Raw genomic sequence first — 115,343 nt, forward strand, 5'->3', positions numbered from 1 at the left:
CAGCTCGAGGAACGCTTATCGAGCCCTTGGCTGTGGTTATCTATGCCCTGGAATGCCTCCGTTTCGAGACCCCCGATGCCCTCCTCATCCTTGGCGATGGCCTGATAGGCAATTTGGCGGCGGTCGTCGCGCCTCAAATACTTGGAGAACAGATTTCTCTTGGTATGGTGCATAGGTCTGAACTGGGAGTTAGATGGACACGGGCCTTTGAGCCGCGTGTTGTCAACGGCCGCACTGTCGCGGATCTTGAATCTGCCTTAGACGGCCGTATTTCTATGCTGTCTGCTACGCATCGAGCCGGAACGGCGCCAGGCTTGACTGAAGTAGCGCAAACTTTCGGCGCGCGCCTTACTGCCGTGCATCTCGTGGGAGGACTTTCCCCTCATACTGTAAGTCCAGAGTTTCCTGGTGTTGATCTGTATGGTGTCCGCGTCGCAAATACAGGTGGCTTATGGCCTCCGTGCCGTGTGACTTTTAGCGATTCTGAGCGATCGATGGTCGTTACTGGAAATCGTGGTGTTTCGAATACCAGGCTAGAAGCCGCATCGAAATTACTTGAGGAGCCGGATTTTGGGGGTAAGGTGGACTGTCTTATCACCCATGACCTCCCTTTCGAGAAGGGTGTTGAAACTCTTAATGTAATGCTATCGACGGGAACCAGGGTGGTGAATGGTGAGCTAGTAGTTCGCTTGGTGCTCGATATGCTCTGAATTTTGCGAGGGATTCCATGGGGGCCATTTATGGCTACCTACAGTCGGGGCCTGGCAAAAATTGCACTGTTCCCGAGGCTCCCATGAATAAGCTTCATTGGGGGTTATCTATGAGGAGCTTTCGATTCAGTAAATGCCCTTGTCGGCGCGGGTTTTCCTGTGGCTGTAAATAAACTTTATTAGTCACGACTTGCAGTACTTTGGTGACGATCAGTAGGGTAACGGCAATGCCGAGAGTGCAGATTGCCTCAGTGGATACGAGCATGAACCCAGTGTTCTCGTAGGAGCTGCCTGCTGACGCGCGGATCCGGGGGTTGCTGAATACTACAGCCAGCAAGAGGAACGTGGCTATGGCGCGGAGTATCCCCAGGGACCCATTGACGATTCCCAAGGTAGCTGCCGCGGTTGCTTTGCTAGGGCGTCCGTTTGGAGTGGGGGTGTAGTAGGGAGAGCCGGGAGGCATTCCCTGGAAAGGCGGCTGCCCATAGAGCTGACCCGGCTGAGTCTGTAGCTGATAGGTCAGAGAATCGAGGGGGATTTCATGGTGCCGGTCGTATACTGCCGTTTTTCTCGTCGTGAGGACGTCGAGGAGCACGAGGCTCAGGACCAGGATGATAATCAGGATGGTGACGCTGGTTTTTGCTCGGTCATTGCTTGATATGTGTCTGCATACTGCGAGAGCTTTTCCATTATTTAGGCCACCCCGTCGGGTTATCGTTTGAGAAGGCGCGGATGCTACGTCCGCCTTTCCCGTATCGAGGCAGCGGACCTGAATCAGGACGGCGGGGCGGACGGTCCTCTCGGGGTCAGGTCGGGGGTACCCCTGCTTGACAGTGTCTGGTGTTTGGGGTTGGGTGTTCCCCATGGATAGTGAAGGTGGGAAGAAACCTCGTTCCAGGCGCTGGCTGCGGCGGCTTGGTATGGCGGCCGTGGTGCTGGGTGGGGTGAAGGTTGCGGATGTGGTGCTCACGGCGCGGGAGCGGGCGGATCATCCGGCTCCGGGGCAGTTGGTGGATGTCGACGGCCACAAGATGCACGTCCACACCACTGGTCAGGGTGACACAAGTATTGTTCTGCTTCCAGGTCTTGCCGTCCCGGCTCCGGATTTGGATTTTGAGCTTTTGGTGAGGGAGCTGTCGGGGTGGGCGACGGTGACGGTGGTGGAGCCCTTCGGCTACGGGTGGAGTGACGTGACCGATTCTTCTATGCTTCCTCGGGATATTGCGCGGGATGTTCATACCGCGTTGCATGCCGCTGGGGTGAAAGGCCCCTATGTGCTGATGGGGCATTCCATTAGTGGATTGACCTCCCAGGCCTTTGCTGATCAGTATCCCGACGAGGTCGCCGGCTATGTCGGTTTGGACCCGACTATTCCCCATGCGAAATTTTTCGACAGCCAGGCGGGTCCCGCGTTTCCCCGGTTTTATTTATGGGTTTTCAGGCCTATGGTGCAGGCTGGGTGGATGCGTATTATTACGGCTTTCAGTGGTGCTGATCCCTCGTTTATGTTCGGGGCCAGCTCTGCGGATGGTTATAGCAAAGAGAATCTTGAACAGCAGCGGATGCTGACCAACTGGATGATGCTGAGCGCGAATGTCGACCGGCAGGCGACCGTTCTTGGTGAAGCTATCGCGCAGACCCGGGATCTCCGGTTTGATGAGAAGCTGCCGGTGTTGGTCTACACCGCTGCGCAGACACGCGATGCCGCATATACGGATGCGGAGATTGCGGAGTATGTGGGCAGTGGTCCTTGTCGGCGGTCGGTGATCGTCGATGCCAGCCACTTCGTCCATCACACCGAGTACAAACGCATTAGCGAAGGCACCCGCGCCCTCATGACCGAATGCCACCGATAACCGGCGTGCTGGCCGCTTCCGTCTTTGACTGGGGCTTGACGGGTTTGCCCGCCAGGCCCGGCGCCGCGAGGGGACGTGAGGTGAAGGGGATTGAGGGGCTGGCCCTGGTTGGTTCAGGGGTTGACCCTGATGACGCCGCGCGACCTGTGGGATTGACTGTTCACCATGGAAGTTGAAGGTGAAAAGAAACCTCGTCGTAGGCGCTGGCTGCGGCGGCTTGGGGTCGTGGTGTTGGTGCTGGTGGTACTGCTGGCCGGTATCAAGGTCACCGACATGGCGATGACCGCGTACGAACGCGCGAGCCATCCGGCTCCGGGGCAGTTGGTGGATGTCGACGGCCACAAGATGCACGTCCACACGGTGGGGGGGGGTGATACGAGTATTGTTCTGCTTCCGGGTCTTGGTGTCCCGGCTCCGGATTTGGATTTTGAGCCCTTGGTGAAGGAGCTCTCGAAGTGGGCGACGGTGACGGTGGTGGAGCCCTTCGGCTACGGCTGGAGCGATGTCACGGACTCTCCCATGTTGCCATCGGATATCGCGCGGGATGTTCACACCGCGTTGCATGCCGCAGGGGTGAAAGGCCCCTATGTTCTGATGGGGCACTCCATCAGCGGATTGAACTCTCAGGCCTTTGCTGATCAGTATCCCGACGAGGTCGCGGGTTATGTCGGCCTAGATCCCTCCCTCTCTAATGCGAAGTTCTTCGAGAATCGCACAGAATCTGGTTCTCCCTGGTATTTAAATTTGGCAGTTCAGGCTGGATGGACACGGATTTTCCAGGCCTTCCGGGGTACGGATCCCTCTCTGATTGGAGGCAGCAGCGCCGACGGCTACAGCAAGGAGAACCTCGAACTACAGCGAATGGTCATCAACTGGAGTGCCCTGAGTGCGAATATCAGGCGGCAGATGGCTGTCGATGCGGAGGCTTTCGCGCAGACCCGGAATCTTCGGTTCGATGAGAAGCTGCCGGTGTTGGTCTACACCTCTGCGCAGACACGCGATGCCGCATATACGGATGCGGAGATTGCGGAGTATGTGGGCAGTGGTTCTTGTCGGCGGTCGGTGATCGTCGATGCTAGTCACTTCGTCCATCACACTGAGTACAAGCGTATTAGCGAGGGCACCCGGGCCCTCATGGCCGAGTGCCGCCGCTAGCCTGGGCTGCGGTGCCCCGGTCTTGGTGAGGGCCTGGTGGGTTCGCCCGCCAGGCCCTCGTGGTCGTGGCAGACTTGCCACCATGGGTTCCACCGCCGGCTTTGCCACCTACATCGTCGAACAACTCCGGGACGTCAGGGAGGTCTCGACGCGCCGCATGTTCGGGGAGTTCGCCCTCTACGTCGGCGTGAAGGTGGTGGGTTTCATCTGCGACGACCAGCTCTTCCTCAAACCCACCCCCGAGGGTCTGGCGGTGCTGGCGGACAACGACCTGGACCCCGAATACGCACCCGCCTACCCGGGATCGAAGGACTACCTGCTGATCGACATCGACAGCTCCGAGATTCTCTGTGACCTGGTCCGGGCCACCGCTGACGCCCTTCCCGTCCCGCCCCCGAAGAAGCCCCGGAAACGGCGACGTGCGAAGGACGACGCTGAAAAATAAGTGGGATATGCCTTCTCGGGTCCGGGGAAAGACCGTCATCTGAAACGGGGATCTGGAAGTTACGCATGTTAAAATCCGGCCATGGCATTCGTGGAGGCTATCGTCGTCCTGGCTCTCTTGTATTTCATTGGGAGAAGTGTTTATGGCAAACGGACGAATAGAAAATTCAGTCTGCTTTCCGTCTTGGTGAACTTTTTCATCATCATGGTCACGAACGCCGTGATCATGCTCCTCGTGCTGGCTGTGCTGGCGCTGTTGATTGGCGGTGTCGGCCTGATGTTTGGGGATAGCGACGAGTTCTTCTTCGTCGGGGTGAACGAGAGGGTCGCCACCGGTCAGCTTCTGCTGCTCACCCTGATTGTTATCCTAGCGACGGCGATACTGCAATTCCACCTTCGCAAGAGGCTGCCGCCGAAGGTTCAGACGCTGCTTCATATGAGCGATGAGGACTACGTCATATGTGAATACTATATCCAGTGGGTGACGTTTTATCTGGTGGTGTATCAGATCGTATTCAACGGCTTCTCATCCGTTCTCAAGGCTTTATTGGAAAATCAGTCGATCGAGCACTATTTCTCCGTGATCCTCTCCCCGTCGAACATCAACCTCGTGATGCAGCCGGTCCTGATCGCCTCTTGGGTTGCCGTGGTAATGGAGAAGATCCACCATGCGCGAACGAAGACCGTAGAAGATGGCGACGACCCTGCTTCAGGCGTAGCGCCCGCGTGACTGCGGTCAGCTGACGCCCAGCATGGCCTTGAGGTCGTCGGTCAGTCCTTCGACCACGACCTCACCGTCGAGACGACGGAACTGTTCCGGCGTGACGGCGACGCGCTGCAGGTCGACGACTCGCCTGCCCAGGACCTCGGTGTGGAGGCCATTCAGCTCGTAGCCCGCGCTGCGGGAGACACCCAGCGACGCCTCATTGCCCACCACCGCTTCCGACTCAGCGCTGCGCGCCCCCAGATGGTCGAACGCGAAGTGCAGCATCAGCTTGCGCATCCATACGCCCCAGCCCTTGCCCTGATGCTCAAGAGCCAGCCACGACCCCGAGTGCACCACACGGCGTTTCGCGAAGTCCTCCGCCAGGACGTCCTGGCAGCCGACCAGCACTCCGCCGACATACACTCCGAAGGCCAGGGTCCAGTCCTCCGGCCGGAAGCTCGCGCGCCAGCCCCAGTGCGCCTGGACGGCGTTGCGGCGCCGCTCCGGCAGCGGCGACTCGTACCAGGGAAAGACCCAGTCAGCGTCCTCGTCGGCGAAGACCGGGCCGCTCAGCAGGTCCAGGTACTCGGGCAAGTCGGCGTCACGGAACACGCGCAACGTCATGTTGCCGTGACTGATCCGCAGCCCGAACGGCGGGTAGGCATCGACCAGCGGGTCGAGCGGGTCGGGTGCGGTCATGGGTCCTCCATATCTCCGGATCTCCGGGGTCAGTTTGCTGGCCCTATATCTCATTCGCTGGGCTTATTCACGTTTGCCTGTGCTGTGAGGCCAGCAAACGTGAATAAGGCCAGCAAACCGGCGGCAAGGCCAGCGGAAAAGATTAAGGCCAGCGAAAAGCAGAGCAGAAAAGTAGGGAAAAGCAGAAAAGAGAAAGCAGGAAAAAGGCAGGACGGCGGGGTCACAGCCGTAGGGCACGTGGCGTCCTACGACTTCACCACGAACATGAACTCCCGGCCGTCGGTCAGGCGTGGCAGCTGCTCTGCCAGCAGTCTGACCATCCGGGGCCGCATCGCGGTGGTGTTGCCGCCGATGTGGGGGCTGATGAAGGCGTTGTCAGCCTGCCACAGGGGGTAGTCGTCGGGCAGCGGTTCCGGGTCGAAGACATCGGAGGCCATTCGCAGCCGGCCGGCGACCACCTCCGCGGTGATGGCGTCGGTGTCGACGACGGGTCCGCGGGCCATGTTCACCAGCAGTGCGTCGTCGGGCATCAGCGCCAGCTCTTCGGTGCCGATCAGGCCGCGGGTGGCATCGGTCAGCGGCACGATCAGCACGACGATGTCGGCGTGCGGCAGCAGCTGTGACAGCTCGTCGATGCCGTGGATGTGGCCGTGCTCGTCGTCGCGGGCGGTGGTCGCGACCCGCGTGATCTCGACCTCGAACGGCGCCAGGCGTGCCCGGATCGCCTCGCCGATGGCACCCGTCCCGACGATCAGCACCCGCGAATCCGCCAGCGCCCGGGTGGACGCCGACTGCCAGCGGCGCTCCCGGGCCCAGCGCGGCAGCTCACGCTGCGCCGCCAGCATCAGCCCGACCGCCAGCTCCGCGGTGGACGCTTCATGGACGCCGCGCGCGTTGGCCAGGGCGACGCCGTCGGGGACGATGTGCAGTAGATTGTCGTAGCCGGCCGATTGCGCCTGCACCAGCCGCAGCCTCGGCAGGCCGGCCAGCGACCGCCAGGCCGGGGCGGGCCTGAAGTACGGGACGACGGTGGCGGCCACGTCATCGGCTTCGCCGCCGAGGACATCGCGGACGGGGGAGTTCCAGTCCCAGATGCGCAGCTCGACACCGAGCTTGTCCGCGGGGGTGTGGGCGGTGAGAGCCTCAAGGAGCTGCTGGTCCGGCAGGGTCACAATCATGTCCCGAGTCTAATCAGCGCGGCATTGCCTGAAGGTGATCCGCCAAGAAGTTAACCCGGTGGCAGGTGGATGGGTAACGCCGATGCGCTGCCCGTGCTCTCAGCATCGCCAGAACGTCTCTTATTTACTTCATCACCGCTCATGCTGGTGGAGCCTCTAAGCTCCTTTCCATGAGGTCGATCCATCCGCAGGAAGTGCAGGGGGACCCCTCAGCTGTGCGCTGGGTGGTCCACACGGGAACCGATGACGTGGTTGGCGAGATCGCGACCGCGCCAGGTCCCTTCGGGCAGCTGCTGCGCGACGGCGTGATCTCCCTGGCCCTGCTGGAGGTCGAGGGCATCTGGACCTGGCTGAGACCAGGACGTGACTGGGACGACTGGGGTCACAGGGTGCGCGATGCCATCGCGGGATCGCTGGACCACAGCGGCTGGGAAATCAACGGCGACTCCGCCGACCTGCTGCGCCTGGTCGCCAGCGACGTCGTGGACAACGACCTGGCCAGCGTCATCGAGACGGCCAGCACCACCGTCCAGGTGGTGGAGAACGACGCCACCTGGCTGCTGCTCGACCTCGGCCAGCTTGAGGAACGCGACCCCACCGCCGCCGCGGAGCTCCAGCAGCACATCGAGCTGCTGGTCCGGCTGCGGTACCCACCCCTTGCCAGGACGTCGCGAGTGGGCGGTCCTGCGATCAGCCAAGGTCCGGCGGGCAGCCAGATCATGATGAACAACACACCACGCCGGGCGCTCTGGACCGGAGAGTGAGCACCCCCGGGCCGGGTGGCGACTCGTCCGGTCCGGTGATTTTCCTAGTCAACGGAAGTTAGGTTTTGCGACACTAACCCTCGTAAATCTTGCAAGGCAAGGCGTTGCTAAGTTCGCGACCATGAGGAACGAGACACCTTATACCGCAAGGACACTCGCTGACCTGAAGGTTGGTGCGACTGCGCGCATCACCGGTTTCGACGGTGACGACGTGATCAGTCGTCGGCTCTTCGACCTCGGTTTCGCCCCGGGACTGAGCTGCACGCTGGAGAGACGCGCGCCACTGCGCGACCCGCTTATGTTCAGCGTCGGCGGAACTGAAATCGTGCTCCGCCATTCTGAGGCTTCGAGAGTGCTGGTGCAGTCATGACCTGCCACGACGAGCACTCCGCCCCCGTCGCCACCGGACTGCGCCGCTTCGTGCTGGTCGGCAGCCCCAACTGCGGCAAGACCACCCTGTTCAACGCCCTGACCGGGCTGCGCGCCAAGACCGGCAACTATCCCGGCGTCACCGTCTCCCGCTACGAAGGGGTCCACAAACACGGCGATGCCGAGGTGATCATCGAGGACCTGCCCGGCACCTACTCCCTCGACCCGATCAGCCCAGACGAAGAGGTGGTGACCGAGGTCCTCGACGCGGGCGAGTCGGTGCACTCGCCGATCTCCGGGCACATCGTGCTGATGGACGCCACGCAGCTGCGCCGCGGGCTCGGGATGCTCGCCCAGGTGCTGCAGCGCGAACGCCCGACCCTCGCGGTCCTGACCTTCACCGACGAGCTGGCCCGGCGCGGTGGCTCTGTCGACGTCGATGCCCTCTCCCGGGCGGCCGGGGTGCGCGTGCTCCCCGTTGTCGCAGGTGACAGGCGTGGCGTCGACGCTCTGTCCGAGGCCTTCACCGAGGTCGGCTCGTGGCCCGCGCCCATCGTCCCGCCGCCGACCGGCCACGAGGAGGTCGCGTCCTGGGCTGAGTCCGTGCTGGAGAGCGCCAACTACCGCGCCCCGGGTGCCGACGAGCGCACCCGCCGCCTCGACCGGGTGCTGCTGCATCCGGTGTGGGGGACGTTGATCTTCTTCGCGACGATGTACGTGTTCTTCCAGATCATCTTCACCATCGCCGCCCCCATCAACGACGCCTTCGAGGGCTTCTTCGTCTGGCTCGGTGGGTTGGCGAAGGATCAGATCCCGATCGACTGGCTGGCCTCCCTCGTCGGCGACGGCATCTTCGCCGGCGTCGGCGCGGTGGTGGCGTTCCTGCCGCAGATCACGCTGCTGTTCCTGATGATCGCGCTGCTGGAGGGCAGCGGCTACCTGTCCCGGGCCGCCTTCCTGATGGACCGCGTCATGGGCATGGCCGGGCTGGAGGGACGCGCCTTCGTCGCCCTGCTGAGCTCGGTGGCCTGCGCCATCCCCGGCATCATGGCCACCCGCACCCTGCCGTCGGCCAAGGACCGCATTGCCACCATGATGGGGGCGCCGCTGATGACCTGCTCCGCGCGCCTGCCCGTCTACACCCTGCTGATCGGGATTATGGTGCCTGGAGACCTGTTCTGGGGACCGTTCCAGGCGCAGGGCACCATCATGTTCGGGCTCTACCTGCTCGGCGCGGTCTCCGCGATGGTCGCGGCGTGGGTGTTCAAGCGCATCGTCGGACGCGGCACCACGCAGCTGCCGTTCTACATGGAGATGCCGTCCTACCGGCTACCCAGCTTCCGCACCGTCGTCATCGCTGTGTGGGACTCCTGCAAGGCGTTCCTGAAGAAGGTGTCGGGGATCATCATGGTGGTCACGATCGTGCTGTGGGCGCTGCTGAACTTCCCCACCCCCAGCGAGGACGCCATGACCGCCGCCGGGGTGGACGTCGGCGACGACGCGGCTGTGACCGCCTACACCCTCGACAACTCCTACGCCGCCGGGATCGGCCGGGCCGTCGCCCCCGTCTTCGACCCACTCGGCTTCGACTGGCACATCAACATCGGCGTGATCAGCTCCCTCGCGGCCCGCGAGACGGTGGTTTCGACGCTGGGCCAGGTCGCCGCGGCCGAGGACCCGGAGGATCCCGGGGACTCGCTGGCGCAGATGACACACTCCGACGGCCCGCACGCCGGTGAGCTGGTGTTCACGCCGAGCACGATCGCGGCGCTGCTGGTGTTTTTCGTCTATGCGCTGCAGTGTGCCTCCACCCTGGGCGTGATGAAACGCGAGACGGGCACGTGGCGTTGGTCGGCCATCGCGTTCGTCTACATGGGGACGCTCGCCTGGGTGTTCGCGTTCGCGGCGAAACTCATCGTGGGGGCGTTCACATGACCAGGCCGCTTCCGATCCATCCCGAGGCCGTCCCCGGCGACCCGCAGGCGGTGCGGTGGGTGGTGCCCACCGGTTCCGTCCCCGTCGGGGAGGTGCGTGGCGCGCCCGGTAGTTTCGGGTCGATGCTGGAATACGGGGTGATCTCCCGTGCCCTGGTGGAGGCCGATGGCGTCTGGACCTGGATCCCGTCCGACCAGGTCTGGAGCCGGGTCGGGTCCAAGGTCCGTGACGCCCTCGTCGCATCCCTCGGGGACGAGGGCTGGGACGTCGAGACCGGATCCGCCGACCTGCTGAGGTACATCTCCCGTGACGTGGTGGAGCATCAGCTGGCCGCGTACATCGCCAGCCACGGTGGGCAGATCCAGGTGGCCGACAATGACGCCGAGACGGTGGAGGTCGACTTCGGCGGGGCCTGCGAGGACTGCCCCGCCGCCGGCCAGACCCTCCACCACCGCATCGAGACCGCCATCCGCGCTCGCTATCCACGTTTGCGGACCGTCAAACGGGTGGGGGACGACGACAGGAAGAACGGGAAGAAGAGCGGCCTCACCTGGCTCAACTTCCCAGGCCGCAAGCCAAGGTCCTGACCGCCGCGCCGCCTACGCGCTGGATCTCGCGCTGACGTCGTCCTTCAGCAAGCCGGGGTCCTGACCACCGCGCTGCTGCCCGGCATGCACTCGCTCGGCGCGTCGTGGCGCTTCCCACATCACCGATCGCGTGTGGTCCGTTGCTGACGGCGTGGTAGCCGGTTTTGCTGGCCTTAACCCCGGATCGCTGGCCTTGTTCACGTTTGCCTGTGCTGTGACGCCAGCAAACAGCAACAAGGCCAGCAAAACCGCGGTAAGGCCAGCGAACGGAAGGACGGGCTGGCGGCTGCCTGGTCTTGATCGAGGAGGTGCTCGCTGGCACCGTTAAACCATGAGCACACAGGTCAACGTCTCCGAGGCCAGGGCACAGCTCCCTGACCTCCTCGCCCGGGCTGGGAATGGCGAGGAGATCATCATCGCTGAGGCCGGACGACCCGTTGCCCGGATTGTTGCCGTCTGTGAACCCGCGAAAAGGGTTTTTCCAAGCTATGCCGAATATGACATCCCCGACGATATTCTCCTCAGGACCATGCCCAAGGAGGAATTCGCGCTCTAGGAGTCATAACAGTGGCGGATCTGCTATGAATCTAAAGGCTCTTAAGGAAGAAGCCGTTCGAAGAGTCCTTCCTGCTTGGCCCTGTGGTGGGCGACCTCCTATCTATCTGAGTTTCCTGTAAACCCAGGGACCTGGAAGTCGAAGGTGTCCAGACGGATCAGAGTGGAGTCCAGGAACTGGTCCTGTTCCTCGACGGCCTCTATCAGGCGGTGTCCCAGTCCCCGGCAATGATGCTCCTTCTCGTCCACGAACAGGGTCGAGACGTAAGGGATCCGGTGGCTGCGGAGTTGCACGTCCCCGGCTATGAGCCTGTCTCCCATCCTTGATTCCCAGGCGCACTCTGCCGTCGACCTCAGCAGGGCACTGAGCGTTGTCATAGGCCTTCAGCCGGGACGTGATCTCTTCAGTTTCGGTGCTTCGGAGAATCTGGCCAGTGTCATCGTCTCATCCAGGGTTGGGAGGCCTATGACGATGTCGTAGGCACAAGTCAAGGCGGCATGGGATCGCGTAGGCAACATGGCTCCGCCAGTCCCGCCCCATATAGGTGATCTTCTGCTGACAAGGGATTTTACTCGACAGACCTCCGGTATTTAGCCTAGGTCGAAGAGCGCACCTCAGAATCTCCAGGATGATGGAGCCAGATCGTGCCATAGTACAAAAGTCACAACTATGATTGACTTTGGTGGACAAGGTCGATCATAGTGTAGCTATAACGAATCAAAGCGGGGTAGATTCGGCCTCGGAGACAAGCCGAGCGCGCGTGAATCCATATGGGGATCGGCACTGAGAGTCTCGCTCTATAGGGAAGGAGAAGACTATGAAGTCATCTATTGTCGCTGAGTCCTGCCGCCCTTTGGCAGCTCAGCTGAAGACTCGATTCGACGCTGCTCTTGTTCGTTACGACGGATGGTTCCTGGTAGTTGTGGCCGTCGTTTTGGCCCTCGCCGCTACCTTCCTAGCCGGTATGGCTGCTTGGTGCGTAATCTATGGCAATGGCAGTTTCACTGGCAACTGGTATTGGAAGAATGGCTGGGAGGTAGGCCTGGAATGCAAACGCTGACATAGCAGTCAGAAACTGTGGAGGATCACTGAAGAGTGATCCTCCACCTAAACCCGAAAGGGATACCATGGTCTCCAATACGGTATTAGATATCAAAAACGTCTCCTATGCCTATGATGCAGGAGTTGAGGTTTTGCACGACATCAGCTTCTCCGTCTCGCGTGGAGAAATTGTTGGTCTGCTGGGGCCAAATGGTTCTGGAAAATCAACGCTAATAAAACTAATATTCAACCTCCTTCGATTAAAAACCGGGAGCATTAGTGTGAATGGTAGATCGCATAAATCAAAAGCGGGGAGGGCCCAAGGGCAATATCTGACCAGCAATGATCACATGCCAGAATTCCTACGCGCTTCAGAGTATCTTCAGCTAACTGCGAGCCTCTATGGTTCATCAGTGGATCTAAAAATGGCAGAGGATGCATTTAAGGCTTATGGAATATCCGGTAGGGTACGCCATCTTATGGAAGATTATTCTCATGGTATGAGGAAAAAGGTACAGCTGATATCTGCATTTCTCATGCGGAGGTCGCTGACCGTGATCGATGAGACGCTGAATGGGATCGATTTAGAAGCTCTTCATTTAGTCGAAAAGGAATTGCTTAGAATGCGTGGAGAAGGACTCGGCATCTTGTTGTGCTCTCATGATTTCCCCATGCTGGAGAGAATCTCTGACCGAGTAGTTTTTCTAGATTACGGTCATGTAATTACTGATGTCTCTGTCGAGAGCCTATCGCAGAATCAGTCTAGTATTTCTGATCTAGTCCTGTCACACCTCGATAGCCGGAGCTAATGGTGATGTTTAATCTTCGTCGTGTAGGCATTCTAACATGGGTGCTTATACAATACTTCATTCGGCGTATCTTGCATACTGGACCACTGAGGAAGCCTGGTGTCCGAATAATCTTGATGCTAGCTCTGATCAGTTTTATCGTAGGAGCTGCTGCCATTGCTATGCAATTCATGCTTCCAATTGGGTCTGACTTGCAGATCTGGCAGTATATATATGATATCTCTTCTGTTTCTGTCACTATAACTGTGATCTCGATATTTCTTGGAATGAGGCTGTTGATTGATGGATCGCGGGATTTGTTTCAGTTCACCTACCAGCTTCCAGTGAGCCATAAGGAACGCCGGACAGCGATATTTTGCTTCGAGGCTGCTTGTGTTATCGCAGTTACGCTTGTGCTTCTCGCTGCAATGAGTACGGCTACCCTATTTATTCTTGGCGTTTCAGGATTGGCTCTTGCGATGACACCTATAATTACCGCGATACTCGTCTATTTTACGTGTGCAATAGTCTATAATCTAGGCGATATCCTATTAGGGTGGCTGGGGTTCAAAAGAACGCGCTCGATGCTTCTCCTGCTTACATTATTCACGATTATTCTTTGGATAAATTCACAGACTATGTCATTTATCATCGGTATATCTCCTCCGGGCGATGATCGATCTTTTATAGGGTTCAATTTGATAGCTTGGATCCTTAATAGTTGTGGTGTATTTTGTTTTGTCGTCTCATCTGTAGTGCTAATTGCAATTTTTGGATTCCTCGCGTTACTGACTGCGCCGAATTCTCATCCTGTGATTCAGCGTTTTGTGAATACGCCGCAGCCAAAAAGTATACGAGGGCCATGGAAGGTTCATCTGGCATATGCTATGCGTAACCAACAGCTATGGCTTGCTATCTCGCTAATGATCGCTGTATTTTATTATCTTGGCTTTTCTCGTGATATCCACCCACTATGGTCATGTTTAGTTCTTTGTTTTCCTGCCATGTATCAGTATGGCAATACTCGCTGCTTACGGGTGCTGCATCCTGAGGGCGGAGCTGCACGAATCTGGTTTTTGATGATATCGGCGCAATTCCTTACAGTTGGTGGAATCTTTGCGTTAGGGTCTATAGTTCTGATGGCCTGGCAGCCAGTACTTATCATGACAAGTTTTGAGCCGCTGACCGGATTATTAAGTGCTGTCACTTGCTCGGTACTGATAGGAACAGCCTTTCCTTCAGAGAAGGATAACCCTATCAGCACGCTTTTTGGATGTCTGGTTCTTGGGATCTGCCTTGCCTTCCTCGGGGTCACCGCCGGTTTATTAAGATTTCCAGTGGACACAGAAATTCTGCTTGCTGCGATAGCTGTCTTAGCGGCCATCCTCACTGTTTGGTTCATCGATACTAATGAGAAGAGGGAAAGACATGAAGTATCTGAAACTACTATTGGGTAGCCTATTTTCTGCGGTGTTATTGACCATGCTCAGTGCAACTGGTTCATTACTGTGGGTCATGGCATCCAACCGTGAAATCGGGACTCGGGTGGAAGGGTTCTTTGGAGCCGTTTATTTTCAAACTATTCCGGTAGATGGAAACACATTTACAATGAATGTCGGGATTGCGTCAGCTTGGCCGCTTCTGATTGCGGTTTTGGTGCTTACGGCATTTCTTTTCCTGTTCCTGTTGATTTTATCTTTCCTTAAATCATACCGCGCCTCTTTGTTCGATGACAAATGAACTTATATAGAAAAATCATCGCAGCTGTTGCAAAGGCTGGTTCCCCTTTGCTGGTTTGTTCAGGACTATTCTGGATTGGTGCTGTGGTTGGTCAGCTGGTTTATGGAGCCAGCTGGCTGTTTACCCTTGCCTGGCGCATATCCTTGGTATTAGTTGGGTGCTTTTGGGGTTCCTTTCTCTTGCATGAACTGGCGCATGCTTTGGTGATCTGTCATATTCCCGCTGTTAAAGGTGTAGTGGTAGAACAGAATATGCTAAGGGTCTCGTTGAGACCTGAAGGAGCACTAGCATTGAGAGAAGCTGTCATCATAAGTATTTCAGGACCGGGCATACCAGTGCTTATCGGGTTGTTGCTAATTATTTTTAAGGTTCCGATTATATTATGCGGGATATTTATTAGTCACTTGATATTTCTTTTGCCTTGTTTTGGTGATGGGAAAGCATTAGTCATGGCTTGTCGTCAGAGCTATAGATTTTGCAGAGAATGTAGAGATTCTAACGATAAATAGAGGTTTATTCATGGGTGGATGACAGCACAGCAAAATACCTTATCAAGGCCAGGAAGATTATTCAGCAATGCCGCTAAGCCCCTGGCGAACCACGGTTGACAAGGGAAATGTCGTGGCGGGAATAATGGCTCATCGCAAACGAGGGTGTAGGTGGTTCCTGAAGCCGCCGGTCTCAAGCAGCGACCGGGCGATGTAGTTCGTCAGGTTCCGGAACCCCAAGGCCGATCCGCGGAGGTGCTCGAGGCGGCCGTTGATTGCCTCCGTGGGGCCGTTGCTGGTGCCGGGGCGGTCGAAGAACGCGAGGATGTCGGCGGCGCGCTGCTTCAGGGTGCGGCCGAGGCGGCGCAGCTCGACGAGCAGGGTCGGGACACTAGTGGTCAGCGAGTCGATGACGGACTGCATGAGGAACTTTCCGAGTTTGCGGTCGGGTTCCCGGTAGGCGGTGACCATCCGCTGGTAGATGCCCCAGGTCGCCTCGACCTCGACATGCTGCTCGTCGGCGAACAGTGCTTTCAGTCGTGTCTGCTGCTTCTCGGTGAGCAGGCCGGCGCCGGTGTGGAGGGTGCGGCGGGCCTTGTATAGCGGATCGTCCTTCCGGCCCCGCCGCCCGAATACGTCGCGCTGGATCCGGCGACGGCACTGGTCCAGCGCGTCGCCGGCAAGACGGACGACGTGGAATGGATCTATCACCGTCACCGCGTCGGGCAGCTCCTCGCTGGCGGCGGTCTTGAACCCGGTGAACCCGTCCATCGCGACGACCTCGACCCCGTCCCGCCAACCTTGGACTCGGGCGGCGAGCCAGGTCTTGAATACGCTCTTGGAGCGCCCCTCGACCATGTCCAGCAGCCGCGAGGGGCCCGTCTTCTCACGCACCGGGGTGAGGTCGATGATGACGGTGACGTACTTGTCCCCGGACCTCGTGTGGCGCCAGACGTGCTCGTCGACGCCGAGCACCCGAACCCCGTCGAACCGGCCGGGGTCATCGATGAGCACGCGGCGTCCCTCGGCGAGGACCGCATCATTGGCCGTGTGCCAGGACACCCCCAGCCCTGCGGCGACCCGGGACACAGTGAGGTGGTCGATCACGATCCCTTCCAGCGCCCACCGCATCCCGCGACGAGACAGCTTCGCCCGCTCCGCCGCCGCAGCGGTGAGGTCCTCGCGCCAGGAGCGCCCGCACCCAGAGCACTTGTATCGGCGGACGCGGACCAGCAGCATGGTCGGGCGGTGCCCGAACGGCTCATGCGCGAGCTGTCGCGTGTCCGTCCCGCGGGAGAGCGCCCTGCTGCCGCAGCCCCGGCACCACGGATCTGGTTCAGCGACCCGACACTCGATCACCGCCCGATCCGGGGCCAGCCGCTGGCCGACGGCCACGAGGCCGAGCTCGTCGAGGCGGCAGAACACAGTCAGGTCAGGGGTCACGAAGGTAGCGTGGAGCACGTCGAGGTCTTCCAACAGATGGTCAGTGTGAGAACTTCCATCATCGGAAGGCCTCGACCCTCATCCCAGCACCGACGCGCTCAGCCAGCTACCCGCTCATCTGCGAAGAGCCGGAATAATTCCTGAATAATCCTCCAGGGAAACATTTAGATTTTGTTAAATGCGAGCTATGACAGTGGTGTTTTTGAACGGAAACCCCTCGCGATTGACCCTTTCGTCTACTGTTGCAGATTTGAGGGATCATGTAACCCCCATTTGTGTGCTTGTGCGGCAAGTGAGGTCCGGTTAGTGAGGCCGAAACGCTTTAGTAGCTTACTTACATAGTTTTTGACTGTGTTGGTTGATAGGCATATAGTTGTGGCAATCTCATAATTGCTTAATCCTCGGCTAACTAAAATTATTAATTCCCGTTCGGTGTCCGATAGTTCTGGCAAGGGAGATCGATGGGAGCTCCACTGCTTTAATACCAGGGTGGCCAGTTTCGGCGAAATTAGTGCATCGTTATTGTGGGTGCTTCTAATCCCATGTGAGATGAGGCTTAAGCTGTCTGATTTCAAAAGAAAACCGGCTGCTCCTGCAGTTATGGTTTCGTCCATAAGTTGAAGGTCTCCTATGGAAGAGAGTGCTAAAACTCTGCTTATTACTGGAGGGCGGGTTAGCATTTTCGTTAATTCGATACCATTTATTTTTGGTGATTGCATATCTATCACTACGACGTCGGGATGCAGCTTGCGAACTAAGGGGAGCGCCTTCTTGGCCTCTGACGTGATTCCGACTAGATTGATGTCTGGGATCTGTGAGAGATGCCCCTTAATTGCATGCTGGGCGTATGAGTCTGCCTCAATGAGGACAGTGCTTATGGATGAGCCCTCCGAGTTCTTCAGTTTCATTGGGGTAGTCTATGCTACTTTGGCCTGCTAGTCTCCCATTTTGGGAATAAGCATCATAGTTGAAGGCGGTGTCAAGTGGTGGAAGCAACGAGTAGTTTCTGGAAGGCTTCTCGTGGGGTGAGGTAGCCGAGGGTGGCTCGGGGGCGTTCGTTCAGTTCTTCGGCGATGGCTGTGAGATAGGGCTGGTGTTGGGGGATGGGAGTGCCTTTGGGTAGGTAGTCACGGATGAGTCGGTTGGTGTTCTCATTGCTGCCGCGTTCCCAGGGAGAGTGGGGATGGGCGAAGTACACCGGCATCTGGGTGGCCATGGTGAACGCGGCGTGCCGGGCCATCTCAGAGCCCTGATCCCAGGTCAGGGTGCCCTTCATCAATTCGGGCAGCCCAGTGATGTGGTCGATCAGGGCGTCACACACCCCGTCTGCGTTCTTGCCCTTCGGCAGGGCGAGGATCGTGACGAACCGGGTGGTTCGTTCGACGAGGGTGATCGCGGCTGTTCTGCCGTAGGCGCCGATGATCAAGTCTCCTTCCCAATGACCGGGAACCTTCCGTCCTGTAACCTCCTGAGGCCGCTGATCGATACTGACCATTCCCACAATCGGGGATTTCCGCTCACCCAAACGACGCCGGGACTGACGGCTAGTGCGTTTCGACCCGAGCATGACACCGTGCTCCCGCAGCGTCTTCTTCGGCATCGCATAAATCCAGGTGTAGATCGCTTCATGAGACACGCTCGCTCCTTGGGCCGTGGGGGAACCCTGACACGGTTCAAGCCTGTCACCCCCAGCCTCAGCACGTAATCTTCCCGCGATCTGACGTGGTGTACGAGACCTCCGAAGATCAGCAATCACCCGCTGCTTCAACACCAGATCAGCATCAATCTTGCGGAGCTTGGGCCGGGCACGCCGCCGCTGCGCAGCTACATCAGCAGCCACACACTTGTACCCCGTCTCACCCTGATTCCGGGCCACTTCCCGCGAAACCACCGACACATCCCTACCAATCCGCCGAGCAATCTCACGTAACCCACACCCCTCCGCCAAACCCCTCGCGATCCCAGCCCGATCCGTCACCGTCAACAACCGCCGCACCAACAACCCCTCCTTAACAAGCACTGTTGCTACGACCCTATGACACCACCGAATGGCTAGTCTGCGAGATGCTTCGAGAATCATCTCTGGGCGGCGCGTCGTGGCGCTTCCCACATCACCGATCGCGTGTGGTCCGTTGCTGACGGCGTGGTAGCCGGTTTTGCTGGCCTTAACCCCGGATCGCTGGCCTTGTTCACGTTTGCCTGTGCTGTGACGCCAGCAAACAGCAACAAGGCCAGCAAAACCGCCGTCTTCGGGATGGTCCAGGCGGATCAGTGGGTTTTCAGCCATTCGGCCAGGGTCGGGCCCGCGACTGGGACGGTGTCGTCGGGGACGAGTGCGCCCTGCCTGAAAGCTTTTCCGTAGCCCGTCGGGATTGCCAGCGGGATGGGAATGATTCCCGGGTGGGGGATTTGCTTGGTTAGCTCCCATAGCGTCATCACCTCCGGCCCGGCGACCTCGCGCAGCTGGCTCGGCTCACCTGCGGCGGTGTCGGCGATGACCGCGGCGACGGCGTCGAGCGCGATGGGCTGCGTCCGCATTGACGGCACGATCGCGAACGGCCCGAACTTCATCCTCTGCAGCGTCTGCCCGGCGAAATCGAACCATTGCGTCGACCGCACGATGGTGAGCCGCTCGCTCTCAGCACGGGCGACACGCTCTTGGGCGACCTTGCCGGCGAAGTATCCGTAGCCCTGCACCTGAGGGAGGTCGCAGTTCACGATCGACAACAGGATGTGATGGGCGCCAAGCGCGTTGGAGGCGGCGGCGAGTCTGCTGGTCGCGAGGGTGAAGAAATCGGTGGCCACCCGCTGGCTCGTGGTGAAATGCGCGGCTGCGTCGATGATCACCTCGGCGTCCGGGAATGCTGTGCGGGCGTCGTCGTGGAGCACGTCGAACCCTGTGGAGCGCGAGAACAGGCCCGCCTCCAGGCCTCGCGCCTGGCATGCGCGCTGGATCGCCTGCCCTGAGATGCCTCCGCCCACGATCGCTATCTTCGTCATATCGTTCACCTTTCAACTCGTTCTCTACTATCGTAGAGGCGGTAGTGTGCGGGGACAAGAACAGATGCGGAGGGGATCAATGGGCCGGCGAGAACAGATCGCGGATGCGGGCATCAGGCTCATCGCCTCCGGCGGCGCGCACAGACTGACGCACCGGCTTGTCGACAAGAGTGCGGGACTGCCGCAGGGGTCGACGTCCTACTACGCCCGGACGCGGCGAGACCTCATCGCGCTCATCGTGCAGCGACTCTCCGATGGCTCCCAAGGCGATATCGAGGACCTGACGATTCCCGCCTCACTCGATGAGGAGCAGGCCACCGCGCTGATCGCGTCCCTGACCCAGCGCATGCAGGAACGCGACGCGGCGCAGGTCGCGCGGTTCGCCCTCATGTTCGAGGTCAGGGACGACGATGAGCTGCGGACAGCGCTGAGCTCTGGCGCGCCCGTCCGCGCAAACCTTCAAGACATCGCCTTTCAGATCCTGACCGCTCTCGGCGCGCCCGACGCCACAGGGCGAGCCCCGGAACTGGTTGCGCTGGTCGACGCGCTCCTCATGTACCAGGCCGTCGACGCAGCGCCCCTGGATATCGCGCACATCGTCCACGCCTACCTCGGAGGACTCAAGCGCTGAGGTCATGAGGCCACCCGGAGGGCGCTGGGAGGCTGCACATAGAATTCCCCAGGGGGCGATCGCTAAGACAGGAGTAGCCCGTGCGCAACGTATTCGCAAGTCTTCTTTTCCTGGGAGCCCTCCTAATGGGGCTCGTCGGGTCTGTTCTGCACTGGGGCGACTACGTGGCGCGCTCCCCCGAGCCGACGGTGCGGCTGGCGCAGAGCATCATGCACGACGAAGCCGTCATCAACGCCATCTCCGATCAGCTGCAGAGCGCCGTCGACAAGCAGCTCCCGGAGGTCGCGAAGCAGATCCCCGGGCTGCGGGACCGCCTGCCGGAGCTGGTCAAACGCGGTGTCGACGCGGCCACGAGCGACGACCAGGCCCAGGCCACCTGGCAGAGCGTGCTCGACGAGACCCGTCGCACCCTGGTCACGGACCTGACCCAGTACAACTCCAGGCAGACCAGCACTGTGCCGTCGGTGTGGGTCAAACTCGACCCGCTGGTGGACCTGGTCTGGAAGAACGTCAAGGAGTCCGCCGACCCGGCGACGCAGGCGCTGCTGGCTAACGTCCAGGTGCCGCAGAACGTCCGGGTCAAGGCCACTGACCTGACCCATAGCCAGGCCGACTCGATCGGACAGGCGCTGAACCTGGTCAGCTACTGGGGGATCGCCTACCTCGTCGCGGCCGTGCTGCTGGTGGCCGGGATGCTGGTGGGCACCAAGAGGGCCCGGTGGGTGATGCTGATCGTGTTCCCCGCTCTCGGGACGGCCGGGGTGTCCGCGCTCCAGCACACGACGATGATCACGTTCAACGATCCAAGTAGCCAGCTGGCCACCACCCTCGGCAACCGCGTCGCGACCCAGCTCAGCGGGTCACTGGCGACGTGGCTGGATGGCTTCAAGTACCTGTGCGTGGCCCTGCAAGTGGTCGGCATCGTCGGCACCGTCATCGCCGTGAACGTTTATCGCAGACGCCGCATGAACAACTACAGCTACCAGGCCCAGTAGACCGGATGGTGGCGCGTGGGAGCTCCTGGGTATGGGCTCTGGAGCCGGCTGGGGCCGGGCTGCTGGGAGATGCGCCGTGCCGGTCTGCTGGCTGGCATCTCTGAATCGTTGCGGCTAGACGCGCTGGGAATCGTAACCGCGGTGGAGGCGTCCAGTCGCAGCATCGAACGGTGTTCAGCGTCGATTGTGTCGGTCTCCACTTTCGATTTATTTCGCGGTGAAGACCCGGCCTGCCAGAGCACCACCCCAGGCCAGGGCCACCCACACCGTCTAGATGGTCAGTCGGGCTCAGTGAAATTAGGAGTTGACAAGGTGCGATGATGAGTCTCTTGGTGGTGAGGAGATGCCAAGAGGCGTGACCATGAACTTTTCGCCAGTCCCGTCGTGTATCGACTGGCCAGCTGACGGTGAGGTCCATCCGAAGCGATATGTGATCGGACCTCTCCGAGTGCGAAACTCAAGTCATCAGAACCACTTCGAACTAAGGAGTTCCTATCGTGCGTCACTTCGCTCTTGCACTCGTCATCACCACCGCTCCCCTCACTGCTCCCACCGCCCCGACTGTGCCTGCCGAAGTTTCCCAGCAGACCAGTGTCACCTCCACTGCTCCCTCCTTCATCGCCATGTGTGATGGGCTGCCGGCCTGGCTGCGAAACATGTTGTGCAAGGACTGAGCCTCAGCATATGAGTTATAGTAGTTTTCAAACACAACTTTTTGCGGTTCGCTGAGGCACCGTAATCTGAGGAAATTACACACTCCAATTCCTCAAGTCCTCAAGAGCTATGTCAGCTTCACTGCGACACCTCTTCGGCGAGATTCCAAGGTCGGTAACCCGCCGAATTTATCCGCTCGAACACGTCTAGATGGTTGAGTCTATGGGTGGTGTTTCGGCGCGGTGTGGTAGTGGAGGCTGGGGAGGGTATCCAGAGTCGGTGTTGCTAACACCAATGCCGATCCTATGGAAGGTCTCGTTGTGGTCACCGGTCTGGATACCCTCGCTACAGCACTCTACGTTTCTTGCGATGACCTGATGAAATCCCATCCCGAACGTGTCCCTGTGAAATGCCCGGCATTTCATGAATAGTGGCGAATAAGTCTCATGATATAGCTTCCTTAAAACAAAACCTGCCGTCCTGAATACGCCAAACCCCCACAGTACTCCAGTCCACGAAACGCCGGGCACTCCATGTAGAGCGTGAGTCGATGTCGTGTGAAGTCGATTCCCCGTCCGTGAGTGACCTGATGAATGCGGGCTATAATTTCAAGAATTATTTCTGCCGGGAGGTCTGTAGTAGACTGATAGCGCATCGGCTGCTTTCGTCGAGTTCTTTTGGATTATGGCATTTTAATTCTCGCATGAAGCAGTTGGTGCCTACAACCATTTTATAAGGAATAATCCAAAATAAACCCGTGAATAATGAAGCTTATTCGCAGCTGCGGGCAACCAGGCACTGACGAGGGGTTTTACCGCCCCTCAGGTATCCATGAATAAACCTCAATGCCCTCAGCTAGTGTAATCATAAAACGAATTCACTCGGCGCTAGGCTACCGCATCACCAATCATGTTTACCGGGAATGGAATCAAGTCCAGACGGCAGCTTAAAAATTCAGTTTTCAACAGTGCTCGCAAAGCATACAGCACTCCAAAATTCCTTCGCTGGGGTCTGCTCCCGCATTGCAGCTAGAATCCTGACTCTGACTACCGCGATCTGGCACAGCGGCCACACCAAGGCCGCCATCCATTGAGCACTGACCACCTCCACGATCACCAACCCCTTGGACTCAACAATCATCTAGTATCGGGCCATGGCGAGGACAGGCGAATCAAGACCCATGCATCAACGTGGGCGTACTAGAGGGGTGGACGTTGGCAACGAACTGCTTCGCTGGGTGCGCTTAGTCGTTGCGGCGCTCACGATCACGGACCTGACTTACTTTTTGACCTCTCGGGTCCTGACTCATGGCGAACCCGGGCCAGTACGGACGGCGCAGAACCTCGTCGGTTACGCAGCGATCTTCCTGTCTTTGGCCCGACCCCGGCTGGGAGCATGGCTCGGGCTTGTCGTGTCGGCGACGTGTCTGTGGGATGGACCCTCGGGCACTGTTTATCCCTTGGCCTTCGTCGGCATCAGCATGCTATGGTCCTCCGCTCCAAAAAAGCAGCTCTTGGTGCCGACGCTTGGCTACGCGCTAGTTTTCCTTGGCGTCTTCTTTTCTCCTGCCGTTACTATGGCTGCCGCCTTGCTGATGGCATCCGCGATTCTGGTGGGTCTCCTCGTCGGCTACGGCACTCGATTGATGCTTCGTCGGCTGCGCAGCGGCGAGCGGCGCCTCAGCCAACTCCGACATCAACAGCGCACACAGGAACTGGCTGAGCACCAGCTTGTCATGAGCCACGTCCAGGGTGAGATCCAGGAGATACTCGAGAACGAGTGGCGGCGCGCGGAAGCCAGCAGCCGGGTGCCCGATGAGCACGAGCTTTTCCTGGCCATCGATAGGGCTGAGTCTGCTTCACGCTACGCACTCGGGCAGCTTCGCAGCCTCGTGGGCAGTCTTCGGAGCAACCGGTCATCCGACGAGTGGTTCGTGGTTGAATCAATCCGTGAGTGCGCCGAGGATGCTGAGGACGAGCTGATCTCTCACGGTTATGACGCGCGGCTCGACACTACCGGGGATTTCGAGGGCATCGACTTAGGCATCTGCACAGCGGTATGTCGAAGTCTCCACTGGGGCGTCAACGATCTCCTCCAACACGCCGTACCCGGGGCGAATATCCGGTTGAGACTTGAACGATCCCGCACTGCTCTCCGTATCGTTATCAGTGAGCAGCGGCCCGGGGCCGGGTCGTGGTCGTCGGTCGAGGCGGCGCCCATTCCCGAGATGCTCGTCAACCACCTGGCCCCGGTCAGGGGGACCGTGACGTATACATCCTCCCGACGCTGGCACCTGGACATCACGATTCCTTTTACAGAGGAGCATCCCGCAGGCACCGCCTTCGGTAATGGTATCCAGTGGCAACGCATCATCAAGCGCATCGGTGTGGCTACTGCGGCCCTCGGCCTGATCGCGTCAGTCTTGTTGATGGTCTTGACCCGCGATCCCGGTTTCTCTCCTGAGACGCTGGCGAGTGCTACGGCATGTCTCGCCATGCTCCTCTCCTTGCTCAACTTGTCGTGGGCAACAGCGATCGGTATCTCATCTGCGCTTGTGTCACTGCTGTCGCGCTCTCCGTGGCTGACTGACCTCCTGATGGTGGGCGCCTGGGCAGCCGCCACCATTATCCGTGGCTATCGTTCCATCGCCTTGGCGGTTTCGCTGCTCGCTTCGGGTTACGTCGCCATTCGCCTCGTGACGTATTCCACATACCTGGCGCTGTTCACGGGGGCGTTGCTGTTCAGCACCTTGTTGGCGATCGACGTCTTCGCCCGACGCGCTAACCAGACCGCTGCGGCGGCGGAGAGCATTGAAAACGAGATCGAGGCCCTCAGGCAGAAGGTGCGTCAGGAACTTGCCGGGGAACTTCATGATGTGGTCGCGCTCCAACTCTCGAGGATCGTGCTCACGGCGGAGGCCGTGCGTACACAGAAGGAGCCTTCACCCCAGGAAGCATTGGTCGCGATGGCTGATGCGCTGCGCACCACGAAGATGGAGCTTGAACTCATGGCCACGATTCTCGCCAACCCGGGGCCCCACGAGGTGAATCATCCCGAGACCGTTGCCCTGGCGGCCAAGTCACTCGTCAACACGCTCAAGAGCCACCGGCACCAGCCGGTCATCACCGTAGATCCGAATCTGGACAAGATCAATTCGAACTCTCAGCACCTCATCGTGCGCATCCTTCGGGAATGCGCGACGAACATCCTGCGCTACGCTCCCGAGGCGAGTGAATGTCACTTCCGCGTGGCCAACGAACCTCAGGGAGTGACAATCGAGGTTCGTAGCCTGTTATCTAAGGAAGAAGCGAGACCCCGGATCACGTCGATCTCAAGTGGTTTTGGGATCGTTGGCCTCGGGGAACGGGTGCGGGCTATGGGAGGCAACTTCAAAGCCGGACCCGTTGGGGAGGAATGGGTTGTGCGTGCGCACCTCACCCCAGGTGATCCCGTCACCGTCACGCAGCCATGAGTTTGCCCATGTGGGCGAACAGCACCGGGGGATCGGGCATTTTGTATCCCGGCTCGAGTGTTGACCAATGCTCGTGAACTGATAATACGAGGCGCTCAGATTCACCGAGAGGGCCGGTCGGTGACATAGGCAGTGCCGCGTGGAGGTGCTTGACCGTCTCAGCGGCGTTCAGACCATTGTCATGAGCCCGGTGAACTTCCTTGTCAAACCAGGTCAGGAACTCCTGAGTCTCGTCGATTAGCTCGATGCCGCCCGGCAGCCCGTGGCCCGGCACGATCACGGCGGGTTTGAGGTTTCGTAGTGTGTCTAGGGCGGTGAGCCATGTACTCACCGATCCGGACAGGCCGGGCGTGTGCCCCGCAAGAACGGTGTCGCCGACGAAGAGGATCTTGTCGGCCGGCAGCCATATGGCGAGCATCCCCGGGGATTGGGCGTTGCCGAGGGGGATGAGGTGCACGTCACGTTCCAGCCGCGCGTACTGTTCGGGTGCCTCCACGAACCTGGTCGGGGGAGCGAGCCGGATGTCTTTGAATGAGAACGGGCCCGTGAGAGCCTTCGCGACTCGGCGCATGCTCCGCGGGAGGATGGCCTGGAGCTTCGACACTTTGTGAAGCCCATCGGGGGAGGAGGTCTGCAGGTCGTCCCAGGCTTCGCGTGTCGAAATGACCTCCACGTCACCGCCTGCGATGAGCTGGTTGCCCCAGCAATGATCCGAGGCGCCTGAGGTGTTGACGAGGCCGACTACAGGGGCATTTGCCACGTAGGGGGCGAGGCACTCGATCATCACCTGCGTGGTGTGCAGGTCGTTGAGAGTGTCGACTAGGAGGGTGGATCGCCCGTCTGAGATCATGCCCGCGTTGCCGTATCCCCAGGTGCCAGGTGGCTGCAAATAGGCGTGGACGCCGGGGGCAAGCTCTTCAAGGTATGAGGGCTTCGAATGGATTGGTGTTGGGTCAGGCCGCATGCTTTTCTCCTTCATTGGGGACGTTTCGGAAGGCCGGATCATCGCTTCTGCTAGTGGGTGGAATAGCTGATCCGCTCATTTTTCTTGACAGGACCGACTGCAGACACAACGCGAGGGTCCGTGCCTCCACAGTCAGGTATCGCGGATGGACGAGCAAGCGTTGAATCGTGCGGAGGGACACCCAGACCTTCCCTTGGGGGGCCGGCATATCCACAACGTCGACGAGTTCTCGGACGACGTAGCGGGACAGGGCATCTAGGAACCGTCCTCCCTCCTCGGACTGAACCTGATCGTGCAAGATCTTGGTTTGTCCCAAGGGGAAGCCGTGTGACTGATCGCGCTCGGTGGGGCCAAGCTCGACGATGTCGGTAAGCCCTGGTTCTTCCGTGAGTGACAGCAGGCACTCCACGTCGTCGGCGGTACGCCGGAAGATCAGGTCGAATTGTCTCTCGTCGCAGGGACGTAGGAGCGGCTGGGACCATTCGAGGACCTCCCGCCCGGCTGCGTGGATTCCCCGGCCAACGATCTCGAACGGGCCGGTGGGATTTGTCGACCGTAGCTTCTCGCCGTCATCGTGCCAATTCCATACCTCATTGAGGCTGATCCGATGTACCACCATGGAGGTCGTGGTGCGGGCGGTGTTCAGCGCGGTGAGTGTGGTTTGAAGTCGGCTGAGCGACGCCTCCGAACCTGGTGGGCTCACCGATGTGAGCTGGCTTGTCAGGCATCCCAGGACCGACCGGGAATCCATGTTGACAACGTCCTTGGCCTCTAGAAAATGAAAGAGCTGTCCCAAGGTCATCCAGCAGAAATCCGCTCGGGCGTCTACGCGCTCACCCGTCCACACGACGATGTTGCGGTTGCGCTTTTGGTAGAACCACCATCCCTGTTCTGATTGCAGGGTGTCGACGAGAACGCGATCGGCGGCGGGGGATCTGAATTCCTCGAAGTAAGGGACTGTGCTGCCCCCGTGAACCCGGGAGAAGTTGCTCTTCGTTGCCTGGATGGTCGGGGCGAGTTGGATGCCGCTGGGGTTGCCGGGCTCGATCTTGGCCTGGACTAAGAGGTGGACCACGCCGTCGAAGGTGGACAGGAGGAAGCCGAGGATCCCGATCTCCGGTTGCTCAATGATGGGTTGTCGCGTGGGGCCATTGGCCCCCTCGATCTGGATACCCGTGATGCGGAAGAAGCGCCCGCTTCGGTGTACCCAGTCACCGGTTGCCGACTCACGTGACCAGTCCTCAAGCTCAGACAGCGGAAGCGGTGTCGTCGTGAGCCAGTTCCGTTGACGGCAGTCGTCCAGCCAGGCCTCGACCTCGTCGAGTCTGTTGATCCCATCGAGCGTGCGAATCGAATGGGTGAACTCAGCCTGCATAATGGACACGATTTAGCTCCCTTCTAGGACGGTCGTGATGCCGGGGGAGAAGGTGCAGATGGAAGAATTTCGCCAATTCGGGGGTGTCGTGGCTCTTCGTCGACAGGGCGTGGCCACTGCCGGGCTCTTGTATGGCGAGTGACTCGAGCGCGTCCGGGGTCGACGTCGGGACGGTCGTCATGACGCTACCGCAAGAGCTCTTGCTCTGACATCGCCGAGGTGGTCGGCCATGGACTCTCGCAGGGTGATGCGGGGTCGCCAACCGAGAAGGTGATATGCGGGCTCGGGATTAATGCAGGTCCAGTCCTCGCTCGAGTGGGCACGTGAACCTGGCCGTTCGATGACCGTTACATCGCGGCCACTCAGCTCGATCATGAGATCGACGAGGCTCCGCACGGGAACTGCCTCTCCGCGCCCAATGTCGACGAGCTCTCCTGAGGCCGAGGTTCCGGCTGCCAACACGACGGCCCGTGCGACATCCCGTACGTCGACGTAGTCGCGGCGGGCGATGAGGGGATCGAGCTCGAGTGTACGCGGCTGTGGACCGTCGCCCGCCACCACGTGGGCGACGCGACCCAGGAGGCTGATGTCGGGAGCACCTGGACCGCAGATGTTGGCGATCCTCAGGACCAAGCCCGTCAACCCGCCGTAGTGGAACTGGTCGAGCGCTTTGCGAGTGAGCAACAGCTTGGTTGCTCCGTAGGCACACGGCTCAGTCGAGGGAGTGCTGGCGTTCACCTTTGTGCCTACCGGGATCTTGCCCAGCTCCAGCACAGAACCCAACTGGATGTAGCGCGGAGGATGGTTCAACGTAGCGAGGGTGGCAAGCACAGTCAGGGTCGGCACGGCCACAACGTCGCGCATGCTTTGCTCGCTCTTGCCCCAGATACTCCCAGTCGCGTTGATGACGACGTCCGGCGCGCAGGTCGTGAGAAGGTCACTCATCGTGGAGTGAGCCCGCTCGTCGATGGTCATTGTGACGAGCTCCACCCCCGAGACCGCGACCGGGCGGCGCGCGACGACGGTGACCTGGTAGCCGTGGCCGAGGAGGGCAGACACGATATGCCGGCCCAGGAAGCCCGTGCCTCCGAGCACGAGTGCATGGCGTTGCGAAGTGGCGGTCATGGTGTTCCTCACAAAGTGTCAAGGATAGAGCGCAGCGTTTCGATGACCTGCGACTGATTGTCCTGGGACAGCGACGGGTACATGGGGAGCGAGAAGACACGCTGGGCGAGCTCCTCGGTGACCGGGAGAGAACCTTCCTGGTATCCGAGTTTCGTGAAACCACGCATGGTGTGGACCGGCCACGGGTAGCTGATATTGAGGTTGATGCCTTGCTCTGCGAGCTTGGCCATGATTTCGTCGCGTGCGGGATGGCGGACAACGTAGACGTAGTAGACGTGGGTGTTGCCTTCCGCGACGACGGGGAGCTCAAGGCTGGTGCCGGACAGACCCTCAGCGTAGCCGTTCGCCACGGCCTGGCGGCCTTCGATGTAAGAGCCGATGCGACGCAGTTTGCGGCGAAGGATCTCGGCCTGGACCTCATCCAGGCGGGAGTTGTGCCCCGGCGTCTGCTCGACGTAGTAGCGGCTCTCCATGCCGTAGTAGCGCAGGCGTCTCACGTTCTCGTCGATCGCGGCCTGATTGGTGATGACCGCGCCGCCGTCGCCATAGGCGCCGAGCACTTTGGTCGGGTAGAACGAGAAGGCGGCTGCGTCTCCCATGGAGCCTGCAATCTGGCCGTGATGTAGGGCGCCGTGGCTCTGCGCGCAGTCCTCGAGGACTCGCAGACCGTGCTCCTTTGCCATCTCGAGGATTGGGGCCATCGGTACGCACTGCCCATAGAGGTGAACGGGGAGGATGCACGAGGTGCGTGCGGTGATGTGCTCGGCGATTTGATTGACATCCATGAGGTGGTCGTCGCGTGTGACATCAACGAATACGGGGATCGCGCCGATCTGGTCGATTGCCACAATGGTTGGGGCGGCGGTGTTGGCAACGGTGATGACTTCGTCGCCCGGGCCCACGCCGAGGGCGCGGAGGCCCAGCACCAGTGCGTTCGTGCCATTATCAACCCCGATGCAGTGCTGAACGCCGTTGTAGCGTGCGAACTCCTCTTCGAAAGATGACACGCTCGGTCCGAGGATGAGACGACCTGAGTCAAAGACCTTGGTCACTGCCTCGAGAATGTCTTCCTTCTCTGCGTGGTACTCGGGAAGATAGTCCCAAACGCCGATCGTCATTCGGTTCTCCTGACTTGCAGTGGGGGTGGGGTTCGATCCCGGCGACGATGCTCCGTCGGCCTATCCCAACGGTAGGCGCCCCTCCTGAGGGGGTCGGAATGCCCATTTGTTCAGTTTCTGAGGGCTTGACTAGCCATCAGTTACTCACGTGCTGGTGGGTCGGCCAGAGCCCGTCTCTAGCTCTTGTAGCACCGCTCCGGACTGCCTGTAATGGCGTCATGAGCACCTCAGCATTCGACGGAATCATCACCGTGGACGGTCTCACGAAACGTTTCGATTCTAGAGCGGTTGTTGACCGTTTGACCTTCCAGGTCCATCCCGGTCAAGTCACCGGATTCCTCGGCCCCAACGGAGCCGGCAAGTCCACTACGATGAAGATCCTTCTCGGCCTGATGGCAGCCACGAGAGGCTCGGCTCGTGTTGCTGGCCAAGATTTCCGCACCCTCCGCAACCCGGGGCAGATGGTTGGCGCCATGTTGGAGCCGGTCCAGAGCCCACGCACCGGGCGTGAACACCTCCTGTGGATGGCGGCAGCGGCCGGCGTCCCGGAGCGACTGGTCGCGCAGAAGCTCGAACTCGTGGGGCTGGGCGACGCGGCCAATCAGAGAGTGTCGCGATACTCGCTTGGTATGAGGCAACGGCTCGCCGTGGCGGGTGCCCTCCTGGCAGAGCCCCAAGTGCTCATCCTGGATGAACCTATCAACGGGCTAGACCCCGAAGGGATCCTATGGCTACGCGACCTGCTGCGCGACCTGGCGGCCGAGGGTCGCACGGTCTTCCTATCCAGCCACCTCATGTCTGAGATGGAGAAAACGGCTGAGCGCGTCATCATCATCAACAAGGGTCACCTCGTCGAGGACGTGAGCGTCAGTGAACTAACGGTCCGCGCCGCCGGTGATGTGGTTGAGGTTTCTGGAGACGATGACGCCCGTCTGGCTGCCGCCCTCAGCGAACGTGGGGCCAAGGTCCGCAGCGTCGCAGACACTGATGAGCCTCGACTTGAGGTCATCGGGCTTGAACCTCTCGCTATCGGTCGCGTCGCCCGGGACCTGGGCATCGCGCTGTCAAGCCTGTCCCGTGAACGGGCAAGCCTCGAGACCGCCTTCCTCCAGGCCACGGCCGGCAAAGAAGGCGGCATCCTTCCCACCGCTTCCCACCCCGATTCCAAGGAGCGCTGAACCATGCCCACTCAGCAGCCCAGCCGCGTTGCCCCTCACGCCGACACGATGGCTCCGCCCCGGCGGAAGACCAGCCCCCTCAGCCAGACGCTCAAGAGCGAGTGGGTAAAGATTCGCACCTGGCGTACCGGACGTGGGCTGATGCTCGCCGCTCCGCTGGTCGCTGGTCTGGCGAGTGCGGCCTTCGTCGCATCCGTGCCTCTCACTATGGGGCGGTCACCCGTTGACTTGACCGTCCGTCAGCAGCTCGAGGTATCCATGATGGGCGTCGACATCGCCAACATCATCACGATGGTCCTCGCGATCTTGTTCGTCTCCACCGAGCGGGTGACGAATACCTTGCAGCTTTCGTTGCAGCTCACCCCGAATCGGGCCCGGTACCTCGCTGCGAAGCTGTGCGTCTTCCTACTCGTGACGGTGGGAGTGTCTCTGGTCTCGGTGTGTTTCGCGGCACTGTGCGGCCGCTGGGTACTCGGGATGATGGGGGTTGAGCTTCCGTCCCTGGCTTCTCCCGAGGTTCTGCAACTCTTGGGCGGCTTGCTGGTCTTGGGGCCAGCCCATGCGGTATTGGGATTTGCCTGCGCCGTCACTTTCCACAGCGGACTGCTGGCCTTTCTCGTCGTCTTCTTCATCATGTGCCTACCCTCGCTGGCCAGTCTCCTGCCTGGCGACCTAGAGCGTGGTGTCTCGTCCTTGTTGTTCATGCCGGCCATTCATTCCCTGGCGGGGACGATCGCACCCGATGGCGTTGGATACACCCCGCCCGCACTGGCGCTTGGCGTCATCGCTGTCTGGGTGGTGGTGCTGTGCGGCATCGCCGTGACCTCGTTCCAGCGCCAAGATCTCTGACCCGCGACCAGCACCCCTTCCGACTGCCTTTTGTGTCCGCGCGCCATGCGCTCACACCTTTTTCTCCAAGGATCCTTCATGCACCAAGAAGTCGAACGCCTTCGCAACTACTTACGGCGAGTCACCGGCGAACTGCGCACCACACGTCAGATGTTGGCGCAGGCCCACGAGCCGATCGCCATCGTGGGGATGGGCTGTCGCTTTCCCGGGTCGTCCAATCCGTGTGAGTTCTGGCAGAACCTTGCGGACGGAGTTGATGGGGTTGGGCCTTTCCCCACCGATCGGGGATGGGATCTTGAGATGCTCAGCGCGTACGCCGTCTCGCCTGAGGGGGGGTTTGTCGAGGACGCCTACGACTTCGACGCCGGTTTCTTCGGGATCAACCCCCGTGAAGCACTCGCCATGGATCCGCAACAGCGCCTCACCCTGCAGGTCGCCTGGGAGGCGCTGGAGGATGCGCGGTTGAATCCAGCCGAGCTTCGGGGTCAAGATGTGGGCGTTTTCTCGGGTGTGATGTATCAAGACTACGGCACCCTCGTGGGTGAAGCCGCCGATATGCGTGACTACCTCTCCGTCGGAGGGTCGAACTCGGTTGTCTCCGGTCGAGTCTCCTACACGTTGGGGTTCCGGGGCCCCGCCTTGTCGGTCGACACCGCGTGCAGTTCCTCCCTCGTCGCGCTGCATCTGGCGGTGTCCTCTCTAAGGCGCCACGAGACGAGCTGCGCGTTGGTGACGGGCGGGATGATTATGTCTACCCCCGCGGCGTTCGAATCGTATGGGCTCGACGGCGCGCTCTCGGCTACGGCGCGCTGCCGCGCCTTCTCTGAGGATGCCGACGGCACAGGCTGGGGCGAGGGCGTCGGTGTCCTCGTGCTCGAGCGTCTCGGAGATGCACAGCGTTTCGGTCACCGCGTCCTGGCACTCATCCGCGGCACCGCCGTCAACCAGGACGGCGCGAGTTCTGGACTGACAGCGCCCAACGGTCCCGCTCAGGCGCATGTCATTCGAGCTGCCCTCGAGGATGCGGGGTTGGAGGCGGCCGATATCGACCTGATCGAGGCTCATGGCACCGGAACCCGCCTCGGCGACCCGATCGAGGCTGGAGCTATCCACGAGACTTATGGCCAGGCTCACGATGCTACGCGTCCTGTGTACCTCGGCTCCGTGAAGTCCAACATTGGTCACACCCAGGCGGCTGCCGGGGTAGCAGGCGTCATCAAGGTCGTCCAGTCGATGCGGCACAATCGGATGCCCAAGACCCTCCACGTCTCTGAGCCGACCAGCGCAGTGGATTGGGATGGTTCTGTATCGATCCTTACCGATCCCCGTCCGTGGGGGCCGGGCGAACAGCCTAGGCGCGGTGCTGTCTCGGCCTTCGGATTCAGTGGCACGAATGCACATGTCATCCTCGAAGAAGCCCCCGTCAAAGAAGCCGCCGAACCTGAAGCTGAGCAGCCCGAGGCGGGAGTCACTGATATTGCCCTGCCGCTGGTGCTGTCGGCCCCGACGCGCAGCGCCCTCGACCGGCAGGTCGATGCCTTCACGGCGTGGCTGGAAGACCACAATGATGCCGACGTCAACGCTGTTGCCGCCACGCTGGCGCGCACCCGCACCCACTTCCCTCACCGGTTCGCTGTCTCGACCCGCGCGGCGGCCGGGATCCCGGAGGCCATTGAGCAGGGGAGCGGCATCGCCGGAATCGAGCGCGCTGCTGGTGGTCGCACCGTCTTCATCTACCCGGGCCAAGGCGGCCATTGGGAGGGGATGGGGAAGGCCCTCATGGACCAGTCGCCTGTGTTCGCGTCGGCTGTCGCCGAGTGCGCGGCCGCGTTCGGCGACGAACTCGACTTTGACTTGGCCCAAGCGATCGCGACCGGAGAGGCCGGTCGGCCGGTCGACCCGCTGGCGCGGCTCCACGTGTGCAGCTTTGCGCTCGCCGTGGGCTTGACTCGAATATGGCAGAGCGTCGGCATCGTCCCCGACGCGGTCCTCGGCGTGTCAATGGGTGAAGCATCGGCCTGGTGGGCTGCGGGCGCCCTGACCCTGGAGCAGGCCGCTCGGGTGGTTCTTGCCCGCGCGCGGGTGTTGGATGGGCTCGCCGGTGATTACACGATGCTCGCCGTGCGCACCTCCGCGGCAGCCGTCGAGTCGCAATTGCGCGAACTTGGGCTGACGCAGACTGTCTGGGTAGTCTCGGACACCAGTCCTGCGAGTTGCACCGTGCTCGGGGCAACCAAGAGCGTTGATCGCCTCGAGACGTGCCTGACAGAACAGGGCATCCGCACGCGCATTGTGCGCGAAATGCGAGCCCCCACGCATTCGCCCATGATTGAGGGCCTGCGAGATGACGTACTCAACGCGCTGGTTGACCTAACCGCCGCCGAGGCATCGATCCCGGTCTACAGCGCGACCTACGGCGGTCGTCTGGCAAGTACCGGTGGTTGTGGTGCGGAACACTGGTTCGACAACCTTCGCAACGCTTTGCAGGTGCGATCTGCCGTCACGCAGTTGGCAGGCGACGGATTCGACGTGGCCGTTGAGATCAGCACTCATCCCAGCCTCCGCATCGACGTCGAACTCAGCTACGAGGAGCTCGGACAACCTATTCAGGTCATTACCTCGCTTCAGCGCGGCGGTGACATGGCGGACCTGGACGCTGGGCTGGCGGCGGCCACTGTCGCCGGTATCGCCGATATCCGTGGCCTGTGGGCGGCCCGCCGCAGCGACCTCGGCGATGCCCCCACCTATGCTTTCGAAGGCAAGCGCTACTTCGTCGAGCCCTCGCTCTCGCGCACGGACTTGTCCTCCCTCGGGCTTGATTCCCCTTCTTATCCGCTTCTCGACGCCCAGATCCAGCTTGCTTCGGGCCGGGCGACCGTCATGGTGGGGCAGCTTGCCGCCGACCGATTGCCGTGGCTGCGCGACCACATGCTCAACGGTCGCGTCCTGCTGCCCGGGACTGCTTTCGTCGAGTTGGCGCTGCAGGCCGGAGACGCCCTCGGATGCCTCACGCTCGATGAACTTGTTCTCGTGACTCCGGTGGAGGTGTCGCCAGGGCGGATCGTCAACATCCAAGTCGTCGTCGAGGAGGCGGATGAGCAAGGTCACCGTGCCTGCGGCGTCTGGTCTCGTGCCTCGGCCGAGCACGAATGGACACTCAACGCCACTGGGCGCCTCAGCAGCAGCGCGGCCCCCGTCGCACCCCGCCTCACGGCGTGGCCTCCCGCTGAGGCGGAACCCATCGACGTGACCGCCCTGTACGAGGGCTATGACTCCCGCGGGCTCAGCTACGGACCCGCCTTCCGGGGTCTCGTCGATGCGTGGCGCTGCGGCGCGGATACCGTTGCCGCCGAGGTGGCCCTGCCCGAGTCGATCCGTGCCCAGGCAGACGACTACATCATTCACCCGGCCTTGCTCGACGCAGCGCTGCACGCGATTGCGAACCTGCTAGGGGCAGACGGGCCCGTCGGCATGCCCTTTGCCTGGTCCGGGGTCCGGGCTCTGGGGGTTGGTGCGAAGCGCGCCCGCGTCCTTCTGACCCGCCAGGGCGAGGATCGCGTGCAGCTTGTGCTTTACGACGGCGCCGGTGACGTCGCAGTACACGTGGAGAACGTGGTCGTCCGCGCCCCGGAGGAGCTGTCGGACAGCGGACTTGACGCCAACGCGGCCCTCTTCGAGACCGCCTGGGAGGAGATTCCCACCGAAAGCCCGGCTGGTGCACGGTGGTATTTGTGGGGTACACCCACCATGCCCTGGGACAGCCGCGTCGTCGGGTGCTGGAGCCCCGACGACGGGCGTCCCCAGGGGCGGGTCGTGCTGCCGATCCCGCGCGACCTCGGCCCCGAGAAGGCCACCGCCCACCTGATGGAGAAGCTCCAGGACTGGCTGGCCCATCCCGAGTTTGAAGGCAACCAGCTCGACATCTTCACCTCCGGCGCCGTGGCGCTGGATAACGATGTGCCCGTGGATGTCGGCGGGGCGGCCGTGTGGGGCTTCGTGCGGACCGCCCAGGGGGAGCACCCCGGACAGTTCCGGCTCATCGACCTCGACGACGACCCCGCCTCCTGGTCGGCGCTGGACACGATCCCGAGGTCCTGCAAGGAAGTCGCGATCCGTTCCGGACGCTCGCTTGGGCAGATGCTGCGGCGCCGCCGTCCTGATACCTCGGCGCTTCGCCAGGTTGATCCCGAACGCACCGTGGTGATCTCGGGCGTGGGCGGCATAGGCACCGTCATAGCCCGTGCCCTCGTCACCGTCAACGGGGCACGGCACGTGCTCCTGGCGAGTCGGCGCGGTGAGAAGAATCCCGCCACGGTCGAGCTGGCAGACGAACTGCAGTTGCTCGGCGCCTCGGTAACCGTTGTGGCCGCAGACGTCAGTGACCCGCGGGGAGTCGATCTCATCTTGTCGAAGCTTGATCCCCGACACCCGCTCGGCACCGTCGTGCACACCGCCGGTGTCCTGCGGGACAGCGTTATGGCCAGGTTGGACTCGGCGTCCCTCGCCCCTGTATTCGCAGCCAAAACGCGCGCGGTGGCGCTCCTCGACGAGGCCACCCGGTCGATGAACCTCGACGACTTCATCGTGTGTTCATCGGCGGCCGGAACCTTCGGGGCACTTGGCCAGGCGAACTACGCGGCTGCCAACGCTGGCCTCGACGCCTTGTGTCACAACCGGCGCATGGCGGGTCTGCCCGCCACCTCGCTCGCCTGGGGCCCTTGGGTGGCGCAGAACACGGCGGCATCCGTCGGCGTCGGTGCGTCCTCTGGCCTGTCCCCAATCTCGTTTGATCAGGGTAAAGCACTGTTCGAGCAGGCTCTGCACGACGGGGTCCCGTCCCTGGTCCTGCCCCTTGTCCTCGACTTGGGGGCGGTGCGTCGCCACGCCGAGTCCGGTAGTGTGCCGGACCTGCTGCTCAAGCTGGCTGGGATTCGCCAACGTCGGCTCGCCGCCGCTGCGGACGGCGCCGACTGGGCCAGTTTGCCTCTCGAGACAGCTCGCGAAAAGCTCTCCGCCCTCGCCGCCGAGGTGACTGCTTCTGTGTTGGGCTACGCCTCCATGGACGATGTTCCGCTGGACCTTCCCTTCCGCGATCTTGGGATTGACTCCCTGACTGCCCTGCGATTGCGCAACCGGTTGGCGGAGGTTACGGGTCTGCGTCTGCCGGTGACCCTGGTCTTCGACCATCCCACGGTCACCCACGTCGTCGAGTTTCTGCTGAGCAAGCTCGTCGACGCGGAAGCCCCCGTTGTAGCCCCAGCCGTCATGAGCTCGGCGACCACGACCGGCAAGATCGCCGTGATCGGCGCCGCGTGCCGTCTTCCCGGCGGCGTTCGGACACCTGCGGACCTGTGGCGCCTCGTTATCGAGGGGGGCGACGGGGTTGGCCCCGTCCCAGAGGATCGCCAGTGGCGGCCCGTCGCAGAAAACACGCCAGAGGGCGGATTCATTGACGGCGCCTACGACTTCGACCCCGCGTTCTTTTCCATTTCGCGGCGCGAGGCCCTCGCCATGGACCCCGTACAGCGCCTGTCCCTCGAGCTCGCCTGGGAGGCATTGGAGCGTGCCCACATCGATCCCACCGGCTTGAGGGGCTCGGCCACCGCGGTCTACGTGGGTCTCATGCACCAGGATTACAAGGAGAGCATCGGCGTCGCTCCCGAGGACTGCGAGGCCTATCTCGGGATCGGCCATTCGGATTCCGTCGTCTCCGGGCGCCTCTCCTACACGTTGGGTTTGCAGGGACCTGCTGTGAGCGTCAACACCGCCTGCTCATCCTCGCTCGTGGCCGTCCACCTGGGTGTTCAGGCTCTCCGATCCGGTGAGGCTTCCCTCGCCCTGGCGGGAGGTGGTGGCGTCATGTCAACTGAACTCGGGTTCAGCATGTTCGGATCGACGGGTGGCCTGTCCGCCACGGGGCGCTGCCGGGCCTTCTCGGATTCCGCCGACGGTACTGGTCTCGGCGAGGGCGTGGCCTTCGTGGTCCTCGAAAGGCTGGAGGATGCGCTGGCGGCCGGGCACCCTGTGCTGGCTGTCATCGAGGGCAGTGCCGTGACTCAGGACGGCGCGAGCAATGGGCTGACTGCTCCCAACGGGCAGGCCCAGGAACTCACCATTCGGCGCGCCCTGGCCGACGCGGGTGTGGAAGCCCGTCAGGTGGATCTCCTCGAAGCCCATGGAACCGGCACCCGGCTCGGAGACCCTGTCGAGGTCGGCGCGCTAATGCGCACCTACGGGCGCGAGCATCCTGATGACGAGCCGCTGTGGATTGGCACACTCAAGAGCAACATTGCCCACACCCAAGCCGCCGCCGGCGCCGCGTCGCTTGTCAAGACGGTTGAGGCCATCAGGCATGGAATCATGCCGCCCACGATCCATGTTGACTCCGTTTCCTCTCACATCGACTGGGATGAGGGCGCCGTCCGCCCCCTCCTCACCGCCCAGCTGTGGCCACAGGGGCACGCTCGGCGCGCTGCTGTCTCGTCGTTCGGCATCAGTGGAACCAACGCCCATCTCATTCTGACGGAGGCTCCGACCCGTGACGAGCAGGTCGCCCCGGTCGGAGACGTCGGCCCAATCGTGATCTCCGGAAAGAGCCCGCGAGCCGCGCAGGAACAGGCCGAAAGGGTCGCCGACTTCCTCGAACGCGGCGAAGCCCCCGTGGCCGACATCGCACAAGTCCTCGCGATGACGCGCCCATCTTTCCCGCACCACATCGTCGCTGCAGCCGCCACGCCGGCGAAACTCGCCACCGTGCTGCGCGACGTGATGGTCGCCACGGCTCCGGCTCTCGGCCGTACCGCTTTTGTATTCAACGGGGCCGGAGCCCATCGTTTCGGCATGGGACGTGAGCTGGCGGGATGCTTCCCAACGTTCGCCGCCGCGATCGACGAGATCGCGGAGATTGCCCGCCCGATCCTCGGGCAGGACCTTCGCGCCGCACTTTGGCGTGACGAGGCCCTCCTCGAGAGCCTTCCATTCGCCCAGGCCGGGAGCTTCGCGATCCAGATCGCCCTCACCACGCTGCTGCGCGAGCACGGCGTGATCCCACAGGCTCTCGTCGGTCACTCGTTGGGAGCGATAGCCGCCGCTCATGTGGCCGGGGTGCTCAGTTTGTCCGACGCCCTCACGCTGGTCGTGCGACGGGCACAGCTCCTGGAGGAGATACCTGGGGTGGCCATCGAGGCCGTCAAGGCATCCGAGCACGACGTGCTTGCCGCCATGGAGGGGATTGATGACGTTGACATCACCGTCCTTAACAGCGCCCTCGACACCGTGATCGCCGGGTCCGATGCGGCCGTGGCGGAGGTGCTGAGCCGCCTCGATGCCCATCACGTGAAGTTGCGGTTCGGCTACCCGAGCCACACCCGCCGCGCCGAGGCCATCGCCGACGAACTCACCGCCTGCGCGGCGGCTATGGAGCATCATCCTCCGCAAATCCCGCTCTTGTCGAACCTCGACGGGCGACCCCACGAGCAGGTCACGCCGGAGACGTGGGCCACGCTCGCTCGGATGCCTGTGCGCTTCGGTGACTGCGTCGCGTGGCTACGAGACCATGGGTATGGCCGCATGGTGGAACTGGGGGCGCTTGCGCCCCTCACCCCGGCGATCGCAGCGGGCGATGCATGGCCCATTCCCACTCTGCGCAGCGGGATTCCCGAGCCGGTTGCCTACGCGACGGCACTTGGCGCGATCCACGCCAGCGGCGGCGATGTCTCCTGGCCCGCCTACTTCGGCCGCGACCATGCGCCCACCGGGGTCAGCCTGCCGACTTATCCGTTCCAACGGGAGACGCTGCGGATCCCCAAGCACGGGCGCGACCGTTCCTCGGATGCGGTCGGAACGCTCGTCGACGATGTCGTGACCTCGGCCTCCAGTGGCGAGACTCTGGCCAAGACCAGCCTGGTGATCTCCGATGTGCCCTGGCTGGGAGAGCACCGCCTGTCCGGGCAGAGCGTGCTTCCTGGTGCCGCGTGGATCGACATCGTCCTTGAGACGGCAGAGCGCATCGAACTGCCCGTCATTGACGAGCTCATCATCGAGTCCCCGCTCACCATCGACGGCGACCACCTCGACCTGCAGGTGAGCTTCGAGCCGACTGACGGGGCCAGCCGACGATTCACCGGGCATGCCCGCGTTGACGACGGGCCGTGGATCCGGCACATCAGCGGCCGGATCAGCTCCAACATACCCGCGACGGCAAGCTCCGCCATCGCCGAAGACAATGCCACTGAGCTGGTCGTTGATGGACTCTACCAACGTATGTCCGAGGCGGGTATCGCCTATGGTCCGACGTTTCAAAGTCTCGTGGCGGCCCGGCAGGCCGGCGATGTGGTGTGGGGCGAGATGCGGTTCCAGGAACCCACCGACGGCCACATCATCCATCCGGCACTGCTTGATGCCTGCATCCATCCCCTGATGCTCACCACGCTCGTGGGGCGTGACGGTGCCGAGTTCCCCTTCATCTGGGAAGGGGTCCACGTTCATCGGCGCGATGTGCCTGTCGCCACCAGCCGAATCGAGCTGACCGGTCCCTCGCAGGTGCGCATGGACCTGTTCGACGCCGTCGGCAATTCCGTGGCTACCGTGGAGCGGCTCACACTCCGCAAGGCGGACTTAGTGAAGCCGCGACGCCACCACCTGATCATGCGCTGGGATGCGAGCGACCACCAGGCTGAGACCGAACGTGTCGAGGTCGTTGCCCTAGACGAGGCCGACGCCGTTGCCGCCGAGGAGGTAAGACGCAGCCTTGATTGCGGCGCCGGGGCCCTAACCCGCTACCTCGTGGTGCCTGAAGGCAGTGATAACCGCATTGTCGAGACCGTCGCACAGGTTCACACCGCGCTGATCACGACCCTCGAGGACGACGATGTGCAGCGCGTGGTCCTCGTTCACAGGGGAGCCACGACCGGAGCGAGCCTCGCCAACGCGGCGGTGTGGGGCATGGGTCTGACCGCTCAGGTTGAAAACCCGGGTCGGGTCGGTCTGCTCGACTTGGATCCGACGAAGACCCTGGGCTTCGTTGCCGTCGATGGGCAGATTCCCCAGGCGAGGCTGTGCCAGGGTGTGCTTCAGGTACCCAGGTTGCAGGCTCTTCCCGTCCCCGAGGCTGAACTGGAGGCACCCGGCGCCGTCCTGATCCTAGGCGGCGGGGCGATCGGGCTCGAGGTGGCCCGCGGGGCTGCGTCCCGTGGCGCCGCCAGCGTCGTCATCGCCAGCCGCAAGGGCGCTCACGCGTCCGGTATCGCCGAACTGCGCGACGAGTTCCCCAACATCCCCATTGAGGCGGTCGCCTGCGACGCCACCGACCCGGACGCAGTGCGCACTTGCGTTGAACTTGCGCCCCGGTGGGACGAGGTGTATTTCACGGCCGCGGCACTTCACGATGGTGTCCTCCACGGGCTTCACGCTCAGGACTTCCAAACCCCGATCTCGGTGAAGATCGATGGCGCCCGGGCCCTGCTGGCCGCGCTGGAGGACCGTCCGGCACCGTCCAGGATCTGCTTCTTCTCGTCCGTCGCCGGGGTCCTCGGATCCGCGGGACAGGGCACCTACGCGGCAGCGAACGCGGCTCTCGATGCGCTGGCGATGCGTCACCGCGCCCTCGGGGTGCCGGTTCAGTCGCTTGCGTGGGGGGCCTGGGGTGAGACCGGACTTGCGGTCGATCTTTCGGCCCGTGCCACGGGACTGGCGGGGTTGAGTACTCGCGAGGGCCTCGACCTTTTGTGGGACGCTTCCGCCCATGACGCCGCCGCCCTGGTGCCGCTGGCGCTGGACTACGCCGCCCTGCATCAGCTCGCCGACCAAGGTCTGCTGCCCCCACTCCTCAACGGGATAGTGGAACGGCGCCCGACAGCGTCTCGTACCGCCACGCCTGAGAGCAACCTCAACAGCCTGTCCCCCAAGAAACGCGCCTCCGCCGTACTGGACCTCATTCTCCGGGAGATGGCGACCGTCCTTAAGTGCCAGCCGGAGGATATCGACCCGGACCGTCCGCTCGGTGAGTATGGTTTCGATTCGCTCATGGCGCTCGAACTGCGCAACCGCATTACTCAGACGGTCGCGGTACGCCTGAGCGCAACGGTTGTCTTCGAACAGCCGACCGCCTCAGCACTGGCTGCCTTCGTCGCTAACGAGATGGATGCCCCGGTCGCCCCGGTGGTCCGCGACGACCTCATCACGCTCCAGGACCTCTACCGCCAGGCCCTTGACCAGGGTCAGCTTGTGCTCGGGACCAAGCTCCTCCACACAGCCGCTTCCCTGCGCCCCACATTCTCCAAGGGTGATGGTTTCACTGCCCAGACGGTGGTTCTGGCGGCCGGGGACGAGCCCACCCTCTACTGCTTCAACTCGTGCATGCAGACAGCAGGAACCCAAAGCTACGCCCAATTAGGGCGCATCCTCACGGGTCGCCGTCGTGTGGTCAACGTGACTCTACCTGGCTTTGTCTCGGGGGAGTCGCTGCCCGACTCCGTCGAGGCTGTCATGGCTGCGCTGGCCGATGCCGTCGAGAAGGATGCGTCCGAGCATCCCAAGGTGTTCCTGGGTACCTCCGCAGGCGGCTGGTTCGCCCACGGTGCGGCCGCTGCCCTTGAGGCACGTGGCGGCCACGTCGACGGGGTGATCCTTGTGGACGCCTACCCGCCGCAGGTCGACTTCCTGGGGCGTTTCGGGCTTGCATTGATCGCTGGGATGAACGAGCGCGCAAAGTCGTTCGACATGAGCAGCGATGCCCGACTCACTGCGTCCGGCTGGTACGGCGGCCTGTTCGCGGATCACCGCCCGGAGGCCATTCGGGCGCGTGAGGTGCTGCTGCGGGCCACCGAGCCTCTCGCCCCGACCGATGCCCCTGACTGGCGAGCAACCTGGCCCACCCGTCACGAATCCATCGACATCGACGGAGACCACTTCACGGTTCTAGAAACCCAGTGCAAACAGACAACGGAGGTCATTGAATCATGGATTACGAATCTGGGCTTGTGAAGCCCGCCACCCAAATCGACGAGCGCTGGCTGCGTCGCCTCAAGCATGCTCCTGATCGCGTAGCGGCCAGGCTCGTGATCTTCCCGCACGCCGGGGGATCTGCCAGCTACTTCCGCCCCATGGAACAGTTCTTGCATCCCCAGATTGACGTGCTTGCGGTCCAATATCCCGGACGTCAGGACCGGCGGCGTGAGCCTTGCCTAACGAGCGTCAATGCCCTCGTCGACGGCGTGCTTCCCGCCCTCAAGCAGCTCACAGGATGCCCCCTTGCACTCTTCGGACACAGCCTGGGCGCCAGTGTCGCCTTCGAGGCTGCCCGAAGGCTGCATGCCCTGGACATCCCCGTTCACACGCTGTTCGCATCGGGACGACCGGGGCCGCGCGCGCATCGCGACCTGGGCTGGCATCGGGTCGGCGACGCCGCTTTCCTCCAAGAGATCCAGCGCCTCAACGGCACCGACGCTCGACTCCTCGAGGATCCCGAGATTGTCGAATTTGTCCTGCCGGCTCTGAGGGCTGACTACCGGGCTGCCGAGCTGTACGTGTACCACCCAGGCCCCCTGCTCGACTGCCCGATTGTTGCCTTGCACGGTGACATGGACGATTTTGTTCCCGACTTTGATGTCGCCGATTGGAGACACGAGACCACTAGTTCCTTCCGGCTCGAGCGGTTCTCAGGCGGCCACTTCTACCTTGTGGATCACTGGAAGGCCATCGCGGCGCTTGTAGGGGAAGCTTTCTCGCTCGGCACCGGGGTGAGGAGCGCGGCATGAGAATTCTCCTCACCTGCATTGAGGAACCCAGCCACCTGCGCACTATGGTGCCGCTGGCCTGGGGACTCATGGCGGCCGGACATGATGTGAGGGCCGCTGGTGGACCTGGGATCACTACCACCATTCTCGAGGCCGGCATCCCGTCCGTGACGGTCGGCATCCCCTCATCAGCCGCCGAGTTGTTGTCGATGGCCGCCGACCAGGGTGACAGCCTCGAGAACGAACTCACCGACTGGACCCGGCCGCAAGACACAACCGAGGACTGGGAGACCGCGCTGCTGCGATACCAGGTAGCGGTCCCTATGGCCTTCGCCCTCTACAACGATCCCATGGTCGAGGACCTCGTCGATCTCGCCCGGGATTGGCGACCGGATCTCATCCTCTGGGAGTCCCTCACCTATGCGGGTGCTATCGCCGCCGCAGCCAGTGGCATCCCTCACGCCCGGGTGAACTGGATGCATGACATCTACGGCGCCATGCGTGAGACCTTCGTTGCGCGCCTGGCCGAGCAGCCTGAGGAGGACCGCGAGGATCCGCTGCGTGAGTGGTTCGAATCCCACCTGCACCCCTACGGTGCCGAGTTTGAGGAGCACCTGGTCTCAGGCCTGTGGACTTTCGACCTCATCCCCCCAAGCCAGCAATTCACCACGAGCCTCCACCGGGTTCCCGTGCGTCCCCTCGCCTACACCTCCAAGGCAGCGCTACCGCTGGATGTGCCCGAGCGAGGTGTGCGACCCCGCGTGTGCCTGACCGCCGGGGTGTCGCTCCAAGAGACGTTCGGCGTGGACTTCCTCGACGTTGAAACCATCGCCGATGCCCTAGCTGATCTGGACGTCGAGATCGTCGCCGCAATCCCTCCGGAACAGGCCGCTGCGTGGATCCATCGCCCGGCCAATGTCATTCACGCCGGGTTCGTTCCCTTGAACTTCCTGCTGTCGTCTTGCTCTGCCGTCCTTCATCACGGCGGATTTGGTACCTGGGCCCATGCTCTGGCTGCCGGGATCCCGCAGCACATCACCGCGATTTGCCACGGCGACCTGACGATCAAGGGCGACTACCTGGTGAAGTCCGGGGCTGGGATTCTGCGTCACCCCTCCCACGTATCCCCGGGCCAGCTCCGCGAAGACGTCACCGCGCTCGTCTCCGACAGTGCCTATCAAAGCGCCGCCACCGCCCTGGCCGATGAGGTCCGGGCTATCCCATCCCCGGCTGAGATTGCCGCAAACCTCGCCCCCATCGTCGAAGCCTACGTGCCCATCCGTTAGGAACACCAATGCCCGCTCTCACCCACCCGATTGCTGTCGTAGGCATGGCCTGCAGGTTCCCTGGCGCCCATGGGCCGGAGGAGTTCTGGTCACTCCTCCTCGAAGGACGTGATGCGATCGGCCCAGCTCCGCAGGAGCGTGGCCTCACTGATCCCGGCGGCTACCTCGACGACGTGGCTCGCTTCGACGCAGATCTGTTTGGTGTCTCGCCGCGCGCCGCGCTGTTCATGGATCCGCACCAGCGGATCGCGCTCGAGCTGGCCTGGGAGGCCTGCGAGGACGCCGCTGTGCGCCCTGACGCGCAGGGAATCGTCAGCGGGGTGTTCGTCGGTGGGATGAGCGGAGGCTATGAGGAGTTGCTGGCCGGGCGGGCTAGCGACCCCAACTACCTTCTCGGCAATACGCGGGGACTCATTGCCAACCGGATCTCGCATGCGTTACACCTCGATGGGCCCAGTATGACCCTTGACTGCGGGCAGTCTTCTTCTCTTGCCGCGGTCGTCATGGCGGTCCGGAGCCTCCGCGCAGGGGACTGTGATGTCGCTTTGGCGGGAGGAGTCAACCTCATCCTCACCCAGAGCAGCACGGAGGCTGCGCGCGCCTTCGGCGCCCTGTCCCCGACGTTCCGGTGCCGTCCGTTCGATGATCGCGCGGACGGCTACGTGCGCGGTGAAGGTGGCGCAATGCTGGTGCTTCGTCGCCTTGCAGACGCCGAGCGTGACGGAGATGCAATCTTAGCCGTCCTCCGCGGCGCCGCCCTCAATAACGATGCCGGAGTGACGTCCCTCGCGGTTCCCAGCGTCGATGGCCAGCGCATCGTGCTGAACAGCGCGCTTACCGACGCCGCCGTCTTGGCATCGGACATGAGCTACGTCGAGTTGCACGGGACCGGCACCAAGGTCGGCGATCCGCTGGAAGCGGAGGCGCTCGGAATGGTGTATGAGGATCGGCCAACTCCTCTGTCTATCGGATCCGTCAAAAGCAATATCGGCCATCTCGAAGGTGCCTCCGGAATTGCCGGCCTCGTCAAGGGAATCTTGGCCTTGAAGCACGGTGTCATTCCCCCCAACCATGACGTTGGGCAGGCCCCCAAGGCGCTGCGGCTCGAAGAACGCGGGCTGCGTGTCGTGGCCCAGCCCGAACCGCTCCCCGCCGGTGCGCTCGTCGGCGTTTCCTCCTTCGGAATGGGGGGTAGCAACGCCCACGTTATCCTCGGAGCCGGTCGGGAGGCAGTCACCTACGACGCAGCGCCGGCCACGGGAGACCGAATCTGGCTAATCACTGCACCCTTGGCCACGCTGCCGTCCCATGCCTCCCGTCTAGCCGAAGCGACCGTCGGTCTTGACCATGGGCGCGTAGCAGCGACCCTCTGGCATCACCGACCTCACGTGGGAACAGTCGCGGCTCTTGTCGGCAGCGACACCCCCGAGCTCGTCGCGGGGCTGCGGGCCCTCGCGGAGGGACGACCCCATCCGGACGCCTTCACCGGGCCGCGGCGCGACGGGCGAGTGACCGTACTGTTCTCCGGCCAGGGTGCGCAGCGGCTCGGCATGGGTACCGCGCTGGCCACGACGTACCCTGCCTTCGCGGCCCCCTTCCATGAGCTGCTCGGCCTCATGTCAGATCGCCTCGGCGTAGATCTCGCCGCCATCGTCCGCGGCTGCGATCGTGAACGACTGATGCAGACGCGCCACACCCAGGCCGCACTGGTCGCTTTCGAGGTGGCGGGATATCGGCTCTTGCAGTCCTTTGGCCTTGCGCCCGACCTACTCGTTGGCCATTCCATTGGGGAGATCGCGGCCGCCCACGTCGCGGGTGTACTCTCCGCCGAGGACGCAGCAACGCTTGTCGCGGCCCGAGGCGACCTCATGCAGCAGCTGCCTGCAGGCGGCGGCATGCTCGCTGTCCACCTGCCGGAACACCGGGCCAAGGAGTTCATCGATGGCCGCCGGGGCGTGGCAGTCGCCGCGGTGAACTCTCCCCACAGCATCGTGGTGGCCGGGCCCCTGCCCGTGCTTGAGGACATCGACGACACGCTGCCTGACGATGTGAGGCGGCGACTCCTGGCCGTCAGCCACGCCTTCCACTCGCCTCTAATGGACCCGATGCTCGACGAGTTCAGGGACGTGGCCTCCTCACTCACGCATCACCTCGCCCAGATCCCCGTCGTTTCGTGCCTCGATGGGCAGGTGCGTTCCACATTCGACGCCGAGCACTGGGTGCGCCACGCCCGCGAGACGGTCCGATTCCTCGATGCCACCCGGACAGCCCAGCAACTCGGTGCTGCGCACTTCGTTGAGGTTGGGCCGCAGCCGACGCTGCTTGCCATGGTCGAACAGACCCTAGGCGCGGGGGCAGCGACCCTGGTCCCGCTATGCCGCGAAACCTGCACCGAGGCGCGGGACGCCGTTCGGGCCCTGGCCGCGCTGGGCGCGGCGGGTGCCCCAGTCGACTGGACTGCGACGATCCCGACCGCCCCCCGGGTACCTCTGCCTGCGCTTGAGCTTGCTGGTCGCCGCTACTGGCCCGAGACCGCTGCCCAAGCCCCGACTGCGGTTGAGATCTCCCCAGGGCACGAGGAAGAGCCGGCCCCCCCGCGCGATGTCGTGCATGGCACGCCTTGAGGCAGTCTTAGCATCCCTGCGCATCGTGTTGGGGCACACCCCTGACGCCGAGCTGGACCCGGACCTGACGTTCAAGGCGCATGGCCTCACATCCCAGGGCGCTGTCGAACTCTGCGAGCTGCTCAGCCGCTCCGTCGACGTCCCGGTGTCCGCCGCAGCCACCTACGACCATCCGACGCCCCGCCGCTTGGCTGAGGTCTTGGTCCCCGATGAGCCCGTAGCGGAGACTGTCGCCGTAGCCACGGACGACGCGCACGACGACCCGATCGCGATTGTTGGCATGGACTGCCGCTTCCCCGGAGCCAGCGGGACCGAAGCCTTGTGGCAGCTCGTCGCGCAGGAACGAGATGCCGTCGGCGCTTTCCCCGACGACCGTGGCTGGGAACTATCCGGACTGTTCGATGATGACCCCGATACCCCGGGCACGAGCCACACGTGTGAGGGAGGCTTTCTCGCCGACGCCACCACGTTCGACGCCGGTTTTTTCGGCATCTCCGCCCGTGAAGCCCAGGCCATGGATCCGCAGCAGCGCAAAGCGCTCGAGACCGTTTGGCATGCCCTAGAAGCGGCAGGAATCGACGCCCACGGACTTCAGGGAACCCGTACCGGCGTATTCATGGGGGCGATGCCGGGCGACTACGGCCCCGACTTCGGGGCGATCGGGCCGGGCACGGGACACCGCCTCACAGGCACTGACCCCAGTATTATCTCGGGTCGCATCGCCTACACATTGGGGCTCACCGGCCCCGCCATGACGGTCGATACCGCGTGCTCCTCATCGCTGGTGGCGATTCACCTCGCCGTGAACTCACTGCGTTATCGCGAAACGAACCTCGCTCTCGCCGGGGGCGTCACCGTTATGTCCACCCCCGGCATGTTCGTCGAACTCACCAAGCTCCGGGCGGTTTCGCCTCGCGGTCGCTGCCGCGCCTTCGCCGACGATGCCGACGGCACCGGATGGGGCGAAGGCTGCGGCGTGCTGGTCCTCGAACGCCTCAGTGACGCGCGTGCCAACGGCCACCATGTTCTCGGTCTTGTGCGAGGCACCGCTGTCAACGAGGATGGCGCTTCAAACGGGCTCACCGCCCCCAATGGCACCGCTCAGCGCTGCGTGATCCTCGATGCCCTCGCGGATGCTTCTCTCACCACGAATGATGTCGACGTCGTCGAGGCCCACGGCACTGGAACCGCCCTGGGCGACCCGATTGAGGCCGAGGCGGTTCTGGCCACCTACGGCGCCGACCGCGTCGGCGCGCCAGTGCTCCTGGGCTCTCTCAAGTCCAACATCGCCCATTCCCAGGCGGCTGCCGGAGTCGGTGGCGTCATCAAGATGGTACTCGCCATGCAGCACCGCTGGGTGCCGAAGACACTCAATGCCGACCGCCCGAGCCGCCACGTCGACTGGGCCTCTGGCGCGGTCCAGGTGGCCAACGAATCGCAGCCCTGGCCGTTGAGCGATCACCGGCCCCGGGCGGGCGTCTCCTCTTTCGGCATCGGTGGAACGAATGCGCACGTCATCGTCGAAGGCCCGTCCGATGACGCCCCGGAGCCCCAGCCCGGGCTGCTGCCCGATGAGTGCGCACCGCTGCTGATTTCGGCTCCGGACAAGATTGGTATCGAACGCCAAGCCGACAAGGTGGCCAAGTGGCTCCGTGCTGCGGATGTGGAGGCCGATGCTCTGGCCCGTGGGCTCGCGCGGCGTGCCCACCTAGCTGAACGCGCGGCCCTGCTGCCGGGGCTCGACCCCGAACGTGGGCTCGCGATCCTCGCTGGCGAGTGTCCGCGGGACGGCGAGGCCGCCAAGGTGCTGCGCGGCAGCGCCAAACCCCGCCGCAGGGTGGCCTTCGTGTTCCCTGGACAAGGATCCCAGTGGCCCGGGATGGGGACGCGGCTGCTGTCCGAGTCTCCGCTGTTCGCCGCCCACGTCGACGCCTGCGACGCTGCTTTCCGACACCACCTTGACTGGTCCGTCCGCGACCTGTTGGCCAGTGACGATAGCGTGGATTGGTGGGAGGAAGCCACGGCCCAGCCGGTGCTGTTCACGATGATGACTGGCCTCGCTCTCCTGTGGCGTGAAGCGGGTCTCGAGCCCACCGCGGTGGTTGGTCATTCCCAGGGCGAGGTGGCGGCCGCGTGGTTCGCAGGCGCTCTGACCCTGGAGGAGGCCGTCGCGGTCATCGCCTATCGCAGCGGTGCCTGGTCCTGGCTGGTTGGTCATAAGGGCGCCATGTTCTCGGTCTCGCTGCCCCGCCCGGACGTTGAAATGCTTCTCCAAGCTGTCGATGGTGAGGTCGGGATAGCTGCTGTCAACGGACGCGGCTCCGTGATCGTCTCTGGGGAACGCCAGGCCACGCAAGCGTTCGTCGCCTCGATCGGTGACGATGTCAAAGTCAAGCCCTTGACCACCGTCAAGGTGGCTGGACACTCGCCAGTGCTCGAACCTATCCGTTCACGTCTGGCGGACGCGCTGCGCGATATCCACCCCCAAGCGCCGCGGCTGGTGATGTATTCGACGGTCACGGGATCGTTGCTGAATCGCGCCCTGGACGCCGGCTACTGGTGTGACAACATGATCGGCACCGTCGACTTTCTCGGTGCGAGCGAGGCCATGCTGGAGGAAGGGATCGACGCGTTCGTGGAGATCTCCGCCCATCCCGTGCTCGGATTCCCTCTCCAGCAAACCATTGAAGCGACCGGCTCGAATGCCGCGGTCATACCCACCTTGAGGCGCGGTGAGGGCGGAGTCGCGGGCCTGGCAGCGGCGTTCGGCCACGGCCACGTCAACGGTCTTGATCTCGACTGGCGCCGCGTTCTCGGCGACGGCCCGAGCGCCGCCCCCGGGTATGCATTCAGCTCTGAGCGTCACTGGGTTGCTCCGCCCAGCCCCACCACGCTTGACCGGATCCTCCTCCGTACCCTGCCGCGGGGCCGTGCCGAGCTCGAATGGCGTGGCGAGGCCGCCATGCTGATCGACGAGGGCGTCCCCAGCATCGCAGGTCGCCCCGTGGTGTGCGCGGCCACCGTCGCCTCCCTGGCTCAGGCGGCCGGGAGTGCCGTCGGGCTGACCCGACTCACCAGGTTCACGGTGTCAACGTTGGCGGTCCCGCAGGCCGATGGCCCCGTCACCCTGCTGGCTGAGGTGGATGCCGGTGAGCAGGAAAGAGCCTGCCGCGTCTCGCTTCACTGTGGTGACGACTGGGTCGAGCTGGGTGGCGGCACCGTCGCGCCACCCCAGGAGATGCCCCTCATCGCATCGCTGCCTCCTGTCCTCGAACCCCTGCCCGCCCCAACGCCTGACGAGGCGTTTGTCACAACGTCACGTCCCACGGGGCGCCTCCATGATTGCGATGCCACGTGGCTCGAGGTTAAGCTGCCCGCTCAACCCGACAGTCTCGGCCACACCGGTCGCGTGCTGCGCGCCGTATCCTGGGCGCAGGCCGGTGAGCACCGTCCAGCGATCCTTCCGATCGCGTTCGACAGCCTCGAGAGCCAGCAGCCCAGGACCGATCGTGCCTTGGTACGGATCACCTGCCACGATGACGTGCTGTGCGTCGACGCGTTCACGCCGGATGGACAGCGGTTCCTGAACGCTGCCGGGGTCGTTGTCGAGGACGAGACCCTGTGGCGCGACCGGTTGATGCGGCTTGGTGAGGATGCGCTGTGGAGCCTCACATGGATTCCCTGCACCGTACCGCCGAGCGGCACCATGGGTGTGGTTGATCGCGACCCCGCCACCGGCGAGCTCCGCCTGACTGAATCGAATCCCGACTCGGCTTTGTGGACTCTGACGAGCCCCGAAAGCATCCGCCTCGATGAGTTCGCGGCCCGGCTGGCCGTGTGGGGGGGCTCGGCTGAATTCGACCAGACTGCGCTCGTGATCGCGACCCGGCACGCCACCATCGCCACCGCGCCCGGCGGCGCCCCCGATCCAGGCGCGGCCGCTGTGTGGGGATTGGTCCGCGCCGCCCAGGCCGAGTTCCCGGGGCGGTTCCGCCTCCTCGACCTTGACGATGCGGTCGACGAGGCAGACGTACATCGTGCAGCCCGCACCGATGTCTCCGAGCTCGCGCTTGTTGGCGCGCGGCTTCACAGCCCGATCGTCACGCCTGTGAAGGCGGGCATGCCCATGCCGTTGCGCCGGGGCACCGTCCTCATCACCGGAGGCACCGGGGCTCTGGCGGCTCTCGCGGCGGAGGATCTGGTCGTCCGCGCTGGGGCGACGAACCTCTGGCTTGTGAGCCGCCGGGCCGAGCAGTCCGACGCGGTAACGGCGCTGATCCAGCGCCTCGAACAGGCCGGAGCGCGAGCACGCGCTGTCTCCTGTGACGTTTCCGACCGGGCGGCCCTGCAGATGCTGCTCGAGCAGATACCGGCCGACGAGCCGCTTATCGGGGTCGTTCACACGGCTGGGGCGCTGGTCGATGGCCTCCTCGCCACCCAGGATGCCGCCGCGTTCGCCACGGCTTTCGGGGCCAAGGTCGAGGGCGCTAAGCATCTCGATGAGCTTACCCGTGGCCTCGGATTGGACTTCTTCGTTTTGTACTCGTCCGTGGTCGGCACCTTCGGCAACGCCGGGCAAGCCAGCTATGCGGCCGCCAACGCTGCTCTCGACGCCATCGCGTTCGGCCGCCGCGCGGCCGGCGAATCCGCGACATCCATCGCATGGGGGCTGTGGAATACCACTTCCGGCCTAGTCGCGGAGATGCGTGAGCGTGACGTCCTGCGCTTCTCGCGTCGAGGCCTGCTGCCCCTTGAACCCGAGGTTGGGCGCATTCTGCTCCTGCAGGCCATTTCCAGCGGAGTTCCGAGCGTCGTCGCGACGCAGATCGACCGCACCCGGATCGCCGAGGTAGCTGGGGAGTCCGGCCTGCCCCAGGGCCTCCGTGCGCTCGCGCCTGAATCCGTTTCCTCGACGGGGCATCTGTCGTCGGCGGACAGGTTCAGCCAGCTCGATGCTGAGCGGCGCCTCAACGCCCTCCGCAGCATCGTGCGCGACGTGACGGCCGGAGTCCTTGCCGATTCGACCCCGGAGGCGATCGACATGGACGCCCCTTTCCGTGACCTTGGGTTCGACTCGCTCATGGGCGTCGAGTTACGCAATCATCTGTCGCAGGAGATGGGGCAGCGGCTGCCCGCCACTTTGATCTTTGACTACCCGCGCCCCGAGGCCGTCGCTCAATTCCTCGACGAGCTGATCGGTGGACAGCCCGACATCGATCCCGCTCCGATGAGCGAATCTGCCGTCCCCGAGGTGACGCACGATGGTGAAACCGTGGCGATCGTGGCCGCGGCCTGCCGGCTCCCGGGCGGCATCACGTCCCCCGAACAGCTCTGGGAGGCCTTGGAAGAAGAGCGCGATCTTGTCGGGCCCATGCCCACCGATCGTGGCTGGCCGAAGGATCTGCACAATCCTCAGGCCACTGGGCGTGGCTACAGCATCGCGGGCGAGGGCGGCTTCCTCGACGATGCTGCCTACTTCGACTCCGGCTTCTTTGCCATCTCGGATCGCGAGGCCAAAGGCATGGATCCCCAGCAGCGTCTCCTTCTTCAAGTCGCCTGGGAAGCACTTGAGCGAGGTGGGATTGATCCGCACAGCCTGAAGGGCAGCCCCGTAGGGGTGTACATCGGCAACATCGGTCAGGCCTATACCGAGGGGATGTCCGACGACGACGAACTGTCCGGCTACCTCGTGACTGGGGGGTCTAGCAGCATCCTGTCAGGCCGTCTGTCTTACGTGCTGGGGATCAACGGTCCCTCGCTCAGCGTCGACACCGGTTGCTCCTCCTCGCTAGTTGCCACCCACCTCGCCGTCTCTGCGATCCGCCGGGGCGAGTGCGACATGGCGCTTGTGGGCGGGGTCACGATCATGGCGACCCCTGATCTGTTCGTTGAGTTCACGCGCCAGGGCGGCATGGCACCTGACGGTCGGTGCAAGGCCTTCTCTGACGCGGCTGACGGCACCGGCTGGGCCGAAGGTGTGGTCGTGCTCATCCTCGAGCGCCTGTCCGAGGCGCGCAGGCTCAGGCACCGCATTGTCGGGCTCATCCGCGGTTCTGCCGTCAACCAAGACGGTGCCTCCAACGGGCTCACCGCCCCCAACGGCGCCTCCCAGCAGGCCGTCATCCGGGCCGCTCTCGCCGACGCCGGACTGACCAGCGCGGATGTTGACCTGGTCGAGGCTCACGGCACCGGCACCGTCCTGGGCGACCCAATCGAGGCGCAGGCCATACTGGCCACCTACGGCCGAGATCGTCGCGAGCCCATTGCTATCGGTTCGCTCAAATCCAACACAGGTCACACTCAAGGAGCCGCGGGGGCCGCCGGCATCCTCAAAGTGCTCCTGTCCCTCGAGCACGGTCTCATGCCCAGGACGCTGCACTGCAGCGTTCCGAGTCGGCATGTCGACTGGGAGCAAGGCGACGTGAGGATCCTGAGCCAGGCGGCACCCTGGCCCGCGGGGGTGCGGGTCCGCCGAGGAGGCGTGTCCGCCTTTGGTATCAGTGGTACCAACGCGCATGTCATTGTGGAGGAACCACCGGCGGCGCCGGTCCCAGCACCGGCACCGGCTGCGCTCGGCGCCTCTATGTGGCCCATCTCGGCCCGCACTCCGGAGGCACTCCGGGCCCGTGCGCACGACCTTCTAACATCCGGCGTCGTTGATGACGATCCCGAGCGTGTCGGGCGTGGCCTAGGGTTGCGCAGCAACTTTGAGGAACGAGCCGTGATCGTGGCCGAAGATCCTGAGATGCGGCGCGAGGCGCTCAGTGCCCTGGCACATGGCGGTTCTCACCCTGGGCTGATCCTCGGGACTCGTGGCGTTGGCCGGACCGCGTTCATCTTTAGCGGTCAAGGTACGCAGCACCCTGGAATGGGAGCAGAGCTCGGCGCGAGTTATCCCGTCTTCGCACGGGCTCACGCGGAGGCCCTGGAAGCCTGCGTGGCCGCATCTGCGGGGGATCTTGCCGGCCTCGTGGCCGATCCGACCCGGCTGGGCGAGACGGCGGTGGCGCAGCCCGCGATCTTCGCCTTTGAGGTCGCCGCGTTCCGTCTGTGGGAGTTCTGGGGCATCCGTCCGGACATTGTGGCTGGCCACTCCATCGGCGAGATTGCCGCCGCCCACTGCGCCGGTGTGCTGTCGCTCGAGGACGCTGCCAGGTTGGTCACGCAGCGCGGACGCCTCATGCAGGAACTGCCGGGTGGCGCGATGCTTGCTCTGAGACGGCCTGTCGATGAAGTTGAGGAGGTCCTGCGTCGCTTCCCAACGCTGAGTCTCGCCGCCATCAATGGGCCAGAGTCTGTCGTCGTGGCTGGGCCTACCACGCAGGTCGAGGCGCTGGCCGCCGAGTGCCCTGGTACCCGCCTTAACGTTAGCCACGCCTTCCACAGCGCGATGATGGCTCCGATGCTGCCAGCCTTCGCCGATGTCGTGGCAGGGCTGACTTTCCATGAGCCCAACCTCGCCTGTGTGTCCGCCACTCGGCCAGGCTCGGCCGAGACGCTGTGGACCGATCCGCAATACTGGGTGGAGCACGTCAGCGCCCCGGTGTGTTTCGATGCTGCCGTTGAGGTCCTCGTCGACCTGCGTGTCGGACGCATCCTTGAGGTGGGCCCAGATGCGGCTCTGACACCACTCGTGCGGCAGTCGCGACCTCACCTCGTCATCGTGCCCACCGTCTCGCGTCGGAGCTCAGAAACGACCGGGATCCGGGCCGCATTCGCCGGACTCCACAACGCCGGACACCCCGTCGACTGGACGGTGCTGCAGGGGGGTCGAGAGCAGGGCTGGGCCGACACCCCGACCTATGCCTTCCAGACCCGGCCTTTCTGGCGAGTGCCGAGCCGACTGGCGTGCCGCACCGTTGACGGCCCCAATCACTACCGCACCGTCTGGCAGGACGCCGTGCCTGGTCGTCCCCTTACTGCCGACGTGCTAGTCGTTGCGCCCATCGAACACCGAGAGCTCGCCGAGACGTGGGCGCGGGCGCTGGACCGCCTGGGTGCCTCTTCTACCGTGATGACGCTGCCCGCCAGTGGCGACTTACCGCTGGATCTGCTCGAGGGCGGTACCAGCTCGCGGAGCCTCCTGGTTTCTCTTGGCACTCTGCCCACGGGTACCGGGGCCCGGCCCCCGATCAATCACGCCGCCGCCCTTGGTCGTCTCGCGGCCGGTGGCCGCCAGGGCCGTCAACTGGTGTTCGTCACCCGCGACGCGGTGCGTTCCGAGGTCTGTGACCCCGACCAGGCTGCCGTGTGGGGCTACGCCAAGACACTGGGGCTTGAGATCCCGTCCTGCCTGGCCGCCATCCTGGACGTGGCGCCGGATGTGGCGGCTGATGATGTTGCCCGGGTCATCCTCGGGTGCGACGGCGAGGACCAGTGGAGCCTCGCCGCCCAAGGTGCTTTCGTGCCCCGCATTGAGGCCTGTGAACTGCCGGCAGGGCGCGGGCTTGCAGCCTCGGGCACGGTCCTCATCACAGGTGGTACCGGTGGCATCGGTGCCGCTATTGCCAAGGAGTACGCCCAGGCCGGAGCATTGCGGATCGCTCTGCTCAGCCGCCGTGGGCCCGACGCCCCCGGTGCTCAAGGACTGGCGCAGGAACTCCAGGCGCTCGGTTGCGAGGTCGAGGTTGTGAGTTGCGATGTCTCTAACCGGGGCGACCTCATCCGCGCCGTTGAAGATATCGAGTCGCACGGGGACGCGATCACCGCCGTCGTGCACACGGCCGGGACCGTGGAGTTTGCGCCGATTCCGGAGGTGGACGACGCTGCTTTGGCCCGGATGGCCTCCGGCAAGGTCGACGGTGCCCGCTACCTGGACGAGATCTTTGCGGGCCGCCGCCTCGACGCGTTCGTCGTGTGCTCCTCGGTCGCTGCCACGTGGGGCAGCGGCGGCCAGGCAGCCTACGCGAGCGCCAATGCGTGGCTTGATGGGCTGGCTCGTCGGCGCCGTGCCCGCGGTGAGACCGCCCACGCCATCGCGTGGGGTCCCTGGGGCGATCACGGCATGATCGAAGGCGATGGAGTCCGCGAGACCTTGCTGCGCCGGGGCCTCAGGCTCATGGATGAGGCGTCGGCGCTCGAGTCCTTCAAGCGCGTGTTGGTCGGTGACGAGCCGTGCCCTGTTGTTGCGTCGATGGATTGGGTCGCCTTCGGTCGGCTGATCCAGGGGGAGCGGCGTCGTCCTTTCTTTGAGCGTGTGATTCCTGTTGGCGACGAGCCGAGTGCGGCTGCGGCCGATCGGTCTCTCGGCGATGTGTTGCGTGGGTTACCTGCCAGCGAGCGGGTTGCGCGATGCACGGTGACGATCCGGGAGATCGTTGCCGCCGTCCTGGGGGCCGATGACACTCAGACCTTGAGTCTCTCGGTGCCCTTCAAGGATCTCGGTTTCGATTCGCTGATGGCGGTCGACCTGCGAGACCAGCTGCGTGTCAAGGCCGGGATCTCCGTCTCCTCCTCAGTGATCTACGACTACCCGAATGTCGTCTCGTTGGCCGCTCACGTGCTCCAGCTCCTCGTGCCGGAGGACGAACTGGCCGATGCCACCCCCCGCGGCGCTCTGGCCCTCGACGATATCCACGACGCCGTCCGCGACGCCTCGACGCCTGAACTCCTGGAACTTATCGACTCGCTGACTTCAAGGAGCTGACCATGAACCAGCCTGATTCCGCCAAACTCGTGGAGTACCTCCGCAAACTAACCTCCGACCTCGTCGATGCTCGCCGCGAGCTTCAGGTTCTTCGGGGCGAGGATCCTGTGGTCATCGTCGGTATGGGGTGTCGCTACCCTGGTGGCATCGCCACGCCTGACGGCCTGTGGGAAGCGGTGGCCATGGGGCGGGATCTCGTCGGTGATTTCCCAACTGACCGCGGATGGCCTGATTTACCTGAGTGCGAGAACGGCACAGTCCCGCGCTGCGGGGCGTTTCTCGAAGACGCCGCCGGATTCGACAATCGTTTCTTCAAAATCTCCGGGCGTGAGGCGTTGGCGATGGACCCCCAACAGCGCATCAGCCTCGAGGTGGCCTGGGAGACGCTCGAATCGGCGGGTGTTGACCCCGTGAACCTTAAGGGCGCCAAGGTTGGTGTCTACATGGGAGCCACGTCCTTTCAATATGGTGGTGACCCTGTTTTCGCAAACGACGACGTGGCCGGTCATCTTATGGTTGGCACCGTACCCTCGGTGCTATCCGGACGCATCAGCTATACCCTCGGCGTCCACGGGCCGTCGATCACCCTCGACACCGCCTGCTCGTCGGCGCTCGTCGCCGTCCATCTGGCAGCGGTGGGGCTACGTAGCGGCGAATGCAATCTGGCCCTGGCGGGTGGGGCTACGGTCATGGCAACCCCTGGAATTTTCGTGGAGTTCCAGAGACAGGGTGGTTTGTCCAGTGACGGCCGTTGCCGGGCGTTCGCCGACGAGGCTGATGGGACCGGTTGGGGTGAGGCGGTCACCATGGTGGCTCTTGAGCGGCTGTCTACTGCCCGCGAAGCTGGGCATCCCGTCCTTGCCGTTGTGAAGGGTTCTGCGTGGAACCATGGCGGGGCAGCCAACGGTCTCACGGCGCCCAATGGGCAGGCCCAGCGGGCCGTCATCCGTGAGGCGATGAAGGCCGCGGGCTTGGGTCCCGACGACATTGATGCCATCGAGGGACACGGCACGGGGACCCGGCTCGGCGACCCGGTAGAGGTCAACGCACTCCTCGATGTCTTCCGCACTCGCAGCGCGCCCCTGTGGCTGGGGTCGCTGAAGTCCAACACCGCCCATACGCAAGCGGCCTCTGGGACGGGCGGGCTCATCAAGATGGTTGAGGCGCTGCGCCACGAAACCCTGCCTCGGACTCTCCACGCTGAGCACCCGACCTCTGAAGCCGATTGGGACGCTGGGAGCGTCCGGCTACTCCAGGAGGAGCAGCCCTGGAAGATGGATCCAGAACGACCCCGCCGCGCGGGTGTGTCCGCGTTCGGCGTCGGCGGCACCAACGCGCACGTCATTCTCGAGGAGGCACCACCTGCCCCTGAGCGCATCGGTGTTTCAGATGGCACCGGCGTGCTTATGGTGAGTGCGGCCGGGCCGGAGGCGCTCAACGCAGTGTGTAACCGTTTCGCGGAGGCGGCTGCCGGAATATCCAGCCTGGATGTCGAGACGACGCTGGCCCGCCGGGCCGCGCTGCCCTCGAGGCTTGCGGTCCTCGCGGAAAACAGCGTCGTCGAGGCTCTGCAAGAGACCGATGGAGAGACTGGCGTTGGGGTTGTCGTCGGATGCGTTTCCGAAGATCCCCGCCCGGTCATGGTCTTCCCCGGACAAGGCTCGCAATGGCCGGGAATGACCGTGGATCTTCTCGCCGAGGAGCCCAGCTTCGCCGAGCAGCTCGACGCGTGCGACTGCGCCCTGGCGCCGTACGTCGACTACTCCGTCCGCCAGGTGCTGCTCGCCTCAGCTGAGGATCCGAACGTCCTTGCCCCCGTGGATGTCGTGCAGCCGGTGCTGTGGGCTGTAATGGTGTCCCTGGCTGCGTTGTGGCGTGCGCACGGCGTCGAGCCCGCAGCCGTCATCGGTCACTCTCAGGGAGAGATAGCCGCGGCCGTCGTGTCAGGCCACCTGACGCTCGAGGCAGGAGCGCGCCTCGTCGCGCTGCGCAGCCGCCTCTTGCGGCGCATCTCGGGTAGCGGCGGCATGCTGAGCCTTCTCACCGATGTGCAGCATGCCGAGAAACTTATCCTCCCATGGGCAGACCAGATATCGGTGGCCGTCATTAACGGTCCCGGTGTCACGGTCGTGGCGGGGGGTCGGGAGCCCCTCGCGTTGGCAGCTGAAGCCGCGGAGCGCTCGGGGATCCGATGCCGGGTCATCGACGTCGACTACGCCTCTCACTCGCCCCAGGTCGACGAATTGGAGGCCGAGATTCTCGCGGCCGCGCCATCGAGCCCCATCGGCGAACCGATCTGCAGCTGGTACTCCACCGTCACTGGTGATCTTGTATGTGAGTCCCTGGCAGCGGACTACTGGTTCGACAACTTGCGCTCGACGGTGCGGCTCGACCTCGCCGTTGAGGCGGCACTGCGCAACGGCCACCGTCTTTTCATCGAGGTGAGCCCACATCCGGTGCTGACCTACCCGCTGGACGTTGCTCTCGACGGCAGCGAGGCATACTCGGTGTCGACTCTGCAGCGGGACCTGCCCGGTGTCGGCACGTTCGTGTGGTCTGCGGCTAACGCGTGGGTGCGCGGCGCTCATGTCGATCGCGACTCGTTGCTGCGACCCGGGGGTCAGATCGTGTCGCTGCCGCCCTATCCTTTCCAGAACACCCCGTTCTGGTACCAGGCTGTTAGTGCCCCCAACGAATCTATGATGCCCGGGCTGACGGTGGCGTGGCGGGCTGCCCTGGCGCCGCGAGCTGCCGCGTCAGCGGAGAACACTCTGCTCCTCGGCGACCCCGATGATGAGTTGGCTGCGAAGGTTGCGGCTCACCTGGGCATCGCGGAGGTCACGCGTCTGAGAGATGCTGATGTGGCTGAGGTCGACCGTGTGATCGTAGTTGCGCCCCTGACTGATGCAGGAACGGCCGTTCTGGCCACCACGGATGTCCTGAGGGGCCTCCAGCAGAGCGGTGGCTCCACCACCCTCGCCCTGCTCACGCGCGGCGCCATCGACCGAGAACCCGCCCAGGCTGCCGTCATGGGATGTGTTGGTTCCTTCGCTGCTGAGGAGCCCGACCGTACCGTCATCGCTGTTGACCTCGACACCGCAGAGGCGCCGTTGGACGCCGCAGCCGGGTGCCTGATGGGTGACGAGTCCGGCTGCTGGGCGGTCGCAGAGGGTGCGCTGTCGCGGCGCCACCTCGTCGACGAATCACGGCGGGTCAGTGAGGACACCATCCCCGGTGGAACGACCGTGATCCTGGGCGGGCTTGGTCGGGTCGGGTCAGCGATCGCCCGCGCCTTGGCGGCACGGGATGCTCGCAAGATCGTTCTCGTGGCCCGAGGTGAGGCCACCGACCTGCTGGATGACCTGCGGAGCCTAGGGAGCGATGTCACGCTGGTGTGCGGCGACGCGGCGGATCCCGCCTTGCTGCGCCGAGTCCTGGCCGAAGAGAGCACTCCCGTTGGGCTTGTCGTGCATGCTGCCGGTCACGTCGCCGACGAGCCGATCGCTCGCCTGAGCGCGGAGGGACTCGCCTCGGTCCTGGACGCCAAGCTGGGCGTGGCTGAGGCGATCGACTCTGTCCTGGAACCTAGCGTCCCTCTGCTCATTACTTCCGGGCTTCCCGGAACCCTCGGTGTGGCAGGTCAGGCAGCCTGGTCGGCAGCCGCCGCTGCGGTCGATGCCGTGGCCATGCGCCGCGCGGGGCGAGGGGCACCGACCCGATCGGTTGCCTTGGGGGGCATCAGTTGGTCCCCAGCTGAGGATGACGTTCTGCGGCGCCTCGGGTTCACGCCATGGACCCTCGACTCAGCTGTCGAAGCCTTGTTGTCCGCTTTCACTAGTCCGCAAACCCACCAGATCTGGGCGGAACTGAACCCGGCTGCCGTGGCCGCATCCGGCCGTGTCCGTTCCCTTGCGGACCTCGGACTGAGCGTTTCGACGGACGAGGCCAGCACCGCTGCGCCCCTGATGCTGAACCTGTCCCAGATGCCGCGCGACGAGGCTCATCGTCGTCTTGACTCCGTAGTGCGGGGTGTCGTGGCCCGTGTCCTCGCCATGGGCGAGGCGGCGGTGGATGATGCCGTCTCGTTCAAGGATCTGGGCCTCGACTCGTTGACCGCGGTGCAGCTTCGCAATCGACTCGCTGCCGCTGTCGGGCTTCGGCTCCCTGTCACCGTGGCTTTCGACCATCCGACGCCCGCCCTGCTGACCACCTACCTGCTCGACCTCCTGGTGCCGATCGTCGACGACGGTTCGGAGCTGGAGGACCTCGTGGATCACCTGGAACACCTCCTAGGCGACATGGATTCCAGCAATACCGCGAGGCAGGCCGCTCTCGTCCGACTGCGCACGCTGTTGACGGCCTGGACTGCCCGAGACGATGGCACCACCCACCTGCCCACCACTGATGAGGACCTGTTCGCGGCGCTCGACGCGGAATTGGGGAGCATCTGACACCCACGAGGAGCGATTCATGACTGACCGGCACGCCACTGACACTGAGACCAAGCTGCGAGCTTATCTGGAAAGGGCCATGGGCGACCTGAAAGCGACCCGAGCCGCCTTGGCCGACCGGGAGCGCCGAGACTCGGAGCCCGTCGCCATCATCTCTATGGCCTGTCGCCTGCCCGAGGGCCTCGACACCCCGGAGGCGTTCTGGGAGGCACTTGTGGATGGACGCGATCTTATGGGCAGCATGCCGAGTGACCGGGGCTGGAGCCCGTCCGCCCTGTTCGATCCCAGTGGTGAACGGCCTTTCAGCACCTACACCACGGCGGGATCCTTCCTGCAGGATGTTGCCGGATTCGATGCTGAGTTTTTCGGCATCTCTCCTCGTGAGGCCGCGGCGATGGATCCGCAGCAGCGTCTCCTCCTCGAAGTCACCTGGGAGGCGATTGAGCGGGCGAGGATCGCCCCGTCGGCGCTGCGAGGCAGCGACACGGGCATCTTCCTGGGAGCCACGACGTTCGACTACGGACGCATGATCCATGATTTCCCGGCTGATGCTGAAGGCAACCTCATGCTCGGGCGGTCTGGGGCCGTCGCCGCAGGACGGATCTCCTACCTGATGGACTGGCATGGGCCTGCCGTCACCCTTGACACCATGTGTTCGTCGTCGCTGGTGGCGCTGCACGAGGCCTGCACAGCGCTGCGCTCTGGGGACTGCGAGATGGCTGTCGTGGCTGGCACCGCGGTGCTGTCGACGCCCGAGGGCTACACTGAGTTCAGCCGCCAGCGTGGCCTAGCCCGGGACGGCCGCTGCAAGGCCTTCTCTGACGACGCGGACGGTACCGGTTGGGCGGAGGCCGTCGGAGTTGTCGTTGCCGAGCGGCTCAGCGACGCGCTGAGTAAAGGCCACCCAGTGCTCGCTGTGGTCCGCGGCAGCGCCGTCAACCAGGATGGGGCCTCCAACGGTCTCACTGCGCCCAGCGGACCGGCTCAGGAGCGTCTCATCCGCAAGGCCCTCAAAGCTGCGCGGCTCGACGCCGCTCGTATCGACATGATCGAGGCCCACGGGACGGGCACCTTGCTCGGTGACCCCATCGAAGCCCAGGCGCTTCTCAGTACCTACGGTTCCCAGCGCGCGGCGGGCAAGCCCGCGTGGCTAGGTTCCTCGAAGTCGAACCTGGGGCATGCAGCCTCCGCTGCGGGCGTCATCGGCGTCATCAAGGTGGTCATGGCGATGCGTCATCGACTCATGCCCCGCACCATCCACGTCTCCCAGCCGACCACTAAGGTCGACTGGTCTGCCGGGGGGGTTGAGCTCCTTACCGAGAACCGCTCGTGGCTGACCGATGGCGCCCCTCGCCGCGCTGCGGTGAGCGCCTTCGGAGCCAGCGGCACCAACGCCCACGTCATCCTCGAGGAGGCGGATGCGCCGGCGAAGGAGTTCACGGATCGGCCGAAGGAGGTTTTAGGCCACATCCTGAGCCTCAGCGGACGCTCCGAACCAGCCCTACGGACGCAGGCTGAGCGGCTGGCCGCGCTGGTACGGTCCGGTGCTGCCTGTGCCGATGTGGCGGCTTCGCTATCGGCCTCTCGTGCACGCATGACCAACAATGCCTCCGTGACTGGCCAGGACACCGACGGGGTACTCGAGGCGCTCGACGCCCTGGCTCAGGGGCTTCCTAGTCGGAACGTGAACCTCGGACGTACGCTGCGCCCGCGGCCGCGCATCGCCTTTGTCTTTCCCGGGCAGGGATCGCAGTGGATGGGCATGGCCCGCGGCCTGCTCGCCTCCTCACCGGCGTTCGAGCGCGAAATGCAGCGCTGCGACCGGGTGGTGCGGGCCGCCGTCGGTTGGTCGGTGCTCGACCTCATCAGCAGCGACGATGACGCCTGGCTCCACCACGTCGACCGGGTCCAGATCTCCCTATTTACCGTCATGGTCTCGCTCGCGGGCCTCTGGGGCGCGGTTGGCGTGCACCCGGATGTGGTGGTCGGGCACAGTCAAGGCGAGATCGCAGCCGCCGTTGTGGCTGGCGCGATCACCCTGGATGAGGGTGTGCGGATCGTCCAAGAACGTTGCGTCGCCATCAGCCAACTGATGCCCGGTGGTGGGATGCTAGCGATCGCCGCCCCTGCTGACGAGCTGCGGGACCGGCTGGGCGAGCCGCGCTGGGAGGGGCTGTACCTTGCCGTGGACAACGGTCCCAGCTCCTGTGTTGTCGCCGGCGATTTCGGGAAGCTCCAGAGTTTCATCGTCGACCTCGACCAAGCGGGTATCTGGTCCCGCGCCGTGCAGGTCGATTATGCGTCGCACACCCCGGCCATGCGCAGCTTGTCCGATCGACTCGCGGCCGCCCTCGAATGGGTCAGCCCGACGAGCTGCGAGATCGCCTTCCATTCGTGCGTCACCGCTGCCCGCCAAGAAGGATCGTCCCTCGATGCCAGCTATTGGGTGTCCAACCTGTGTGAGCCGGTGCGTTTCGGCGAGACCGTCGCGCGCCTGATGGACGATGGGCCCGTTGTCTTCGTGGAAGTGAGCCCCCACCCCGTGCTCTGTGAAGCTCTCGAGGGCATCATCGGTGATCGGGTAGGTGAGGCTGTCCCCAGCCTGCATCGCGGCGAGGGCGATGCCGACGACTTCCTGAGGTCTGTTGGGCGGCTTACCTGCACCGGCCTCGAGGTCGATTGGTCGGCTCTCACCGGTCCGGCGAAGCTGGTCGATCTCCCCACCTATGCTTTCCAACATCAACATTATTGGCTGATGCCCGATCACAGCGTGCGTCGCTCCGGTGCCCCCGCCCAAGAACTCCGCTACGGGGTGACGTGGCGGCCGACCTGCGTCGTCGACTCAGCTGAAGGGGACTGGATCATCGTCACCGACGCCCGTCGCGTCGACCGGGCTGAGACGGTGCGTGATGCGCTCGGACGACGTGGTGTCCAGGCCCGAATCCTGCGTGTCGAGGCTGACGAGGTCCAGGACCCCGAAGCCCTGCGTGCTCGGCTCAAGTCGTGCAGTTTAGTGGCCTCCGGTGTGATCACAGTGACGACCTGGGCCCCAGTAGAAAGCCCCGGGCGCGTCCTCTGGTCCCTCGTGTGCCTCCTGCGCGCGATCGATATCTTGCCCAACGCCCGGCTCTGGGCTATCACCAGCGGCGTCCATCCCGAGGCTGGTGCCGCCGCCGAGCAGGTGGCGCTCGCCCACGCTGTGTGGGGTCTGGGCCGCGTTGCCGCGCTCGAGGCGCCGTCGCGCTGGGGCGGACTTGTGGACGTGACCGCGGACGCCAGCTCTGAGGACCTGGCTGGGCTGGCCGAGGTCCTCGGCTCGTTCGAGGACCAGGTTGCTTTGACCCGACGTGGTCTAGTGGCCCGCCGGATCGAAAGCCGCGCTGGCGAGCACCGGGGGAGGTTCTGGGACCTTTCTGGCACGGCCCTGATCGTCGGCGGAACCGGCGCGATCGGACGCCAGGTGGCACGCTGGCTGTCCCAGCAGGGAGTCTCCCGGATCGTGACGCTGTCGCGGCGAGGCCCCGACGCCCCCGCGGCAGCCGACCTGATCGCCGAGCTTGCCGAACTCGGCACGGTGGTGGAATGCGTGTCTGGTGATGCCGGGGATGTAAACCTCCTGACGCATGTCCTTGAAGCTGAGCGTGCCGCCGGGCATCCGATCACCAGCGCCTGGCATCTCGCAGGCGGAGGCACTCTGGACTGCCTTGACGACGTCACCCCTGAGGCATTCGAGGTCACCTTGCACGCGAAGGTGGCTGGCGCCCAGGCTCTTCACGCGTCGCTGACGGATCCGACAGTGCCTTTGGTGTTGTTCTCGTCGATTTCGGCGGCCTGGGGGAGCGCGGAGCACGGCGCCTATTCTGCAGCCAACGCGTGGCTCGACGGCCTGGCCGCAGCCCGCCAGGCCCAGGGCCTCCCGAGCATCTCGCTCGGGTGGGGTATCTGGGATCCCCGCCACGGAGGCGGGATGGCGGATAACCTCGCTGAGGAGCTCCTCAGCGGACGCGGTGTCCCGTTCATGGACCCGACAACGGCGCTCGAAGCCTTGCGCGACGTCCTCTCTGACGGAGAGCCCCATGAGATCCTGGCCCGCGTCGAGTGGGAACGTTTCGTGCCTGTTTTCAGTGCTCAGCGTTCCTGCCCTCTCCTCGAGGACTTCGCCGAGGGAACCGATGATGCGGCGCTTGCTGGGTCGACAAATGACGTTCGCGACCAGCTTTCGCGGCTGCCCAGGGACCAAGCACTACCCCGTCTGCGGCGCGTCCTGGGTGAACAGGTGGCTGCCGTCTTGAAACTCACCTCCACCGAACTCGATCCTCAGCGGCCCTTCCGCGAGCTCGGTTTTGATTCCCTCACTGCGGTGGAGCTGCGCAAGCGCCTTCAAGAGGTGCTCGGCGTTCGACTTCCCGTGACCCTGGTGTTTGACCATCCGACGCCCGCGCGGCTCGTGGAGGAGTTGCTCACCTTGACGGTTCCTGATCTGGACGACGCTGGCTCTGGTGCGGCCAATCCGGAGGTGCAGCGCATCCTCACCCTGCTGTCCGCATATTCGCCTGAGACCATCCGCGCTCTTGATGTCTATAACACTGTCACGCGGCTCCTTGCCGCCACCCCTGAACCGGCGACCGACATCGACGACCTGGACGCTGCCGCCCTCATACAACACGCTTTCGCCTCTGCCTGACCAGTTGGAGCACATGATGAACGAGAACCAGATACTCGAAGCACTTCGCACCTCACTCAAGGACCGAGACCGTTTGAGCCAGTCCCTGCGGGCCGTCGAGGCAGCCCGGACTGAGCCCATCGCCGTCGTGTCGATGGGTTGCCGCTACCCTGGCGGCATCGCCTCCTCAGAGGACCTGTGGGATGTGGTCTCGAACGGCCGCGACGTCACCGGGACGCTCCCCTCGGGCCGTGGATGGGACCTGTCCGGTGAGACCGACCTTCCGTTGCGGGGCGGCTTTCTGCGTGACGCGGATGCTTTCGACGCGGGCTTCTTCAACATGTCCCCGTACGAGGCGATGGCCACCGACCCCCAGCACAGACTCTTGCTGGAGGTCGCCTGGGAGACTCTCGAACGAGCGTGCATCAAGCCCGAGGATCTGGCCGAATCATCCACCGGGGTCTTCATCGGTTCTGCCTACCAAGGCTATGGTCAAGACTGGTACGAGGCGCCCTCTGAGATCCAAGGTCCCCTCGTCGCTGGCATGTCCACGAGCATCATGTCTGGGCGCATCGCCTACGTGCTCGGGCTTCACGGACCTGCCCTCACCATCGACACCGCCTGCTCCTCTTCGCTTACCGCCGTCCACCTGGCCGTGGCATCCCTGCGATCAGGCGAGTGTGACCTAGCCTTCGCTGGTGGCGCCGCAGTCATGACTGCCCCCATCTCGCTGGTCGGGTTCGCCCGGCAAGACGGGGTGGCTCCCGATGGGCGTTGCAAGGCCTTCGGCGCGGATGCCGACGGCATGGGCCTCGGGGAGGGCGTCGGTCTGGTCCTACTCGAAAAACTCTCGCGTGCGCGAAGCGAAGGACACCCGGTCCTCGCCGTGATTCGCGGTTCCGCTGCCAACCAGGACGGCGCCTCCAATGGTATCTCCGCCCCCAGCGGCCCTGCCCAGCGCGAAGTGATCCAGGCGGCTCTCACCTCCAGCGGCCTGATTCCTAAACAGGTCGATGCCGTCGAGACGCACGGCACCGGCACCCGCCTGGGCGACCCCATTGAAGGTAACGCGCTCCTCGAAACCTACGGACAGGGACGCAGCGCCGAGCATCCGTTGTGGATCGGGTCGCTCAAGTCCAACATCGGGCACTCCCAGGCTGCTGCCGGCGTCGGCGGGCTCATCAAGTCGGTGGAGGCCCTGAGGCACAGCGAACTGCCGGCGAGCCTGCACTGTTGCCCACCCTCCCCATTCATTGACTGGGAGAGCGGTGGGGTCCGGCCGCTCGTCACCCCGCGCCCTCTGCCCGAACAGGAGGAACCGCACCGCATCGGAGTCTCGGCCTTCGGCCTGAGCGGCACCAACATTCACATGATCGTCGAACAAGCCCCGGCCGACCTGGGCGCAGCCGATGAGGTGGGCAAGCCCGCCCTCGGTGTGATGTTATGGCCGTTGTCTGCACGGAGCCCCCGCGCCCTCGCGCTGCAGGCAGGGCGTCTCGCGGCCTGGCTGAACAGCCACCCCGAGGCAGACGTGCGTGACATCGCCTGGACTCTCGCCGTGGCGCGCCAGCACCACGAGCATCGCGCCATCATCATCGGCGAGGGGCGCGATGATCTCCTCGCCGGGCTCGAAGGACTGAGCACCGGATCATCGACGGAGACCACGCTCGTTGGGCGTGTGCGTCCCGGATCGAACGAGCCGGTCTTCCTGTTCCCGGGTCAGGGCTCGCAGTTCGTCGGCATGGCCAAGCGCCTGTACCAGGAGTCGCCGGTCTTCGCGGCAGCGCTACGGGACTGCGGGGACGCGCTGACCCCTTATGTCGACTGGGACCTCATCGACATCGTGCTGTCCGGCAGCGGCGACTGGCTCAGCCGGGTCGACGTCGTTCAGCCGACCCTGTGGGCTTCCATGGTGGCGCTCGCTCAGCTCTGGCGTCACCTCGGCTTAGCCCCCGGGGCAGTCGTGGGACACAGCCAGGGTGAGATTGCAGCCGCCGCGGTCGCCGGCCATCTCAGCCTCGAGGACGCCGCCCGTGTCGTCGCGCAGCGGGCGCAGATGCTCCGGTTGGTTTCTGGCCAGGGTGGCATGGTCTCAGTGCGAGCCGGCGAAGCCGACACCCGGGAGATTCTCGGTGCGCTCGAGGGCGATGTGAGCATCGCCGCTCACAACAGTCCGGAGTCCATAGTGGTCTCTGGGGCTGTTGCCAGCCTGGACCAATTCGTCGATGAATGTGCTCGACGGGGCGTCGAGGCCTGCCGGATCAATGTCGACTACGCCTCCCATTCCGCGCACATGGAGCCGCTGCGGGCGAGCTTGTGCGCCGAGCTGGCCGATGTTCGACCTAATGATGGAAACATTCCCATGTACTCAACGGTGTACGGACGAACCATCGAGGGCACAAGCCTTGATGGGGTGTACTGGTATGAGAACCTGCGCTCGCCGGTCCGGTTGGACTTGGCCGTGCAGGCTGCCCTTGCCGACGGCTACTCGAGATTCGTGGAGTGCAGCGTCCATCCTGTGCTGCTCGGCGTCCTCGACGGCGTGGACGCCCACCCCCCGGTGACGGTGCAGGAGACACTGCGCCGGAACTGTCCCGGCGCGCTCGGCATGGCCATGGCGGTCGCCGGGATGTTCGTGACCGGTAGCGACGTCGACTGGCGCGTGCTGCTCGGGGGTGGGCACCTAGTCAGGGAACTCCCGACCTACGCCTTCGATCGCCAGTCCTACTGGCTGCCCAGCCGTTCACGTGCGATCACGCGAGGAACAATCGACGCGACCCTCGACGAACTCATATACCGGGTTGATTGGGTATTCGCCCCGGAGCCCATCGGCGGGGTTGGCGACTCTTGGACGCTGCTGGTTCCCGAGTCTGGCGTCCCCGAGGGGCTGGTCAACCGCGTGCGGTCTGCCACCGGGGCGCAGCCCCTGGTGATCCCGGCCGGGACCGAGGCCGACGACCTAGTGTCGATGCTCGCCGAGACCGATGCCGCGCGCATCGTCTCGCTCCTCGGCGTTGACTCGCGGCCGGTCCACGAGTCTGGACGGACTACCGGCCTCACCCTCACCCTGGCGCTGCTGCAAGTGGCGGAGCGGCTGGGCGTGAGTGTGTGGCACATCACGAGCGGCGGCGTCGCCATTGATGGCCAGGTCCCGGACTCCGGCCAGGCCGCCATCTGGGGTCTCGTGAGGATCGCGCTTGCCGAGCGTCCAGGCTCGGGCGGCATCATCGATCTCGGACCCGAGCCTGGCGCCTACGAAGCCGTGCGGCTAGGGGCGGTTCTTGGTGGGGCGCTCCCCGGCGAGGACCAACTCCTCCTCCACGGTGACCGGTTGCGAGTGCGCCGCCTGGCGCGGGCAGTGCTTGAGGCCGACGGCGATCCGCGCCTGTCCGGGACGGCGCTCGTGGTCGGTGGCACCTCCGGGCTTGGGGCAGAGCTTGCCCGATGGTTGCCCAGCGTTGGTGCGACACGTGTGGTATTGGCCTCTCGGCGCGGCAACGCCAGCCCGGGCGTGGCAGAGCTCATCGCTGACATCGAGACCCGGGGTGCCGACGTCGAGGTGCGTGCCTGTGACATTGCCGATGCCAGTGCTGTGGAGCAGCTCGTGGCCTCGATCGAAGGCCTGAGGGCCGTTTTCAGTACCGCCGGAGTGCTCGATGATGCTCTCATCGGGAATCTGACGAGCGAACGTCTCGACACCGTGTTGGCTGCCAAGGCTGCGGGGGCGATTAACCTTGACCGCGCAACACGCGATCATGACCTGCAAGCATTTGTCGTGTTCTCTTCCATGGCCGGAACCCTCGGTGGGCCCGGCCAAGGTAACTATGCTGCCGCCAACAGCGCCGTTGATGCCGTGATCGCGGCGCGCCGCGAAGCTGGTCTGCCGGGAACGGCCATCGCCTGGGGCGCCGTGGCCGGCGGAGGCCTGGCGGATGAAGAAGCGCTCCGGCGTCTTGCTGTCACCGGAATCGCGCCGGTGAGTAAGGACGAAGCCGTGCGCGTTGTCGGTGCACTCATCCAGGATTCTGCGGCTCATACCGTGGTGGCCAGGGTGGATTGGGCCGCCGTGGCGGCCGCCGGGCCGTCGTCGGCCACGCTCAGCGATCTCGTACCGAGCCAGGCCTCCGTTGCCCCTATCGGCCAGTGGAGCCCAGAGGCCCTTCTGCGCCTGGTCCGTGAGCAGGCCGCCGAGGTCCTCGGGCATCGCGACTCTTCCGAACTAGATGTGGAGCGGGCCTTCCGGGACCTCGGGTTCGACTCCGTCACCGTGGTCGACCTAAGGCGCCGCCTGACCCAGGCCACTGGGGTGAAGCTGTCGGTCGCAAGCATGTTCGATCATCCGAGTGCCAGCGCTGTCGCCCTGCATCTGGCCCGCGAACTTGGGGTCACTGACGACCCAACAACATCCGAATCTGCGCACGTTGGGCGCCTCCGTGAGAGCGAACCCCTGGCCGTGGTGGGCATGGCCTGCCGCCTACCGGGCGATATCGACTCGCCCGAGGGGCTGTGGCGCCTACTCGATGAGGGTGGTGAGGTTGTCGGACCATTGCCGACCAATCGTGGTTGGGATCTCAGCCGTTTCAGCGCCGACACGAGCGTGGCGGGGACGTTCAACGCCCGTGGCGGCTCGTTCCTCACACACCCCGAGGAGTTCGACGCGGAGTTCTTCGGCATCTCGCCGCGCGAGGCCATCACCATGGATCCGCAGCAGCGGCTGCTGCTTGAGGCTTCATGGGAGGCCATCGAATCGGCTGGTATCGCGCCGGCCGAGCTGCGTGGCACGGACACCGGGGTCTTCCTCGGGGCCAGCTACAACGACTACGGCTCCCGCATCACGGCTCCCTCCGCAGAGCACGAGGGCTACCTCGCCCTTGGCAGCGCCAGCAGCGTCGCCTCCGGGCGTGTGGCCTATGTCTTCGGGCTGACGGGGCCAGCGCTGACGATCGACACGGCCTGCTCATCCTCTCTGGCCGCACTCACCGTCGCCTGTCAGTCGCTGCGTGACGGTACCTGCAGTGCTGCTCTGGTGGGGGGTGTCACCGTCATGTCGACCATGACCACTTTTATCGAGTTCTCCCGGCAGAGGGCCGGTTCTGAGGATGGTCGCTGCCGCGCCTTCTCCGCCGAAGCAGCCGGAGCTGGATGGGCCGAAGGCGTCGGTGTCATCCTCATCGAGCCGCTGTCGGCTGCTCTCGCGGCTGGGCACCCGGTGCTCGGCACCATCGTGGGCATCGCCATGAACCAGGATGGGGCCTCGAACGGGCTCACTGCCCCCAGCGGCACCGCCCAGGCTGCTGTGATTCGCAAAGCGCTCGAGGATGCCGGTGTAGCGACGTCCGAGGTGCAGGCGATTGAGGCGCACGGGACCGGCACTGAGCTGGGTGATCCCATTGAGGCGTCCGCCCTGACGGCCGTCTATGGTGCGCAACGCCAGGCCCCGCTGTGGCTCGGCTCGCTCAAATCCAATCTCGGACACACCCAGGCAGCCTCGGGCCTCTTGTCCATCATCAAGGTGCTTTTGGCGCTGAGCCACGAGCGGTTGCCCCGCACCCTGCACGCCGAGGAGCCCAGCCCGTACATTGACTGGGATGAGACGCCGCTGCATTTGCTCCAGGAACCGGTGCCGTGGCCGAAGAACGGGCGGCGGGTCGCCGGGGTATCGTCATTCGGCATCAGCGGCACCAATGTGCATGTCCTCATCGGCGATCCGCCCTCGGGGGCGCTGCCGGAGTGCGAGCCTGAAGAGGTGCCGCCGGCCACGATGCCGATCCCCGTGGTGGCAGCGGGCAGCACAGCAGGTAGTCATCGTGCCCGGCTTGAGCAGCTCGCGCGGCTGCAGGACGATCCTGCGCTGCATGCGACAGCCCGGACGCTTGCCCGGCACGCGGTTGGGGAGCGGCGCTCGGTCCTGCTCGCCCAGGACACCAACGACCTGCGGGAGGCCGCGGCTGCGGCTCTGCAGGGACACAACGACCTCCGGTTGGTCTCTGGCGAACCGGGTTCCGGCGGGCTGGCCTGGGTGTTCAGCGGCCAGGGCTCGCAGCGCGCCGGCATGGGCTCCGGCCTGATGCACCTCAGGGCTTTCCGCGAAGCTTTCGACGAGACCGTTGCTGTGCTGCGGCACCACGTGTCCTTCGACTTGTGTGACGCGATGTCGACGGGCGATATGCTGCATCACACGGATCGTTCGCAGGCGGCGATTTTCGCTCATGAGGTCGCCAGCGCCCGAGCACTCGAGGCTTACGGGGTGCGCCCGAGATTCTTGGTGGGGCACTCCATCGGCGAGTTCGCAGCTCTTCACATTGCGGGCGTGCTGTCCCTTGAAGACGCCGCCCGACTTGTGGCCGCCCGCGGCCACCTCATGGCGGAGCTCCCGGAGGGCGGGATTATGGTTGCCGTTCACGCCCCAGCAGATCGAGTGACGAAGGCCCTGGAGGCTGTTCCGGACGTCGCTCTAGCCGCCGTCAACGGGCCTACCTCCGTTGTTTTATCCGGACCGAATGATGCGGTGACTGCCGTTGTCGATGAGCTCACGGCTCAGGGGGTGCGGACCCGCCGCCTCAAGGTGAGCCACGCTTTCCACAGCCCAATGATGGCGCCAATGCGCGATGAGTTCGTGCGCATCGCCCAGACCGCGACGTTCCACCAGCCCGAGCTTCCGATCATCTCGACGGTCACGGGCGAGCCGATTGATGCGGTCGACGCGGACTACCTCGGGTGTCAGGTGATGTCGAGTGTCCGATTCGCGGACGCCGTCGGCTCGCTGGTTGAACGGGGCGTCGACACCTACCTTGAGGTAGGACCTTCGGCCGTGCTGACTTCCCAAGTGTCCGAGGTCGTCCCGGAAGAGGCGGTCGTGCTGCCATTGCAACGTGGCGATGTCGATGCCCAGCACGAGGGATTCGTCCGCGCCCTGGCGCACCTTGAGGTGCGTGGTATCCGAGTCGATTGGGACGTGTGGTTTGGTCCCGGAGCGTGGCCTCGCCGCGTCGTGCCGCCCTACCCGTTTGATCACCAGAGCTTCTGGCTCGACAGTGATCGCAAGGACGTTCGTGGAATCGGCGTACTCCCCGTCTCGGGTCGCATGCTGGGGGCCCGGGTCGACCTGCCGAGCGGGGAAACCGTGTTTACCGCCGATTTGGCCCGCCACGATCTGCCGTGGCTGTTCGATCATCACGTTGGCGGTGAGCCGATCCTTCCAGGCGCCGCCTACATCGAGCTGGGCCTCGAGGTCGCGCAGAGCCTGGGGTGCGAGGGCATCGCCGAGCTCACCTTGTCGGCGCCGCTCGTCCTAGACGAGGACCACACCAGCCTGCGCTGGGTAGCGGCCCCGACGACTGCAGGCGAGTTCAGTTTCTCCGTCTCCACCCTCGGCGTCGATGGATGGGTGGAGCACGCCTCCGGCGTCCTTGGCCGGGTGGCGCCGTTGGTGGATTCGCTGGCGAACCTGGAGGCCATCCACACCCTTGACCATGATTCCCTGTACGAGCAGCTCGCCGAGAGTGGCTTCGACCACGGCGCCAGCTTCCGAGGACTGCGGCAGGTCGCGCAAGCAGAGGGGGGTGTCGTGCGGAGCGTGTCCGTTTTGGCTGCGGGGGCGGGATCGGAGTGCGACTACGTCGTTCATCCAGCCCTGCTGGACTCGGCGCTGCATGCCCTCGCGTTCGTCGAGCTGCCAGCCTTCGCTGGGGCCACTGTGCCCTTCGTGTGGAGGAACGTCACGTGCCACCCGGTCAGGGGCACCCTGGTCGCGGAGACCCGCGTGGTGGGGCAGGATCGCGTTTCGGTGGTGCTGAGGGACGAGGCCGGTCTCAAGGTTGGCTGTGTTGGGGAGCTGGTTCTGCGCGACGTGGGTGTCGCCAAACGCTCCAGGTTGCCCCTCATGGGCCCCGATTGGGTGCCGGTCGAGGCGTCCGCTCGGGTTGCCCCCGCGGCCGAGATCAGCGCGGACGCCGACATCGACCAGCAGGTCGCACGGCTTGAGGGCCTGGCTCCGCTCCAAGATGACGAGACGGTGGTCGTGCACATGAGGCGCCCCAGCCAGGTGTTAAGCGTGGCGGACGCTGCGCTCGAGACTGCTTCGAATGCACTGCGGCTGCTGCAGGCTTGGCTCGGACGCTCCGATGCCGCGACGCTCGCATTCGTGACCACAGGCGCCCATGGTCGCGCCAATGGTGAGCCGGCTCACGCGAGTGTTTGGGGCCTCGTGGGCTCGGCCATCAACGAGCATCCGGGACGGTTCCGCCTCATCGATCGCGACCGCGCCGCCGACGACATCCAGCTGGCCCTCGGGTGTCTGGACGAGCCGAAGCTCCGGGTTGTTACTGCAGGGGATGTGAGGGCGCTGCGCATCGCGATGCTCTCACCGGATCCGGTGGAGACTCCTGCTGAGGCTGGAACTTGGGTGATCTCGGGTGCTGGCGGGGTCGTTGGCCGCACTATTGGAGTTCACCTGGTTGCCAGCGGAGTCGCGGGACGGCTCGTTCTACTCTCCCGGCGTGGCCCTGCGGACCCGGTTCTGGCCCAGCTCCGCGATGAACTCGCCGAGACTGGCGTGCGGGTTGACGTGCTTGCCTGTGACGTCACCCAGCCTGGACCCGTCGATGCCGTCTTCGAGCCGCTGGGGACCATCCAGGGGATCGTGCACGCCGCCGGTATCCTGGACGATGGAGTCATCGAACAGCTCACGTCCGAGCGCCTTGCAGCGGTGCTGCGGGTGAAGATCGACGGGGCGGCCAACCTCGTCGCGGCGGGCCGTCGGCACGCGGCGCAGCGCATCATCCTCGTCTCGTCCATTGCCGGTGTCCTTGGGGGAGCCGGTCAGGGCAGTTACGCGGCCGCCAACTCGATGCTGGACGCCATCGCGCGCATGGCAAGTGACCCTGTGACGAGAGTCCAGTCTCACGAGTGGGGTCTGTGGGCCACCATCTCCGGTATGACCAGCACCATCACCGAGGCGGGGGCCTCTAGGATCGCCTCCTCGGGCATCGCCCCCCTCGACGCCCAGGCAGCCGAGACGCTGTTCGATGACGCCCTCGGGTCCGGTCATCCGGTGCTGGCTCTCACCAGACTCGCCCGGGGCGCGTTGAGGACTGCGCAGCGGCAGGGGACTCTGCTGCCTGCCTTCCGCGGACTCGTGGTCCCCGAGCCGGGAGCTGAGGCCACAGATGAACCGCGTCTGGTCCTCGAGGTCGCCAACGCCGTTGGCGAGGAACGTTCCTTGATCGTGCTGCGAGCGATCCGCGCTGCGGCCGCCGAGGTACTCGGCTACCAGCAGCCCGATCGTCTCCCTACGGACCGGGGGCTGCTCGATGTCGGCTTCGACTCGCTGACTGCCGTCGAGCTGCGCAACCGCATCGCGGCACTGTCCGGGCTGCGGCTGCCGGCCACGCTCCTGTTCGATCACCCGACGGTGCGGGACATCGCCGAGTTCGTCGAAGCCAAACTTCCGCAGGCCACGTCGGTGTCGGCCAGTAGTGAGCCAAGGAAGGTCCAGCTTCAAGCGCTCGCCCAGTGGCTGAGGTCCGATACACAGGAGCTGAGCCCCGCGCTCGAGGCGAGCTTGTGGGATGTGGCGGCCGCGTTGCAGGAGCGTCTTGAGGGGAGGGAGACCGACGAGGAATTGTTCGAATGGCTCGACAATGAATTGGGAGAGGCATCATGACTGCTATCGCCGTTGCAAGGCCGGTTGGGGAGGTTCTCGCGTCGCTTGTGCCCTCGGCAGTGGCCACGGCAGTACGCCGGGACGATGATCCGACGCTGCGCCTCGATGCCGAGGAGGAGTCGCACATCGCAACCTCCGTGCCGAAGCGGCGAGCGGAGTTCCGCACCGTCCGAGAGTGCGCGCGCGATGCGCTCGCGCAGCTCGGACTGCCCCGGCCCCGCCAGATCCCCGAGGAGCGGGGAGCACCGCCTTGGCCGGAGGGGATCGTCGGGTCGATGACTCATTGCCACCGGTATCGTGCGGCGGCGGTCGCGCGGGTGACACTCGTGGCTGCCCTCGGAATCGACGCCGAGCCCCACGAAGCGCTACCGCCGGAGCTTGTCGCCGATATCGCGACCTCTCGTGAGCGCGTGGAACTTTCGCTGCTGTCCAGCCGGCACCCGCAGATACACTGGCCGCGCCTCTTGTTCAGCGCAAAAGAATCCGTATACAAGGCCTGGTATCCGAGCCAACGGTCGTGGCTGGGATTTGAGGACGTCCAGATCCGGTTTGGCCGGACAGGAGAGTTCAGAGCCACGTTCCTCAGGCACCCGCTTTCTTTGGCCTGTGGGACCTGGTCCACGGTCACGGGGAAATGGGCCGTCGGGCAGGAGACTCTAGTGACAGCCGTTTGCGTGGTGGCAGGGGATCTTAATCCGGCGAGCCAGCTCAGCGGCAGCCGACCTCGCCGGTCTGGGCCAAGGCCCCTTTGAATCTGGCTAGCGGCCGTTAGTGCGCTTAACAGCCTTGAGGAAGTCGGCCTTCCAACAGCCGACTGTTCGCTGATCCTATCCCTTGAGAGCCGCCTCGGCGATCGTCATCTCGCCGGTCAGCACACTCGATACGATCCGAGTCTTCTTCCCAGTCAGAGACGATTGGTGATCTTTCCAAGGCTCAGATTTTCCTTCAAGACTGACACAACAACCCTGCCAAAAACCTGACGCGTGACACCACCCGGCCCACGCGACTATGGCGGCGTAGCGGATCACGATGGTGACGCCGACCGTGACCTGCCACCAGCCGAACGTGGTGCCGGGTTCCGCGGCGCGTCGAGGGAGTGCTCTGGTCGGCTGATGACGACTCGATGGTCCCTGCTACCCCCAAAGAGTCACCTGAGAGGACAGTCAATACGGAGGCTTATTCATAGGGGTGTTTTGGCTTTCCCCAGCTAACACTTTACCCGAGGGGGATGTGAGGGCGGCTTGCCCGATCTGAGATAATTCAAAATGCAGAAAGAAAACCCTCAGATGAAAGACAAGCCGCCGCCGTGAATACTACCACAAGCCTTGACCGTGACCAGATCCTCAACCTGTGCGAACTGATCCACACATCCCGTTCCGGAAACCTTCCCCCGGCAGGGTCCCGTGTCCTGGGCTTGTTCCGCTGTATCCAGGTCACTGTGTTGATATTGCGGCACAATCTCACCCAGGAGTTGCTGGCCGACATCCACACAGTCTCCCAAGCCACCATCTCACGAGTGGTGGCGGTCTACACTCCCCTGATCGCCGAAGCCCTCCAGAACTGGGTGCCCAGTGTGGGGGACCTCGACCCGGACCGTCAGTACATCATCGACGGTACTCTGGTGTCCTGCTGGTCGTGGCACGACCGTCCCGAGCTGTACTCAGGCAAGCACCACACGACGGGGGTGAACCTGCAAGTGGCCTGCACCCTGGCCGGACAGCTCGCCTGGATCTCCCCGCCCCTGCCGGGTAGTGTGCATGATGCAAAGGCCATCAAGGAATCCGGCTTCCTCGCAGCCCTCGACAGTCAAAGTCATATTGGAGACAAAGGCTACATCGGATTGGGGATGATCACCCCCGCGAAGAAACCCGCCCATGGTGAACTCACCGACAGCGACAAAAGAAACAACACGACCATCAACCGCGTCCGCTACCTCATCGAACGTGTCATCGCGAACGTCAAAACCTGGCGTGTTCTACACACCGATTACCGCCGCCCCTACAACACCTTCGAAACCACAATACAAGCCGTCACAGGACTCATCTTCGCCTACAGTCTATGAATAAGCCTCACGGCACTGAGAAGGGATGATATCCCCACTGTCCAGGTGGTGGGGAACCCTCGTCGAAAGCCCTGCCAGGACTAGCCAGCTGGCTATCGACCATTGGCTGCGAGTCTGTTTTGCTGGGTTTCTCTGATGCATAGATTTAATGCCATGAAGCAGCCCAGTGAAATTCTCGGTTCGGGAGTCGTGCAAAGGATTTCCTTCGCACCAAGATTCCCGCTGAGTCGTTGGAGACGGCGTGTGGGAATCCTAGGCGGGGATGCTGTTGGTTTTGATGAAGCCCTTAGGGACTTTGATTTGTGGCATTCCTGCGGAGAGTCCGCCACGCGAACGTGAGCGACCTGACAATCCGAATTTGAAGCCGACGACCCGACCCTCAGTGAAATTGAGTGGGTGGCGGAACGGCGGCCTTGAGCGGAAGGGAAGATTGCTTTATTCCGACTCGATATCCGCCCCAATTTAACAGAATTTCCCCGGAAGAGTCAACGAATTGTTGATTCGATCAGAACCAGCGCAAATCTTCATTGATTTGAATACGGTCCCGGGGCCTCACCCACTCCCCTGAGCGGTCGCGACAAATCACCGTCCAGCTTAGAGGGTAAGAAGCCAGCAAGAATCCGAAACGCAGATGGTTTCGGTTAGCAAGAAAGAGAAGACCCGTGGCAGTGCGTCCCGAATACTATCAGGCGGCAACCAAGACCTCCCCGTATTACGGCGAGAAGAAGCCCCTTGTCGATCGGATGGTTCACCAGCAGCAGCGTCTCCAGTCCGCAGCGCTGCCTCCTGATTGGCTGAAGCACTCCTGGGGACAGTGGGAATGCTGGTGGCCACGCGGCTGGAAGCCGCGCTCCCAAGGGTGGAAGATCCATATTTCTGCGTCGTTGGCTTGCGCTGAGATGATTCTGGCCCGCACTACCGCCGTATGCCTAGAGGGTGGAGTGTCGTTCAAGTTCCTTCCAACGAGGGCTCGTCTGCTCGATTCCTCCTCTAAGCAAGCGGACCGTGGCTCCGCAGGCAAGTTCATCACGATCTACCCAGACGACGACGATCACTTGGGGAAGCTCTTGCAGCGCCTGGCTCGCGAACTTGAGGGGCAGGAAGGCCCATACATCCTGTCGGACTTGCGCTACGTCGACAACGCCCCGATCTATGTGCGTTACGGCGCTATCGTGGGTATGCGGGTCAACGGTGAGGACGACCATCCTGTGGAGTCCATCGTGGAACCGCTCACTATGAGGATTATTCCCGATCAGCGTGCCCCCCGCGTCGTCATCCCCGACGGCGTGGAGATCCCCGAGGTGCTTCGTCAGTCCTATGAAGCTTCCCAGCAGAACTGTGAGTCCCGGCTAGATGAGTTCTCCTCGATTACCCCGCTCCACTTCAGCAATGCAGGTGGTGTCTACAAAGCCGAGCTGCCTGACGGGCAAGTGAGGGTCCTTCGTGAGGCACGGCCCTTCGCTGGCCTGGACGGCCGAGGGCGTTGCGCGCTCGAGCGTCAGTTGACGGAAGAACGCGTGCTGCGGGACCTCCAGGGGGTCCCCGGGGTGCAGCAACTTCGAGGATCCTTCACCGCGTGGGAGCACCGTTACCTCGAACTTGACTACGTTGACGGGCGAACGTTGACCAACTGGGTGGTGCACAGCACCGACCTGCGTGAGTTGGATGTCGTCGAGTACTCCCGTCAGGCCGTAGAGGTCGCGAGGCAGATCGTCGACATAGTGGAGAGCATTCACGAACGCGGCTGGACCTTCGGGGATCTCCACCCGGGGAACATCCTTGTCTCCCCCGACAGGGTCGTCACGATGCTGGATCTTGAGGACGCGGCTCCCATTGACGAGGACCGAAAGATCGGTGTCCGGATCTACGAGTACTGTGCCGACAAGTCTGCGGACGCCAGAGAAGCGGATTGGTTTGCCGTGGCGAGATGCATCATGTTGCTCTTCCACGCCGACTTCGAGATGGAATCCCTCACGCCTGGCTATTGGCGGCGGTGTTGTGAGAAGCTGCGCGAGATCAACGGCGAGGAGGCCTACGAACTGTTGTCGAAGGTCCAGGAGCGCTATCCTTCAGAGTTACGTCCCGTCACTGCGACCGATTTCGAGGTCGGAGTCCCGTCGGAGCCGTTGACCCTGAACGATGCTCTTGCCGGGCTGATGCGCGGAATCGAATGGTCGAAGCAGTTCGGTATCGATGGCTCCTACCCCGGCGATGTCAGCAACGACGGAGCTGAGTTTCGGGAGACGTTGGGCGCCGGCCGCGCCGGCATCGTTCTTGCCCAACAGCGAGCGGGCTATCCGGTGTCCGAGGAGGACGTCGCGGCGCTGAAGAAGGCGGTGCGCCGCTGGCCGGCCGGAGAGAAACCCGGCCTCTACGATGGCCTCGCTGGAATCGGCTTGGCTCTTAGTGAGGTCGGCGAGCACGACGAAGCGGTGGCTGCGGTTGAAACCGCGCTTGAACGCTCGGAGGGACTGCATGGGGTCAACTTGGCAGAGGGCCGGGCTGGTGTCATCCTGGCCGCGCTCGAGGTGGCCGTGAGCGCACGCAATGAAGATCTTCGTGGCAAGGCCTTGGAGGCCCACCGCCGACTTCACCGTACCGTTACTATGCCAGGCCTCGCGCATGACGCGATCCGCCATCGGCGCGGCCTGGATTACGGGCTGACGGGTCTGGCGCTCACGGATATCGTGGCCGCGTCCGCCGGCAACATCCCCGAACCCCTCGGGTGGGCGCGCGAGAGACTCCGCGAGGAAGTCGATGCCTGTGTGACCTCGCCGACTGGTGACCTCTTAGTCAAGGACGTCGATAAGAATCGGATCTTGCCTTATTTCGGCTGGGGTTCGGCCGGAGTGATGGTTGTTGGTACGGCGCTCGAGCGCCTCACCGGCCAACCTGTGCTGACGCCGACCGAACGGAGCGGCATCATCAAGACCTGTTCCTCGGACTTCTACATCTACCCGGGACTGGATCACGGCCGAGCAGGCATCGTGGCGTCACTCTGCGCTGCCGGGCAATTTGGTGAGACCGAGACGCCCCGTCAGGTGAGACTTTTGCTCAATAGCCTGTTCCAGCACGAGGACCACGTCGTCGTGGTCGGTGAGGGTCTCATCCGCCTCAGCTCGGACCTGAACACCGGAGCGGCCGGAATCGCTCTGGCCCTGGAGAGTTACAGCCAGCAGCACCCGTATCTGAGCCTCCCGGTGAGCGCTCGAACGGCCAATACCCTGCGGCAACACCCCTTGCTGCTGACCAATGAACTTGGTTCGGTGAGCACGACCTTCGAGGTCGAGCCGAGCCGGGAGCTCGTCGCCTAACGGCACGAGTGTGGCAACCACACTATTGACAGGAAGGAGGTGACAACCATGGCAAACATCCTGAACATGCAGATCCAAGAGCAGGAAAACACTTTTGAGGAGAAGGACTCTAACTGGAGCTGGACCGTCTGTGAGGACAACAGCAGGTACAGCCCTGCGTTCTGTGGGTGACAACTATGGAGCCAAGAGCAGATTTCGAATCCCGAGGCTTTGAAAAGTGTGATCTTCTTGGAGTCATCAACAGTAACTAAAGCAAGAGTTCGCTTCGGTGGGAGCCGCAATGCTAACCCCGAAGCCCAGGTGACGACAGAGAGGAGGTGAAAACAATGTTGAACATTCTAGAGCTTCAGGCCAATGACGTAGAGCAGAACGGAGAGGTTAAGACGTCTCGGACATCCACATCCCTTTGTTGGGGTGATGCCAGCACGCAGAGCTATTTCCTCTGCTGAGACTCGGCGGATGCGTAGAGCGTATTGCTCGTAACGCAAGGGAACTGGGGACTCTTCCGAAATGATCGGTAGATGAAAATCCCCCAAGGCGATTGACCGGCGGCAGTCCAGAGCCGCTGCCGCCGGTCAATCGGCCCTCACAATGTCAGGGCGGATAGCTCTTGGCAATAAATGAGATCTCGACCATCGCATCAGGCTCAGGACAGGTCTTGGTGCGTCAGAAGAATGAGATCAAATCACAGGAATCAAATACAGAAATCAAATCTTGAGAATCGGGGCCGAATCCCTGGGAAACATGAGTCGGAGGAGCCGTGACCACGAGTACCGCGAGACGTCTAGATCTCGCACGAACGAGCAATCAGGGGCGAAACGCCGTGCCCCGGCGGAGCATCGCCGCGGATGCCGCTCGTAGGCTCGGTTCTGACGTTCCACAGGATGAGCGAGAGCTAGGCACAGGGATCCTCGCCAAGCTTCCAAAGTCTCGACTTGGTCAGTTGGGCCGGATCCTCTGGCTGGAACCGCGGGCTGTCATCTTCATCGCCGTCGGCACGATCCTGGCATCCCTGCTCTCACTTATGCAGCCGCAGCTCACCGGGCAGATTGTCGGAAAGCTCCAGACCGGGGTGTTCGCCGATGTAGTTCCCTATGGACTCGCCTTGGCGGGCATCGCGGTGGTGGCATCCGGTTTCACATCCCTGGTCGGCGCATTGAGCGCCGTAGCGGGCAACCGGAGCGTGCAGAGGTTCCGTGATGAAGCTGCGAAGATGTCCCTGCGCATCCCCGCTGGCAAGCTCGTGCAGCACCCGACGGCGGATCTCGTCGCACGCTGCAGCATTGATGCCGAGCTGCTGAACAAGGTCTTCTCCCGCGGACCGCTTCAGGCTCTCGGAAATATCGTGACCGTGGGCGGTGCCCTGATCCAGATGGTCATCATCGACCCGATGCTGACCTCGGCAGCCCTCGGTATGACGGTGGCATGCCTGGTTTTCATCGTTATTTTGTCACGGCGTCTGACCGGGTTGTCGTACCAGCGTCAGGAGGCGCAGGGGGGATTCGTGGCCGAGCTCACCCGCTCGCTTGAGTCCGTGCTGACACTCAGGGCCTACGTGGCCGAGAAGTTCGCCGCGCGACGCCTCGACGTCTCAAGCAATGAACTACTGGTAGCAGCTAACCGCGGCGACCGATCACGCGCGTTCATGGGTCCCATCATCACGGCCTGCCTGCAGGCGACGTTAGTACTCGTCGTCTTCATCGCGGTGATGCGCGTTCACTCGGGGGTCCTGCCCATTGAGTCGCTGGTCGCCTTCTTCATGTTCACTCTCATCATGGTCGGTCCAATCCTTGGAAGCAGCGACTTGGTCATGGAGATAGCCAAGTCCCTCGGGGCCGTGCAGCGCCTCGTGGAGCTTGAGGAGGTAACGCGGCAGGCGCCGTCTTCGCGTATTCACACCAAACCCGTCCAGCTCGAGGCGGTCACGGAGCCGGTGCAGATCGATCTGCGGGGCTACGTGGACTTCGAGAATGTCTCGGTCAAGTACCCAGAGGCGAGCGGTGGGCGGGAATACGCCCTCGACGATGTTTCCTTCAGCGTGCCGGCCGGCGCCTGGGTGGCCCTCACCGGATCCTCTGGCTCCGGGAAGTCGACGATCCTCTCTCTCATGGAGAAGTTCGTAGAGCCCACCAGCGGCAGGATCTGGGTCGACGGGATCCCTCTGGATCATCTCGACGAGCCCCACTACCGCAGGCAGGTGGGATACATTGAGCAATCGTGCCCCCTGTTCAGTGGGACCGTACGAGACAACCTGCTCCTCGGCCGCGACATTGACGATGAGCACTGCTGGGAGATCATCCGCCAGGTAGGGCTCGGCAATGTGATCTCGGATCGAGAAGGTGGCCTCTCCGCGGCGGTCGGTGAGTCTGCCTATGCCTTCTCTGGAGGAGAGCGGCAGCGCTTGGCGATCGCCCGAACACTGGTCGGCCAGCCCCGAATGCTTTTGCTGGATGAAATCACCTCGGGACTTGACGTTTTGAACCGAGCTCAAGTCATGAATGTCATTCGCGCAACCATGCCAGACACCACGACTCTTGCTGCTGGACACGGCAACTTCGGTATAGACGCCGCGGATCTTGTCATCGTCCTCGATAAGGGGAGGCTGGTGGAGTTCGGCACCCCGGCGGAGGTCCGTCGCCGCTCAGCCTTGTTCCGGTCGCTTATCGCAGCCTGAACGTCTTGAAAGAGTGATTTTCTCATGAGTTCGAACGAGAATCAGACGGCCACGATGCCGGTGCTGAAGATCCTTCACTCTAGTGATGAGGCTATGCGTGCTCTCCTGAAGGAGCATGGCTACTCAGTCGACCGTTTCTCGGCCAAGGTGCCCACGAGGAATACCACGCAGGAGGTGGAGTTGGTGCCGCTTCCCGGGGGATGGCTCCGGTTGGCGATGGATGAATCGCGGGCCCTCAGCGGTCAACTCGTCTCGGACCCCGTCGAGCAACGGCCTGTGGGATTGCCGTTCACGGTAACCGACGCGGAGGTGCCGGAAGTCCACGGCTGGCTGTCGCAGAGGTCAGACGCCACGTCCGACCTCGCCTGGTGGTTGCGGATACTTCGTGATCCGAAGCGCGAGAGCTGGGCGGCCATTCTCTACGACAGCACCGACCCGGAGCCGCGGCTGGTGATCCTCGGCCTGTACCCCGACGCCGTCGTCTATGCCGATCCCGCGCCGGCCATCGCCCTCGTAGAGTCCCATCCAGCCAAGCCTGACATGGCTCGGGCGCGTCTCGTCCGGATATCCCAGGAGGGATCGTTCGAAGAAACCCACGTGATCGCGGAGGGTCCGGCGGGCGGCGTCCGGCTTGTGCCATGCGCTCTCCGCCGCTTCCTCAAGGTGGCGCGCGGAGTGCGGAGCCGTCGTATCTGGCAGTTGTTCGACATCGCACGCCCCGGTGCCCCGGAACCCATCGACACCCTGCAGCCTCTCCGGAACCCACAGTTGGCTGACGTCGGCATTCTCGACGATGATCCGGTGCTCCTGGAAGCAATCAACGACGACGAGGGCTGCTGGAGGGCAGATGCCACACTGATCGAGGGAAACCGCCCGGGACAGTGCTGGACCGTCGCCCAGGGCGTGGGATCGGTCCGCCAGGTGGTGGCCAACGACGGCTGTGCCCTTCTTCGCGTAGGGGCCTCTGACGAGCAGCACCTAGGCGAAAAGCTCCTGTATCTGCCGGTGAACCCGTTGCAATCTGTGTCCCCGACTCAACTCGCGGACTCGCCCGGCTCGTTCCGAATCGTGGACAACGCCAGCGCCCAGAGTGTGGGCTTCGTCGTCCATGAGTCGCGTCCGGGCGGAGGGGCCATGAAGTGGCTCTTCGACAGCCGCGGGGGGGTGCTGATCGAACCAGCCCTGCCGGAGTCGGAGACGAGAAGTCACCGAGCAACCTGTCTGTCCGACGATGGCTACGAGGTCGCAGTTGACGTCCGGTGGCGCGGCGACAAGAAGTTCCAGGGGCCCGTGATTCTCCATGTGTACGGGGCCTACGGCATCGACCTTGATCTGGACTCGGACCCCCAGCTGCCGGACTGGCTCGATCATGGCTACGCCGTTGCGACGGCCGCCGTTCGGGGAGGCGGAGATGCCCAGCGACACCACGACGGGTCGGGCCTGCGGCGCGAGCGTTCCGTCGCGGATACACTGGCCGCTATCGAGTGGCTTCGCTCCGAAGAGGGACCGGTCGTCGCCTCCCAGGTGTGCGCAATCGGGGCGTCAGCGGGGGGATTCCTTGTCGCCTCGCTACTCGTGGAGACTCCAGAGACCATCGATGCCGGGGTGATCGTGAACGGCTATGTGGATCCCCTGCTGGCCCTGACCCATCTGAATTCGCCTACCAAGCTGGCCGATCAAGACGAGTGGGGCGACCCGTTGGGCAACCCTCAGGCCAGAGCGGTGTTGGAAAGGTTGTCTCCCATACAGAGGCTCAATAAGCCGACGGCGGACACTCTGGTCGTGATAGCAGCTCGCGATCGTCGGGTGGATCCACGCCTCGGGCTCGCGTGGGTGATCCGTTCCCGCGTCAACGGTGGACACACCACGTTGTGGTACGACCTCGAGGGCGGTCACGACCTGTGGGGACGAGGTGTCGACCCGAGCTCGCTGGTCAATTGGGTGGACGAAGCACTTGGTGTAGGCCCGTTTGCCGGAAAAGCATGTCTTGTCAGCACAAGAACGGAAGCAGGATGAACAATGAGTAATACGAAGGAGTTCTACGGGGCGAGGACTGCCTACTACGCGGCCCGCACCATGGAGCACTCACCAACGGGCATCCATGACCGCTGTGAGTTGGCGTCAGAGGCGCCAGCAACGTGGGGGCTGTCCCCAGAGGTCAGCGGCGTTGAGACTCCGCGCCGGGCATCAATGAACGATATGCAGTTGCTTCAATACGAAGATAGGAGACGAGAAATGAACGCAGTGCCGGCAGTGGAAGCTCGCCAGGTCTCGAAGTCCTTCTCGGTCGATGGGAAAGAGGTCCCTGTTCTGCACGGTGCGTCGTTGCAGATCATGCCGGGTGAAATGGTTGCCATCATGGGTCCCTCGGGCTCCGGCAAATCCACCCTGATGTACTGTCTCGCTGGCCTCGATCAGCCGACGAGCGGGCAGGTCAGTCTCAACGGAACCGACCTGGCGAGCCAGTCTCGTAAGGCATTGGCCGAGATGCGCCGGGGCGAGCTGGGGTTCGTCTTCCAGTCGTACAACCTCGTCCCGACGCTCACCGCCTACGAGAACGTCGCGTTGCCGTACCTCCTGTCCGGCCGGAAACCTCCGAAGGAGCAGCTCATCGCCGTCATGAACGAGGTGGGGCTTGGACATCGCGTCGACGCTAAGGTCCCATCAATGTCCGGCGGCGAGCAGCAACGGACCGCCCTGGCCCGGGTTCTGGCACAGCAACCTCAAATCGTCTTCGCTGATGAGCCGACCGGTGCGCTGGACTCGCGCTCGGGTGAGCTCGTGATGGCGAGGCTGGCGGAGATCACTCGTCAGGCGGGGCGGTCAGTCGTCGTGGTCACACACGACCCGGGCGTGGCGGCGCGGTGCGATCGTGTGGTCTTCCTGTTCGACGGCTACCTGGTGGGTGAGTTGCGTCCGCAGAGTGTCTCCCAGGTAGCCGACGTCCTCACCGAGCTCACAGAGAGGGCACGAGCATGAGAACCCTGCTTCTTGCCGAACTGCGCGGGTCTCTCAGAACGTGGCTCGGTGTCAGCCTAGCCTTTGTCGCGACGAACTTCGCTTTGGTGCTCCCGGCCCTGGTGGAGGCCTCCATGGTTGTAGAGGGGGATAAAACGGCTTCGTTGAGTGTCCTGGCAGGTGTCAACATGGTGTACACATCCCTCGTGGCCCTCGTCGTCCTAGGCACCGCCACGAACCTGGCGCTCAGCGCGCGGCGAGGTGCCCTGGCACGGCTGGCCCTTAACGGCGCCACCCCGCGACAGATCGTTCGGACGGTGATCGTGCAGCTGGTGGCGATGAGCCTGCTGAGTTCCGTCATCGGAGCCGTTCTGGCCCTGCTTGCGCTGCGTCCCGTGCTCGCCTTCCTCGTTACCTGGCGGCAGACTGAAGCTAGCGAGGAAGTGCCGTTCCCCGAGCCCGTGTACTCGCTTCCGATCGCTCTCGCCGCCGTGGCTATCGCTGTCGTCGTGGCCGTTGTTGGTGGCCTCCGCCAGACGCGTCGGGCCAGTAAGGTGCCGCCAGTCGATGCGGTGCGGCAGCACGCCAGCGGCGACGAGGGCGCCAAGATGTCGCCCTTCCGGATCGTCATGGCAGTGATCATCGGCATTGCTGTGGTGGGCTCGTATCTCTCGGTGTTCTCGACTGCGGCGGAGGTGACGCCGGACACGGTGTTCAACTTGATGCAGGCGTCGTTGCTGGTGCTGGTGCTGTTGGCCATGCTGTTCTCGCTGCTGGCCCCCGTGCTGATTCGGCCGCTCACCTTCGCCTGGGTTCGGCTGCTGCCGCTGGCGATTCCCAGCTGGCAGCTCGCGCGCCGCACTGTGTACGCTCGGGCTCCCCGCCTCGTGCGTTCGGTCGTTCCCGTGATGATGACCATCGGGCTGCTGCTCGGGATGGCGAGTGTTGTCGGGTCCTTGCAGGGCACTTTCGATGCGAGTGGATACCACGTAGAAGTGCACGGAACCGGTTGGAGGACGATGCTCATCCTTTTAGGGCTGCCACTGCTGCTGTCTCTATCCGGCGGGGTCGGGTCGCTCATCATGATGTCCAAGCAGCGTGACGCAGAGCTCGCTCTGCTTGGCGTCGTCGGTGCAACCCCGCGTCAGCGGTTGCTGGTTCCCCTCTTGGAAGCAGTCATCATCTCGGTGACGGCCACGATCCTCGCGCTCGTCATGACCGCCGGCGCGGTGGGGCTGCTGGCCCTTGGCTTTCCGATGACGCACAAGTTTGTGTTCGCGTTCGTCCCGCCGTACGGGATCTTCGTGGGCGCGGTCCTCGTGACCTTCGCCATCACCATCGCAGCTACCGTGGTGCCGACCCTGCGTGCACGCAGCATGTCCGAACCCGCAGTCATCGCCCGTCTCGTCGCCGACTGACTGATCCACGCGGTCGGTTGGCCTAGTGGTAGTGGTTTACGAAGACGGGTGTTTTTGGAGAAACCCGCCGTCGCGTCAGGTCGCCGGGAGAACCTGGTCACCTCGAAGGCCGCATAACTTCATGACCGCGATCCCAGGGACATCGTCCACTTGACAGACCCGACGCTAGTCCTTGGACTGGGTGCTTACGTCCGCCGGTTTGCCCGTCTCTGGGTCGATCAGACGCTTGCGTATGGCGAGCACCAGGATTTGTGTGCGTGATCGGACACCAAGCTTGTCCCCGATGTGGGAGAGGTACTGCTTGACTGATCCCTCGGAGACGTAGAGCTGGGATGCGATTTCCACGTTGTTGAGTCCCTCAGCTAAACACCCGAGCACATCCAACTCTCGGGGGGTGAGCTTCATGTCTTCGGGTTCCTTTGGGCCGATGTCATCGTCGAGCAGCGTGTTTACCAGCATCCGTCGGATGGACGATGATAGCGGCATCTCTCCAGCGAGAGCATGCCTCATTGCATCAATCAGCTCCCCGGCCCGCAGGTTCTTCATGAGGTACCCGGATGCCCCTGCCCGGAGGGCCGCCACCACGTGTGAGCGGGTCCCGAATGTTGTCAGGGCGACGACGATCGCCCGTGGATCTCGCTTGCAGATAGCCGCGATGGCCTCTGGCCCGCTCATCTCCGGCATCTGAAGGTCCATCAACGTGATATTGGGCTGGTGCTGGGTGTAGGCGCGGATCGCTTCTCGACCATTGTGTGCTTTCGCGCAGATCTCGAAGTCCTCTGTCATAGCCAGCATCATCCGGTAGGCCTCGATGACAAGGGGATCATCGTCAACCACCAGAACCCTCTGCAGTTGAGTCGTCATGGGGAGATTCTAAGGGGCCATCATGACACGGCGTGTCGTAGCGTGGAAGCAACAACGGGCGGAGGTGTCAGATTCTCTTGTAAGAGGTCAGGTCGTTGCTGAAGGAGATTGACTGTGACCGTGACGAAGGAGTTTGAGCAGAAGCCAGAGGCGCGCCGGCTGCAGTGTGAGCTTGTCGGTGATGAGCTGTTGTGGCCTCTGACGAGCGAGGGGTTGCGTTGACCGCGGTGGGTGGGCTCTTGCCGGAGATGACCAAGGCTGTGCTCGAACGAGGTGTAGAGGCTGAGCTCAGCGATCATCTGGGCTATCTGCGTGGTGAGATGGCCGGCCAGGGCTCGGGCAATTCCCGTAACGGGACGGCCCTGAAGACGGTGGTCAGTGAGGTCGGCGACATTCAGCTCGACCAGCCTCGGAGTCGCAACTCTAGCTTCTCTTCGATACTGATGCCTAAGGGCTCACGCAGGCTGGGTGGTCGTGGGTGAGATGATCAGCAAGGTTGCCAAGGCCGTCGCAGGCGAAATCGTAGCCCTTAGAGGTTTTCTACCCGGTCATCTACCTTGACGCGCCGAATCGTGAAGGTTCGTGACGGCGCGCATGTGGCTAATTTTTCGCTACTGTCCACGAAATGCAGAGCATTCTAATGACGGTCAAGCGCAGGATTCGGTTGGAACGGTGATTGCTGCCGTGATTAATGCGGTGTGGGAAGGTGTTACCCGATGAGGCGGATATGGGTATGAGAATGGTGTCTGCCAAGCTGCTGAAAGCGTCCCCGGATCGGATGTGCTCCAGATGCAGCAAGGCATTTAGCGTGACCGTGCTGTTATCGGACTGGTCGAGTAGGCGCTGTGGCATATGAAGTTGATGATGTGTGTGATGGTCCTTGAGCCCTGAGTAGAGCCTAGCGATATGTATGATGGACCGAGTGGATCCCTGAGCCGCTAGCCAGCCGCCACTTCACACATGCTTGGTACACCTTCATCTGCGAAGAGCTGAGAAACGGAGGTGCGGCAGGTATGCTGTTAGGCATGAAACGAGTTCTTGTGACCGGTGGTGCAGGGTTTATTGGGAGCAATTTCTTACACTGGCTAGCGCGAAATACCGATGCTTCATGGACGGTGTTGGACTCACTCACATACGCTGGGAATCTGGCCTCATTCGAGGGGCTTCCCTCTGAACGTCACGCTTTCGTCGAGGGGAGTGTCGCCGACCTGGACCTAGTGAGTGAACTGGTCGAAGCGCACGACGTGGTGGTTCATTTTGCTGCTGAATCCCACAACGACAACTCATTGGATGCGCCGCGTGCTTTTATCGATACGAATATCGTGGGGACGTTCAATGTGTTGCAGGCGGTGAGGGTGCACGAGCGACGCCTCCATCACGTATCCACCGATGAGGTCTATGGTGATCTAGAGCTCAATGATCCCGCTAAGTTTGCGCCGGATAGCCCCTATCGCCCCTCCAGTCCCTACTCAGCCTCCAAAGCCGCAAGTGACCACCTCGTGAGGGCATGGGTTCGCAGTTTTGGAGTCGAGGCCACCATCAGCAATTGCTCCAATAATTATGGGCCTCGACAGCATATCGAGAAGTTCATACCGAGGCAGATCACGAATATACTTGATGGGGCTCAGCCGAGATTGTATGGAGCCGGTCTCAATGTGCGTGATTGGATTCACGTCGACGACCACAATTCGGCGGTTTGGCGTATTGTTGAGTCGGGCAAGATTGGAGAGACCTATCTCATCGGGGCCAACGGAGAACAGGCTAACAAGACCGTGGTTGAGATGATTCTGGAACTCATGGGTCATAACGCTGATGACTATGTTCATGTCAACGACCGTAGCGGGCATGACTTGCGTTACGCGATTGACTTCTCCAAGCTTCGTGATGAACTGGGGTGGGAGCCGAAGTTTACGGAGTTTAGGGCTGGGCTCAAAGAAACCATCGACTGGTACCGGGCTAATGAGTCGTGGTGGCGTCCCGTCAAGGCCACGACGGAGGCCAAGTACTTGGCGCGCGGCCAGTAGGAGTAGATTCTGTGCGCTCGTATCACGCCCTAGCCGAGGATGTGTTCTGGCTGGGCGTCGACGGATGCCCGTGGGTCGTCAATACGACGACCCGCCATCGGGGGCAAAGCATCGCGTCACGCCCGCGGCGCTTCACACTGACACTGGACAGGATCAAGGAGATTGGATTCTCGCCTTGAGATGGTGCTGCGGGTCTCCATGAATATGTGCGCCGACTCGGTGCACAGTCAGCCACAACAAGAAGTACTGAGAAAGGAGTAAGTAGTGAAAGGAATTATCCTAGCAGGCGGGTCTGGTACGCGTCTCCATCCCCTTACCATCGGGTCGTCTAAACAGATGCTCCCGGTATACGACAAACCGATGGTCTACTATCCGTTGAGCACGCTTATGCTCGCAGGGATACGCGACATCCTGGTCATCACCACCCCCCATGATGCTGAGGCATTTCATAGGCTGCTGCGCGATGGAAGCCAGTGGGGAATCAATATTGTCTACACGATCCAGGAGGTTCCCAATGGGCTCGCGCAGGCCTTCGTGTTAGGTGCCGAGCATGTGGGGCGGGAATCTGTCGCCCTAGTCCTGGGTGACAACATCTTCTATGGCCCCCGCATGGGCTACCAGTTACGGCGCCACACCGACCCTGACGGCGGGGCGGTGTTCGCCTATCACGTCTCTAATCCCAAGGCCTATGGCGTTGTTGAGTTCGACGCGTCCTTCAGGGCACTGTCCATTGAGGAGAAGCCCAGCGTACCGAAGTCCAATTACGCTGTTCCAGGCCTGTACTTCTATGATAACGATGTCCTTGAGATTGCCCGGAAGCTGAAGCCCTCAGCCCGGGGAGAGTACGAGATCACTGACGTAAACCAGACTTACCTCGAAGCAGGGCGACTTACGGTCGAGGTCTTACCACGCGGTACAGCGTGGCTAGACACCGGAACCTTCGATTCTCTCGCCGAAGCGACAGCATTCGTAAAAACCGTGGAAGCACGGCAGGGACTCAAGGTGGGAGCCCCTGAGGAGGTCGCGTGGCGCATGGGCTTCATCAACGACGACGGGCTGAGGAGTTGCGCCGAGACACTCGGCAAGTCCGGGTATGGACAGTATCTGCTCGGGCTCATGGATACCTGATAGCCAAGTAGGGGCCTTCCGGCCCACATACGTTGTGTCCCGACATGGTGGTGCAGCGGCGGTTCTCTTGTGAGTGGCTGGTCTGGAACTATCGGGGCGAGGGAGAGCTCCGGTCCCTGTTGCAACGAGCGCGTTTCTCCAGTGTGTCTTCCCTCTGCGGTTGGTGATCCGTGACGGCTCGGTCAGGCCACCTTGAGTCCGACCGATTTGTTGCTCGTCTCAGATTGGGTCGGGGCAGTCGTGGTGCTGTCAATCTTGTGTTCGCGTAGGTTCTGTTTCATCACTTTTCCTGTCGATGTCATGGGTAGCTGGTTCACAAAGTGGATTCGCTTGGGGATCTTGAATCCGGCGAGGGAGCTGCGAGCGAAGCTGCGCAAGGCTTCGGCCTCCACGGACGTGGTGGCGACAACGTAGGCGACGACGATCTCACCCCAGTACTCGTCGGGGTGTCCCACTACGGCCACATCATCGACTGCTGGATGGGCGGCGAGAGTTTGCTCCACCTCAATCGTGGAGACATTCTCGCCCCCTGAGATGATGAGGTCCTTGGCGCGGTCGACGATCTCGATGTATCCGTCGGGGTGCATGACCGCCAGGTCACCGGTGTGGAACCAGCCACCGCGGAAAGCTGCTGCAGTAGCCGCCTTGTCTCTGAAGTAGCCGGACGTCACCGTGTTGCCGCGCAGCACGATCTCGCCGACGGTCGTACCGTCCGCAGGTACGTCCGTCATGCTGTCGTCCGTGGTGATGACCCTCACGGGTTCGGCGGTGAGCATCGACACTCCTTGCCGAGCCATGAGGCGTGCCCGCTTGTGGGTGGGCAGGTTAGACCAGGAAGTCTGTGGTTCGCACACGGTATAGGGGCCGTACGACTCGGTCAGGCCGTAGACATGAATCACCGTGATGCCGAGTTTCACTAGGCGTTCAATTATGCCGGGGGTGGGGGCTGCGCCAGCTGTGGTGACTGTCAGCGGGTGACGCAGCTCCCGGCCCGCAACCCCATTGGCAATGATGTTGAGGACGGTGGGGGCCCCGCACAGGTGGGTGACTCCCTCGCGGTTGACGAGGTTCCACACGGTCTCGCAAGTGACCGCGCGCAGACACACCTGCGTTGCTCCCGTGCCCACTGCTGCCCACGGCACGCACCAGCCGTTACAGTGGAACATCGGCAGCGTCCACAGATACACAGAGTGGCAGTCGAGCGCCTGGTGATGGATCTGGCTCAGCGCGTTGAGGGCCGCGCCTCGATGGTTGTACATGACTCCCTTCGGTCGCCCGGTGGTACCTGAGGTGTAGTTGATCGAGATCAGGTCCTGCTCGGAGTGATCCGGCCATCCAGTGATGTCGTCAAGGGCCGCGGCCGTGAACTCGCCCCAGTCACGGACGCCCGGAGTGGGGGAGGGCGTGACCTGTCCCTGAGCGTCAGGGAGCAGGAAGACTTGCAGCGACTCCGGTAACTGTGTGGGTAGGCGGCTGGTGTGTGCCGGGTCGACGAAGCAGTACGCCGCCTCGCAGTGCTCCAAGATGGCCAGGATCTCGGGGGGTGCCATCCGGGTGTTGAGGGTCACGAGCACTCCACCTGCTGTTGGGACGGCGAAGTGGGCGATCAGGAGTTCTGCGGAGTTAGGGGCGATCATCGCCACACGGTCGCCCGGCTGCAGGCCGCAGGCAATGAGGTGCTCGGCAAACTGCTGTACCGAGGTGGCCAAGTCCTCGAATGACCAGCGGCGGTCCCCGTCGACGACAGCGAGCTTGGTGCGGAACGCGGTGGAAGAACGCGCGAGGAAGGCGAGCGGAGACAGCGGTGTGGACAGAGGCGACATCGAGGCGTTCTCCTTTTTAGAAAATGAACATACCGAAGACCCAGCAGATGAGGGCGTTTCCGGTGGCTATAGAAAAGTCGTCCGTGCTTCGGGGGGAAATCAGCTCCAGCACAGTGGAGTTGGCGGCGATCGTGACGGCCAACAGGATCCAGACCCCGCCGAGCCCATTTGTGAGGATGATCCCGAGGCAGAATGTCAGACCGACGATGAATCCGGTTACGGTTCCGCCTACAGACTTACGATTGAGGTCGCCAAGGCCAATGACTTTGATGGTCTGGCGTCCGTACAGACTGCCCCCGATCTCGGCTGCAGCGTCCGTGACGAGGTAGGCCCCCCAGATGAGGGCGAAGATGATAGCGAAATGCTGGGGCTCGTAGAGAGGAGCCAGTGCCAACCCGAGCGGGACCAGGATGAACTTGAACAAAGTCCACAGGTTTATCGACATCAGGCAGTTCGCCCGAGCCAAAGTTCCGTCCATGATGCGGGTCTGCGAGCCGTACAGGGCGGCGCCGACGATGCCGTCGGCCCGGTAAGCCGCGATGAATACCCAACCTGTGACGACAGCGTCGAGGAGTTGGTCGCCGAGGAACAAGGTGACGAAATCGTTGCTGGGGGACACGGCGATGTGCTGGTACAGGTGGTAGAAGCTGGCGAGGGCCAAGGCGAACGTTCGACCGCGGCGACCGATCATGTCGATAATCCGGATACGTCGCTCAGAGTAACGCCGCGTCATCTCCGCGACGCTGAACTTGTGGTGCATCCGCGAGGAGGCAACGAGCTTGCGGTCCTCGGATGTCATCCCGACGACCTTGGCTAGCAGCAGGTTCTTCACCCCGTGCCAGATCAGCCCCCACCCGAGAGTCCCGAACACGAGAACGTCGAGGACAGCCAAGACGGAACTCACTGTCAACTGGTAGCCGCCGTAGAAGGCGGAGTGTCCGGTGAACTGGGTCACCACCCAATATGCTGTAAGCACTACGTTGCAGGCCAACAGGACTCGAAAGACGGTGTTGGCCCGGTGCAGCGACGTCATTTCTGGGGCGGGCCTGAGGACCTCGACTGGTGTCATAACTTGTTCCACGTGACCAAGGTAGGGGAGGGGTGGAGTAGAGGCAGTCGATTTGCGGTTAGGGTGACTTCCTGCATTGCCAGTGGTCTGGTGACGAATATGGCCGACCGGTCAGAGCGCCGTAGCCAACAGTTTGTTCTGTAAAGGGGGAGGAAGCAGTGAAGTGTCTGGGGGATTATTCAGTGAATCTGAAATCCTTGCAAGAAAGGCAGGGCTTAAATAATCGCAAGAGCGGCTCATTTAGATAGAAAAGAATTTGACAAGCTTCCGCGTCTGCGGCGTCCTTGTCATAGCCCAGATAAGGCCTAGCGCAGTGAGCGTGATCGCATCGTAATGGGCGAGCACTGAAACTGGAGAATGAGAATGGTATGGGGTGTTGCCAGTGATGCCGTGGAGGTTGACTGATGGTTGAGCCCCTCAAACTCAATGGCTTCGAAGAACTCCCCCCCCACGGACCGTGCCGGTCTGCTGCTCCATCACGTTTGCCCGTTGTGATGCCAGCAAACAGAGCCATCGTGGTGCTCTCGGCGTGGAAGAGTGGGTGCCGTGCTGGATGATCTCGGTTCTGATGTTGCCCTGCGTGAGCCACCCAGGCGGGTGGTGTCGCTGGTGCCGTCCCTGACGGAGGCGATCGCCGTCACTGTGCCCGGGGTGCTCGTCGGGGCTACGGACTGGTGCACCCATCCCGCTGGACTCGACGTCACCCGGGTGCGGGGCACCAAGAACCCCAATCGCGACCTCATCGCCGCGCTTCATCCCGACCTCGTGGTGGCCAACCAGGAGGAGAACCGCCGTCTCGACGTCGACCGGCTGCGGGCTGCCGGAATCCCTGTGTGGGTGACCCGCATCGACAGCATCGCCGAGGCCCTCGATAGCCTGGACCGGCTGTTCCGGGAGGCCTTCGGACTGCGTGAGACCGACTGGATTGACAAGGCCCGCGAGGTGTGGAACCGGCCGCCGAGGCTGACCGGCCGGGTGGCGCTCCCAGTGTGGCGGGACCCCTGGATCTGGGTGGGCGCAGGCACCTACCCCAACGATGTGCTGCGCCGCCTGGGCCTGGTCAATATTGTTGATGAGTTGCGGTATCCGCATCTTAAAATCAGCGACGCCCTCCGCCGGAATCCCGACCTGGCCCTGCTTCCCGACGAGCCCTACCCCTTCACCGCAGCCGACGGCCCGGAGGCGCTGGGGCCGGTGCGGCCGGTCGCGGTGAAGGGCAGGTCGCTGTTCTGGTACGGCCCCGCGATGCTCAAGGCCCGGGACGAGCTGGAGGCCGCCCTGCTTACGTAGCCTTACACGATGGCTTGCTCTTGGCGCTGAAAGGCCCCTGCCTGCCAGTAGATGCCCAGGGCCAGGGTGAAGGTCGTGGCGGTAAAGGCGCTGATACCCCAGTAGCCGGGCAGGATGGTCAGCAGGGTGCCACCGATCGCGCCCGTGACGGAGGTTCCCAAATACATTGCGGTGTTCGATAATGACGACACCGTCCCTCGGACCTGTCCCGCGTGACTCTGCAGCTGCCCCATCATCACCGGGAGCAGTGCGCCCCCGGCCAGCATCGTGATGGCGAACGCAGCGGTCGCGCTCCACCGGGACGGCATCGCCGAGGCGGTCAGGAAGCCACAGCCGACGACGATGATCCCGGCCCACAGCGAGGTGCGTTCGCCGATCCTTGCCACCAGCCTTGGGCCGGCGAGCGACCCTATTCCCTGCCCGATACCGATGACCATCATGGAGGTGCCGAGGTCGGTCTGCGCCGCGCCGAAGTCCCTGGCCAGCCACGAGGCGATGAACGAGAACGCGCCCAGGCAACCCGCCTGGAAGACGAGATACGCCACCAGCGACCACCTCAGGACCCGCGACCCGAGAACCCCCCGGTAGGGGTCGAGGATCCTCTCTGAGCTGGTGGATGGTCGGACGTTCGGGAACGCTGCGAACAACGTCATCCACAGCAGGACGCTGGCTGCGGCGATCGCGAAGAAGGGAAGCCGCCAGTCCTGAGCCGACAGGTAGGAACCGATCGGGATGCCAGCCACCTGGGCAATCGCCAGGCCTGCCGTCGCATACCCCATGACCTTGATGACCGACCCACGCGGCACCACCATCGGGATGGCTGCCCAGATCTGCGGGCTGACGAAGGCTGCTCCCACACCCGCCAAGAAACGCGTGGCGAACATGGACCAGAAGCTCCACGTCAGACCGCAGGCGCCGGTGAACACCGTGAAGGCCGCCACGCCGGCCAGTAGGACTGCGCGGCGGTCGTTGCGGTCTGAGACTGGGCCTGCGACCAGGGCGAATAGCGCATACCCGAGGGCGTAGGCCGACACCAGCCAGCCCGCCTGCGCTAGTGGGACGCCGAACTCACGCTGCAGCAGCGGCAGCAGGGGAGTGATGAGAAAGGTGTCGGTTCCGATCACGAAAAGGGTGAAGAACGACAGCACCCCCATCACCGGCTCGCTGACGGTTTTCTGATGGCTGGGCATGACCACTCCTTTCATTCGATGTTCGTCGAACTAAGAATTGTTCAACAGGGTGGAGTAGTCAAACCTGGTGTGGCGATGGGTTGTGTCGCACGAGGGGCGAGCTGGTAGCGTCAATGGTTGGGTTCTCGTCGAACAATCGGTGGATCGGAGTGTGTGGAGATGGCCAGGGAGGTATCCCATCCGGCTGCGGCTGACCTCAGTCTGGACGCGGTGCTGGGCGCGCTGTCCGATCCACTCCGCCGCGACATACTGCGCCGCATCGCCGACGAAGGGCCGCTCTACTGCGGTGATCTGGAGTATGACGTCGTGAAATCCACCCTCTCGCATCACCTGAGGGTGCTGCGGAAATCTGGGCTGATGCACACCGAGGTCTTGGGCAAGCATCGCCGGATCACCCGCCGCGACCACGTCGTCGGACGGCGTTTCCCCGGTCTGCTGGAGGCAGTCGGATTACCACCGGGGGAGGGCCGCTGGGAGGAATAGCCCCAGCGACCCCGTGTGTGATTTCTCAGGTGGTCTTGATGATCCCTCCGTCGGCGATGATCTCGGTGCCGGTGATGTTCCCGGCCGCAGGGGAAGCCAGGAAGGCGATCAGCGCCGCGACCTCCTCCGGCTCGCTGATCCGCCCGGACGTGATGCCGAAGGTGGCGGGCATGGCGGTCAGGAAGTCGGCGTGGGGCGCGCCGTTCGCGGCTGCGACCTGGGCGCCAAAGCCGTCGGGGTCGCGCCACAGGCCGGTCCCGACCGGGCCGGGGGAGACGGTATTGACCCGCACGCCCTGCGGACCGAACTCCTCGCTGAGGCGTTTGCCAAAAGCGACGAGCGCGGCCTTCGCCTCGCTGTAGCCGACCGGGCCGGTGGAGGGGAAACGGGCATTGACCGATCCCAGGTTCACGATCGCCCCCCGGCGTTCGATGAGGCTCGGCAGCGCCGCCTTGGAGGTCCAGACCGCGCTGAAGAGGTTGAGGTTCAGCAGGTGGTGCCACTGGGAGTCGTCGCTGTCCAGGAACCCGCCCAGGCCCATGTGGTCGAGATCGCCGGCGCCGACGTTGTTGACCAGGATGTCGAGGCCGCCGAACTCCGCCAGCGCCGTCCCGACCGCGGATGCGGCCCCCTCGGGCGTCGACAGATCTGCGGCGATGGCGGTCTGGGCCACTTCTGCCAGCTCCGGCGTGATGGTCCGGGCAGCCCCGGCAACGCGGACCCCCTCGGCGGTCAGCGCCCGGGCGACGGCCAGCCCGATTCCCCGACTGGCGCCGGTGACGAGTGCGGTCTTTCCCTCAAGGTGTAGGTCCATGTGCAGCCTTTCTTTTTGAACTATCGGTCTAAAACTTGGGTGTGTGAAAGCGCGGGCTTCTGTGTTCATGACGTCAGAGTCCCGTGAGTGCGGTGTCGATCACCCCGTAGAGGGTCGGGGCATCGTGGGTCATGGCCATTACCCGCAGGCCTGCGAGCGTCGTGGCGAGGTGGTGGGCGAAGGCGTCCGCGTCGAGGTCGGCCCGGACGTCGCCCGCGCACTGGCCGCGCCGGATGCGTTCTGCGAACCAGCTCGTCGACTCGTTCTGCATCCGCCGCAGCTTGCGGGCGATCTCAGGGTCGTGGCCCGCGAGCTCGACCGCGGTATTGCCGATCAGGCAGCCCCGGCGCTGCGGCTGTGCGAGGTCGGAGTCGACGACGGACCGCAGCGCGTCGGTGAGGCATTCCCTGGTGCTGCCCGGATGGTCCAGGAGACCCTTCGCGAGATCGGTGATCTGCTGGTGGTACCGGTCAAGACACTTGTCGAACAGCGCCCGCTTGCTGGTGAAGGCGTTGTACAGGCTGCCCTTCGCGAGCCCCGTCACCTCTGCCAGGCGAGCCGGGGAGGTCGCGTGGTAGCCGTTGGCCCAGAACTCCTCCATGGCGCGGTCGATGACCGCGTCGTCGTCGAAGGTCCGAGGCCTGCCCATGACGTCGAGGGTAGCGGTATTGGACCCATGGGTCAATAATTTTCTGCTGCGGTGCTGCGCCGTCAGTAGAAGGTCCAGCTGGGTTCTCTCACCTCACGCAGGCCAGGAAGGTCTTGTCGGGGACCTGGCTTGTGGTGAACCACCGCGCCTTGCTCTGGGTGATGACACAGCCGGGGGCGGCCCAGGTGTCAGGAAGAATGCGCCAGTCGACCAGCAGAGGTGTGGCCGCGGGCAGGTCGGCAGGGATGTCGGTGGATGTGCCGGGGCGGTGCAGCCTCAGATGTGGGCCATCTGACATGCCCCAGGTGATGGCGTAGAGGTCGCTGGTGGGCCAGGTCTTCTCCAGGTCTTGTATATCCAGGCTGTCTGGTAGGTCAGCGGGGGGTGGCATGAGGTCTGTGATGCCGCCGGTGCTGGGGTCAAAGACCGCTACCTGGTCGTCACGGCGCAACACCAGTCGGGTTCTGGAGGCGCCGTCGATGTCGTTGAACTGACCCAGGGGGATCGTGCGGCCGTCCGTTAGGGAGTATGCCTGGATGTGTGGGTATGAATCCGGCTCTGTGGTGCCTGGTGTCTGCGTTGCCTGCGCCACCCAGCCGTTGACCTCCGGCACCCTCAGTCGTCCCCCGTGGAGAAGCAGTTTGTTGACGAGAAGATTTCGCAGCTCTGCTGTCCTGCTCGGCTCGGATGCATCCGCCACTTGGGCTTTCGCGAGAGCAATCTTGGGATTTGAGGAATTGCTGGAACCGGATTGTTGAGGCATCTCGACCTCATCGATGTAGCGCGTGCCGTCACTGCCTAGTAGGCGGAAGCCGGCCAGCGCCTTTGCCGAGGAGAGGCCGACGGAATCCATCGGCTTATCGTCGATGGTGGTTTCTGCGGCGGCGACTTCGCCGGTGGCAGTGTCCAGGATCTCGATTATGCTGACCTCCTTGGTCTTTTTCCTATCGTTTTCTCTGGAGCAGAAATTCACCATGGCGAAATGGCGGTCGGAGCTGGTCAATAGGTAATTTTTTTCTTCTTTGCCGTTCCAGCTCTTTAAATTCAGTTCGCATATCTTCAGGTTGGTGCGGTGGCGTTCCCAGAGCGTGTTGCCGTCTGCATCGAGGGCGGTGATGCCGTGTTTTTGAACGATGATGGGGCCTCGGAGCCCGGGTTCGCCGTCGAATGAGGCGCCATCGAGGACCTTAACCCAGGCGACTTCGCCGGTGACGGCTTGGGGCAGGTCGGGATAGAGCTCGGTGCCAGGTGCGGCGGTGGCGGCTATCAGCTTAGGGGTGAGCTGCCACATCATGCCCGTGATGAGTGCGAGTGCCAGTAGCGATGCCAGTCCGCCCAGCCAGGCGCTGGGTTTGAGGATTTGTTTGAGGGGGTTTCCTGGGTTTGAGCCTGAGATTTTCACCGTGGCGTCGCAGGTGGCGGCGCCGGTCAGCGCCAGGATGGCGAGGCCTGCCGTGAGGCGTCCGGGCTGAGGAATCGTCACCTGTGTTGAGCCAGCCCACAAAGCCAGCAGCCGGTACGACGCCAGGGCTCCACCCGCGACAGTGCTCGTGACGGTAAACCATCGTGGCACCACGGCGAGCCATTGCGGCACCGGGAGCCGGAAGCTCTCCCGCCTGGCGAACAGCCACCATGTGAGGGACCAGCCGGTTCCGAGAATGATTGCCGCCCAGTCAGCTTCTGATGGGCTCATGGTGATGGGAAGCGTCGGATAGAGGCGGGTGCTCCAGATCACCAGCCCGATCCCTACCAATAGCAGGATGATCCGGGCTCCGGACAGCAGGGCTGATAAGCGGTTCATCTCTTCATCACCTCACACAAGCCAGGAGGGTCTTGTCGATTTCGCGCACGCTACTTCGCTGTCTCGTCGTGTTCTGGACCATGACGCAGCCGGGAACAGCCCAGCTGGTGGCCCGGACAATGTCGTCCAGCTTCGGAGCGTTTGCGGGGAGCTCCACAGGCACATCGACGGATGTGCCCGGACGGCGCAAAGCAAGGTGAGGACCGCCTGTTGTTCTCCAATCGACGGTGTAGAGGTCGCCAGTGGGCCAGGCCTTTCCCACGTCGTTGATGTCCTCAGAGTTGGGAGTGCCATCGGAGGGCTCCGGGTAAGGCATGGGATCGCTGATGGTTGCGGTGCCAGGGTCGAACACCGCCACCTGGCCATCGCGGGCCAGCACTAGGCGGGTCTCGGAGGTATGCAGGACCCTGTCGAAATCGCCGAGCGGCACCGTCTGGCCTGTGTTGAGGGAGTAGGCCTGCAGTGTAGTGGCTTTCGAAGTCCCAGGATCTGAAGTCCTAGGCGCGAGTTGCGCCATCCAGCCGTGGGCAGTGTTCACGCGGTCCCTATTGCCATCGATGAGGTTGTCGACGCGCTGGTAGTCGTCCGGATCGGAGTCAGAGAACATGACGATAGAGCAGGGAGCGGCGCGGATGCAGTCCGTCTGGCTGATGAACTTTGAGTCCAGACTCGTGACATTTTCCTCTCTCTTCGGGTGCATCTTGTTCCAGATGATGCTGCCGTCCGACAGGCGGACGCCTTCGTCGCCGATCCACGCCACCTGGTTGGTGAGCTGCACCCCGGGCTTTTCCCACATAGATCGCTGAGCGACGACGCGGCCGGTAGCTGTCTCCAGGACCTCCACGACGTCTTCGCCGTCGAACATGATGGCTGCGTAGACGCCATCGGGGCTGGTCACCAGGTGCGGATTGACGGTTGAATGAGTGTCACCCAACTCCCCCAGTTTTGAGGAATTCCGCCGGTGCTCCCACAGGACGTGGCCGTCGGCTGCGTCGAGGGCGATCACGCCGTTTTCGACCGCGATGAGCGGGCCGCGCGTGCCCGCAGCCTCATCCAGCGGGGCGCCCTCCACGACGGTGGTCCAGGCCACCTTGCCGCTGACCGAGCCGGGCATGGCAGGGTAGGGTTGCTGGCCGGGCGCGGTGGTGGAGATCGGCTGGAAGCTCATCGACAGCAGGCTCCCGGCGACGACGGTGAACGCCAGGAAAGCTGCCAAGGCACCTACCCAGAAAGCCGGGCGGCGTAACTTGGTGACGAATGTCCGCAGCCACACCAGCTGTGACGGTTTGTCATCTGGAGATGATGTGGTCTCCTCGGGTGAGTCGGAAGTTCCCGGGTCGTTACGGCTTCTGACGTCCCGGATGATCAGGTCGCAGAAGGCTGCGGTTGTCAGGGTCAGTATTCCCAGCCCGGTCGCCAGCACCCCGGTGGGGGCCAGGACATGTTGCGCTCTTTCGCCCCACAGGTAGAACAGCCGAGCTGAGACCAGGTATCCGCCAATGACCATCGGCCAGGGGAATTCACTCTGAATATCTGTCTTATCAGACGACAAATACAACCACGTCAAGGCCGATACCGTCACTCCGATGAACAGCCACGCCCATTCAAAAAACCCCAGGCTGATGGGGGGCGCGGGTGTTGTCAGTGACTGGAACAGGCCCCAGCCGATCAACACAGCTCCTGTCACCGCCAACGCAATCCGGGCCCCCGACAATGTGGTCGATATGCGGTTCATCGTTGCACCTGCCCTGCCTGCGGATTGAGGTAGGAGACGGCTCCTGGAGTCTTCGGCTCATGTGGAGCACGTTTCCTGGCTGACTGGTTCTTGTCGCCGAACGGCGCGAGGTCCCGTCCGGTGTTGAGTCTGGTGGGGAGGAGAATGACTGGGCAGGTGTGCGGCAACGTGGCCCCCTGGGAAGAGAACCGGCAGGCCGCTGCGCCGCAGCCGGTGGCCACGATCAATGCAGCAGGCAGGATCCATCCCATAAGCCAAGTTTGCCATTGCAAATAGAATATGTCACGCCGAAGACCCTGCTGATGGAGTCGGCGGGGATGAATCCGGTCAGCGCCCCCGGCGCCAGGCGGCTGATGGCCAGGGTCCGGTGGAGCGCATCGGGTCCACCGCATGGGCTGGTCTCGCTGTGCGCGGGAAGTGGCGATAGCGACATCGGCCGGGGCGATGCGGTGTCCCTGCCGGTGGACAGCTGATTTTTGGAAGTGAACATTCATTTTGATATGAGTATGGATGTCAACTAAAGCTAGGCGTAGCTTGGTGGGCCTGTGATTGACCGTGCTAGCTGAAAGTGAATGATGACTGAGTCTGCGACACCAGAGGGCACTACCACTGTCCGCTCCTCCTCGCGCAAGGGGCTGGCCAACTCGGTGCTCGGCACCCGGAACCTCATGATGACCGCGGCGCTGGCCGTCGTCTCCCTGATCCTAGTGATCCCCCTCAACTACGTCGGCGGGCCGCTGATGGCCACACCCGGCGGAATCATGATCGGGTGCGCCATCATGGGGCTCTGGGTGATCCCCTACCTGCTGCCCGCCGTGGTGGTCAGACGCCCGGGAGCAGTCATGATCGCGTCCCTGATCATAGGTGTCATCTCCATCTTCACCACGCCCTACGGGCCCTCGGCCATCGTCGGGAACTTCCTGGGCGGCCTCTTCGTCGAGGTACCCCTGGCCATCATGCTCTACCGGAAGTGGACCTGGTGGGCCTACCTGGCCAGCGCCGCCGTCTTCGGGCTGCTGAACGGGCTCATATATGCCGCGGCCCTTTCCGCGCTGGGGAACGTGGGTCTGATCCCCGTCGGGGTCGCGATCTCCGTGGTCTCCGCGCTCGCTGGCGGCGGGATCTGCATCCTGCTGGCGCACCTGCTCCACCGGGCCGGCATCGCCATCGACCACGATGCCTGAGCCCGGCGACGTGCTCACCGGGCCCAGCGACATGGCCGGTTCCCAGGCCCAGGTCGCCGGGGACGATGTCCTGGCTAAGGTGCGTGATCTTTCCGTGCACTACCTGGGAAGGCAGGAGTGGATCCTGAGGCAGGTCAGTTTCGACCAGCTGGCGGGGAAGGTCACCGCCGTGATCGGCCCGTCAGGCTGCGGCAAGACCACCCTGGTGCGTGCGTTGTGCGGTCTCGTGCCCCACTGCCTAGCCTCCGAGTACTCCGGCAGTCTCCAGCTGGCCGGCACCGAGATCGCCGACGCCTCCGTCCAGCTCATCTCCGGTCACATCGCCTACGTCGGGCAGAATCCCGACGCTGCGGTGGTCACCCGGACCGTTCACGACGACGTCGCCTTCCCGCTGCAGAACCTGTGCCTTCCCCGCGACGAGATCAGCTCGCGGGTGGTGGACGCGCTGAACAGCGTCGGGCTCCTGGACCGGATCTGGGACGATCCCTGGACGCTGTCCGGCGGGCAGCGGCAGCGCCTCGCGGTGGCCGTCGCCCTCGCCATGCGTCCCAGGCTGTTGGTCCTCGACGAACCCACCAGCACCATCGACCCCGCCGGCCAGCGCGACTTCTACACACTGGTCGCGGGGCTCGTCGCCGGCGGCATGGGGGTCGTCGTCATCGACCACGACCTCGACCCGGTACTGCCCATCGTCGACCAGGTCCTGGCGCTTGACGCTGACGGCCGGATCATAGCCTGCGGGCCACCGGGCGAGGTCTTCGGCCAGCACCGTGACGAGCTGGCCGGCGCCGGGATGTGGCTGCCGCGAGACCTGCGCGCCGGGACCGCGTCCGGGCTGGCCCCGCAGCTCAGCGACTTCTGCGCCCCCGGCGAGGTGCGCAGCTTCGAGCGCAGTCCCGAGGGGTGGCGTGAGATCCCGGTCATCGATACCATCGACGACCGGGCCGCCGACGAGACGCCTCACGTCGATGTGGTCGGCCTGGGCGTCCCGGGACGATCCCCCGAGGTGACGATGCGGCTGGGTGGCGGCGAGTTCGTCGCCCTGATCGGACCCAACGGTGCCGGCAAGTCGTCGCTGCTGTCCGCGCTGGCAGGGCTGGTGGGCTCCACCGCCACCCGCGCTACCGTCTGCGGGCAGCCCGTCAGACATGGCCAGCATCCGGTGGGATACGTGTTCCAGAATCCCGAACACCAGTTCGTCGCCTCCACCGTCGAGGCCGAACTGTCCGTCGGCGGCACGCCGGCTGCGCGGGTCGATGACCTGCTGGAACAGTTCCACCTGACAGGGCACCGCTCCCACCATCCCCTCACCCTGTCTGGCGGGCAGGGCCGCCGCCTCACCGTTGCCACCATGGTCAGCGAGGAACGTGACGTCGTGGTCCTGGACGAGCCCACCTACGGGCAGGACTGGGACAACACCCGCGAGCTGATGGCTTTCATCGACGAGCTGCGCGCCCAGGGACGGACCGTCATCATGGCCACCCACCACCTGGAGCTGGCCCTCAGTCACTGCACCCACCTGCTCGCCCTGCCCCTGGCGGCTGAGGACAGGCCGCCGGCGTCCGCCGCTCCCGTCGAGGCCACGGTCCCAGAACGTCCCCGGAAACGGCGTGGCCTGCTCACCGGGCTGAACCCCCTGACGATGTTCCTGGCGCTGCTGCCTGCCATGGTGGCGGTCTTCGTCCTCAGGAACCTAGCACTGAACCTCGCCATCATGACGCTGGCCTGCGTGCTCATCGTCGCGGCCCGCGCCACGCTGCGCCGCACCATCGGCTCGGTGGCCGGCATCTGGGCTATCGCGGCCCTGATGGTCTGGGCGTTCTCGGGCCTCAGCGGGACCGGTGCCGAGGCGCGTTTCTTCGAGCGGGGCGACACCCTGACCGCGGGCACCGGGATCGCGGCCCTGATCGCATTGGTGCTGCTGTCCGGGATCAGCACCGATCCCGACAGCCTGGTGCGTACTCTGACCAGCACATTCCGCCTGCCCTATCGCGTTGGTTCGGCGGGGATTGCAGCCATCGCCTTCGTCACCCGCTTCCGCCAGGACTTCGTGATCCTGCGTACCGCACGCGCCCTGCGGGGCATCGGACGTCGCTGGGGTGTGCTGGCGCCCGTCGCGCGCTGGCTGTCCTCGGTGGTGCCGTTGATGATCCTCGCGATCCAGCACGCCGAACGGGTGGCCCTGTCCATGGACTCGCGTGCCTTTGGCGCTCATCCGAGACGAACAGAGCTCATCGACGTGCCGTGGCGGATGCGCGACGCGGTGGTCGTCGGGGCCGTGTGGGTGGCGACCGCCGGTCTGTGGTGGTGGCTCGGGTGATCCAGCCTCAACCGTATTTGAAATATCAGCAACAGGAGGAGAAACAATGGCTGTCACCATCGGTGACCTCATAAGACCCGCTCGCGGGGCGATGATCCTCTCGGGCGTCCTGACCGCGATTGGGGCGGTCCTGGCGGTGGTGCCGTTCATCGCGCTCAGGCACATGGCGGCCATCTGGCTGCAGGAGGGCGACCTGCAGGGCTGGGCGTCCAATCCCTGGGTGTGGGCCGTCGTCGCCGTCGTCGCGCTGTTCGCGTCCCAGCTGCTCTACCTGATGGGTTTGGGCGTCACCCACCTGGCCGAGGCCAAGCTGCGGCACCGGCTGCGCGGCCTCCTGGTGGAGGCCTTCAGTCGCCTGCCCCTGGGCAAGGTGGCGCAGATCCCCCACGGCGCCATCCGCAAGACCGTGTGCGACGACACCGCCGCCATCCACACGCTCGTGGCGCACGTGCCGGGCGACGTCACCAACGCTCTGGTCGGGGTCGCGGCCGGGGGCATCTATCTGTTCTGGACGGACTGGCGCCTGGCCCTGGCGCTGCTCGGCCTGTGGGTGCTGGCTTTCGTGGTGATCGCGGGCACCACCATGCGCGGCTACGGTGACATCACCGCGCGGTTCGGCGAGGCGCAGACGGGGCTGGCCTCCGCGACCGTCGAGATGCTGGAGGGCATCAAGGAGATCAAGAACTTCCAGGCCACCGACGCCACCCGCACCCGTTTCAGTGCCGCCCGCCACCGTTTCTCGGACCTGTCGTACCAGTGGGTCAGCCAGTCCGGGAAGTCCATCAGCCTGCTGGGTGCGCTGCTGCGCCCGGCGACGGTGTTCGCCACCGTCGCGATCCTCGCAGTGGTGTTCACGTCCCAGGGCTGGACTGAGCTGTCGGCCACCTTGCCGTTCTTCCTCCTGGCCCCGGGACTCCCCGAGGGCGTGACGGTAATGATCGGCCTGGCGCAGCACATCTACGAGTCCAACATGGCCGCCAAGTCCACGGCTGCTCTGCTGTCCGAGGAGCCCATGCCCCAGGGCACCTTCGACCAGGGTGATGGTGACGCCCCCGGCCGCGTCGAGGTCGATGACGTGACCTTCGCCTACGAGCCCGATACGCCCGTATTGAAAGGGGTCTCCTTCACTGCCGAACCCGGGACTGTGACGGCGCTCGTCGGGCCCTCGGGCGGTGGCAAGTCCACTCTGGCGCGGCTCGTCGCCCGCTTCCACGACGTCGGCCAGGGGGCGGTCAGGATCAGCGGGGTCGACGTGCGGGAAGCGACCTTCGCGTGGCTGCTGTCGCGGGTTGCGATCGTGTTGCAGGATGTCGCCCTGACCAATGACTCCGTCTTCGACAACATCGCGCTGGGAAGACCCGGCGCCACCCGCGAGCAGGTCGAGGCCGCCGCCCGCGCCGCCTGCGTCCACGACCGGATCATGCGCCTGCCGAAGGGCTACGACACGATCCTGGGCGAGGAGGGTGGGTTCCTCTCCGGCGGCGAGCGGCAGCGCGTCACCCTCGCCAGGGCGTACCTCCAGGACGCGCCCATCCTGGTGCTCGACGAGGCCACCGCCCAGGCCGACCCGCAGTCCGAACGCGACATCCACCAGGCGCTAACGAGGCTGGCGGAGGGCAGGACCGTCATCATCATCGCCCACCGGCTGACCACCATCCGCGACGCCGACCAGATCCTCGTGCTGGAGGACGGGCAGATCACCGAGCGGGGGAGACACGACGAGCTGCTGGCTGCCGGCGGGCGTTACGCGGCCATGTGGCACAGCCAGGACCTGGCTGTCTCCGCAACCGCCTCCGAGGAAGGGGAATGACCATGTGGAAACTCGTCTCCCGGGTCGTCAACGCCGCCGAGATGCGCGTCATCGTCGGCTGGTTCGTGGCGTCCGCCGTCCTGCAGGGTGTCACCCTGGCGCTCATGATCCCGTTCCTGCGGGCCCTTTACGCGCGCGACGGCTCCCTGACGGCTTGGCTGGTCGCCGTGCTGGTGCTGGGGGCGGTTACGTTTGCCGTCGACACCTTCGCGATGTTCCGCTCCTATCGGGTGAGCGTGTTCGAGGTCTGTGACACGATGATCGACCGCGTCGCCGAGCACGTCCTGGCGCTGCCGCTCGGCTGGTTCAACGCCAAACGCGAGGCCGCCGTCGTCAACGCGATCTCCAAGGAGGTCAACATCCTCTCCCACCTGTGCTCGATGGTCATCCCGAACCTGTGCAACGCCTTCATCGTGCCGCTGGTCATGCTGGTGGCCGTCGGATTCGTCGAATGGCCGCTGGCTCTCATCATGGTGGTCGCGATCGTGCCGCTGTACCTCATCTGGCGGCTCATGAGCGCGGCCACCACCCGCGCCAACGAGCTGGAGGACCAGGCTGCCGCCGCTGCGGCCGGACGGCTCGTCGAGTTCGCCCGCCTGCAGCCGGTGCTGCGGGCCACCGGGGTGAGCGAGCAGGGCTGGGCGCCCGTGCAGGAGGTCCTTGAGGCCGACTCCAAGGCCACCCTCGACGGCCTGCGCATCAAGGGGCGGCCAGCCCAGGTCTTCAACCTCGTGATCAACGTTGTCTTCGCCCTGGTGCTGGCGCTGGGGCTGTCCTTCGTCAGCGGGCACAGCCTCGATGTGGTCGCCTACCTGGCCATCATCACCGTGGTCGCGCGGATGCTGCTGCCGCTGACCAAGGGTGTCCTGTACGCGTCGGAGGCCGACAACGCGGTCGTCGCGCTGAAGGCCGTCGGCGCCATCCTTGACGCGGAACCGCTGCCCGAACCGGCCCCTGACCAGGTCGGTCATCCCGACGGGACCAGCATCGTGCTGCGTGACGTGTCGTTCTCCTACGAACAGGGACGGCCGGTCCTCGACGGGGTGTCGCTGACCGCCGAGCAGGGCAAGGTCACTGCGCTCGTCGGCCCGTCCGGTGCCGGCAAGTCGACTGTATTGCGGCTGGCTGCGCGGTTCTGGGACGTCACGGCCGGGTCGGTGACCATCGGCGGGGTCGACGTGCGTCACCTGCCGGCCACGAAGATCATGGCGATGACGTCGATGGTCTTCCAGGAGGTCTACCTGTTCGACACCACCATCCGCGAGAACCTGCGCATCGCCCGTCCCGACGCCACCGACGAGGAGCTGGAGACAGCGGCCCGCCGCGCCAGCCTCGACAAGGTCATCGAGGCCCTGCCCCACGGCTGGGACACCCCAGTCGGGCCTGGCGGGGTCAGCCTGTCGGGCGGGGAGCGGCAGCGGGTGTCCATCGCGCGGGCGTTCCTGAAGGACGCCCCGGTTCTGCTGCTCGACGAGATCACCTCGGCCCTCGACGGCGAGAACGAGTCGGCGATCACCGAGGTCATCCGGGAGCTGTCCCGGGGGCGCACGGTGTTGGTGGTCGCGCACCGGCTGTCCACCATCCGGCAGGCCGACCAGGTCGTGTTCCTGGAGCCGTCGCCTGGTGGCGCGCGGGTCGCGCAGGCCGGGACGGTGCCGGAGCTCACCGGACAGGACGGTCCCTTCCGCGGCTTCGTCGAGGCCTACACCGCGGCCTCCCGCTGGCAGCTGTAGGACCTACGCTCCGGTAGGTAGCAACAAAAGGCCGGTCTGCCTGCCAAAACCCGCTACCTACCGGAGCGTAGGTTTGTCCCTAGCCTGGGACGGGCGACGAATTACGATTGGTGGGGGTGAGATAGGAGGGCCAGGTGCTGTCTGCTGATGCGGCTGTGCTGATCCGGGAGATCCAGGAGTCGGAATACCCTCTGCTGGAGGACTTCCTCTACGAGGCGATCTTCGTTCCCGAGGGGATCCACAGCCCGCCTCGCTCGATCATTCGTCATCCTGAGGCGTGGCCCCTGATCGATGGGTTCGGCACCTTGCCCGGCGACCACTGCCTGGTCGCGGAAACCGGCGACGGCGTGGTCGGCGCGGTGTGGGTGCGCATGGTCAAGGCGTACGGCTACCTCGACGAGAGGACCCCGCTCCTGTCGATCTCTCTGCTTCCTGGATATCGCGGCCGGGGGATCGGGACTGCGCTGCTGGGGCAGATGCTCGACGACCTGCGGTCGCGTGGCTACCAGCGGGTCTCTTTGTCGGTCCAGCGGGCAAACCCGGCCTTACGCTTGTATTGCCGGGTCGGTTTCGTCGTCCATCATGACGACGGCGACGAACTGGTCATGGTCTGCGACCTGGCAGGCGCGGACCAGCCCGGTACGCCAAACCCGGGATGAGCGACCCGCAGAACGCGCAATACGTGATGTCCCAGGGCGGTTGGCCGCGGGGAGGGCCGGTGTGTGCCATGGCGGGCCCAGCCGTCGTGATCGGTCCAGGCCCAGAGGATGGCAGCGTGGCGACTTCAGGTGGCTGGCCTGGTGCCCTGAGACGGGCGGCTCACTCGCGCCGGTGCTCTGCCTGCGCGTTCTGCAGCTGTCTCGCGTGCTCGTCGAGGAGGTCGCTGACCCTATCGGCCAGATCGGCCAGGGGGACGCTGTCAGCCTTGGTGGGCTGGGAGGCCTGGAGCATGGCGGAGATGCTCATGCCCAGGACCCCGGCCCGGTCCTCTGCCATACCCGGGGAGATGGTGCGTGTCTGGGCGGCGAAATAGCCGATCAGGAGCAGTTCGAGAGCGGCTGCCTGTTCCTCGGCCGACCAGTCGGTCCGGACCGTGCCGTGTTCCCGCCACAGGGGGATGAGGCGGCGCAGGATCGCGGGAGGCCCGCTCTCAGTGGCGATGGCGTGGGCGCGGGGATCGTCGAGGAGCGCGCCGAGCACGTCGGCGTCCGTGACCTGCAGGGCACGGACCAGAGGACGCCCCAGCCAGGCCTTAGCGAGGGCCACGCACAGCCGTTCCGCGACCGCCAGCGCGGGTTCGGCGCGGACCTGCACCGCCAGGTCGTGGAGCACATCGGCGAGGCTGCGGGCGATGATCTCGAGGAAGAGGTCCTCCTTGGTGTTCCAGTACAGGTACGGGGTGCCCTTGCCGACGTGGGCCCGCTGGGCGACCGCGCTCATCGTCACGCCCTTGAACCCCTGTTTCACGACGAGCTCCTCCGCGGCTGCGAGGACCTTCGCGGCCCTGCTGCTTTTCTGCGCGACAGACATGGTGGTCATGACCCAAGCTTCGCTCAGGCCAGGTCCGCGGCCAAGTCGCTGTTGCGCAGCCGGAAGTGCTTGGACCGGAGCATCAGGTTCATCAGCGCCGGGAACTTGAACATGAACCGGCGCATCGCGACGCTGATGCCCTGCCTGCGCTGTTCTTTCGCTGAGGTCTGCGTGAAGATCGCGCGCATGGGGTAGGCGGACTGCTGGAAGTCGGCGATCGCCGGGCGGAGCTTGTTCTCCCAGGTCGACAGCGCGGTCTCGACGTCGTCTGGGTGTTTGGCGAGCATGAGGCCCAGCGCGTCGGCTCCCGCCAGCGCAGACGTCGCCCCCATCCCGGAGTACAGGGTGGGGCACCAGGCAGCGTCCCCGAGCAGCACGACCCGGCCGTCGTGCCAGTGATCGACCTTGACCTGCTCGACCGAGTCGAACAGGAACTCGTCCGTGTTCTCCAGGTGCTCGATGGCAGCGCTCATCATGTCGCCCAGGGGCTCTGGGCCGTAGACCTCGCGCAGCCGCTGGGAGACGCCGGTCTGCCGGGCCTTTGCGCGCTCAGCCTCCACGTCGTCGACCTGGTACGAGAACAGCACTGTGGGGGCGTGGTCGGCGAATGGGAACACCCAGAACGAGCGTCCCGGCTCGGAGAGGACGGCGCCCTCCTGCTGCACGAGACCTGGCAGCGGCTCTGAGAGCTCGAAGGCGCAGATCATAAACCCGAGCCGGTTGAGATAGCGCTCATGTGGGTCCCAGGCCAGCTGCCGCACCGTCGAGCGGATCCCATCCGCGCCGACGACCAGGTCGAACCGCTCCGTCGTCGACTCCTGGGTCTGGGTGTCCGTCAGCACGACCGACACCCCGTCGCCGTCCTGGGAGATGGCGGTCGGCGTGGTGGCGAAGCGGATGCTCACGTCGTTGGGCAGGGCCTCGAAAGCAGCCTGCTCGACGTCGCCCCGGAGCATCATCCACGGCCCATTGGGCAGGTCCTGGAAGCCGAGCCCAGGTTTGCGGTTGCCAGCCCGGTCCACCGTGCATGTCTGTGCCCGGGCCGGGGTCCGGTTGGGGATTCTCTCCAGGCCCATCCGGGCTGCGGCGATCCGGCCGCTCCCGAACATCGCGATGAAGTACCCGCCGCGACGCCTGCGGGCCGCACGTTCGACGACCACAGGGTGCCAGCCCGCCTTCTTCAGGGCAGTCGCGGCGGACAGCCCGGCGATGCCGGCCCCGACGATCAGTGCTTTGCGTGAGGTGCCTGTTGTCTGTGCCATGCCTCCAGATTAGACATACTGACCAAAACACTCAAATGGTCAGTATGTCGATAGGATCTCTGCGGCCTCGGCTGTTCCGCGTTTGGTCTCGTTTCGCAGGGCGTGCCGGATGATCCACCGGCGTTGGGGCGATGGATCATCTGTCCAGCGGCCCAGTAGGGCCAACGCCGCGGACCGGTTGTCCTTGAGGTAGTCGTTGACGTTGTTTGCCACCGACTTCTGGACGAAACGGGAGGGGTCGTCCTTCAACGTGTCGAGCACCTCAAAAACCGGCTCAGGTTCTTGGGTGAACAGCGACAGTCTCTTCGACCAGGGAAGTCGTGGTCTCAGGCCCTCTGACGCGAGCCGTCGCAGACCGGGTGTCGGCTGCGGCGGAGCAGTGCAGTGATCCCTGGGATAAATTGGTGGCGGGCTGCGAGGCCTTCCTCGCGTCCAACGCCGACCCCGAGATACGGCAGATCATGTTGATCGACGCCCCCGCCGTGTTGGGGTGGGACGAATGGCGGTCCATGGATGAGGCCTCGTCGGGAAAGCTCCTGGTGGAGGTGCTGGGGGAGCTGATCGACCAGGGGACCGTCGCCCCGCAACCGGTCGAGCCGATCGCGCGGCTGTTGTCGGGGGCGATGAACGAGGCGGCGGTGTGGCTGGCAGAGACCGACTCACCCAATGCCCTGGCTGACACGCTGGCTGCGCTGCGGCGGCTACTTGAGTCGCTAAGGGCATCGCGTTGACGCGGTGTCTGCGTCACAGCAGCTGCGGAATTGAGAGCTAGCATTTCAGCATGTGCCAGACAACGACCCCGCAGGAACCCGCAGGTGTCCCGGAGGGGCAGACCTTCGACTCCTACCCGGAGTTCCTGCGTGCCATCGGCCCCGGTATGAGGTTGTGCACCAGCGACTTCACCGGCTGGGCGGAGATCGCGGAGGTCCGCGACCACAGCGTCCTGGCGGTGCGTGACAGCGACCAGCGCAAGGTCGAGGTGCCCCAGGAAGCCCTCCTGGACATCCGGGGCGGGCACTGCGTCCGGGTCGATCGAGTCCGCGCGACCATCGACAAGCAGGGCTGGGAACGGGGCTGACCGCCGGGGACGATGATCCGCTCCGGCTTGATGAGGCTGTGAGTACGGAAATGGTGGCAGACGGTGTGAGGTCCGGCGGCCCGGAAGAGAGGTAACCAGTGTCTGTGTCGATCAATCACGTCGCAGTTTTCGTGCGAGACCTGGAGGCCGTCCGGTCTTTTTACGAGACCTATTTCGGGGCGGTGGCCAACGACCAGTACCACAATCCGCGCACCGGTCTGCGCACCTATTTCCTGACCTTTGAGGGTGGTTGCCGTCTTGAGCTCATGACGAGGCCAGACGTCCAGGCGTCCGGATCCGCCGACCAGGTGGGCTGGGCGCACACCGCTTTCTCTCTCGGCTCTGCCGAGGCCGTCGATCTCCTGGCGCAACGCCTAAGTGATGACGGTTTCACGATCGTCAGCGGTCCCCGGACCACCGGGGACGGCTACTACGAGGCGGTCGTCCTTGATCCTGAGGGAAACCACGTCGAGATCACCGTGTAAGAGATTCCACCTGGATGTTGAGCCAGCCAATGGGGCCTCTGGAGTTGTGGAATTCTATGGTTGATGCCGGCCCGAGGCCCATCTGGCGCTCCGGCCTGCGTCAATCGAGTCGGGAAACTCTCAGATAGGCCTAGGCGTGATGCCTGTGCGGTTTGATTCCTCGCAGCTTATCCGTATGGTCCAAGGAAGCGTTCGCCGTTGTAGTGGATCATGTGGGTGGGGTGATCTGCGCACCAGACTTCGGACTCCCAAGCGAGCTTGTCGACATACTTGCGGAACTCGGCTCGGTCGGGGAAGCAGGAGATGTACACGAGCCCTGCCGTCGAGCCTGCGAATAAATTAGCGAGTTCGGCTTGTCGTTTGGAGTCAACGGGACCGTGTGAGCTGGCCGCCTCTAGGAGCACGAGCCAGTTGCGGTCTGGCAGGTAGATGACGAGGTCGGGCATCTTTCCGTGCTCTTTGACCTTCACGTTCAGTGACGCTAAGGCGTTGCGTTCGAAGAGAGCCCATTTGTCGCCTGCATCGCCAATGTACAGCACCTGTCCGCCGGGGGTGAAGCGAGGGCAGAAGTCCTCGACCATCACCTTGAGCAGCACATTCTGGCCACCGGGCGTCAGCGTGAAGGTCGACCCATCGGGAAGCGTAAGCGGGATGCGATTCATTTCGCGCGCAGCAGCGTAGCGGGACTTGAGGCCCGGCAGATCAGCGAGATATTGGTCCACAGCTGGCTGCCAGTTGTCGGTACCATATGCACGC

General features: G+C 63.7%; 74 protein-coding genes (2 of these 74 cut by a window edge). 50 read left to right on the top strand and 24 right to left on the bottom strand.

The genetic code is table 11. The features are described from left to right. From SK1NUM_RS00240 to SK1NUM_RS00260, 5 genes are all read left to right on the top strand, one after another. On the top strand, window positions 1–710 hold the 3' portion of the coding sequence (locus SK1NUM_RS00240; RefSeq protein WP_212323876.1) for an alcohol dehydrogenase catalytic domain-containing protein. It extends 382 nt beyond the left edge of the window; only the last 710 of its 1,092 coding nucleotides appear in the window; its start codon lies beyond the left edge, outside the window; its stop codon occupies window positions 708–710. An 863-nt stretch (window positions 711–1,573) separates the two neighbouring features. Further along, entirely contained in the window at window positions 1,574–2,566 is a 993-nt protein-coding gene (locus tag SK1NUM_RS00245; protein ID WP_212323877.1) for an alpha/beta hydrolase, read from the top strand. 165 nt (window positions 2,567–2,731) lie between these two features. Continuing rightward, window positions 2,732–3,721, top strand: a complete 990-nt coding sequence (locus SK1NUM_RS00250) for an alpha/beta fold hydrolase (protein ID WP_212323879.1) — start codon at window positions 2,732–2,734, stop codon at window positions 3,719–3,721. An 82-nt stretch (window positions 3,722–3,803) separates the two neighbouring features. Next, window positions 3,804–4,166, top strand: a complete 363-nt coding sequence (locus SK1NUM_RS00255) for a TfoX/Sxy family protein (protein ID WP_212323880.1) — start codon at window positions 3,804–3,806, stop codon at window positions 4,164–4,166. Window positions 4,167–4,247: 81 nt separating this feature from the next. Next, window positions 4,248–4,895 carry an SA1002 family membrane protein gene (locus tag SK1NUM_RS00260; protein ID WP_212323881.1) on the top strand — a complete coding sequence of 216 codons (648 nt, stop codon included), beginning with the start codon at window positions 4,248–4,250 and terminating at the stop codon, window positions 4,893–4,895. Between the two features lie 6 nt (window positions 4,896–4,901). Here SK1NUM_RS00260 and SK1NUM_RS00265 read toward each other — a convergent pair whose 3' ends face one another. Beyond that, complete coding sequence (locus SK1NUM_RS00265) at window positions 4,902–5,570, bottom strand: GNAT family N-acetyltransferase (RefSeq protein ID WP_212323882.1); 669 nt, start codon at window positions 5,568–5,570, stop codon at window positions 4,902–4,904. A gap of 245 nt (window positions 5,571–5,815) precedes the next feature. Continuing rightward, the gene (locus SK1NUM_RS00270; protein ID WP_223927666.1) at window positions 5,816–6,748 is read right to left on the bottom strand and encodes a 2-hydroxyacid dehydrogenase; all 933 of its coding nucleotides are present in this window, start codon (window positions 6,746–6,748) and stop codon (window positions 5,816–5,818) included. Window positions 6,749–6,918: 170 nt separating this feature from the next. Between SK1NUM_RS00270 and SK1NUM_RS00275 the strand changes: the two genes are divergently transcribed. The 5 genes from SK1NUM_RS00275 to SK1NUM_RS00295 all read left to right on the top strand — a co-directional run bounded on the left by SK1NUM_RS00275 (window position 6,919) and on the right by SK1NUM_RS00295 (window position 10,959). After that, a complete protein-coding gene (locus SK1NUM_RS00275; RefSeq protein ID WP_212323883.1) occupies window positions 6,919–7,512 on the top strand; it encodes a hypothetical protein in 594 nt (197 codons plus the stop codon). Window positions 7,513–7,633: 121 nt separating this feature from the next. Next, a complete protein-coding gene (locus SK1NUM_RS00280; protein WP_212323884.1) occupies window positions 7,634–7,882 on the top strand; it encodes a FeoA family protein in 249 nt (82 codons plus the stop codon). Then, on the top strand, window positions 7,879–9,816 hold the full coding sequence (gene feoB / locus SK1NUM_RS00285) for a ferrous iron transporter B (protein ID WP_212323885.1): 1,938 nt from the start codon (window positions 7,879–7,881) through the stop codon (window positions 9,814–9,816). Before SK1NUM_RS00280 ends, feoB begins: the two co-directional genes overlap by 4 nt. Further along, the gene (locus SK1NUM_RS00290; RefSeq protein ID WP_212323887.1) at window positions 9,813–10,403 is read left to right on the top strand and encodes a NifU family protein; all 591 of its coding nucleotides are present in this window, start codon (window positions 9,813–9,815) and stop codon (window positions 10,401–10,403) included. The genes feoB and SK1NUM_RS00290 overlap by 4 nt, the downstream gene beginning before the upstream one ends. Window positions 10,404–10,734: 331 nt before the next feature. Next, a complete protein-coding gene (locus SK1NUM_RS00295) occupies window positions 10,735–10,959 on the top strand; it encodes a type II toxin-antitoxin system Phd/YefM family antitoxin (RefSeq protein WP_212323890.1) in 225 nt (74 codons plus the stop codon). A gap of 98 nt (window positions 10,960–11,057) precedes the next feature. Here the strand turns inward: SK1NUM_RS00295 and SK1NUM_RS00300 are convergent, their stop codons facing one another. Further along, window positions 11,058–11,279, bottom strand: a complete 222-nt coding sequence (locus tag SK1NUM_RS00300) for a GNAT family protein (protein WP_212323891.1) — start codon at window positions 11,277–11,279, stop codon at window positions 11,058–11,060. Window positions 11,280–12,086: 807 nt separating this feature from the next. On the opposite strand from SK1NUM_RS00300, the gene SK1NUM_RS00305 reads away from it, so the two are divergent. The 4 genes from SK1NUM_RS00305 to SK1NUM_RS00320 all read left to right on the top strand — a co-directional run bounded on the left by SK1NUM_RS00305 (window position 12,087) and on the right by SK1NUM_RS00320 (window position 15,037). Further along, on the top strand, window positions 12,087–12,809 hold the full coding sequence (locus tag SK1NUM_RS00305; protein WP_212323894.1) for an ATP-binding cassette domain-containing protein: 723 nt from the start codon (window positions 12,087–12,089) through the stop codon (window positions 12,807–12,809). A gap of 116 nt (window positions 12,810–12,925) precedes the next feature. Further along, a complete protein-coding gene (locus SK1NUM_RS00310; RefSeq protein ID WP_212323896.1) occupies window positions 12,926–14,245 on the top strand; it encodes a hypothetical protein in 1,320 nt (439 codons plus the stop codon). Then, a complete protein-coding gene (locus SK1NUM_RS00315; protein ID WP_212323898.1) occupies window positions 14,217–14,528 on the top strand; it encodes a hypothetical protein in 312 nt (103 codons plus the stop codon). The genes SK1NUM_RS00310 and SK1NUM_RS00315 overlap by 29 nt, the downstream gene beginning before the upstream one ends. Further along, entirely contained in the window at window positions 14,525–15,037 is a 513-nt protein-coding gene (locus SK1NUM_RS00320) for a zinc metalloprotease (RefSeq protein ID WP_212323899.1), read from the top strand. The genes SK1NUM_RS00315 and SK1NUM_RS00320 overlap by 4 nt, the downstream gene beginning before the upstream one ends. 129 nt (window positions 15,038–15,166) lie before the next feature. Here the strand turns inward: SK1NUM_RS00320 and SK1NUM_RS00325 are convergent, their stop codons facing one another. From SK1NUM_RS00325 to SK1NUM_RS00340, 4 genes are all read right to left on the bottom strand, one after another. Beyond that, window positions 15,167–16,477, bottom strand: coding sequence for an ISL3 family transposase (locus SK1NUM_RS00325; protein ID WP_212327318.1), 1,311 nt, complete (start codon window positions 16,475–16,477; stop codon window positions 15,167–15,169). A gap of 218 nt (window positions 16,478–16,695) precedes the next feature. Continuing rightward, the gene (locus SK1NUM_RS00330) at window positions 16,696–17,367 is read right to left on the bottom strand and encodes a response regulator transcription factor (protein ID WP_212323901.1); all 672 of its coding nucleotides are present in this window, start codon (window positions 17,365–17,367) and stop codon (window positions 16,696–16,698) included. 71 nt (window positions 17,368–17,438) lie between these two features. Then, window positions 17,439–18,746, bottom strand: coding sequence for an IS30 family transposase (locus SK1NUM_RS00335; RefSeq protein ID WP_317988068.1), 1,308 nt, complete (start codon window positions 18,744–18,746; stop codon window positions 17,439–17,441). Continuing rightward, window positions 18,728–19,459, bottom strand: coding sequence for an SDR family oxidoreductase (locus SK1NUM_RS00340; protein ID WP_212323909.1), 732 nt, complete (start codon window positions 19,457–19,459; stop codon window positions 18,728–18,730). The genes SK1NUM_RS00335 and SK1NUM_RS00340 overlap by 19 nt, the downstream gene beginning before the upstream one ends. Before the next feature lie 79 nt (window positions 19,460–19,538). Here SK1NUM_RS00340 and SK1NUM_RS00345 point away from each other — a divergent pair, with 79 nt between their 5' ends. The 4 genes from SK1NUM_RS00345 to SK1NUM_RS00360 all read left to right on the top strand — a co-directional run bounded on the left by SK1NUM_RS00345 (window position 19,539) and on the right by SK1NUM_RS00360 (window position 25,211). After that, window positions 19,539–20,090, top strand: coding sequence for a TetR/AcrR family transcriptional regulator (locus tag SK1NUM_RS00345; RefSeq protein ID WP_212323911.1), 552 nt, complete (start codon window positions 19,539–19,541; stop codon window positions 20,088–20,090). Window positions 20,091–20,170: 80 nt separating this feature from the next. Further along, window positions 20,171–21,085, top strand: coding sequence for a hypothetical protein (locus SK1NUM_RS00350; protein WP_212323912.1), 915 nt, complete (start codon window positions 20,171–20,173; stop codon window positions 21,083–21,085). A 497-nt stretch (window positions 21,086–21,582) separates the two neighbouring features. Next, window positions 21,583–21,759: a hypothetical protein gene (locus SK1NUM_RS00355; RefSeq protein WP_212323913.1), complete on the top strand. Its 177-nt coding sequence runs from the start codon at window positions 21,583–21,585 to the stop codon at window positions 21,757–21,759. 1,556 nt (window positions 21,760–23,315) lie between these two features. Beyond that, window positions 23,316–25,211 (top strand): sensor histidine kinase, encoded by a 1,896-nt coding sequence (locus SK1NUM_RS00360; protein ID WP_223927668.1) that lies wholly within the window; start codon window positions 23,316–23,318, stop codon window positions 25,209–25,211. Here SK1NUM_RS00360 and SK1NUM_RS00365 read toward each other — a convergent pair. From SK1NUM_RS00365 to SK1NUM_RS00380, 4 genes are all read right to left on the bottom strand, one after another. Beyond that, window positions 25,198–26,175 (bottom strand): MBL fold metallo-hydrolase, encoded by a 978-nt coding sequence (locus tag SK1NUM_RS00365; protein WP_212323920.1) that lies wholly within the window; start codon window positions 26,173–26,175, stop codon window positions 25,198–25,200. The genes SK1NUM_RS00360 and SK1NUM_RS00365 overlap by 14 nt on opposite strands. Beyond that, on the bottom strand, window positions 26,165–27,550 hold the full coding sequence (locus SK1NUM_RS00370; protein ID WP_223927897.1) for an NDP-hexose 2,3-dehydratase family protein: 1,386 nt from the start codon (window positions 27,548–27,550) through the stop codon (window positions 26,165–26,167). The genes SK1NUM_RS00365 and SK1NUM_RS00370 overlap by 11 nt, the downstream gene beginning before the upstream one ends. Before the next feature lie 177 nt (window positions 27,551–27,727). After that, entirely contained in the window at window positions 27,728–28,675 is a 948-nt protein-coding gene (locus SK1NUM_RS00375; protein ID WP_212323931.1) for an NAD-dependent epimerase/dehydratase family protein, read from the bottom strand. A gap of 8 nt (window positions 28,676–28,683) precedes the next feature. Beyond that, window positions 28,684–29,793 carry a DegT/DnrJ/EryC1/StrS family aminotransferase gene (locus SK1NUM_RS00380; RefSeq protein WP_212323933.1) on the bottom strand — a complete coding sequence of 370 codons (1,110 nt, stop codon included), beginning with the start codon at window positions 29,791–29,793 and terminating at the stop codon, window positions 28,684–28,686. A gap of 218 nt (window positions 29,794–30,011) precedes the next feature. Here SK1NUM_RS00380 and SK1NUM_RS00385 point away from each other — a divergent pair, with 218 nt between their 5' ends. From SK1NUM_RS00385 to SK1NUM_RS00465, 18 genes are all read left to right on the top strand, one after another. Beyond that, complete coding sequence (locus SK1NUM_RS00385; protein ID WP_212323935.1) at window positions 30,012–30,971, top strand: ABC transporter ATP-binding protein; 960 nt, start codon at window positions 30,012–30,014, stop codon at window positions 30,969–30,971. A 3-nt stretch (window positions 30,972–30,974) separates the two neighbouring features. Beyond that, window positions 30,975–31,820, top strand: coding sequence for an ABC transporter permease (locus tag SK1NUM_RS00390; RefSeq protein ID WP_212323937.1), 846 nt, complete (start codon window positions 30,975–30,977; stop codon window positions 31,818–31,820). 78 nt (window positions 31,821–31,898) lie between these two features. Next, window positions 31,899–42,803 carry a type I polyketide synthase gene (locus SK1NUM_RS00395; protein WP_212323939.1) on the top strand — a complete coding sequence of 3,635 codons (10,905 nt, stop codon included), beginning with the start codon at window positions 31,899–31,901 and terminating at the stop codon, window positions 42,801–42,803. Continuing rightward, window positions 42,779–43,576, top strand: coding sequence for a thioesterase II family protein (locus tag SK1NUM_RS00400; RefSeq protein ID WP_212323940.1), 798 nt, complete (start codon window positions 42,779–42,781; stop codon window positions 43,574–43,576). The genes SK1NUM_RS00395 and SK1NUM_RS00400 overlap by 25 nt, the downstream gene beginning before the upstream one ends. Then, the gene (locus SK1NUM_RS00405; RefSeq protein ID WP_212323941.1) at window positions 43,573–44,841 is read left to right on the top strand and encodes a nucleotide disphospho-sugar-binding domain-containing protein; all 1,269 of its coding nucleotides are present in this window, start codon (window positions 43,573–43,575) and stop codon (window positions 44,839–44,841) included. The genes SK1NUM_RS00400 and SK1NUM_RS00405 overlap by 4 nt, the downstream gene beginning before the upstream one ends. 8 nt (window positions 44,842–44,849) lie before the next feature. Then, the gene (locus SK1NUM_RS00410) at window positions 44,850–47,465 is read left to right on the top strand and encodes a type I polyketide synthase (protein ID WP_223927670.1); all 2,616 of its coding nucleotides are present in this window, start codon (window positions 44,850–44,852) and stop codon (window positions 47,463–47,465) included. Continuing rightward, window positions 47,452–57,111, top strand: a complete 9,660-nt coding sequence (locus SK1NUM_RS00415) for a type I polyketide synthase (protein ID WP_223927673.1) — start codon at window positions 47,452–47,454, stop codon at window positions 57,109–57,111. Before SK1NUM_RS00410 ends, SK1NUM_RS00415 begins: the two co-directional genes overlap by 14 nt. A gap of 2 nt (window positions 57,112–57,113) precedes the next feature. Beyond that, window positions 57,114–61,562, top strand: coding sequence for a type I polyketide synthase (locus SK1NUM_RS00420; protein ID WP_212323943.1), 4,449 nt, complete (start codon window positions 57,114–57,116; stop codon window positions 61,560–61,562). A gap of 19 nt (window positions 61,563–61,581) precedes the next feature. Continuing rightward, the gene (locus tag SK1NUM_RS00425) at window positions 61,582–66,246 is read left to right on the top strand and encodes a type I polyketide synthase (protein ID WP_212323944.1); all 4,665 of its coding nucleotides are present in this window, start codon (window positions 61,582–61,584) and stop codon (window positions 66,244–66,246) included. Between the two features lie 13 nt (window positions 66,247–66,259). Further along, entirely contained in the window at window positions 66,260–75,889 is a 9,630-nt protein-coding gene (locus tag SK1NUM_RS00430; RefSeq protein ID WP_212323945.1) for a type I polyketide synthase, read from the top strand. Next, window positions 75,886–76,641 carry a 4'-phosphopantetheinyl transferase family protein gene (locus SK1NUM_RS00435; RefSeq protein ID WP_212323946.1) on the top strand — a complete coding sequence of 252 codons (756 nt, stop codon included), beginning with the start codon at window positions 75,886–75,888 and terminating at the stop codon, window positions 76,639–76,641. The genes SK1NUM_RS00430 and SK1NUM_RS00435 overlap by 4 nt, the downstream gene beginning before the upstream one ends. Window positions 76,642–77,195: 554 nt before the next feature. Further along, the gene (locus SK1NUM_RS00440) at window positions 77,196–77,951 is read left to right on the top strand and encodes a transposase family protein (protein ID WP_212321357.1); all 756 of its coding nucleotides are present in this window, start codon (window positions 77,196–77,198) and stop codon (window positions 77,949–77,951) included. Window positions 77,952–78,619: 668 nt separating this feature from the next. Next, window positions 78,620–81,265: a class III lanthionine synthetase LanKC gene (gene lanKC, locus SK1NUM_RS00445; protein WP_223927899.1), complete on the top strand. Its 2,646-nt coding sequence runs from the start codon at window positions 78,620–78,622 to the stop codon at window positions 81,263–81,265. Window positions 81,266–81,313: 48 nt separating this feature from the next. Further along, the gene (locus SK1NUM_RS15100; RefSeq protein WP_263407057.1) at window positions 81,314–81,436 is read left to right on the top strand and encodes a hypothetical protein; all 123 of its coding nucleotides are present in this window, start codon (window positions 81,314–81,316) and stop codon (window positions 81,434–81,436) included. Between the two features lie 772 nt (window positions 81,437–82,208). Next, complete coding sequence (locus SK1NUM_RS00450; RefSeq protein ID WP_212323955.1) at window positions 82,209–83,939, top strand: ABC transporter ATP-binding protein; 1,731 nt, start codon at window positions 82,209–82,211, stop codon at window positions 83,937–83,939. Window positions 83,940–83,963: 24 nt separating this feature from the next. Then, window positions 83,964–85,955 (top strand): S9 family peptidase, encoded by a 1,992-nt coding sequence (locus SK1NUM_RS00455; protein WP_212323957.1) that lies wholly within the window; start codon window positions 83,964–83,966, stop codon window positions 85,953–85,955. A 3-nt stretch (window positions 85,956–85,958) separates the two neighbouring features. Further along, a complete protein-coding gene (locus tag SK1NUM_RS00460) occupies window positions 85,959–86,918 on the top strand; it encodes an ABC transporter ATP-binding protein (protein ID WP_223927675.1) in 960 nt (319 codons plus the stop codon). Next, window positions 86,915–88,315: an FtsX-like permease family protein gene (locus SK1NUM_RS00465; protein WP_212323959.1), complete on the top strand. Its 1,401-nt coding sequence runs from the start codon at window positions 86,915–86,917 to the stop codon at window positions 88,313–88,315. Before SK1NUM_RS00460 ends, SK1NUM_RS00465 begins: the two co-directional genes overlap by 4 nt. Before the next feature lie 165 nt (window positions 88,316–88,480). Here the strand turns inward: SK1NUM_RS00465 and SK1NUM_RS00470 are convergent, their stop codons facing one another. Continuing rightward, a complete protein-coding gene (locus SK1NUM_RS00470) occupies window positions 88,481–89,179 on the bottom strand; it encodes a response regulator (protein ID WP_212323961.1) in 699 nt (232 codons plus the stop codon). Between the two features lie 191 nt (window positions 89,180–89,370). Here SK1NUM_RS00470 and SK1NUM_RS00475 point away from each other — a divergent pair, with 191 nt between their 5' ends. From SK1NUM_RS00475 to rfbA, 3 genes are all read left to right on the top strand, one after another. Then, a complete protein-coding gene (locus SK1NUM_RS00475; RefSeq protein ID WP_223927677.1) occupies window positions 89,371–89,661 on the top strand; it encodes a transposase in 291 nt (96 codons plus the stop codon). Window positions 89,662–90,204: 543 nt separating this feature from the next. Further along, entirely contained in the window at window positions 90,205–91,203 is a 999-nt protein-coding gene (rfbB, locus tag SK1NUM_RS00480) for a dTDP-glucose 4,6-dehydratase (RefSeq protein ID WP_212323965.1), read from the top strand. A gap of 264 nt (window positions 91,204–91,467) precedes the next feature. Continuing rightward, window positions 91,468–92,331: a glucose-1-phosphate thymidylyltransferase RfbA gene (gene rfbA / locus SK1NUM_RS00485; RefSeq protein WP_212323967.1), complete on the top strand. Its 864-nt coding sequence runs from the start codon at window positions 91,468–91,470 to the stop codon at window positions 92,329–92,331. A gap of 182 nt (window positions 92,332–92,513) precedes the next feature. Here the strand turns inward: rfbA and SK1NUM_RS00490 are convergent, their stop codons facing one another. Together SK1NUM_RS00490 and SK1NUM_RS00495 are read right to left on the bottom strand one after the other, a co-directional pair. Continuing rightward, a complete protein-coding gene (locus SK1NUM_RS00490; protein WP_212323969.1) occupies window positions 92,514–94,154 on the bottom strand; it encodes an AMP-binding protein in 1,641 nt (546 codons plus the stop codon). A 16-nt stretch (window positions 94,155–94,170) separates the two neighbouring features. Beyond that, on the bottom strand, window positions 94,171–95,109 hold the full coding sequence (locus SK1NUM_RS00495; protein ID WP_212323971.1) for a diacylglycerol/polyprenol kinase family protein: 939 nt from the start codon (window positions 95,107–95,109) through the stop codon (window positions 94,171–94,173). Window positions 95,110–95,769: 660 nt separating this feature from the next. Here SK1NUM_RS00495 and SK1NUM_RS00500 point away from each other — a divergent pair. Beyond that, a complete protein-coding gene (locus SK1NUM_RS00500) occupies window positions 95,770–96,513 on the top strand; it encodes a helical backbone metal receptor (protein ID WP_212323973.1) in 744 nt (247 codons plus the stop codon). A 2-nt stretch (window positions 96,514–96,515) separates the two neighbouring features. On the opposite strand, the gene SK1NUM_RS00505 is transcribed toward SK1NUM_RS00500, so the two are convergent. Then, a complete protein-coding gene (locus SK1NUM_RS00505) occupies window positions 96,516–97,703 on the bottom strand; it encodes an MFS transporter (RefSeq protein ID WP_223927679.1) in 1,188 nt (395 codons plus the stop codon). Between the two features lie 159 nt (window positions 97,704–97,862). Here SK1NUM_RS00505 and SK1NUM_RS00510 point away from each other — a divergent pair, with 159 nt between their 5' ends. Beyond that, entirely contained in the window at window positions 97,863–98,186 is a 324-nt protein-coding gene (locus tag SK1NUM_RS00510) for an ArsR/SmtB family transcription factor (RefSeq protein WP_212323976.1), read from the top strand. Window positions 98,187–98,211: 25 nt separating this feature from the next. Here the strand turns inward: SK1NUM_RS00510 and SK1NUM_RS00515 are convergent, their stop codons facing one another. From SK1NUM_RS00515 to SK1NUM_RS00535, 5 genes are all read right to left on the bottom strand, one after another. Then, window positions 98,212–99,000, bottom strand: coding sequence for an SDR family oxidoreductase (locus SK1NUM_RS00515; RefSeq protein WP_212323978.1), 789 nt, complete (start codon window positions 98,998–99,000; stop codon window positions 98,212–98,214). A 73-nt stretch (window positions 99,001–99,073) separates the two neighbouring features. Continuing rightward, entirely contained in the window at window positions 99,074–99,649 is a 576-nt protein-coding gene (locus SK1NUM_RS00520) for a TetR/AcrR family transcriptional regulator (RefSeq protein ID WP_212323980.1), read from the bottom strand. A gap of 88 nt (window positions 99,650–99,737) precedes the next feature. Further along, complete coding sequence (locus SK1NUM_RS00525; protein WP_212323982.1) at window positions 99,738–101,450, bottom strand: hypothetical protein; 1,713 nt, start codon at window positions 101,448–101,450, stop codon at window positions 99,738–99,740. Window positions 101,451–101,457: 7 nt separating this feature from the next. Continuing rightward, window positions 101,458–103,185, bottom strand: a complete 1,728-nt coding sequence (locus SK1NUM_RS00530; protein ID WP_212323990.1) for an outer membrane protein assembly factor BamB family protein — start codon at window positions 103,183–103,185, stop codon at window positions 101,458–101,460. Further along, a complete protein-coding gene (locus SK1NUM_RS00535; protein ID WP_212323992.1) occupies window positions 103,182–103,436 on the bottom strand; it encodes a hypothetical protein in 255 nt (84 codons plus the stop codon). The genes SK1NUM_RS00530 and SK1NUM_RS00535 overlap by 4 nt, the downstream gene beginning before the upstream one ends. A gap of 15 nt (window positions 103,437–103,451) precedes the next feature. Between SK1NUM_RS00535 and SK1NUM_RS00540 the strand changes: the two genes are divergently transcribed. The 6 genes from SK1NUM_RS00540 to SK1NUM_RS00565 all read left to right on the top strand — a co-directional run bounded on the left by SK1NUM_RS00540 (window position 103,452) and on the right by SK1NUM_RS00565 (window position 110,891). Further along, window positions 103,452–103,658 (top strand): hypothetical protein, encoded by a 207-nt coding sequence (locus tag SK1NUM_RS00540; protein WP_212323994.1) that lies wholly within the window; start codon window positions 103,452–103,454, stop codon window positions 103,656–103,658. 99 nt (window positions 103,659–103,757) lie between these two features. Further along, entirely contained in the window at window positions 103,758–104,369 is a 612-nt protein-coding gene (locus tag SK1NUM_RS00545) for an ECF transporter S component (protein WP_212323996.1), read from the top strand. Then, on the top strand, window positions 104,362–106,689 hold the full coding sequence (locus SK1NUM_RS00550) for an ATP-binding cassette domain-containing protein (protein ID WP_212323998.1): 2,328 nt from the start codon (window positions 104,362–104,364) through the stop codon (window positions 106,687–106,689). Before SK1NUM_RS00545 ends, SK1NUM_RS00550 begins: the two co-directional genes overlap by 8 nt. Before the next feature lie 46 nt (window positions 106,690–106,735). After that, window positions 106,736–108,499 (top strand): ABC transporter ATP-binding protein, encoded by a 1,764-nt coding sequence (locus tag SK1NUM_RS00555; protein ID WP_212324000.1) that lies wholly within the window; start codon window positions 106,736–106,738, stop codon window positions 108,497–108,499. Next, on the top strand, window positions 108,496–110,232 hold the full coding sequence (locus tag SK1NUM_RS00560; protein ID WP_223927681.1) for an ABC transporter ATP-binding protein: 1,737 nt from the start codon (window positions 108,496–108,498) through the stop codon (window positions 110,230–110,232). The genes SK1NUM_RS00555 and SK1NUM_RS00560 overlap by 4 nt, the downstream gene beginning before the upstream one ends. Window positions 110,233–110,366: 134 nt before the next feature. Further along, window positions 110,367–110,891, top strand: a complete 525-nt coding sequence (locus tag SK1NUM_RS00565) for a GNAT family N-acetyltransferase (RefSeq protein ID WP_223927683.1) — start codon at window positions 110,367–110,369, stop codon at window positions 110,889–110,891. 160 nt (window positions 110,892–111,051) lie between these two features. On the opposite strand, the gene SK1NUM_RS00570 is transcribed toward SK1NUM_RS00565, so the two are convergent. The 3 genes from SK1NUM_RS00570 to SK1NUM_RS00580 are packed head-to-tail and all read right to left on the bottom strand — an operon-like array spanning window position 111,052 to window position 113,285. Next, the gene (locus SK1NUM_RS00570; protein WP_212324008.1) at window positions 111,052–111,771 is read right to left on the bottom strand and encodes a TetR/AcrR family transcriptional regulator; all 720 of its coding nucleotides are present in this window, start codon (window positions 111,769–111,771) and stop codon (window positions 111,052–111,054) included. Between the two features lie 14 nt (window positions 111,772–111,785). Further along, window positions 111,786–113,024, bottom strand: coding sequence for an FAD-dependent monooxygenase (locus SK1NUM_RS00575; RefSeq protein WP_212324010.1), 1,239 nt, complete (start codon window positions 113,022–113,024; stop codon window positions 111,786–111,788). Window positions 113,025–113,063: 39 nt separating this feature from the next. Further along, window positions 113,064–113,285: a hypothetical protein gene (locus SK1NUM_RS00580; RefSeq protein WP_212324012.1), complete on the bottom strand. Its 222-nt coding sequence runs from the start codon at window positions 113,283–113,285 to the stop codon at window positions 113,064–113,066. 59 nt (window positions 113,286–113,344) lie between these two features. Between SK1NUM_RS00580 and SK1NUM_RS00585 the strand changes: the two genes are divergently transcribed. From SK1NUM_RS00585 to SK1NUM_RS00595, 3 genes are all read left to right on the top strand, one after another. Further along, window positions 113,345–113,755 (top strand): hypothetical protein, encoded by a 411-nt coding sequence (locus tag SK1NUM_RS00585; RefSeq protein ID WP_212324014.1) that lies wholly within the window; start codon window positions 113,345–113,347, stop codon window positions 113,753–113,755. Window positions 113,756–113,805: 50 nt separating this feature from the next. Beyond that, window positions 113,806–114,102, top strand: a complete 297-nt coding sequence (locus SK1NUM_RS00590) for a hypothetical protein (RefSeq protein ID WP_212324016.1) — start codon at window positions 113,806–113,808, stop codon at window positions 114,100–114,102. Window positions 114,103–114,206: 104 nt separating this feature from the next. Next, a complete protein-coding gene (locus SK1NUM_RS00595; RefSeq protein WP_212324018.1) occupies window positions 114,207–114,587 on the top strand; it encodes a VOC family protein in 381 nt (126 codons plus the stop codon). Window positions 114,588–114,754: 167 nt separating this feature from the next. Here the strand turns inward: SK1NUM_RS00595 and SK1NUM_RS00600 are convergent, their stop codons facing one another. Continuing rightward, window positions 114,755–115,343: the 3' portion of a BsuBI/PstI family type II restriction endonuclease gene (locus SK1NUM_RS00600; protein ID WP_212324020.1), read on the bottom strand. 371 nt of this gene lie beyond the right edge of the window; the window shows 589 of its 960 coding nt (coding positions 372–960); its start codon lies beyond the right edge, outside the window; it ends in the stop codon at window positions 114,755–114,757.

The organism is Arachnia rubra (assembly GCF_019973735.1).
Lineage (GTDB): Bacteria > Actinomycetota > Actinomycetes > Propionibacteriales > Propionibacteriaceae > Arachnia > Arachnia rubra.

Bases quoted from the DNA above. Each gene is read 5' to 3' on its own strand.
- SK1NUM_RS00245 (WP_212323877.1), top strand. From the start codon at position 1,574: ATGGATAGTGAAGGTGGGAAGAAACCTCGTTCCAGGCGCTGGCTGCGG.
- SK1NUM_RS00250 (WP_212323879.1), top strand. From the start codon at position 2,732: ATGGAAGTTGAAGGTGAAAAGAAACCTCGTCGTAGGCGCTGGCTGCGG.
- SK1NUM_RS00255 (WP_212323880.1), top strand. From the start codon at position 3,804: ATGGGTTCCACCGCCGGCTTTGCCACCTACATCGTCGAACAACTCCGG.
- SK1NUM_RS00260 (WP_212323881.1), top strand. From the start codon at position 4,248: ATGGCATTCGTGGAGGCTATCGTCGTCCTGGCTCTCTTGTATTTCATT.
- SK1NUM_RS00265 (WP_212323882.1), bottom strand. From the start codon at position 5,570: ATGACCGCACCCGACCCGCTCGACCCGCTGGTCGATGCCTACCCGCCG.
- SK1NUM_RS00270 (WP_223927666.1), bottom strand. From the start codon at position 6,748: ATGATTGTGACCCTGCCGGACCAGCAGCTCCTTGAGGCTCTCACCGCC.
- SK1NUM_RS00275 (WP_212323883.1), top strand. From the start codon at position 6,919: ATGAGGTCGATCCATCCGCAGGAAGTGCAGGGGGACCCCTCAGCTGTG.
- SK1NUM_RS00280 (WP_212323884.1), top strand. From the start codon at position 7,634: ATGAGGAACGAGACACCTTATACCGCAAGGACACTCGCTGACCTGAAG.
- feoB (WP_212323885.1), top strand. From the start codon at position 7,879: ATGACCTGCCACGACGAGCACTCCGCCCCCGTCGCCACCGGACTGCGC.
- SK1NUM_RS00290 (WP_212323887.1), top strand. From the start codon at position 9,813: ATGACCAGGCCGCTTCCGATCCATCCCGAGGCCGTCCCCGGCGACCCG.
- SK1NUM_RS00295 (WP_212323890.1), top strand. From the start codon at position 10,735: ATGAGCACACAGGTCAACGTCTCCGAGGCCAGGGCACAGCTCCCTGAC.
- SK1NUM_RS00300 (WP_212323891.1), bottom strand. From the start codon at position 11,279: ATGGGAGACAGGCTCATAGCCGGGGACGTGCAACTCCGCAGCCACCGG.
- SK1NUM_RS00305 (WP_212323894.1), top strand. From the start codon at position 12,087: ATGGTCTCCAATACGGTATTAGATATCAAAAACGTCTCCTATGCCTAT.
- SK1NUM_RS00310 (WP_212323896.1), top strand. From the start codon at position 12,926: ATGCTAGCTCTGATCAGTTTTATCGTAGGAGCTGCTGCCATTGCTATG.
- SK1NUM_RS00315 (WP_212323898.1), top strand. From the start codon at position 14,217: ATGAAGTATCTGAAACTACTATTGGGTAGCCTATTTTCTGCGGTGTTA.
- SK1NUM_RS00320 (WP_212323899.1), top strand. From the start codon at position 14,525: ATGAACTTATATAGAAAAATCATCGCAGCTGTTGCAAAGGCTGGTTCC.
- SK1NUM_RS00330 (WP_212323901.1), bottom strand. From the start codon at position 17,367: ATGAAACTGAAGAACTCGGAGGGCTCATCCATAAGCACTGTCCTCATT.
- SK1NUM_RS00335 (WP_317988068.1), bottom strand. From the start codon at position 18,746: ATGGCTGAAAACCCACTGATCCGCCTGGACCATCCCGAAGACGGCGGT.
- SK1NUM_RS00340 (WP_212323909.1), bottom strand. From the start codon at position 19,459: ATGACGAAGATAGCGATCGTGGGCGGAGGCATCTCAGGGCAGGCGATC.
- SK1NUM_RS00345 (WP_212323911.1), top strand. From the start codon at position 19,539: ATGGGCCGGCGAGAACAGATCGCGGATGCGGGCATCAGGCTCATCGCC.
- SK1NUM_RS00360 (WP_223927668.1), top strand. From the start codon at position 23,316: ATGGCTGCCGCCTTGCTGATGGCATCCGCGATTCTGGTGGGTCTCCTC.
- SK1NUM_RS00365 (WP_212323920.1), bottom strand. From the start codon at position 26,175: ATGCGGCCTGACCCAACACCAATCCATTCGAAGCCCTCATACCTTGAA.
- SK1NUM_RS00370 (WP_223927897.1), bottom strand. From the start codon at position 27,550: ATGCAGGCTGAGTTCACCCATTCGATTCGCACGCTCGATGGGATCAAC.
- SK1NUM_RS00375 (WP_212323931.1), bottom strand. From the start codon at position 28,675: ATGACCGCCACTTCGCAACGCCATGCACTCGTGCTCGGAGGCACGGGC.
- SK1NUM_RS00380 (WP_212323933.1), bottom strand. From the start codon at position 29,793: ATGACGATCGGCGTTTGGGACTATCTTCCCGAGTACCACGCAGAGAAG.
- SK1NUM_RS00385 (WP_212323935.1), top strand. From the start codon at position 30,012: ATGAGCACCTCAGCATTCGACGGAATCATCACCGTGGACGGTCTCACG.
- SK1NUM_RS00390 (WP_212323937.1), top strand. From the start codon at position 30,975: ATGCCCACTCAGCAGCCCAGCCGCGTTGCCCCTCACGCCGACACGATG.
- SK1NUM_RS00395 (WP_212323939.1), top strand. From the start codon at position 31,899: ATGCACCAAGAAGTCGAACGCCTTCGCAACTACTTACGGCGAGTCACC.
- SK1NUM_RS00400 (WP_212323940.1), top strand. From the start codon at position 42,779: ATGGATTACGAATCTGGGCTTGTGAAGCCCGCCACCCAAATCGACGAG.
- SK1NUM_RS00405 (WP_212323941.1), top strand. From the start codon at position 43,573: ATGAGAATTCTCCTCACCTGCATTGAGGAACCCAGCCACCTGCGCACT.
- SK1NUM_RS00410 (WP_223927670.1), top strand. From the start codon at position 44,850: ATGCCCGCTCTCACCCACCCGATTGCTGTCGTAGGCATGGCCTGCAGG.
- SK1NUM_RS00415 (WP_223927673.1), top strand. From the start codon at position 47,452: ATGGCACGCCTTGAGGCAGTCTTAGCATCCCTGCGCATCGTGTTGGGG.
- SK1NUM_RS00420 (WP_212323943.1), top strand. From the start codon at position 57,114: ATGAACCAGCCTGATTCCGCCAAACTCGTGGAGTACCTCCGCAAACTA.
- SK1NUM_RS00425 (WP_212323944.1), top strand. From the start codon at position 61,582: ATGACTGACCGGCACGCCACTGACACTGAGACCAAGCTGCGAGCTTAT.
- SK1NUM_RS00430 (WP_212323945.1), top strand. From the start codon at position 66,260: ATGATGAACGAGAACCAGATACTCGAAGCACTTCGCACCTCACTCAAG.
- SK1NUM_RS00435 (WP_212323946.1), top strand. From the start codon at position 75,886: ATGACTGCTATCGCCGTTGCAAGGCCGGTTGGGGAGGTTCTCGCGTCG.
- SK1NUM_RS15100 (WP_263407057.1), top strand. From the start codon at position 81,314: ATGGCAAACATCCTGAACATGCAGATCCAAGAGCAGGAAAACACTTTT.
- SK1NUM_RS00455 (WP_212323957.1), top strand. From the start codon at position 83,964: ATGAGTTCGAACGAGAATCAGACGGCCACGATGCCGGTGCTGAAGATC.
- SK1NUM_RS00460 (WP_223927675.1), top strand. From the start codon at position 85,959: ATGAGTAATACGAAGGAGTTCTACGGGGCGAGGACTGCCTACTACGCG.
- SK1NUM_RS00465 (WP_212323959.1), top strand. From the start codon at position 86,915: ATGAGAACCCTGCTTCTTGCCGAACTGCGCGGGTCTCTCAGAACGTGG.
- SK1NUM_RS00470 (WP_212323961.1), bottom strand. From the start codon at position 89,179: ATGACGACTCAACTGCAGAGGGTTCTGGTGGTTGACGATGATCCCCTT.
- rfbB (WP_212323965.1), top strand. From the start codon at position 90,205: ATGAAACGAGTTCTTGTGACCGGTGGTGCAGGGTTTATTGGGAGCAAT.
- SK1NUM_RS00490 (WP_212323969.1), bottom strand. From the start codon at position 94,154: ATGTCGCCTCTGTCCACACCGCTGTCTCCGCTCGCCTTCCTCGCGCGT.
- SK1NUM_RS00505 (WP_223927679.1), bottom strand. From the start codon at position 97,703: ATGCCCAGCCATCAGAAAACCGTCAGCGAGCCGGTGATGGGGGTGCTG.
- SK1NUM_RS00510 (WP_212323976.1), top strand. From the start codon at position 97,863: ATGGCCAGGGAGGTATCCCATCCGGCTGCGGCTGACCTCAGTCTGGAC.
- SK1NUM_RS00515 (WP_212323978.1), bottom strand. From the start codon at position 99,000: ATGGACCTACACCTTGAGGGAAAGACCGCACTCGTCACCGGCGCCAGT.
- SK1NUM_RS00520 (WP_212323980.1), bottom strand. From the start codon at position 99,649: ATGGGCAGGCCTCGGACCTTCGACGACGACGCGGTCATCGACCGCGCC.
- SK1NUM_RS00525 (WP_212323982.1), bottom strand. From the start codon at position 101,450: ATGAACCGCTTATCAGCCCTGCTGTCCGGAGCCCGGATCATCCTGCTA.
- SK1NUM_RS00530 (WP_212323990.1), bottom strand. From the start codon at position 103,185: ATGAACCGCATATCGACCACATTGTCGGGGGCCCGGATTGCGTTGGCG.
- SK1NUM_RS00535 (WP_212323992.1), bottom strand. From the start codon at position 103,436: ATGGGATGGATCCTGCCTGCTGCATTGATCGTGGCCACCGGCTGCGGC.
- SK1NUM_RS00545 (WP_212323996.1), top strand. From the start codon at position 103,758: ATGATGACTGAGTCTGCGACACCAGAGGGCACTACCACTGTCCGCTCC.
- SK1NUM_RS00550 (WP_212323998.1), top strand. From the start codon at position 104,362: ATGCCTGAGCCCGGCGACGTGCTCACCGGGCCCAGCGACATGGCCGGT.
- SK1NUM_RS00555 (WP_212324000.1), top strand. From the start codon at position 106,736: ATGGCTGTCACCATCGGTGACCTCATAAGACCCGCTCGCGGGGCGATG.
- SK1NUM_RS00560 (WP_223927681.1), top strand. From the start codon at position 108,496: ATGACCATGTGGAAACTCGTCTCCCGGGTCGTCAACGCCGCCGAGATG.
- SK1NUM_RS00570 (WP_212324008.1), bottom strand. From the start codon at position 111,771: ATGACCACCATGTCTGTCGCGCAGAAAAGCAGCAGGGCCGCGAAGGTC.
- SK1NUM_RS00575 (WP_212324010.1), bottom strand. From the start codon at position 113,024: ATGGCACAGACAACAGGCACCTCACGCAAAGCACTGATCGTCGGGGCC.
- SK1NUM_RS00590 (WP_212324016.1), top strand. From the start codon at position 113,806: ATGTGCCAGACAACGACCCCGCAGGAACCCGCAGGTGTCCCGGAGGGG.